The organism is Chryseobacterium scophthalmum (assembly GCF_900143185.1).
Taxonomy (GTDB): Bacteria; Bacteroidota; Bacteroidia; order Flavobacteriales; family Weeksellaceae; genus Chryseobacterium; species Chryseobacterium scophthalmum.
On the sequence record NZ_FSRQ01000003.1, the window covers coordinates 230,687 to 346,029 of the forward strand.

Annotated in this window: 102 protein-coding genes, 3 pseudogenes and 1 riboswitch (1 of these 106 cut by a window edge); of the genes and pseudogenes, 59 read left to right on the forward strand and 46 right to left on the reverse strand. The window is 33.1% G+C overall.

Features of this window, described 5'->3' with window-relative positions; translation table 11 throughout:
- On the forward strand, positions 1–2,204 hold the 3' portion of the coding sequence (locus BUR17_RS16080; protein ID WP_074231620.1) for a choice-of-anchor L domain-containing protein. Its footprint begins 145 nt before the window's first position; 2,204 of the gene's 2,349 nt are visible here — the last part of the coding sequence; the start codon falls outside the window, past its left edge; the stop codon is at positions 2,202–2,204.
- A gap of 54 nt (positions 2,205–2,258) precedes the next feature.
- Here the strand turns inward: BUR17_RS16080 and rsmA are convergent, their stop codons facing one another.
- On the reverse strand, positions 2,259–3,029 hold the full coding sequence (gene rsmA, locus BUR17_RS16085; RefSeq protein WP_074231621.1) for a 16S rRNA (adenine(1518)-N(6)/adenine(1519)-N(6))-dimethyltransferase RsmA: 771 nt from the start codon (positions 3,027–3,029) through the stop codon (positions 2,259–2,261).
- A 91-nt stretch (positions 3,030–3,120) separates the two neighbouring features.
- Here rsmA and BUR17_RS16090 point away from each other — a divergent pair, with 91 nt between their 5' ends.
- The 14 genes from BUR17_RS16090 (at position 3,121) to BUR17_RS16155 (ending at position 20,174) form a co-directional block, all read left to right on the forward strand.
- A complete protein-coding gene (locus BUR17_RS16090; RefSeq protein WP_074231622.1) occupies positions 3,121–4,017 on the forward strand; it encodes a cell division protein FtsX in 897 nt (298 codons plus the stop codon).
- Between the two features lie 2 nt (positions 4,018–4,019).
- On the forward strand, positions 4,020–4,316 hold the full coding sequence (locus BUR17_RS16095) for a DUF3098 domain-containing protein (protein ID WP_074231623.1): 297 nt from the start codon (positions 4,020–4,022) through the stop codon (positions 4,314–4,316).
- Between the two features lie 100 nt (positions 4,317–4,416).
- Positions 4,417–5,235 (forward strand): undecaprenyl-diphosphate phosphatase, encoded by an 819-nt coding sequence (locus tag BUR17_RS16100; protein WP_074231624.1) that lies wholly within the window; start codon positions 4,417–4,419, stop codon positions 5,233–5,235.
- Positions 5,236–5,464: 229 nt separating this feature from the next.
- A complete protein-coding gene (truB, locus tag BUR17_RS16105; RefSeq protein WP_074231625.1) occupies positions 5,465–6,163 on the forward strand; it encodes a tRNA pseudouridine(55) synthase TruB in 699 nt (232 codons plus the stop codon).
- Positions 6,160–6,735 carry a hypothetical protein gene (locus BUR17_RS16110; protein WP_074231626.1) on the forward strand — a complete coding sequence of 192 codons (576 nt, stop codon included), beginning with the start codon at positions 6,160–6,162 and terminating at the stop codon, positions 6,733–6,735. The genes truB and BUR17_RS16110 overlap by 4 nt, the downstream gene beginning before the upstream one ends.
- The gene (gene rluF, locus BUR17_RS16115) at positions 6,735–7,454 is read left to right on the forward strand and encodes a 23S rRNA pseudouridine(2604) synthase RluF (RefSeq protein WP_074231627.1); all 720 of its coding nucleotides are present in this window, start codon (positions 6,735–6,737) and stop codon (positions 7,452–7,454) included. Before BUR17_RS16110 ends, rluF begins: the two co-directional genes overlap by 1 nt.
- Positions 7,455–7,657: 203 nt before the next feature.
- Positions 7,658–8,467, forward strand: a complete 810-nt coding sequence (locus BUR17_RS16120; RefSeq protein WP_074231628.1) for a hypothetical protein — start codon at positions 7,658–7,660, stop codon at positions 8,465–8,467.
- A gap of 11 nt (positions 8,468–8,478) precedes the next feature.
- Complete coding sequence (locus tag BUR17_RS16125) at positions 8,479–9,321, forward strand: hypothetical protein (RefSeq protein WP_074231629.1); 843 nt, start codon at positions 8,479–8,481, stop codon at positions 9,319–9,321.
- Between the two features lie 2 nt (positions 9,322–9,323).
- Positions 9,324–10,154 (forward strand): hypothetical protein, encoded by an 831-nt coding sequence (locus BUR17_RS16130; protein ID WP_074231630.1) that lies wholly within the window; start codon positions 9,324–9,326, stop codon positions 10,152–10,154.
- Between the two features lie 265 nt (positions 10,155–10,419).
- Positions 10,420–12,210 (forward strand): 30S ribosomal protein S1, encoded by a 1,791-nt coding sequence (gene rpsA / locus BUR17_RS16135; protein ID WP_074231631.1) that lies wholly within the window; start codon positions 10,420–10,422, stop codon positions 12,208–12,210.
- Positions 12,211–12,629: 419 nt separating this feature from the next.
- Entirely contained in the window at positions 12,630–15,227 is a 2,598-nt protein-coding gene (locus tag BUR17_RS16140; RefSeq protein WP_074231632.1) for a T9SS-dependent M36 family metallopeptidase, read from the forward strand.
- Between the two features lie 151 nt (positions 15,228–15,378).
- Positions 15,379–17,994, forward strand: a complete 2,616-nt coding sequence (locus BUR17_RS16145) for a T9SS-dependent M36 family metallopeptidase (protein ID WP_074231633.1) — start codon at positions 15,379–15,381, stop codon at positions 17,992–17,994.
- Positions 17,995–18,110: 116 nt separating this feature from the next.
- On the forward strand, positions 18,111–19,094 hold the full coding sequence (locus tag BUR17_RS16150) for an EamA family transporter (protein ID WP_074231634.1): 984 nt from the start codon (positions 18,111–18,113) through the stop codon (positions 19,092–19,094).
- A gap of 84 nt (positions 19,095–19,178) precedes the next feature.
- Positions 19,179–20,174, forward strand: coding sequence for an alpha/beta fold hydrolase (locus tag BUR17_RS16155; RefSeq protein ID WP_074231635.1), 996 nt, complete (start codon positions 19,179–19,181; stop codon positions 20,172–20,174).
- Between the two features lie 335 nt (positions 20,175–20,509).
- On the opposite strand, the gene rplS is transcribed toward BUR17_RS16155, so the two are convergent.
- Positions 20,510–20,866, reverse strand: coding sequence for a 50S ribosomal protein L19 (gene rplS, locus BUR17_RS16160; RefSeq protein ID WP_034709455.1), 357 nt, complete (start codon positions 20,864–20,866; stop codon positions 20,510–20,512).
- A gap of 265 nt (positions 20,867–21,131) precedes the next feature.
- Between rplS and BUR17_RS16165 the strand changes: the two genes are divergently transcribed.
- Entirely contained in the window at positions 21,132–23,879 is a 2,748-nt protein-coding gene (locus BUR17_RS16165) for a fibronectin type III domain-containing protein (protein WP_074231724.1), read from the forward strand.
- A gap of 175 nt (positions 23,880–24,054) precedes the next feature.
- Positions 24,055–24,756, forward strand: coding sequence for a CoA transferase subunit A (locus tag BUR17_RS16170; protein WP_074231636.1), 702 nt, complete (start codon positions 24,055–24,057; stop codon positions 24,754–24,756).
- Between the two features lie 146 nt (positions 24,757–24,902).
- Here BUR17_RS16170 and BUR17_RS16175 read toward each other — a convergent pair whose 3' ends face one another.
- Positions 24,903–25,583 carry a DUF3575 domain-containing protein gene (locus tag BUR17_RS16175; RefSeq protein ID WP_074231637.1) on the reverse strand — a complete coding sequence of 227 codons (681 nt, stop codon included), beginning with the start codon at positions 25,581–25,583 and terminating at the stop codon, positions 24,903–24,905.
- A 163-nt stretch (positions 25,584–25,746) separates the two neighbouring features.
- Positions 25,747–27,552 (reverse strand): ABC transporter ATP-binding protein, encoded by a 1,806-nt coding sequence (locus BUR17_RS16180; protein WP_074231638.1) that lies wholly within the window; start codon positions 27,550–27,552, stop codon positions 25,747–25,749.
- Positions 27,553–27,674: 122 nt separating this feature from the next.
- Here BUR17_RS16180 and BUR17_RS16185 point away from each other — a divergent pair, with 122 nt between their 5' ends.
- A complete protein-coding gene (locus BUR17_RS16185) occupies positions 27,675–28,328 on the forward strand; it encodes a CoA transferase subunit B (RefSeq protein ID WP_074231639.1) in 654 nt (217 codons plus the stop codon).
- Positions 28,329–28,595: 267 nt separating this feature from the next.
- Here BUR17_RS16185 and BUR17_RS16190 read toward each other — a convergent pair whose 3' ends face one another.
- Complete coding sequence (locus BUR17_RS16190; RefSeq protein WP_074231640.1) at positions 28,596–29,405, reverse strand: DUF4197 domain-containing protein; 810 nt, start codon at positions 29,403–29,405, stop codon at positions 28,596–28,598.
- 296 nt (positions 29,406–29,701) lie between these two features.
- Here BUR17_RS16190 and BUR17_RS16195 point away from each other — a divergent pair, with 296 nt between their 5' ends.
- The 7 genes and pseudogenes from BUR17_RS16195 (at position 29,702) to BUR17_RS16225 (ending at position 38,068) form a co-directional block, all read left to right on the forward strand.
- Positions 29,702–31,948, forward strand: a complete 2,247-nt coding sequence (locus tag BUR17_RS16195) for a glycoside hydrolase family 20 protein (protein WP_074231641.1) — start codon at positions 29,702–29,704, stop codon at positions 31,946–31,948.
- Positions 31,949–31,980: 32 nt separating this feature from the next.
- Positions 31,981–32,973, forward strand: coding sequence for an isoaspartyl peptidase/L-asparaginase family protein (locus BUR17_RS16200; RefSeq protein WP_074231642.1), 993 nt, complete (start codon positions 31,981–31,983; stop codon positions 32,971–32,973).
- A gap of 92 nt (positions 32,974–33,065) precedes the next feature.
- A complete protein-coding gene (locus BUR17_RS16205; protein WP_074231643.1) occupies positions 33,066–33,608 on the forward strand; it encodes a hypothetical protein in 543 nt (180 codons plus the stop codon).
- Positions 33,609–33,626: 18 nt separating this feature from the next.
- The gene (locus BUR17_RS16210) at positions 33,627–34,289 is read left to right on the forward strand and encodes a copper homeostasis protein CutC (RefSeq protein WP_074231644.1); all 663 of its coding nucleotides are present in this window, start codon (positions 33,627–33,629) and stop codon (positions 34,287–34,289) included.
- A 200-nt stretch (positions 34,290–34,489) separates the two neighbouring features.
- Positions 34,490–34,867 (forward strand): annotated as a pseudogene (locus BUR17_RS16215) (GxxExxY protein).
- Positions 34,868–37,354 (forward strand): beta-mannosidase, encoded by a 2,487-nt coding sequence (locus BUR17_RS16220; RefSeq protein ID WP_074231645.1) that lies wholly within the window; start codon positions 34,868–34,870, stop codon positions 37,352–37,354.
- Positions 37,355–37,576: 222 nt separating this feature from the next.
- Positions 37,577–38,068 (forward strand): DinB family protein, encoded by a 492-nt coding sequence (locus BUR17_RS16225; protein ID WP_074231646.1) that lies wholly within the window; start codon positions 37,577–37,579, stop codon positions 38,066–38,068.
- Positions 38,069–38,257: 189 nt separating this feature from the next.
- Here BUR17_RS16225 and BUR17_RS16230 read toward each other — a convergent pair whose 3' ends face one another.
- From BUR17_RS16230 to lptB, 3 genes and pseudogenes are all read right to left on the reverse strand, one after another.
- On the reverse strand, positions 38,258–39,208 hold the full coding sequence (locus tag BUR17_RS16230; protein WP_074231647.1) for a helix-turn-helix transcriptional regulator: 951 nt from the start codon (positions 39,206–39,208) through the stop codon (positions 38,258–38,260).
- A gap of 208 nt (positions 39,209–39,416) precedes the next feature.
- Positions 39,417–41,140: pseudogene (locus BUR17_RS16235) on the reverse strand (ABC transporter ATP-binding protein).
- 680 nt (positions 41,141–41,820) lie between these two features.
- Positions 41,821–42,546, reverse strand: a pseudogene (gene lptB / locus BUR17_RS16240) (LPS export ABC transporter ATP-binding protein); the annotation flags it as partial.
- 392 nt (positions 42,547–42,938) lie between these two features.
- Between lptB and BUR17_RS16245 the strand changes: the two are divergent.
- The 6 genes from BUR17_RS16245 to BUR17_RS16270 all read left to right on the forward strand — a co-directional run bounded on the left by BUR17_RS16245 (position 42,939) and on the right by BUR17_RS16270 (position 51,822).
- The gene (locus BUR17_RS16245; RefSeq protein ID WP_074231649.1) at positions 42,939–43,847 is read left to right on the forward strand and encodes an AEC family transporter; all 909 of its coding nucleotides are present in this window, start codon (positions 42,939–42,941) and stop codon (positions 43,845–43,847) included.
- A 218-nt stretch (positions 43,848–44,065) separates the two neighbouring features.
- Positions 44,066–46,513: a replication restart helicase PriA gene (gene priA, locus BUR17_RS16250; RefSeq protein WP_074231650.1), complete on the forward strand. Its 2,448-nt coding sequence runs from the start codon at positions 44,066–44,068 to the stop codon at positions 46,511–46,513.
- A 159-nt stretch (positions 46,514–46,672) separates the two neighbouring features.
- Positions 46,673–48,139 carry a D-alanyl-D-alanine carboxypeptidase/D-alanyl-D-alanine endopeptidase gene (gene dacB / locus BUR17_RS16255; RefSeq protein ID WP_074231651.1) on the forward strand — a complete coding sequence of 489 codons (1,467 nt, stop codon included), beginning with the start codon at positions 46,673–46,675 and terminating at the stop codon, positions 48,137–48,139.
- A gap of 80 nt (positions 48,140–48,219) precedes the next feature.
- Positions 48,220–50,142, forward strand: coding sequence for a M1 family aminopeptidase (locus BUR17_RS16260; RefSeq protein WP_074231652.1), 1,923 nt, complete (start codon positions 48,220–48,222; stop codon positions 50,140–50,142).
- Positions 50,143–50,203: 61 nt separating this feature from the next.
- Entirely contained in the window at positions 50,204–50,611 is a 408-nt protein-coding gene (locus tag BUR17_RS16265; RefSeq protein WP_074231653.1) for a hypothetical protein, read from the forward strand.
- Positions 50,612–50,910: 299 nt separating this feature from the next.
- Positions 50,911–51,822, forward strand: coding sequence for a T9SS type A sorting domain-containing protein (locus BUR17_RS16270; protein WP_074231654.1), 912 nt, complete (start codon positions 50,911–50,913; stop codon positions 51,820–51,822).
- Positions 51,823–51,959: 137 nt separating this feature from the next.
- On the opposite strand, the gene BUR17_RS16275 is transcribed toward BUR17_RS16270, so the two are convergent.
- On the reverse strand, positions 51,960–52,826 hold the full coding sequence (locus BUR17_RS16275; protein WP_074231655.1) for a cupin-like domain-containing protein: 867 nt from the start codon (positions 52,824–52,826) through the stop codon (positions 51,960–51,962).
- A gap of 166 nt (positions 52,827–52,992) precedes the next feature.
- Here BUR17_RS16275 and kbl point away from each other — a divergent pair, with 166 nt between their 5' ends.
- The 6 genes from kbl to gldG all read left to right on the forward strand — a co-directional run bounded on the left by kbl (position 52,993) and on the right by gldG (position 58,589).
- Positions 52,993–54,189, forward strand: a complete 1,197-nt coding sequence (kbl, locus tag BUR17_RS16280) for a glycine C-acetyltransferase (protein WP_074231656.1) — start codon at positions 52,993–52,995, stop codon at positions 54,187–54,189.
- A gap of 68 nt (positions 54,190–54,257) precedes the next feature.
- Positions 54,258–54,698 (forward strand): toxin-antitoxin system YwqK family antitoxin, encoded by a 441-nt coding sequence (locus BUR17_RS16285; protein WP_084550703.1) that lies wholly within the window; start codon positions 54,258–54,260, stop codon positions 54,696–54,698.
- An 83-nt stretch (positions 54,699–54,781) separates the two neighbouring features.
- Entirely contained in the window at positions 54,782–55,432 is a 651-nt protein-coding gene (locus tag BUR17_RS16290) for a hypothetical protein (RefSeq protein ID WP_074231657.1), read from the forward strand.
- Between the two features lie 92 nt (positions 55,433–55,524).
- On the forward strand, positions 55,525–56,079 hold the full coding sequence (locus BUR17_RS16295; protein WP_074231658.1) for a CopD family protein: 555 nt from the start codon (positions 55,525–55,527) through the stop codon (positions 56,077–56,079).
- Between the two features lie 109 nt (positions 56,080–56,188).
- Positions 56,189–56,917 carry an ABC transporter permease gene (locus tag BUR17_RS16300; protein WP_074231659.1) on the forward strand — a complete coding sequence of 243 codons (729 nt, stop codon included), beginning with the start codon at positions 56,189–56,191 and terminating at the stop codon, positions 56,915–56,917.
- Positions 56,918–56,921: 4 nt separating this feature from the next.
- Positions 56,922–58,589 (forward strand): gliding motility-associated ABC transporter substrate-binding protein GldG, encoded by a 1,668-nt coding sequence (gene gldG / locus BUR17_RS16305; RefSeq protein ID WP_074231660.1) that lies wholly within the window; start codon positions 56,922–56,924, stop codon positions 58,587–58,589.
- Positions 58,590–59,121: 532 nt separating this feature from the next.
- Here the strand turns inward: gldG and BUR17_RS16310 are convergent.
- Entirely contained in the window at positions 59,122–60,249 is a 1,128-nt protein-coding gene (locus BUR17_RS16310) for a hypothetical protein (protein WP_074231661.1), read from the reverse strand.
- A gap of 325 nt (positions 60,250–60,574) precedes the next feature.
- Between BUR17_RS16310 and BUR17_RS16315 the strand changes: the two genes are divergently transcribed.
- Complete coding sequence (locus BUR17_RS16315) at positions 60,575–61,249, forward strand: YceI family protein (RefSeq protein WP_074231662.1); 675 nt, start codon at positions 60,575–60,577, stop codon at positions 61,247–61,249.
- A 313-nt stretch (positions 61,250–61,562) separates the two neighbouring features.
- Here BUR17_RS16315 and BUR17_RS16320 read toward each other — a convergent pair whose 3' ends face one another.
- The 8 genes from BUR17_RS16320 to BUR17_RS16355 form a co-directional block, all read right to left on the reverse strand.
- On the reverse strand, positions 61,563–62,075 hold the full coding sequence (locus tag BUR17_RS16320; protein WP_074231663.1) for a ClbS/DfsB family four-helix bundle protein: 513 nt from the start codon (positions 62,073–62,075) through the stop codon (positions 61,563–61,565).
- 14 nt (positions 62,076–62,089) lie between these two features.
- Entirely contained in the window at positions 62,090–62,728 is a 639-nt protein-coding gene (locus BUR17_RS16325; RefSeq protein ID WP_074231664.1) for an ABC transporter ATP-binding protein, read from the reverse strand.
- Positions 62,715–63,626 (reverse strand): hypothetical protein, encoded by a 912-nt coding sequence (locus tag BUR17_RS16330; RefSeq protein WP_074231665.1) that lies wholly within the window; start codon positions 63,624–63,626, stop codon positions 62,715–62,717. Before BUR17_RS16330 ends, BUR17_RS16325 begins: the two co-directional genes overlap by 14 nt.
- Before the next feature lie 176 nt (positions 63,627–63,802).
- Complete coding sequence (locus BUR17_RS16335) at positions 63,803–64,555, reverse strand: YwqG family protein (protein WP_074231666.1); 753 nt, start codon at positions 64,553–64,555, stop codon at positions 63,803–63,805.
- Between the two features lie 22 nt (positions 64,556–64,577).
- Entirely contained in the window at positions 64,578–65,396 is an 819-nt protein-coding gene (locus tag BUR17_RS16340; RefSeq protein WP_074231667.1) for a DUF2314 domain-containing protein, read from the reverse strand.
- A gap of 160 nt (positions 65,397–65,556) precedes the next feature.
- On the reverse strand, positions 65,557–66,471 hold the full coding sequence (locus BUR17_RS16345) for a tetratricopeptide repeat protein (RefSeq protein ID WP_143747609.1): 915 nt from the start codon (positions 66,469–66,471) through the stop codon (positions 65,557–65,559).
- Between the two features lie 37 nt (positions 66,472–66,508).
- The gene (locus tag BUR17_RS16350; protein WP_228418812.1) at positions 66,509–66,781 is read right to left on the reverse strand and encodes a hypothetical protein; all 273 of its coding nucleotides are present in this window, start codon (positions 66,779–66,781) and stop codon (positions 66,509–66,511) included.
- Positions 66,782–66,825: 44 nt separating this feature from the next.
- Positions 66,826–67,254: a DUF4268 domain-containing protein gene (locus tag BUR17_RS16355; protein ID WP_066678034.1), complete on the reverse strand. Its 429-nt coding sequence runs from the start codon at positions 67,252–67,254 to the stop codon at positions 66,826–66,828.
- A 152-nt stretch (positions 67,255–67,406) separates the two neighbouring features.
- On the opposite strand from BUR17_RS16355, the gene BUR17_RS16360 reads away from it, so the two are divergent.
- The 6 genes from BUR17_RS16360 (at position 67,407) to BUR17_RS16385 (ending at position 72,267) form a co-directional block, all read left to right on the forward strand.
- Positions 67,407–67,814, forward strand: coding sequence for an RrF2 family transcriptional regulator (locus BUR17_RS16360; RefSeq protein ID WP_074231726.1), 408 nt, complete (start codon positions 67,407–67,409; stop codon positions 67,812–67,814).
- 86 nt (positions 67,815–67,900) lie between these two features.
- Positions 67,901–68,593, forward strand: coding sequence for a phosphoadenylyl-sulfate reductase (locus BUR17_RS16365; protein ID WP_074231670.1), 693 nt, complete (start codon positions 67,901–67,903; stop codon positions 68,591–68,593).
- A 25-nt stretch (positions 68,594–68,618) separates the two neighbouring features.
- A complete protein-coding gene (cysD, locus tag BUR17_RS16370; protein WP_074231671.1) occupies positions 68,619–69,527 on the forward strand; it encodes a sulfate adenylyltransferase subunit CysD in 909 nt (302 codons plus the stop codon).
- Between the two features lie 136 nt (positions 69,528–69,663).
- The gene (locus BUR17_RS16375) at positions 69,664–70,905 is read left to right on the forward strand and encodes a sulfate adenylyltransferase subunit 1 (RefSeq protein ID WP_074231672.1); all 1,242 of its coding nucleotides are present in this window, start codon (positions 69,664–69,666) and stop codon (positions 70,903–70,905) included.
- A gap of 26 nt (positions 70,906–70,931) precedes the next feature.
- Positions 70,932–71,816: a sulfite exporter TauE/SafE family protein gene (locus BUR17_RS16380; RefSeq protein WP_074231673.1), complete on the forward strand. Its 885-nt coding sequence runs from the start codon at positions 70,932–70,934 to the stop codon at positions 71,814–71,816.
- A 160-nt stretch (positions 71,817–71,976) separates the two neighbouring features.
- Positions 71,977–72,267, forward strand: coding sequence for a putative quinol monooxygenase (locus BUR17_RS16385; protein WP_074231674.1), 291 nt, complete (start codon positions 71,977–71,979; stop codon positions 72,265–72,267).
- Between the two features lie 201 nt (positions 72,268–72,468).
- Here BUR17_RS16385 and BUR17_RS16390 read toward each other — a convergent pair whose 3' ends face one another.
- Positions 72,469–73,770 carry a T9SS type A sorting domain-containing protein gene (locus tag BUR17_RS16390; RefSeq protein ID WP_074231675.1) on the reverse strand — a complete coding sequence of 434 codons (1,302 nt, stop codon included), beginning with the start codon at positions 73,768–73,770 and terminating at the stop codon, positions 72,469–72,471.
- Between the two features lie 201 nt (positions 73,771–73,971).
- Entirely contained in the window at positions 73,972–74,802 is an 831-nt protein-coding gene (locus BUR17_RS16395; RefSeq protein WP_074231676.1) for a T9SS type A sorting domain-containing protein, read from the reverse strand.
- A gap of 252 nt (positions 74,803–75,054) precedes the next feature.
- On the opposite strand from BUR17_RS16395, the gene BUR17_RS16400 reads away from it, so the two are divergent.
- The 9 genes from BUR17_RS16400 (at position 75,055) to BUR17_RS16440 (ending at position 84,880) form a co-directional block, all read left to right on the forward strand.
- On the forward strand, positions 75,055–77,190 hold the full coding sequence (locus tag BUR17_RS16400; protein WP_074231677.1) for a TonB-dependent receptor plug domain-containing protein: 2,136 nt from the start codon (positions 75,055–75,057) through the stop codon (positions 77,188–77,190).
- Positions 77,191–77,201: 11 nt separating this feature from the next.
- A complete protein-coding gene (locus BUR17_RS16405; protein WP_143747610.1) occupies positions 77,202–78,287 on the forward strand; it encodes an HmuY family protein in 1,086 nt (361 codons plus the stop codon).
- 28 nt (positions 78,288–78,315) lie between these two features.
- Positions 78,316–79,194 (forward strand): heme/hemin ABC transporter substrate-binding protein, encoded by an 879-nt coding sequence (locus tag BUR17_RS16410; RefSeq protein ID WP_074231679.1) that lies wholly within the window; start codon positions 78,316–78,318, stop codon positions 79,192–79,194.
- Complete coding sequence (locus BUR17_RS16415) at positions 79,178–80,218, forward strand: FecCD family ABC transporter permease (protein WP_084550706.1); 1,041 nt, start codon at positions 79,178–79,180, stop codon at positions 80,216–80,218. Before BUR17_RS16410 ends, BUR17_RS16415 begins: the two co-directional genes overlap by 17 nt.
- Positions 80,218–80,988, forward strand: coding sequence for a heme ABC transporter ATP-binding protein (locus tag BUR17_RS16420; RefSeq protein ID WP_074231681.1), 771 nt, complete (start codon positions 80,218–80,220; stop codon positions 80,986–80,988). Before BUR17_RS16415 ends, BUR17_RS16420 begins: the two co-directional genes overlap by 1 nt.
- A 1-nt stretch (position 80,989) precedes the next feature.
- Positions 80,990–81,640, forward strand: a complete 651-nt coding sequence (locus tag BUR17_RS16425; protein WP_074231682.1) for a class I SAM-dependent methyltransferase — start codon at positions 80,990–80,992, stop codon at positions 81,638–81,640.
- A gap of 5 nt (positions 81,641–81,645) precedes the next feature.
- Positions 81,646–82,674: a hemin-degrading factor gene (locus BUR17_RS16430; protein WP_074231683.1), complete on the forward strand. Its 1,029-nt coding sequence runs from the start codon at positions 81,646–81,648 to the stop codon at positions 82,672–82,674.
- A gap of 370 nt (positions 82,675–83,044) precedes the next feature.
- Positions 83,045–83,917: a ChaN family lipoprotein gene (locus BUR17_RS16435; protein WP_074231684.1), complete on the forward strand. Its 873-nt coding sequence runs from the start codon at positions 83,045–83,047 to the stop codon at positions 83,915–83,917.
- A 333-nt stretch (positions 83,918–84,250) separates the two neighbouring features.
- Positions 84,251–84,880, forward strand: coding sequence for a peptide deformylase (locus tag BUR17_RS16440; protein ID WP_074231685.1), 630 nt, complete (start codon positions 84,251–84,253; stop codon positions 84,878–84,880).
- A 41-nt stretch (positions 84,881–84,921) separates the two neighbouring features.
- Here BUR17_RS16440 and BUR17_RS16445 read toward each other — a convergent pair whose 3' ends face one another.
- The 5 genes from BUR17_RS16445 to BUR17_RS16465 all read right to left on the reverse strand — a co-directional run bounded on the left by BUR17_RS16445 (position 84,922) and on the right by BUR17_RS16465 (position 87,872).
- Positions 84,922–85,401 (reverse strand): hypothetical protein, encoded by a 480-nt coding sequence (locus tag BUR17_RS16445; protein ID WP_074231686.1) that lies wholly within the window; start codon positions 85,399–85,401, stop codon positions 84,922–84,924.
- Positions 85,402–85,549: 148 nt separating this feature from the next.
- Positions 85,550–86,176, reverse strand: coding sequence for a hypothetical protein (locus tag BUR17_RS16450; protein WP_074231687.1), 627 nt, complete (start codon positions 86,174–86,176; stop codon positions 85,550–85,552).
- A gap of 179 nt (positions 86,177–86,355) precedes the next feature.
- On the reverse strand, positions 86,356–86,778 hold the full coding sequence (locus BUR17_RS16455) for an organic hydroperoxide resistance protein (RefSeq protein WP_074231688.1): 423 nt from the start codon (positions 86,776–86,778) through the stop codon (positions 86,356–86,358).
- Positions 86,775–87,212 (reverse strand): MarR family winged helix-turn-helix transcriptional regulator, encoded by a 438-nt coding sequence (locus BUR17_RS16460; RefSeq protein ID WP_074231689.1) that lies wholly within the window; start codon positions 87,210–87,212, stop codon positions 86,775–86,777. The genes BUR17_RS16455 and BUR17_RS16460 overlap by 4 nt, the downstream gene beginning before the upstream one ends.
- 27 nt (positions 87,213–87,239) lie before the next feature.
- Positions 87,240–87,872, reverse strand: a complete 633-nt coding sequence (locus BUR17_RS16465) for an NAD(P)H-dependent oxidoreductase (RefSeq protein WP_074231690.1) — start codon at positions 87,870–87,872, stop codon at positions 87,240–87,242.
- 285 nt (positions 87,873–88,157) lie between these two features.
- On the opposite strand from BUR17_RS16465, the gene pheT reads away from it, so the two are divergent.
- The 3 genes from pheT to BUR17_RS16480 all read left to right on the forward strand — a co-directional run bounded on the left by pheT (position 88,158) and on the right by BUR17_RS16480 (position 92,206).
- Positions 88,158–90,560 (forward strand): phenylalanine--tRNA ligase subunit beta, encoded by a 2,403-nt coding sequence (gene pheT, locus BUR17_RS16470; protein ID WP_074231691.1) that lies wholly within the window; start codon positions 88,158–88,160, stop codon positions 90,558–90,560.
- A gap of 70 nt (positions 90,561–90,630) precedes the next feature.
- Positions 90,631–91,710, forward strand: a complete 1,080-nt coding sequence (locus tag BUR17_RS16475; RefSeq protein ID WP_074231692.1) for a hypothetical protein — start codon at positions 90,631–90,633, stop codon at positions 91,708–91,710.
- An 85-nt stretch (positions 91,711–91,795) separates the two neighbouring features.
- Positions 91,796–92,206: an META domain-containing protein gene (locus BUR17_RS16480; RefSeq protein ID WP_074231693.1), complete on the forward strand. Its 411-nt coding sequence runs from the start codon at positions 91,796–91,798 to the stop codon at positions 92,204–92,206.
- Positions 92,207–92,258: 52 nt separating this feature from the next.
- Here BUR17_RS16480 and BUR17_RS16485 read toward each other — a convergent pair whose 3' ends face one another.
- The 12 genes from BUR17_RS16485 to BUR17_RS16540 form a co-directional block, all read right to left on the reverse strand.
- Positions 92,259–92,498, reverse strand: a complete 240-nt coding sequence (locus tag BUR17_RS16485; RefSeq protein WP_002977986.1) for a hypothetical protein — start codon at positions 92,496–92,498, stop codon at positions 92,259–92,261.
- A 39-nt stretch (positions 92,499–92,537) separates the two neighbouring features.
- On the reverse strand, positions 92,538–93,857 hold the full coding sequence (locus BUR17_RS16490) for a hypothetical protein (RefSeq protein ID WP_143747611.1): 1,320 nt from the start codon (positions 93,855–93,857) through the stop codon (positions 92,538–92,540).
- 75 nt (positions 93,858–93,932) lie between these two features.
- Complete coding sequence (locus BUR17_RS16495; RefSeq protein ID WP_185116696.1) at positions 93,933–94,823, reverse strand: 3-hydroxybutyryl-CoA dehydrogenase; 891 nt, start codon at positions 94,821–94,823, stop codon at positions 93,933–93,935.
- Positions 94,823–95,239 carry a hypothetical protein gene (locus BUR17_RS16500; RefSeq protein WP_074231696.1) on the reverse strand — a complete coding sequence of 139 codons (417 nt, stop codon included), beginning with the start codon at positions 95,237–95,239 and terminating at the stop codon, positions 94,823–94,825. Before BUR17_RS16500 ends, BUR17_RS16495 begins: the two co-directional genes overlap by 1 nt.
- Before the next feature lie 30 nt (positions 95,240–95,269).
- On the reverse strand, positions 95,270–96,142 hold the full coding sequence (gene bla-A / locus BUR17_RS16505; protein WP_074231697.1) for a CGA/CIA family class A beta-lactamase: 873 nt from the start codon (positions 96,140–96,142) through the stop codon (positions 95,270–95,272).
- Positions 96,143–96,232: 90 nt separating this feature from the next.
- Positions 96,233–96,622 (reverse strand): hypothetical protein, encoded by a 390-nt coding sequence (locus BUR17_RS16510; protein WP_074231698.1) that lies wholly within the window; start codon positions 96,620–96,622, stop codon positions 96,233–96,235.
- 110 nt (positions 96,623–96,732) lie between these two features.
- Positions 96,733–97,443, reverse strand: coding sequence for a LytR/AlgR family response regulator transcription factor (locus BUR17_RS16515; protein ID WP_074231699.1), 711 nt, complete (start codon positions 97,441–97,443; stop codon positions 96,733–96,735).
- A complete protein-coding gene (locus BUR17_RS16520) occupies positions 97,421–98,191 on the reverse strand; it encodes a histidine kinase (protein ID WP_084550709.1) in 771 nt (256 codons plus the stop codon). The genes BUR17_RS16515 and BUR17_RS16520 overlap by 23 nt, the downstream gene beginning before the upstream one ends.
- Before the next feature lie 129 nt (positions 98,192–98,320).
- On the reverse strand, positions 98,321–98,692 hold the full coding sequence (locus BUR17_RS16525; protein ID WP_074231700.1) for a hypothetical protein: 372 nt from the start codon (positions 98,690–98,692) through the stop codon (positions 98,321–98,323).
- A 76-nt stretch (positions 98,693–98,768) separates the two neighbouring features.
- A complete protein-coding gene (locus tag BUR17_RS16530) occupies positions 98,769–99,962 on the reverse strand; it encodes an alanine dehydrogenase (RefSeq protein ID WP_074231701.1) in 1,194 nt (397 codons plus the stop codon).
- A 67-nt stretch (positions 99,963–100,029) separates the two neighbouring features.
- Positions 100,030–100,437 carry a tRNA (adenosine(37)-N6)-threonylcarbamoyltransferase complex ATPase subunit type 1 TsaE gene (gene tsaE / locus BUR17_RS16535; protein WP_074231702.1) on the reverse strand — a complete coding sequence of 136 codons (408 nt, stop codon included), beginning with the start codon at positions 100,435–100,437 and terminating at the stop codon, positions 100,030–100,032.
- 130 nt (positions 100,438–100,567) lie between these two features.
- The gene (locus BUR17_RS16540) at positions 100,568–101,479 is read right to left on the reverse strand and encodes an alpha/beta hydrolase (protein ID WP_074231703.1); all 912 of its coding nucleotides are present in this window, start codon (positions 101,477–101,479) and stop codon (positions 100,568–100,570) included.
- 321 nt (positions 101,480–101,800) lie between these two features.
- Here BUR17_RS16540 and dnaG point away from each other — a divergent pair, with 321 nt between their 5' ends.
- Together dnaG and clpP are read left to right on the forward strand one after the other, a co-directional pair.
- A complete protein-coding gene (gene dnaG, locus BUR17_RS16545; RefSeq protein ID WP_074231704.1) occupies positions 101,801–103,786 on the forward strand; it encodes a DNA primase in 1,986 nt (661 codons plus the stop codon).
- A gap of 183 nt (positions 103,787–103,969) precedes the next feature.
- Entirely contained in the window at positions 103,970–104,656 is a 687-nt protein-coding gene (gene clpP, locus BUR17_RS16550) for an ATP-dependent Clp endopeptidase proteolytic subunit ClpP (RefSeq protein ID WP_074231705.1), read from the forward strand.
- Between the two features lie 74 nt (positions 104,657–104,730).
- Here the strand turns inward: clpP and BUR17_RS16555 are convergent, their stop codons facing one another.
- The 8 genes from BUR17_RS16555 to BUR17_RS16590 form a co-directional block, all read right to left on the reverse strand.
- A complete protein-coding gene (locus tag BUR17_RS16555; protein ID WP_074231706.1) occupies positions 104,731–105,849 on the reverse strand; it encodes a T9SS type A sorting domain-containing protein in 1,119 nt (372 codons plus the stop codon).
- A gap of 53 nt (positions 105,850–105,902) precedes the next feature.
- Positions 105,903–107,024 carry a T9SS type A sorting domain-containing protein gene (locus BUR17_RS16560; RefSeq protein WP_074231707.1) on the reverse strand — a complete coding sequence of 374 codons (1,122 nt, stop codon included), beginning with the start codon at positions 107,022–107,024 and terminating at the stop codon, positions 105,903–105,905.
- A gap of 8 nt (positions 107,025–107,032) precedes the next feature.
- Positions 107,033–108,304: a YncE family protein gene (locus BUR17_RS16565; RefSeq protein ID WP_074231708.1), complete on the reverse strand. Its 1,272-nt coding sequence runs from the start codon at positions 108,302–108,304 to the stop codon at positions 107,033–107,035.
- Positions 108,305–108,408: 104 nt separating this feature from the next.
- Positions 108,409–108,598, reverse strand: a riboswitch (cobalamin riboswitch).
- 151 nt (positions 108,599–108,749) lie between these two features.
- Entirely contained in the window at positions 108,750–109,508 is a 759-nt protein-coding gene (tpiA, locus tag BUR17_RS16570) for a triose-phosphate isomerase (RefSeq protein ID WP_074231709.1), read from the reverse strand.
- A gap of 148 nt (positions 109,509–109,656) precedes the next feature.
- Positions 109,657–111,789, reverse strand: coding sequence for a S9 family peptidase (locus BUR17_RS16575; protein WP_074231710.1), 2,133 nt, complete (start codon positions 111,787–111,789; stop codon positions 109,657–109,659).
- A gap of 28 nt (positions 111,790–111,817) precedes the next feature.
- Positions 111,818–112,168 (reverse strand): TerB family tellurite resistance protein, encoded by a 351-nt coding sequence (locus BUR17_RS16580; RefSeq protein WP_074231711.1) that lies wholly within the window; start codon positions 112,166–112,168, stop codon positions 111,818–111,820.
- Between the two features lie 89 nt (positions 112,169–112,257).
- On the reverse strand, positions 112,258–113,367 hold the full coding sequence (locus BUR17_RS16585) for a BT_3928 family protein (protein ID WP_074231712.1): 1,110 nt from the start codon (positions 113,365–113,367) through the stop codon (positions 112,258–112,260).
- 5 nt (positions 113,368–113,372) lie between these two features.
- Entirely contained in the window at positions 113,373–113,936 is a 564-nt protein-coding gene (locus tag BUR17_RS16590) for a DUF1599 domain-containing protein (RefSeq protein ID WP_074231713.1), read from the reverse strand.
- Between the two features lie 112 nt (positions 113,937–114,048).
- Here BUR17_RS16590 and folP point away from each other — a divergent pair, with 112 nt between their 5' ends.
- Positions 114,049–114,903 carry a dihydropteroate synthase gene (gene folP / locus BUR17_RS16595; protein ID WP_074231714.1) on the forward strand — a complete coding sequence of 285 codons (855 nt, stop codon included), beginning with the start codon at positions 114,049–114,051 and terminating at the stop codon, positions 114,901–114,903.
- A 97-nt stretch (positions 114,904–115,000) separates the two neighbouring features.
- Here the strand turns inward: folP and BUR17_RS16600 are convergent, their stop codons facing one another.
- Positions 115,001–115,237 (reverse strand): hypothetical protein, encoded by a 237-nt coding sequence (locus BUR17_RS16600; RefSeq protein WP_074231715.1) that lies wholly within the window; start codon positions 115,235–115,237, stop codon positions 115,001–115,003.
- Positions 115,238–115,343 lie beyond the last annotated feature (106 nt).

Consider the following 115,343-nt stretch of genomic DNA (forward strand, 5'->3'; position numbering starts at 1 on the left):
ATCCTGAAAGCAATTTTACTCCTGCACAATTAGTAACTGATGTTTTAGTAGGAACTTCAGGTTCTTGCGGAACTCCTAATATTTCTAACGTTACAGTTAGCCCTAATCAACTGGTTACTAATAATGATAGATTTTGGGGGTATTTTAATAAATCAACCTCTACATTCCCCTTTGAAGAAGGTATTATATTAACAACTGGTTTCGCTAGAAAAGCTGGGAATACTGCTGAAGGTGCTATTTTAAGTGATGATAATGGTGGAGGAAGTGATCCGGATCTTGTTGCAGCAATTGGAGTAACAACACAAATTTTCAATTCTGGTGTTTTAGAATTTGATTTTGTACCGACGAGTTCTCAGATGAAGTTCAGATATATTTTCGCTTCAGAAGAATATACAGGAAACTATCCTTGTCCACCATTGCAATATGATGATGCTTTTGCTTTACTGCTAAAGCCAAATACTCCAGGATCTACTTATACAAATTTAGCAGTTTTACCTGGAGGTGCAGGACCAGTTTCTGTACCTAATATTCTTCCGGGAAGCTTTTCTTGTGGACCGATTAATGCTCAATATTTTGGCTCTTTAGCTCCAAATGCCACAAATTATATTGGTACTACAGCGCCTCTTACTGCTGAAGCTACAGTAATTCCGGGACAGTCTTATCATATAAAAATGATTATTGCAGATGCTAGAGATGATAATTTTGGATCTGCTGTTTTTTTAGAAGCAGGTTCATTTGATATCGGTGTAAATTTATTAGATCCTTCGGGAGCTCAATTACCTGCAGAAATTAATGTTTGTGATAATGAGCCACAGGTAATTACAGCATCAACGAGTGGACCCAATTTAAATTATAAATGGTTTTTAGATGGAGTAGTAATACCGAATGCTACTACCAATACTATTACTGCAACACAGCCCGGAACGTATAAAATTGAAGTAAGCGTTCCCGGAAATCCTTGTCCTGGAAGTGCATCAATTGTCATTCATGGTGGAACAACCCCAGAAGCACATAACGGAACTTACTTATTGTGTACTACACCAGATGTAACTTCATTTAACTTAAATGGAACAAAAGCTTCTATCAGTAATGATTGGCAAACTGCAACATTTCATTTTTATGAAAACCAAGCAGATGCAATAGCTCAAAACAATAATTATATTGCAAACATTTACGACTATAACGGTACAGATGGACAAATTTTACATGTTGTAGTTTCTAATGGTAGCTTTTGTAGTAGACTTGTAGAACTTACTTTGCAAAGGGAAGTTACTCCTGTTGCACAATTGGCTTCATCACAGTACAGAATTTGTGTTGGTGAAACCGTTACGCTTACCGCTTCAGGAGGGGTGACTTATCTTTGGAGTAATTTTGGAGGAAGTGGAAATACACAAACCGTTACATTACACCAGTCTACAGAATTTACAGTGTACGCAATCGGAACAAAAGGTTGTAAATCTCTTCAACCGGCTAAAGTAAGAATAGAAGTTATTCCGGCGATTACAACTCCTCTTTTAGATGTAGAAATGTGTGTTGGAGACAGTATTGTTTTGGATGCAGGAGCGGGAAATAATTATACTTATTTGTGGAATACAGGCGCAACTACTCAGACAATAGTTGCTAATGAATTAGGTATTTACAGTGTGGAAATTGATAATGGAGTTTGTAAGGATGAGTTTAAAGTCAAAGTACATGCAGCAGCTTTACCATATGTAACAAATCTTAATTATTCTGATAATACTTTGACGGTAACGGCTTACACACCTTCAATCAATAATATTGCGCAGACTCTTGAATATTCTATTGATGGTGGTATTGTTTGGCAGGATTCTAATGTTTTCCCGGGGCTTTTAAACAATACAAATTATACGGTAAGAATAAGAATTAAAGGCACGAGTTGTAATGGTTCTATAGAATTCTTTACGCTTCATATTAATAATGTAATTACGCCAAATCAAGACGGTGTAAATGATGTTTTAGATCTTACTTCTTTAGCAAAATACAAAAACTTTAATGGTTCTATCTATGACAGATACGGTGTGGAAATGTTCAAATTCTCAAAAGAAACACCAATCTGGAACGGAACTGTAGGAGGGAAGAGATTGCCGACTGCAACGTATTGGTACAAATTTAATTTTGAATACAATAAGTCTAAAACCCAAATGAATCAATCGGGTTGGATTATGTTGAAAAACCGAGAGTAACTCTCAGTATTAAATAAAAAAAATGCCTTTCAGAATTTGAAAGGCATTTTTTGTTTATTGATTTTCTTTCCAAAGAGTGGTGAAAGAAATAAAATCTGCGACACTAAGCTCTTCAGCTCTTTTATCTAAAAATTCGTGAGTTTTTAACGCTTCAGGAATATTTAAAACTTTCAGTGCATTAGATAATTTTTTCCTTCTTTGATTAAACCCTGCTTTTACGATTTGTTTAAACAAAACTTCATTTCCGGCAAGACCTTCTTTAGGATTTCTGGTCAGTCTTATCACGCCCGATTTTACTTTCGGTGGCGGATTAAAAACATTTTCATGCACCGTGAAAAGGTATTTTACATCATAGTAAGCCTGAATTAAAACAGACAAAATTCCGTAATCTTTTGTTCTTGGTACAGCGGCAGTTCTCTCTGCAACTTCTTTCTGGAACATTCCTACCATTTCTGGAATTTGCTCATAATAATCAATGATTTTAAATAAAATCTGTGACGAAATATTATAAGGAAAATTTCCGATAATTGCGATTTGTTCATTTTCTAAACCTGCAAAATCATGCTTTAGAAAATCTCCTACAAAGGTTTCTTCGGTTATTTTATCATAATGCTGTTTCAGATACTCGATAGATTCTGTATCGATCTCTGCAAGATATACTTTTTGTTCTTTTTCAATAAGATATTTGGTAAGAACTCCCATTCCGGGGCCTACTTCGAGTACGTTTCCGTAGTTTTCAAAGCTCAGTCCTTCTACAATTTTCCTGGCGATATTTTCGTCGGTCAAAAAGTGTTGACCGAGATGTTTTTTTGCTTTTACACTCAAAGTTTTTTATGATTTCGTTAACAATGATTTTCTCTAATTCGTCCCAAATTTCGGAAGATTTTTTCTAATTTAGCCAAAAATTTTAATATTAATGGCTAAATCTGTAGATGAGTTTAATAAGAAAAGGCTTCGATCCAGCAATATTACTGTCGTAGTAAGTATCGCATTAGTGCTGTTTTTGTTGGGATTAATGGGGCTTATTTTAATCAACGCTCAAAAATATTCCGACTATTTAAAAGAGCAGCTTGTAGTAAATGCTTATTTTGATGAAAATTACGAGATCAAAGATTCTGCTAAAATTGCAAAACAAGAAGCCGTTGCTGTTGAATTAATCAATAAAATGGAAGCGGTAAAACGTACCAAATACATTACCAAAAAAATGGCTACTGCTGAAGCTAAAAAAAGTTTGGGAATTGATACAGAAGCGCTTTTTGAAGAAGATATTTATCCTGCCTCTGTAGAAGTTTCGTTAAAAGCGGGTTATACAGATTCTATTAAAACAGCAAGCGTATTGAAAGAACTGAAGGCTGTTCCCGGAATAAAAGATGTGAAAAACGATACCGATTCTCAGAAAATATATGACAACCTGAATAAAATTTTAAAATGGATTTTAGGATTCTGTGTATTGTTCTTGGTTTTAGCGATTGTATTGATTAACAATTCAATTCGTCTTAAAGTTTTTTCAAAAAGATTTATCATCAAAACCATGCAGTTGGTAGGTGCAAAACGAAGATTTATTTTAACGCCTTTCATCAAAGAAGCACTTGTTTTAGGAGTTCTTGGTGCGGTTATCGGTCTTTTGGCACTCTTCGGAGTTTGGTATTATTTTACAACAGCGATCAAAACGCCTTTCGTACAAGATACGAATCAGTATATTTGGTTGGTGGTTTCTATATTTGGTGTAGGTTTATTCATCACCGTATTAAGTACAATTATTGCAACATGGAGATTCTTAAGATCTAACGTTGACGATTTATATTATTCTTAAAAATGAGCAAAAAAACAAATAAATTTTCGGCATCAGATTTTGGTAACGAAACAAAAGTTTCCGACGAAAATACTTTTTACTTCGGTAAACAGAATTTTAAATGGATGCTGATTGGTCTTGCGTGTATAGTAGTTGGTTTTCTTCTTATGATGGGTCCAGATGCAAATACGGTTGACGGAAAACTAGATCCCAATGTCTGGAACGACGACATTTTTTCAATCAGAAGAATCAGAATTGCTCCGCTTCTTGTGGTGACTGGTTTTGTGATTGAAGTCTACGCAATTTTAAAAAGGAAATAATTTTTTTTTTACAATAAAAAGTAAGACAGTAAAAGATTTGAATATTAATTTGAATCTTTTGCTGTTTTTAATCTTTTAATATTTTTTGAATTAAACAAAAATGGATTTAATCAAAGCAATAATCATTGCCATAGTAGAAGGACTTACAGAATACTTACCCATTTCATCTACCGCTCACATGGGTTTTACCGCCAATTTGATGGGCTTAGAAGAAACCGAATTTCTAAAAATGTTTCAGGTTTCCATACAGTTTGGAGCTATTTTATCGGTAGTCGTTGCCTATTGGAAAAAGTTTTTCGACTTTGAAAACCTTAAGTTTTATTACAAATTAGGTTTTGCGGTGATTCCGGCTTTGGTTTTAGGATATATTTTTGATGATATGATTGAGGCTGTGTTGGGAAATCAGATTGCTATTTCCTCAGTTTTGGTTTTAGGTGGAGTCGTATTATTGTTTGCCGATAAATGGTTTAAAAATCCGGTTATCAATGACGAGAAAGATATTTCAATAAAAAAAGCAGTGACCATTGGTTTTTGGCAATGTCTTGCGATGATGCCCGGAACGAGTAGGAGTGCAGCTTCCATTATTGGAGGGATGACTCAGGGTTTATCACGAAAAGCGGCGGCAGAATTTTCTTTCTTTTTGGCTGTTCCTACGATGTTGGCGGTGACGGTTTACTCTGTTTTTGTAAAAACCTGGGGGAAAACAACTGCAAATCCTATGAAAGGTTACGAAATGATATTACAATCTCAGGATCACATTATGATTTTTATTGTTGGAAATATTGTTGCATTTATTACAGCTCTTATCGCAATCAAAGCATTTATCGGAGTTTTAAACAAATATGGTTTCAAACCTTGGGGTTGGTACCGTATTTTTGTAGGAGTCGCTTTGTTGATTTATTTTTATTACTTTAAATAATTTATTACCCATTACTAATTATTTATTTAATTTAGGCAGCTATTTCCGTCTTCCACTCCCGCTTTTTTGCCTCCGCTTCGCTGCGGCAAAAAGAGCTCCGTTCAAGCCGGGCTGCAAGAGATTCACTGTTGAAACGCAGTATTTAAATAATATTATATTTATCAAACTAAAAAACTGATTAACTAATCAACTCTCCAACCTTCAAACTCTAAAAACCCTCCAACTCAAAATGACAGCTGAAGAATTACAGTCAGGACACATATTTTTATTAGACAAACCTTTGGATTGGACTTCTTTTCAGGCGGTCAATAAAATGAAATATAAACTCAAAAGAGAATTTGATCTTCCGAAAAAATTCAAAATTGGTCATGCCGGAACTTTAGATCCGCGTGCGACTGGATTACTGATTGTCTGTACAGGAAAATTCACAAAAAAAATCCCTGAAATACAAGATGCTCCAAAAGAATATTGGACCGAAGTAAAAATAGGCGTACAAACCGAATCTTACGACACCGAAAAACCAGAAATCCTTCATCAGGATATTTCAAAGGTAACAGAAGAAGATGTAAAAAATGCTTTAGATAAATTTTTAGGTGAAATAGATCAGAAACCGCCGATTTTTTCTGCAATTAAAATTGATGGAGCAAGAGCGTACAATTTGGCAAGAGCAGGAGAGGAGGTCGAAATGAAATCCAGAAAAACAACCATTCATTACATCAAAGATATTGAGATCAACTTTCCTTTGGTGAGTTTTACGGTGGGTTGTTCAAAAGGAACTTACATCAGAAGTTTAGCACACGATATTGGTCAAGAATTGGGAGTAGGAGGTTATCTAACCCAATTGAGAAGAACAAAAATCGGGGATTATAAAATTGAAGATGGAACCAGTGATTTTTTAGAAAACGAATATAGATTTGAAAATTTATGATTAAAAATTTATTATTGATCTCATTTTTACTGTTTTCAACGGCAGTATTTTCACAAGTTGACGATTCAAAGAAGCCTAAAATGGGGTTTTATTTTAATCCTTCTCTAAATGTAGGTTTAAACTTAAAAAAAGAAAAGCAATTACCCAATAATACTCAATATATTCAGCCAGAAGCAAAACGAAAGATCAGTTATGGCATTACCGCAATTGGAGGTTACAATTTTCTTCCTAATTTTGCATTGGGAACAGGCTTGAAATATAGTTTTATAGAAGATAATTACCATTTGGTTTATTGGATGATTCAGCCTAAAATCATTTTTAATCCTGGAGATCAGCCTTTTTATATTGATCTTAATTATGGCAAACAGATAAACAATTCTGCTGTTTCAGACTCAGAATTTTGGGGAGCCAGACTTGGTATTCAGGTTTCGTATTCAAAAAGATTAAGCCAGGAAGGTGGGTTGTTTTTTGAAGGTCATAAAGTGGGAAATAATAATCCTTTTTTTATAGGACTAAGTTACGGAATCACGATTTTCAGCAACAAAAATTACACAGTAGAAGGTATAGAATAATGGAAAAAACACGTATTAATAAATATCTTTCAGAGGTTGGCTACTGCTCAAGGAGAGCAGCAGATAAGCTTTTGGAAGAAGGAAGAATAAAAATAAACGGACAAATTCCTGAACTGGGAACAAAAGTTTCAGATGAAGATGTAGTAGAAGTTGACGGAAAACCCATCCGTGAATCTCAGGAAAAGCCTATTTATATTGCTTTCAACAAACCTGTAGGAATTGTTTGTACTACCGATACAAAACGTGAAAGAGATAATATCATTGAGTATATCAACCATCCGCAGAGAATTTTCCCAATCGGAAGATTAGATAAACCAAGTGAAGGTTTGATTTTGTTGACAAGTGATGGTGATATCGTTAACAAAATATTGAGATCTAAAAATAATAACGAGAAAGAATATCTGGTAAGGGTTGATAAACCTATCAACCCAAAGTTTTTGGAAAAAATGCGCAATGGGGTTCCAATTTTAGATACGATAACTAAGAAATGTGAGGTTGAAAAGATTGATGATATGACTTTTCGTATTGTTTTGACACAAGGTCTCAACCGTCAGATCAGAAGAATGTGCGAATTTTTAGGTTATGAAGTGATAAAACTGAAACGTATAAGAATCATGAATATCAAACTCGATATTCCTTTGGGAAAATGGAGAGACCTGACTCCGGAAGAATTTTCTACTCTGAATGACTTGCTGGACGGCTCTAGCAAAACTTTTTAGCCAAATTTAATTCACTAAATCCTCTATTGATTAGTGTTTTTATTATTGAATTTATCAATAAAATTAAAATAAATTAGCAAATTATTTGTTGGTGTGTAATTAAATTATAGATTTGTAAAGTTATTGTTCGGGAATTTTAAAAGTTCGCTTTTAGGATTTCCGAATGGTAATAAAAACACAAGTTTAATTTAATATACACGATGATGAAAAAAATACTTCTATCTAAGGCGGTGGTTTTCTACTTGCTTTTTTTTCAAAACACCTACGCTCAAGTAGGGATAGGAGCTACTATTGTAGAGAATGATTTGCTCCTAAAAACTTATTCTTCTAACAAAGGTATTTTAATTCCTAATCTTAACATCTCAAATCTCAATCTAGCTTCACCCGTTACAGCGACTCCTACTCTCGGATTATTGGCTTACAATAAAGCTCCCGGAAAAAAAGGATTTAATTTTTGGGAAGTTAATAAATGGAACGAGCTTGTAGATTCTCAGAATATCTATTCAGTATTGGGTTTAACGGTTTCTTACAGCACATCAAGCTCGTCGTCAGTCGATTTGAGTACACTTTCCGGAGCCTTAATGTATGCAGAAAATTCTGTACCAGGTTCGGTGTGGACAGAAATACCCGGTCTTTCTAAAGATGTTTCTATTACTCAGGCTAATAATACCGTTTTTGTACTTACTGAAGGTATGGTTCAGGCCAATAATACAGATTTAAGCCCTGCCAATACTTACACTTATGCCATTGGTATTTTTGTAGATGGTAAACTTGCAGGCGTGCGGAACTATTCTTCCAATTACGGGCGCTCTTTTCAATATGATTTTTTTTCAATTGATACGGTTTTCAAGAATCTTAGTTTAGGTAATCATACCATAAAAACATATGTTACAATGAGGGTGAATAATTATTCTAATGCAACCAGCTGGAAGTTTGGCGGTGCTGCCTCCTCTTCTGTGAATGCAGATATGTCTAAGATCAATATGTTTATCAAATTAACCGAAAAATCTTAAAACACAAAGCCATGAAAAAAAATTATTTATTATTCCTCTTTTTAATATTGGGATACAATATTTACGGACAAACTGGTTCGGTAGGGATTGGAACGAGTGCGCCTAATGAATCTGCAATTTTAGATCTCGTATCTGGAAATAAAGGCTTTATGCTGCCAAAAGTTTCGCTAAATCCCAGTAATGTCTCCGATTATAGCTTTATGATTGCAAAACCTACAGAATCTTTATTGGTTTACAATACCAATGCAGGTTTCCCTGGTGGTAAAGGTTTGTATTATTGGGATTCTACAAAATGGGTTTTTTATTTTAGTTCTGCAAATATCAACCTGCTTTTAGGAATTACTAAATATTATTCTAAAATTTACAATACAGGTGTCGCTACCAGTAATTATCCGGCAGATGCTACGTCAGTCAATTCATTTGTAAATGGAAGCGTTTTGGCTTCTCCCTGGGTTGAGATTGCAGATCCTTCGCCATTTAGCTTTGTCATTGACAGAGCGGCAAATAATGCTGTGATTACTTTTACAGGAATGTTGCAATTAAATAATACATCTTCAAGTAGCGAAAGTGTGACATACGGTTTGGGAATTTTTGTAGATGATAAATTAATTACATCAAAATCGGCGACGATGAATGTAGATAATGCATGTGCATTCCGAGAGTTTACCATAACAGGTCTTATAAATAATCTCAGCGTAGGTACCCATAATCTAAAACTTGCGGTGATGAATAGATCGAGTACAACAACCGGAACTATTAATTATGGACAAAAAGGCGCAAGTTGTAGTAACATCTCCAATGATGAGGCAAAAATAAGCGCCATAGTTTTAGTTAACCAACCCTTACCTTACTAATCATGAAAAAAATATTTAATATAATTGTTTTAGCGGCTATTCCTCATTTGTTTTTTTCACAAGTTGTGATTACAGACAAAGGCACCCCCGCTTTGGATAATACGGCTGTCTTGAAATTGGATTCAGACAAAAAAGGATTTTTGCTTCCAAGAATTCCTTTAACTTCAAATATGGATGTAACTACAATTCCAAATCCTCAAAACGGAAATATAGTTTTTAACACCAACTCTACATTATCTTTGCCACAAACAATAACCTATTTCGAAGTTGATCGATGGAATTCTTTATATACAAAAGAGCAGCTTCAACCTAAGTTGGATATCGTTAATATAAGCTCTGTTTCTTCTACAGCAAGTACGAGCATCACAGGTTTTAATCCTGGAGCTATCAATTTAGGATCGGGCACATCGGGCTGGACTTCTTTGGGAGTAATAGATTCGAAAGCCTTTACGAGAGTTAATAATTCCTTTGCCTTTACAGTGGAAGGGATGACGCAACTTGATGCTTCTTCTAATGAATATTATGAATATGCTATCGGTATTTTTGTTGATGATGTACTTGTTGTAGTAAGAAAATACCATAAACAAAAAGAAAATTTCACCTGTTCATGGAATAAATTTATTCTGAATGGAGTGGTTAGTAACCTTTCCATTGGCAATCATTCGATAAAAGTAATGGCGCGAAATATATCTTCAACTTCTAATTTGGCAACACAAAAGATTGTCTATGGAGGTCCCGCTACAAGATCTGATAATGGAAGCAGTTGTGATAATATGAGTAGTTTTCTGGCGAAAATAACTCTTAATACTACCATTGTAGAGTCCATTAATTAAAAGAATATGATTTTATCATAATTTGTGTTTTTTAACGGATGAGCAATTTTGCTCATCTGTTTTGTTTTTAAAATAAGCATGTTTTTCCTGTTAGATTAATTAAAATAAACATATATGTAATTTCAAGTTTTTTTTGTACTTTTGCAGTCACTTTTTGTGGGCAGGTCTGAAAAGGTAAATTATTATAAATTAATTACTTCCGTATTTTTTAAAACCACATTTATTCAGACCATTAAAAAAGAAGGAATACAAATTTTATTAGAAAATGTCAAAAGAGACAAATTCAGCAGAGGTTTTATTAAACCAAAACGTAGCACCAGAACAATTTGATTGGGATTCTTTCGAATCAGGTCTTGATGCAGATGCGAGAAAAGAAAAAAGTGATCTTGAAGAAATCTACAACGGATCTCTTAGCAGCTTAAACGATAACGACGTTATCACTGGTAAAGTTGTAAGATTAACTGACAAAGAAGCTATCGTAGACATCGACTTCAAATCTGAAGGTGTTATTTCTCTTAACGAATTCCGTTACAACCCAGGTTTAAGCGTTGGTGATGTAGTAGAAGTAATGGTTGACAGAAGAGAAGACAAAACAGGTCAGTTACAATTATCTCACAGAAAAGCTAGAACGCTTAAAGCTTGGGATAGAGTAAATGAGCTTCACGAAACTGGAGAAATCGTTAACGGTTTTGTTAAGTCTAGAACTAAAGGAGGTATGATCGTTGACGTACACGGAATCGAAGCATTCTTACCAGGTTCTCAAATTGATGTTAAGCCAATCAAAGATTACGATCAGTTCGTAGGTAAAACTATGGAGTTCAAAGTTGTGAAAATCAACCCTGAGTTCAAAAACGTAGTTGTATCTCACAAAGCATTGATCGAAGCAGATATCGAAGGTCAGAAAAAAGAAATCATCGCTCAGCTTGAAAAAGGTCAGGTTCTTGAAGGTACTGTTAAGAATATTACTTCTTACGGTGTATTCATCGACTTAGGAGGTGTTGATGGATTGATCCACATTACAGACCTTTCTTGGTCTAGAGTGAACCACCCATCTGAAATCCTAGAAGACGGACAGACTGTAAAAGTTGTTATCCTTGATTTTGATGACGAGAAAACAAGAATCCAATTAGGTATGAAGCAATTAGAAGCTCATCCTTGGGATGCTCTTTCTGCTGATATGAAAGTTGGTGATAAAGTAAAAGGAAAAGTAGTAGTTCTTGCTGACTATGGTGCATTCGTTGAGATCGCTCCAGGTGTTGAAGGATTAATCCACGTTTCTGAAATGTCTTGGTCTACTCACTTGAGAAGCGCAGGAGATTTCGTAAAAGTAGGTGACGAAGTGGAAGCTGAAGTACTTACTCTTGATAGAGAAGACAGAAAAATCTCTTTAGGTATGAAACAATTATCTAAAGATCCATGGGAAAATATCGAAGCTAAGTATCCAGTAGGTTCTCAACACGTTGGAACTGTAAGAAACTTTACAAACTTCGGTGTATTCGTAGAATTGGAAGAAGGTATTGATGGATTAATCTATATCTCTGATCTTTCTTGGACTAAGAAAATCAAGCACCCATCTGAGTTCTGTGCAGTTGGTGATAAATTAGATGTTGTAGTTCTAGAATTAGACATCCAAGCTAGAAGATTATCTCTAGGTCACAAACAACTTCAAGAAAACCCTTGGGATAAATTTGAAACTAAATATGCTGAAGGAACTGTACACGCTGGTAAAGCTGTAGAAGTACACGATAAAGGTGCTTCTGTACAATTCGAAGATGCTGAAGTTGAAGCTTTCTGCCCATCAAGATTATTAGAGAAGGAAGACGGATCTAAAATCAAAAAAGGTGAAGATGCTCAGTTTAAAGTAATCGAATTCAACAAAGAATTCAAGAGAGTAGTAGTTTCTCACACAGGTATCTTCAGAGACGAAGAGAAAAAGAATGTGAAAGAATCTTCTTCTAGAAATGTTTCTTCTTCTTCAAACAACGAAGAAAGATCAACTCTTGGAGACATCGATGCTTTAGCAGAATTGAAAAAGAAAATGGAAGGAGGTAAATAATCCGACAATCATTTTTTATCATAAGAACCACTCGAAAGAGTGGTTTTTTTTGTTTGATTAATAAAATAAATCATCATTACTTGATTTTTGTTAAATCAAGACTAATTGTTGAAATTTGAAAGAATATGAAATTAATCATACAGTGTAGAATTAAATTTTAAATTATTTTAAAATTGTTTTTCACTTCCGAAAATTTCAAAATAGAGCTCTTATATAGTTTAAAACGCTATTGAGGGTTAAGTGTGTGATGTTGAAAATCAACAAGTTATATATGTGATTTATATTAATTTCAATTATAAAACATTGATAATTAATGATTTAAGTATTAATTAGTGTTTTATTTTTTAAATTAAAGAATTTCTAAATTTATGGTAGTGTTAATTGAGAATTAATATACATTTGCACCTTTAATTAAGTAAATGAAAAAAGTAATTCTACCTCTTATTATTGCAGTTTTCGCAGTAATACCTTCAATGTCATTTGCACAGTCAAATGAAGTGTTGATTAAAACTTATATTTCTCAAAATAAATTAAGAGAATATAAAAAATCTGATCTTAATCAATTTGTTGTTGATAATGTTGATTCTTCAAAATCATTAAATGGTGATGTTGTGAAAATTCAGCAGACTTATAATGGACTTCCCGTTTACGGTACCGTAGCAACAGCTTTGATTAAGGATAATAAAGTTACTTACTTTAATGATAATTTTATTAAAGATTATATAAGTTCGGTTCCAGCAAATGCTTCTTTAAATAAAAAAGCGGCACTTAGTAAAATAGCTGCTGATCTTGGTAAAAATGAAATTTCAGATCTTCCACTTTTAGATTTCTTTCAACAAGGGCAAAATAAGCATGTTGCTGCAAAACAGAGATTGGTTTATGCTTCTGATGAAAAAGGGAATCTAAAGTTGGCTTACGAATTTTTAGTTCATGAACCAAAAACTTCTAACCATTGGAATTACGTTATTGATGCCAATTCAGGTGAAATAATCAGTAAAATGAATATGAACCTTTCTTGTAATTTCCATGATGGTGCCTATTCTCACGATTCGCAAGCTTTAGCTTTGCCACAAAACAAAGAATATTATTCTGTAAATAACAATAGTTTATTATTGTCTGCAGATAATGCATCTTACAATGTTTTTGCTTTGCCTCTTGAAGCACCTACTTTCGGGGCGAGAAGTATCGTAACAAATCCGTGGATTCTTGCTTCTTCACCAGAAGGATGGCATTCTAACGGAACGACACATTACACAATCACAAGAGGAAATAATGTATATGCATACGATGATAAAGATGCTAATGAAAATACTTTTGGAACTTCTCCAGATGGAGGGGCTACAAGAAATTTCAACTTTCCGTATGATGCTAATGCAAAAGCAATTAATAATTTATCAGCATCCACAACCAACTTATTTTATATAAGCAATAAGGTACATGATATTTTCTATAAATTCGGATTTACAGAGGCGGCAAGAAATTTCCAAAATAAAAATTTCGGGAACGGAGGTCTAGATGATGATGATGTTTTTGCACAATCCCAAGATGGAGGAGGATATAATAATGCCAACTTCGCATCTTATCCTGATAGTTACAACCCGGTAATGCAGATGTATCTTTGGATGGGATCAAACAAAGTTTTGTTTTATAATGCACCCACAGATGCAGTTCCACGTAATGTATTAGGAGGAAGAGCACAGTTTGGTCCAAGTCTTAATGATGTAGGGATTACCGGAGATGTAAAGTTGGCAAGTGTTATCGACGGATGTACTGCATTACCGGCGGGAGAAATGGCAGGAAAAATTGGCTTAATTGAAAGAGGAGGAGTTTCAACTTGTACATTCTCTTCAAAAGTGAAAAATGCTCAAGATGCAGGAGCTACAGGAGTTATTATTTACAATAACGCTGCGAATGGTTCTACATTAGGTAATATGGGGGGGACCGACGCAACAGTTACGATTCCATCTATTTTGATTACCAATGCTGAAGGTGAATACATCAAAACAAAGTTAGCAGCAAACACAACAGTGAATGTTGATTTAAGATTAGATACAAAATATGATGGAAGTTTTGATAATGGTATTGTTACCCATGAATATGGACACGGTATTTCAAACAGATTAACAGGAACTGGCTACAATTGTCTGAATTCAGGAGCAAGTAGAGAACAAATGGGTGAAGGTTGGTCAGACTTTTTTGCTTTGATGTTAACTAACAAACCTGGAGATAATTCTTCAGTTGCAAGAGGAATTGGAACATATGCAGGAGGACAAGGAATCACGGGAGGCGGAATAAGACCTGCAAAATACTCTCCTGATTTTGCAATTAACGATTATACTTATACAGATACAAATGGGATGGAGTATAATAATGGTCAGGCTATTGTGCCAGATGTTCACTCTATTGGTTTTGTTTGGGCAACAATGTTGTGGGATTTAAATTGGGAATATGTTGCTAAATACGGTTACGCTTCAGATGTAACTTCAAGTACTACAAGTGGAAGTGCAAGAGTTTTACAATTGGTAACAGATGCATTGAAGCTTCAAGTTTGTAACCCTACATTTGTTGATGGTAGAAATGCAATTTTACAGGCAGAAATGGCTACTACAGGAGGTGCAGACAAATGTATGATTTGGAGAACTTTTGCTAAAAGAGGTTTAGGAGTAAATGCTTCCGCAGGAACTAAAACCAGCATTAATGACCAGGAGCAAGACTTTACTGTTCCGGCTGAATGTTTCCTTTCTACATCAGAAACTGGTGCAGTTAAAAATGTTGGAATTTCAATTTATCCAAACCCGGCTAAAAACGAGTTTTACATTAATTTCCCAAACAACACTTTAGGAAAAGTAGATGTTGAAATTTATGATATGTCAGGAAAATTGATTTCTACAGAGAATAAAATTTCACCAGAATCTAAAAAAGCAATTTCTACAAGCAGATTGATCAACGGAACTTACTTAGTAAAAGTAAAAGGTTTAGGTATCGATACTACTTCAAAAGTTATTATTGCTAAATAATAATATTTATATTTTGATTATATTAAAGGTCATCTCATTTTTTGAGGTGGCCTTTTTGATTTTTTAAGATTAATATTCTTTCTTTTATCTTAATCTTAACCAGGATTTCATAAAATGTTGTTATTTTTATAGAATATTAATAACTAAAATCATGAATTGCATTTTTATTAATAAATTGAAGGCTGGAAATGTGAAAATTCTATTTTCGTTTTTTATTTTGTTTCCTTATTTCATATTTTCTCAACAACAGAAAAGGTTGATATCCAATTATATTCTTACAAAACAAAGTAAGGATTTAAAAAAAGCAGATTTAAGAGATTTTGAAATCGATAATATAGATTCATCTGAATCTCTAAAAGGAGAAATTGTAAAAATTCAACAAAAATTTAAAGGATATCCTGTTTATAATGCCGTAGGAACAGCGATCATTAAAGGTGATAAAATTGTTTATTTTTCAGATTCTTTTGTGAAAAACTATACTGTTTCGACTTCAGAAACGGCAACACTCAAGAAAGAAAAAGCACTTGAAAATATTGCTGTAGCTTTAGGGAAAGCAGAAATAAAAAACTTTCAGATTCTTGAAAACTCGCTTTCAGAATCGAATCAGAAAAATTTCACGAAACAAAGATTGATGTTTGTTGATGTGAATGATAATTTAAGACTTGCCTACGAATTTTCTTTTCAAGAACCACATTCTGCAAATTATTGGAATGTTTTAATAGATGCTAATTCTGGTGAAATTATTTCAAAAGACAATCTGAATTTATCCTGCAATTTCCATTCAGATGCGTATTCCGGAGAATCTATGGTTTCAAATGATGTAGAATCAGCAAATCTTCAAAAAAATACTTTTCTAAAACTTGCAGATAATGCGAGTTACAATGTTTTTCCACTGCCGATAGAAGCGCCTACTTTTGGCAATCGATCCATTGTTTCAAATCCTTGGATTTTGGCTTCTTCACCCGAAGGATGGCATTCTACAGGAGCAACAACTTATACAACGACGAGAGGAAACAATGTATATGCTTACGAAGATACTCCAAATATAAACCAGCCAGGATTTTCTCCTGATGGAGGTGTAAACAGAAATTTTGATTTCCCTTTTTCGATTAACGGAACTCCTGCGTTTAATAGAAATGCTGCAATCACAAATCTATTTTATATTAATAATAAAGTACATGATATTTTTTACCAGTTCGGATTTACAGAATCTGCAAGAAATTTTCAACAGAATAATTTCGGGAAAGGAGGAAATGGAAATGATTATGTTTTGGCAGAATCTCAAGATGGAGGCTCTTTAAGCAATGCCAATTTTACAACACCTTCCGACGGAAACAGACCTGTGATGCAAATGTATATTTGGTCAACGGTCAATAGATATGTTTTTTATAATGCTCCTGTAACGGCAATTCCGAGAATTCCTCAGGCGAGTCCAGCTCAGTTTGGTCCACAGCTTAATGGAGCAGGTGTTACGGGCGATGTTGTTTTAGCTTCTGTAATTAATGGCTGCTCCGCTTTACCTGCAGGATCTTTAGCCGGAAAAATCGGATTGATTGAAAGAGGAGGAGCTTCAGGCTGTACCTTTGCTTCAAAAGTAAAAAATGCTCAGAATGCGGGTGCAATTGCTGCAATTATTTATAATAATCCTACTGCTGCCAATTTTCCTTCTTCAATGGGCGGAACTGATGCTACGATAACGATACCTTCCGTTCTGATTACAAATGATGAAGGTGAATTTGTTAAAACACAACTCAATAATTCAGTAACGGTAAATATCACGTTAAAAAGTGATCCTGCAACCGCAATTACTCCCGATGGAAGTTTCGACAACGGAATTATTACTCATGAATACGGACACGGAATTTCAAACAGATTAACAGGAAACGGTTATACTTGTCTTTTAAAATCTGCAAGCAAAGAACAAATGGGTGAAGGTTGGTCAGATTTTTTTGCATTAATGTTGACCAATAAACCCGGAGATAACGCAAATGTTCCGAGAAGTGTAGGAACCTATGCAAGTGGACAATCTACAAGCGGAGCCGGATTAAGACCTGCAAAATACTCTCCCGATTTTTCTATTAATAATTATACGTATGGAAAAACAAACGGGATGGAAATCGAGGAAGATGGCGAAATCGTTCCCGATGTACACAGTATAGGATTTATTTGGGCATCAATGCTTTGGGATCTTCATTGGCAATATGCTGCGAAATATGGTTATTCCTCTGACGTTTTAGCTAACAAAAACAGTGGAAGCGCACGTGTTTTGCAGCTTGTAACTGATGCATTAAAACTGCAGGCTTGTAATCCTACATTTATTGACGGACGAAATGCAATTCTTTCTGCAGAAATATTGACTACCAAAGGAGAAGACCGATGTATGATCTGGAAGACTTTTGCCAAAAGAGGTTTAGGTTTAAATGCTTTGGCTGGAAATAAAATGAATATTAATGATCAAAAGGAAGATTTTTCAATTCCTAAAGATTGTCAGGATGGAAATTCAAATATTGCGATAGATAAGAGCTTGATATCAATTTACCCTAATCCGGCAAAAGATGAATTCTTTATTTATTTAAAAGATTTCACGATCGGAAATCTTCATTTGCAGATTTATGATATGTCTGGAAAATTAATTGTGTCAGAAAACAGATCTTCACAGGATTCTAGAATTCCTGTTTCTACAAAAGATTTTGAAAATGGAGTATATGTGGTAAAGCTACAGGGAATCGGAGTTGACATCAGTTCAAGGATAATTGTTAAGAAATAAAACTCAAAAAAATAATCATTACCATCACCTCAGATTTTCTGGGGTGATTTTTATTTAATATAAAAACGTATTTAAACAAATTTTTATATCGTACCTTTGCCGGCTGTAAAAAAATTATGAAGAAGAAAAATATTTTAAAAGGAGTATTATTTGTCGGTTTTGGAGCGAGTATTTACGGAATGCTTGCTACATTCGTAAAAATGTCTTACAAAGATGGTTTTACAACTTCTGAAGTAACGACTGCTCAGTTTGCTTTAGGGATCACAGGTCTTTTGATCCTGAATTTTATTCAGACGATTACGTCAAAAAAGAAATTGTCATCACCAAGTCGTAAAGAATTCAGGATGTTGGTTTTAGCGGGTACTTCTTTAGGTTGCACCAGCTTATTTTATTACATAGCGGTACAATATATTGCTGTTTCTATTGCGATTGTATTATTGATGCAGTCGGTTTGGTTTAGTGTGGTGGTCGAAAGTTTTATTACCAAAAAGTTTCCCAATGCTAAAAAAGTGGTTGCAACACTAATTGTTTTGTTGGGAACTGTTTTAGCAACAAATCTAATTAATTTAGAAGTTAAACTTGATTGGCATGGAGTTTTTTGGGGATTATTGGCAGCAGCTTCATTTACGATGACAATGTTTACTTCCAATACTTTGGCGACACATTTACCGGTACTCAGAAAAAGTATCATCATGTTGACAGGTGGTTCTGTAATTGTTTTGGTATTTTTGTTTTTTGCACAGATCGGACCGTTGTATTCTGAAGGTTTAAAATCTTTTTATTTAAATTTCACTGAAAATACAGAGCATATAAGACCATTTGATTACTCGATTTTCTGGACTTACGGATTTATTTTAGCTCTATTCGGAACTATTATTCCACCAATTTTATTCAATTTAGGTTTCCCAAATACAGGTTTAGGATTGGGGAGTATTATTTCTTCACTCGAACTTCCGGTGTCTGTAACGATGGCATTTGTTCTTTTGGGTGAAAAAGTTATTCTTATTCAGTGGATTGGAATTGTACTTATCCTAATGGCTATTGTTTTGATGAATTTACCTTCGAAAAAAGAGAAAATTCTTTCAGAGCAGCTCTCTTAAAAATGATAATTAAATTATAAATAATACCAAAAACCGTTTCTTTTGAAGCGGTTTTTTTAAATTTATATCTAAAATCAATTTTTCATGAAATATTTTAAAAATGCTGCAGTTTTCATGTTGTTTTCATTAGCGTCTGTTTCTATGTTTTCTCAAATAAAACCTTTAGATGCGATGCTTTCCAACTATCAATATCCTTTTGAAGTTCATTTTAAAGATTTAAATTCTCAAAAACAGAATCTAAAAATGGCATATATGGATGTAAAACCAAAAAAGTCAAACGGGAAAACCATTATGTTGCTTCATGGGAAGAATTTTAACGGAGCGTATTGGGAAAAAACGGCAAAAGATCTTTCAGATAAAGGCTTCAGAGTGATCATTCCAGATCAGATTGGTTTTGGTAAATCTTCGAAACCTCAAAGCTACCAGTTTTCTTTTGCTCAGTTAGCAAGCAATACAAAAGCTATTTTAGATGATTTAAAAATCGATAAAATTATTGTTCTAGGGCATTCGATGGGTGGAATGGTCGCAACAAGATTTACTTTAATGTATCCTGAAACTGTTGAAAAATTAATTCTCGAAAACCCGATCGGATTAGAAGATTATAAAGCTTTAGCGAAATACCAAACCATTGATGAAGCGTATCAGTCTGAATTGAAAAACACAGCAGAAACATATAAAAATTATCAGCTTAAATTCTATTATGACAACAAATGGAAAGCAGAATATCAACCTTGGCTGGATCTTATCGCAGGTTGGACGTTGCATAAAGACTATCCTCAAGTTGCCTGGAATGCAGCATTGACAAGTGATATTATTTTTAATCAACCTGTTGTTTATGAGTTTAAAAATATAAAAACTCCGACCTTACTAATTATAGGAACAAGAGACAGAACTGCCATTGGAAAAGATCGTGCACCAAAAGATATTCAGCCAACAATGGGACAGTATCAGGAATTGGGAAAGAAAACGCAACAACAAATCGCCGGATCAAAATTAGTTGAACTCGAAAATGTGGGACATCTTCCACATATCGAAGTTTACGATAAATTCTGGAACGCTTTGTATGATTTTATAAAGTAGGATGATGGGTAACGGAAGTGGGACGTTGGAAGTTTACAAGATTGAGAATAAACTTCAATACAATATGGTGAGAATTCAAGAGGTGATATGAATTCCCCTCCTTTGGAGGGGTGGCAAAAATTCAAAGAATTTTTGACGGGGTGGTTTAAAACGTTTCTTTTTCTTAGCCCCGATTGTAGTGAAAATCCTTTTTTGAAAAAAAAGATTGCAACGGAAAGCGGGAATTGCTTCTAAAAACAATCGACGTAGTCAAATAGCTCCTAAAAAATAGGCTTCAAAATAAAAAGAGACTGCTAAAAATTAGCAGTCTCTTTTCGTATGTGTTGTTGTCTGAATTATTTCTTCTTGTAAGCAGCGTCTTTAATTCTCGCTTTTTTACCTCTAAGATCTCTGAAGTAGTAGATTCTAGATCTTCTAACTCTACCTCTTCTGTCAACTTCGATTTTTTGAAGAGCAGGCATGTTGATCGGGAAAACTCTCTCTACACCTACATCACCACTCATTTTTCTGATTGTAAAAGTCTTTGTAGAACCTGTTCCTCTCAATTGGATAACAGTTCCTTTGAAGAACTGAGTTCTTGTTTTTTGACCTTCCTTAATCTCGTAATACACAGTAATTGTATCACCAGCTTTGAATTCAGGGAATTCTTTTTTTGTAATGTACTTGTCTTGTACGTACTTTAATAAATCCATTTTTGTAATAAAAATTTTTTGTCAAGCTAAACAACTTACACGGACTTCGTCAGAGGTTGAATAACAGGCTGCAAATATATGAAATGTTTTTTGAATTTGCCAAACAATTTTATCATAAGAAAATACATTTTTAAGGGTTCTTTTTTATGAAAAAGTTAATGGTTGCTTATTATTAGGGTCATTTTGAGTTTACAAGTGAAATTTATATTTGCGGGATTTTAAAATTACAGTATTTCAAAACAATCCAATTCTAAAAAAAACTATTATGAGGCATTATTTGTTTTTCTTTTTTTTCGTCGTCCAGCTTGCACATGCTCAAGCTTTGTTTCCTTACTTGCAAAATCCGGCTCACAATTCTATGATTGTCAACTGGAAGACAAGTTCAGACAATGAAACAACGGTTCTTTACGGGAATTCTCCCACGAACCTTAATGTAACGGTAACAGGAACTACCAATATTTTTTCTGATACAGGTTACAATAACAATTACTATTATCACACCGCAAAAATTACAAACTTACAACCCAACACAAAGTATTATTACAAAATAAAAACGGGAGCTAATGAATCTGCAGTTTATAACTTCAGAACACTTCCTCTTCCGGGACAGCCTGTAACGATTGATGGAAAAATAAGATTCTTGATCATGGGAGACAACCAGATCAAAGCAGAACCGCGATATGATTCTTTGAATTATAAAGCCTACAAAAAAATAAAAGAAAAGTTCGGGCTTACTTCAGATCCTTCAGATAATATCGCCTTGACTTTTATGGTAGGAGATCAGGTAGATGTGGGAACTTTAGATCATTATGAAAATGTTCACTTTAAAAAGAACAGAAAACTATCACCATACCTTCCGATTCTTACAACAGTAGGAAATCATGAGACATACGGTACTTTAGGAATGAATTCTTACTATGCCCATTTTAATATTGATGAAATTAAATACAAAAACATCAGCTCAGGTAACGAAAACTATTATGCTCAACAAGCTGGAAACGTACTTTTTGTAAGTTTAAGTTCTGAACATACAGGTTCTGCACAGCAAACTTGGCTTCAGCAGATCTTAACTGAAGCAAATAATGATCCTACAGTTGACTGGATCATTTCATTAAGCCACAGACCTTATCAGGCAGAGCAGTATGTTGTTGATATTTCTACCTGGGTAAGGAACAATGCAGTGCCCCTTTTAGCAGGATCTGATAAATATTTGATGCATGTAGGAGCTCACCATCACCTTTATCATAGAGGACAATTAAAAAATACACCAAATTACCAGATTATTTCTGGTGGAACGGCTTGGGATCAATATTGGGGAATGTCGACAGAGCAGGATTTTGATGATGTACAAAAAACATTAACCGATTGGACGTATCAAATCATTGAAGTTGATGTTGCGAATGGAAAAGTAGATATCGAAAGTTATTCTATTGGAGGGATCTATACACAAAAAGATAATGTGTTGATCGACTCATTCCACCGATATAAAAATAAGCCTAAACCACAGAAGCCAGTAATTACAAATACATTTTCGACTCCTGTAACTTTACCTTTAACATTAAACGGAAGTGCTTTTTCTTCTCCGGCAAACGAACTTTTAAATACGACTCAGTTTTTGGTAAGCAAAGCTGCTGATTTTTCGGTCATCGAAAAAGAATTTTACAGAGATTACGAGAACTGGTTCGGGAAAGAAGGTAACGGAAATCCTGATGTTACTAAAAACTTAAATGCAGGTGTTGATATCACAAAAGCAACTTTTGCAGCAAACTCTATCACCAACGGAGTGTATTATGTGAAAACCCGTTACAGAGACAGAAATATGGAGTGGAGTGATTGGAGTGATGTAAAACAGTTTGAGATCACAGGAAGTGTAGTTTCAAATCCTAACCTTAGTTTAAATAAGACAGAATATTTGCAGAATGAAGCGATCATAGCAACTTACAATGACGGGCCTGGAAATCAGCAGGATTGGGTAGGACTTTATAAAAAAGGTCAAAATCCTGCAACGACAATTTCTCAAGGTTTTGTTTATACCAACGGACAAACTTCAGGAGTAGCTACTTTTCCAAATGGTTTAGCAACTAAAGGGCAGTATTTTGCAGGCTTTTTTGCTAATAATGGATATACAGAAATTGCTCCCAGAAAAGAATTTTATGTAGGACCAAAAGTTGTACTTCAGACAACTGCTGATGCATATCCGGTTGGAGGAACGGTTGTTGTTAATTTCTCCAATGGACCAAATTTAACAAAGGACTGGATCGGAATTTACAAAATGGGACAAGTTCCGGGACCAACTCCGGCATCAAAATGGAGTTACGTAACAACTGCTTCCGGAACTCTTAATTTTACAGGTCTTCCAAAAGGATATTATTATGCTCAGTATTTTCTTGAAGACGGTTATACAACAGTAGGAGAAAAAGTTTTCTTCAAAGTAGGAGATATCGTTACAGATCTTTGGATTAATAAACCGGTGTATACATTGGGTGAAAATATTACTGCTTCATGGACAGATTCTCCGGGAATTATCAAAGACTGGTTGGGAATTTACCCTCAAAGTATTTCGGTTCCTGATGATCAATTCATTTCATATACTTATTTTGACGGTGTTGCTCAAGGTACAAAAACCATTACAGGAAATGTAAATGGAGTACCAACCACAGCAGGTAATTATTATATGGTGATGTTTACCAACGATTCTTACACAGAAGTTTCAAACAGAGTACAGTTTCAGGTTACCGCGGGAAGTTTAGGAACCGAAGAAACTAAAAATAAGACTGAGAAAAATGTAGTTATATATCCTAATCCTACAAAACCAGGTCAACCAACTTTTATTAAAAGTGATTATCCGATTGAAAAGATTGAATTACTGTCTGCGACAGGTCAGCTCTTATATAAATCTGAAAACGTACAAAATCAGCGTTTTTCTTTAGTAAATGAGAATCTTCCAAAAGGCGTTTACTTTGTAAAAGTTCATACCAGAAAATTATTTACTTTAAAATTGATTATAGAATAAAAATATTCACAACTTATTGATAGATAGCGGAACTTGTTTCCGCTATTTTATTTTTAATAATAAAGTAAGCTAAGTTTAAACATGAAAATTTTTTAACGCTTTTCAAAATTCATTTGGAATACGGTAGATATGATAAAAATGTTTAAATTTAAAACGGAAAAAAATCAAATATTTCATGATAGATAAAAGAGTAAAAAATGCCGCAGAAGCGATTGAAGGAATCCAGGATGGAATGACTTTGATGTTGGGAGGATTCGGACTTTGTGGAATTCCAGAAAATTCAATCAACGCTTTGGTAGAAAGTGATGTAAAAGATTTGACATGTATTTCAAACAACGCCGGAGTTGATGATTTCGGATTGGGATTATTGCTTCATAAAAGACAAATTAAAAAGATGATTTCATCTTATGTTGGTGAAAATGCAGAATTTGAAAGACAAATGTTATCAGGCGAATTGGATGTTGAATTAACGCCACAAGGAACTTTAGCAGAAAAATGCCGTGCTGCCCAAGCTGGAATTCCTGCATTTTATACTCCTGCAGGATTCGGAACGGAAGTCGCAGAAGGTAAAGAAATAAAAGATTTCAAAGGAAAGCCACATATTCTAGAACATGCTTACGAAGCAGATTATTCAATCGTAAAAGCTTGGAAAGGTGATCACGCAGGAAACTTGATATTTAAAGGTTCAGCAAGAAACTTCAACCATCCAATGGCAGGAGCTGGGAAAATTACCATTGCTGAAGTAGAAGAATTGGTAGAACCGGGAGAATTAGATCCAAACCAAATTCACATTCCAGGAATTATGATTCAAAGGATCTTCCAAGGTGAAAATTTTGAAAAAAGAATAGAACAAAGAACGGTTAGAAAAAAAGATTAATTTTTTAAACAGTTTCTAAAAAATAATACCCCGAAATCAACTTTCGGGGTATTATTTTGTAATTATTTGTAATCCAATTGTCATTCCGACGCAGGAGGAATCTTTGTTTTCAATTTTGTGAACTTCCATCACCCAACTTCCATCCTCTACAATCTATATCCAACTCTCAATCCAAAACAAAAATTAAAAACATTTCCTGAACTTTCCTCCAAATTTAATTTTTGGAAAAGTGGTTTTAAGCCAGTTCCAATTCGGGTATCTTTTATTTGGTCATATTCAATATCGCTGTTGTTAATTTTTCTATTCATCATTCCCAATCCTAAATAAGGTTCTAAAATGATTTTTTTTGATATTGAAATTTGATTTCCGAAAGTAATATTAAAACCTTTTGCTGTTCTTTTGGTTTCAAAATTATCTGTATAGAACTTTGTTTCATCACTTTTTGGCGAAAAATCTACGGAATTTGTACCTTCATTTTCTCTGTAAAACAATTGTAGTCCCACATAAAACTCATTTCGTTTAGACTCGATTCTTGAATTGAGCAATTTGAATAAATAAACTCTTCCTTCAAGATTAGTTTTAAAACCTTTAGACTTTAATAATAGAGTATCTGCTTTGCTAAAATCATATAATTGATATCCAAATTCTGCGTTCACACTGAAATATGGATTGATTTTTCTTTCGGCAGAAATTTGTAAAGTCGGATAAGAAACTACATCGACTAATTGCGTCGCGTTTAGTTTCAAAATCCAATTGCTTTCCTTTGATTCTTGTGCAAAGATCAAATTTGAGATTATCGGAATAAGAGCAAATAGAAGTTTTTTCATTCAAATTATTTTTAAGTTTTAAACAATTTAAAAATAATAAAAAACACACTATGTTGAAATAAAAAATTATAGAGATACTATTTTTTAAGCTAATTTAAATATTCTCAAGACATTAAACTTAAACTCATGGGACCGATGTGTTACAGGTTTTTTCGTAGAGTTTTTAAGCCAAAGGTAATTCTGTCGCCTTCCTTTCTCCGATCTGCTGTCTCCACATCGCATAATACAATCCTTTTTCTTCAATTAATCGTAAATGAGAACCCGTTTCGATGACTTGTCCGCGTTCCAGAACATAAATTCTGTCTGCATGCATGATCGTACTTAATCGATGCGCGATCAAAACAGTGATCTGTTCTTTTTCTTTAGAAATTTCTTTGATCGTGGTTGTAATTTCTTCTTCAGTAATACTGTCTAAAGCAGAAGTTGCTTCATCAAAAATAAGAAGATGAGGTTTTCTCAACAAAGCTCTTGCAATGGCAATTCTCTGTTTTTCACCACCGCTTAATTTCAATCCGCCTTCACCAATAACGGTTTCAATTCCTTTTTCGGCACGTTCTAAAAGAGCGGAACAGCTTGATTTTTTTAAAGCTAATTGTAAATCTTCTTCCGTTGCAGAAGGGTTTACAAACAAAAGATTTTCTCTTATTGTTCCTGCAAAAAGTTGAGTGTCTTGTGTTACAAAACCGATTTGATTTCTCAATTCATCAAAATCAAATTCTTTTCCGTCGACATTATTATAGAAAATACTTCCTTCCTGTGGTCTGTATAATCCGACGAGTAATTTTACCAAAGTACTTTTTCCTGATCCACTCGGTCCTACAAAAGCAATCGTTTCACCATTTTTCACATCAAATGAAATAGAATTAAGCGCTTTATAGTGAGCACTCTGATGTTGAAATGAAACTTTTTTGAATTCTAACTCTTCAATTGCTCCGATCTTTTTCGGGTTTAAAGGTTTAGGCTCTACTTCTTTTTTCATTACTCTGTCAAAATTTTGAAGAGACGCTTCTGCTTCACGATAAGAAATAATGATATTTCCAATTTCCTGCATCGGTCCGAAAATAAAGAATCCGTAAAACATCAGTGATAAATATTGTCCTGGAGTTACAATATTTTTAAAGATCAATAATAATAAAGTGAAAGTGATCACCTGCTGTAAAAAATTCACCAAAGTTCCTTGTACAAAACTTAGCGAACGGATGCTTTTTACTTTTCTCAACTCCAGATTCAGGATTTTGTACGTGTTGTTATTCAAACGTTCCACTTCCTGATTGGTCAATCCCAAACTTTTTACGATCTCAATATTTCTAAGACTTTCTGTAGTACTTCCGGCCAAAGCTGTCGTTTCGGTAACTATATTTTTTTGAATGGTTTTAATTCTTTTACTCAGTAAATTGGTTACAACAGCAATAAAAATAATTCCAACAACATAAACCGGCATGATCGACCAGTGTAAACGAATGGCATATACAGAAACGAAAATGATACTTACCAAAATTCCAAAGAATACATTAATGAAATTGTTAATGAACTTTACAGAATCTTCACGTACTTTAGTTAAGATAGAAAGGGTTTCGCCACTTCTCTGATCTTCAAATTCCTGAAAAGGCAATCTCATAGAATGTTGTAAACCATCAGTAAAAATCTTAGCACCAAATTTTTGAATAATGACGCTCACTACATAATCCTGAAAAGCTTTCGCAATTCGGCTGATCATTGCCGTACCGATCAACAGCCCCAAAAAATAAAATACACCATGATAAATATCGGTTCCGTAGAGATATTCATTCAGAGTTCTTGGGATCAGTTTTTCTTTATCAAAATAATTAGGCTGGTTAACCAACTTATCTAATATATTCCCGGTTATGGCAGGAGCAAATAGTGAAAAGACCTGATTGATAGAGGCTAATAATAGCGATGCTATAATCAGCCATTTATATGGTTTTAAATAATTTAATAGAATTTTCATTTGTAAAATTAAAAGCCCACAAATTTACGACAATTTGCGAAGTAAAATTTATCATAGGATAAGAAAGAAAGTATTTTCGTAATTCTGAAAAAATGGCTAATTTGGCAGGATAAGATTATGCTATGCTAACTAAAGAACAAATTGCACAAAGAATTTCAAAAGAAGTAAAAGACGGATATTATGTAAACTTAGGAATCGGAATTCCAACATTGGTTGCCAATTACGTTCCTGATGATCTTTCAGTAGAGTTTCAAAGCGAAAACGGAGTTTTAGGAATGGGTCCATTTCCTTTTGAAGGAGAAGAAGATGCAGACATTATCAACGCCGGAAAACAGACCATTACCATTCTTGATGGCGGTTCATTTTTCGATTCTGCATTCAGTTTTGGGATGATCAGAAGCCAAAAAGTAGATCTTACGATCCTTGGAGCAATGGAAGTTTCAGAAAACGGAGACATTGCCAACTGGAAAATTCCGGGAAAAATGGTGAAAGGAATGGGAGGCGCAATGGATCTGGTAGCTTCTGCTGAAAATATCATTGTTGCGATGATGCACGTTAACAAAGCAGGAGAAAGCAAAATTCTAAAGAAATGTTCACTTCCTTTAACCGGAATTAACTGTGTGAAAAAAGTGGTTACAGAATTAGCGGTTTTAGATGTAACTCCGGCTGGTTTCAAATTAGTTGAAAGAGCTCCCGGAGTTTCAGTAGAACACATCATAAAATCAACAGAAGCAGATTTGATCATTGAAGGCGAAATTCCTGAAATGCAATTCTAAATATAACAAAAACCTTGTCACACAGACAAGGTTTTATTTTTTTAATGACCTAGAAAATCGTAGCGTTAAGAAAATAAATTCTGTGAACGTTAAAAAAATCCCACTGTTTGAGTGCAGCAAGAATTATGTTAATAAACTAAGCGTTTAATACGCACGAGTTTTGGGGATTTTAGGATTCAATTTTAATTTTTAGCCGTAGTTTCCAGTCTTGAACTTTTGGTTCTTTTGTTTGACTAACGTCGAATCTTCGATTTCAAGACAAAAGAACTATTTTCCATCCTGCGCCCCAAAAACCTTCTGTAAAATACTCGTCGTTCTCATTACAGAATTATTTCTGATGCCGCTTTCTTTTTCGGCAACCATTTTAAAAACGCCGTTAATGGTTTCATTGGTTACATATTCATTTAAATCTGTCGAAACAGCTTGTCCGGTCAATGTATTGTATTTTGAGATCAAATTAGTCCATACTTTATCGGCACCTACTTTTCCTAAAGAAGCTTTTACTTTTGGTTGAAAAGCAGTAAAAAGTTGAGATTGAGTTTTTCCTTGCAGATAATTGGTTGCTGCATTATCGCCTCCCAACAAAATATTTTTAGCATCGGTGATCGTCATTGAGGTGATCGCTTTTGTAAAGATCGGAGCAGATTCTGTTACCGCATCTTCAGCGGCTCTGTTGAGTAATTTTACTCCCTGATCCGCTAAACTTCCTAATCCGAATGCGCGAAGTTTGGTGTCGATCACTCTTAATTTTTCAGGCATTAAGATCTTTACTGCTTCATTTTTCAGGAAACCATCGGTTACACCTAGTTTTTTTACGCCTTCTGTTACACCCAAATTTAAAGCTTCTTTCAAACCTGATGAAATTTGTGTTGAAGTCAGGTTTCCTAAATTGATGGGCGAAGTATTTTTTGTTGGTGTTTGCTGAGTGTTTACGGGAGGAGTTATTGTGGTCGTTTTTGGATTATTTAAATCGATACCGGTTTGACTTTTAACGGTAGATTTGATCGCATCTAAAATCTGTGCCTGTGCAGAAGCTGAAAATAATAATCCAGCTGCTAAAAAAAAAGTTTTTCTCATCGTTTATTTTTATACAAAATTAGATGTTTTGAAGCTGAAATAGTTAAATGATAGTTGTTAATTTTAATAGAAGACGAGATTTTTAACTAAAACATTCTTTGGGAAATAATTTTGTGGGAATTTATTTAAAGAATTATCCGTTTCGTTTACAAAGCTCCGGAGGAGCTTAACCTTTGTAGCAGAATGCAAACGTACAAATTTGAGCTCCAGAGGAGCGACACATTATATTTATCAATAACCACCAGAAAAATCCTTAGAAAATAATTATATTCGCTAAACTCAAATCAAAATCAGAAATGAAACGTTTTTTACTTCTATTTTCTATCATATTTTCGGGATTCTTCTTTTCCCAAACTCAATTGAATTTAATTCCTTACCCTCAAAAAGTTGAATTTCAAAAAGGAGAATTTAATATTAATAACCAAACTGTTGTAAAAGGAGTAGACAAATCTTTTGAAAACCAATTTTTTTTTAAATCTCTAAACAAGATTAAAGGTTTTGATTTATCAAAAAACAATCGAGGTGATGGTGATAACGTTATCTTTTTAAACCTAAAAAAAGAATTAAAGGACGATTACGAAATTCAAATAACATCAGATTTTATCTCTGTCACTGGAAAAGATAAGTCGGGATTATTTCATGGGATTCAAACCCTTCTTCAACTCATTCAAACTTCTGAAAATGGCAAAATACCTGCTTTAAAAATTGAAGATTCTCCAAAATTCGCTTGGCGCGGAATGCACCTAGATGTTTGCCGTCATTTCTTCACCGTTGAAGAGGTAAAACAGTACATTGATTATTTAGCGATGTACAAATTGAACACTTTTCATTGGCATTTAACGGATGACCAGGGTTGGAGAATTGAAATTAAAAAATATCCAAAGCTCACTCAAATTGGTTCAAAACGTAAAGAATCGATGATTGGAGCATATGTCGACGATACTTTCGACGGAAAACCTTACGGTCCATATTTTTATACACAAGATCAAATTAAAGAAGTTGTAAAATATGCAACAGAAAGACACATCACAGTAGTTCCCGAAATAGAAATGCCGGGTCACGCTTTGGCTGCACTTTCGGCTTATCCAGAGTTGGCTTGTACAAAAGGTCCTTTTGAATCGGCTACAAAATGGGGTGTTTTTGATGATGTTTTCTGCCCGAAAGACGAAACTTTTACGTTTTTAGAAAATGTTTTAGATGAAGTTATCCAACTGTTTCCATCGCAATATATTCACATCGGTGGTGACGAATGTCCTAAAACGAGATGGAAAGAATGTGCACATTGTCAGGAATTAATTAAGAAAAATAATTTGAAAGATGAACATGGTTTACAAAGTTATTTCATCCAGAGAATTGAAAAATATGTTAATTCTAAAGGACGAAAAATCATTGGTTGGGACGAAATTTTGGAAGGCGGATTGGCTCCAAATGCTGCTGTAATGAGTTGGACAGGTATTAAAGGCGGAGTTGAAGCTGCAAAAAGCAATCATTTTGCGGTGATGACACCGGGTTCTTATTGCTATTTTGATCATTATCAGGGTGATCCGCAAACCGAGCCAAATGCTTTTGGAGGATTTACACCTTTGGAAAAAGTGTATTCTTACAACCCGATTCCTTCTGAATTAAATGCAGAGCAGTCGAAATATATTTTGGGAGTTCAGGCTAATTTGTGGACGGAATATATTCTTGATTTTAAACAGGTTCAGTATATGATTTTCCCAAGATTGTTTGCGCTTTCTGAAGTCGGTTGGGGAAGTTCAGATCCAAAAAATTATAAAGAATTTGAAAACAGAGTAGTGGAGCATTTTAAAATTTTAGATAAAATGAACATCAACTATGCGAAAAGTATTTATAATATTGGCGGAAAAGTAATTCCTAGTAAAAATGGAGCTTCTTACGAGCTCTCAACTTCACAAAATACAAACGGAATTAGATATACTATAGATGGAAGCAATCCAAAATCAAGTTCTCCAACCTATCAAAATCCAATTCCTGTATCTAAAAAAATGACGGTAAAATCTGCTTACTTTGAAAATGGAGTGTTGAAAAGCGCTATTTCATCTCAAGATTTTACGCCTTCTAAAACAACCGGAAAAACAATTGTTTTAGAACACCAACCAAGCGAAAATTATTCTTTTGGCGGAGCTTTTACATTAGTTGACGGAATTGTTGGAAATGTAAAACAATTGGGAAAAACATGGCTTGGTTTTCAGGGAAAAGATGTTGTAGCAACGATTGATTTTGGTCAAAAAACGGATTTCACAGAGGTTTATTTCAATACTTTAGACAATAAGGGAAGCTGGATTCACTTAGCAAAATCGGCTATAATTTCTATTTCTGATGATGGAAAAAACTTTAAAACCATTAAAGAAATTGGTAAGGATGAAATTCTTAAAGCCAAAGGGAAAATAAATCTAAAAGTAGGAAATCAGAATTCAAAATTCATTAAAATTAAAATCGAAAATGCAGGAATAATTCCTGCCGGAAATCCTGGAGCAGATTCAAAAGCATGGCTTTTTGTTGACGAAATCGGCGTAAACTAAATCCTAATTCCTAAAATCTAATACCTAGTAAAATGAATTCAAGAAGAAAATTTTTAAAAAATACAGGAATTTTATCATCCGCATTATTATTAAATCCATTGGATTTGATTGCTAAAGATTTACCAGAAAACAACAAAATAATTAATAAACCGATTGTACTTTCCACTTGGAATTTTGGTTTAAAAGCCAACGAAGAAGCATGGATGATCCTTGGAAAAGGCGGAAGAGCTTTGGATGCAGTTGAAAAAGGGGTTCGTTTGGTAGAAAATGATCCCAATGAAAGAAGTGTAGGTTACGGCGGTCGTCCCGACAGAGACGGAAGAGTAACGCTCGATGCGTGTATTATGGATGAAAATTACAACATCGGCTCGGTTGCTTGTCTTGAAAATATCAAAAATCCAATTTCTGTGGCAAGAGCAGTGATGGAAAAAACTCCTCATGTTATGTTGGTGGGCGATGGAGCATTGCAGTTTGCTGTTTCTCAAGGTTTTAAAAAAGAAAATATTCTCACCGCAGAATCTGAAAAAGAATGGAAAGAATGGTTGAAAGACAGCAAGTATCAACCTATTGTCAACATTGAAAATCACGACACGATTGGAATGATCGCCCTCGATGCTCAAGGAAATCTTTCGGGAGCGTGTACAACGAGCGGAATGGCTTTTAAAATGCACGGCAGAGTAGGAGATTCCCCAATTATTGGTGCGGGTTTATTTGTTGATAATGAAGTTGGAGCAGCAACAGCGACGGGTCACGGTGAAGAAGTGATAAGAACGGTAGGAACTCATCTCGTAGTTGAATTGATGAGGCAGGGAAGAAATCCTCAACAAGCTTGCAAAGAAGCGGTTGAAAGAATTGTAACCATCACAAAAAAAAGAAATAAAAACCTGAAAGATATTCAGGTTGGCTTTATTGCGATCAATAAAAAAGGTGAATATGGTTCTTACTGTATTCAGGATGGGTTTAATTTTGCGGTGTACGACCAAAAAGGAAACCGTCTGGAAAAGCCCCAGTTTGCTTTAAAATAAAAAGTGCTTGTCAATCACTAGGAACGGGCTTTAGCCCGTTTTAAATAAAATAGATCATCCATTTGGCTTTAGCCAAAACCTAAACAAAGAATATGAAAAACATATTTATTATTAGTTTACTTTTAATAATAAGTTGCAGTGAGACTAAAAAGAAAGAAATTAAAATTAATAATCTCCCTAAAGAATCTGTAGTAGAAAACAATACCAAAGAAGCCGCCGAAGCAAAAACCTGGTTGATAAAAAGTATCGAAAGCTATTTTAATGCAGATATTTCAAATCAGGAAAATATTATGCGGAATATAACGACCAAAGATTATTATGATTTCAAAACAGATGCAACGAATGTTGATTTGGATGTCGATGGAAGTCTCACATTGAAAGAATTTCAGCAAAAATGGAAGAATAAGTTCAATACCGAAAATGTTGCTTTAAATACAGGTTTTCTTATTTCAGCACAAGATTGGACGAATATTGAAGTGAAAAAATGCGACTTAAATGCAAGTCTTGAAAATGATTACAGCTTTTATGTAGAGTTGCAAGATACAGGATCTAAAGAGGTTTTTAAACGCATTATTAAGGTAACTAAAATCAAGAACAAATTCTTTATTGGAAATGTTTTAGAAAAAGTTAATTAAAAAATTAGAATAAAATATATGTTCTTAGAAATCGCCACATTCGATATCACTTCTGCAGAAATTGCTTTAAATTCTGTTGCCGACAGAATTGAATTTTGTGCAGACATCAATTCAGGAGGAATTACTCCCGATCTGGAAGAATTGAGATATTTAAAAGATAAATATTCTAAACCTATTCATGTAATGATTCGTCCTGTAGGAGGAGGTTTTTTATATACCGATTCAGAATTCAGGCAAATGCAGAAAAGTATTATTGAATTTTCTAAAGCCAAAGCAGACGGTTTTGTTTTCGGGATCTTAGATGAAAATCAGGAAATAGACATCGACAAAAATAAAACACTGATTGATTTGACCAACGGGAAACCTTGTGTTTTTCACCGAGCGATCGACCGGACCAAAAATATTTTTGAATCGACTGAAAAGCTTATTGGATTAGGTTTTAAAGAAATCCTCACTTCTGGAGGAGAAAATTCTGCAATGGAAGGAAAAGAAAATTTAAAAAAACTGGTTGAAGATTATTCTGATGACATCAAAATCTTAATTGGTGGCGGTGTTCGTTCCAATAATATTTCAGAATTGAAAAATTTAACTAAGGGTCAATATTTTCATTCTTCAGCAGTGTTATCTTACGAATCATTTGCCAATGCGGAAGAGATTAAAAAACTGAAGTTTAATATCTAATAATTAGAGTATAAAAAAACATTAACGCAAAGATTTTTTAGAATCGTATTATCTAAGCGAGCAAAGGTTGCGACAAAGTCGCTGATTAAGCTTGGAGACACGTATGCTTAATCAAATCAATTTATTGATTACTCTTTGTTCACTTATAGTGTATGCATTTATTGTATTAAACTTTGCGTTAAAAAAATAAAACACAACAAATGACAGAAAACGAATTATCATATAAAATTATAGGTGCAGCTTTAGAGGTTCATAGAAATCTTGGGGCAGGATTAATGGAAAGTACTTATAAACAAGCTTTAGTTTATGAGTTGGAGAAAATAGGATTAGAAATTAAACAATAAATTTATCTCTCGGTTGCTTATAAAGAAATGAACATTGAAAATGCATATAAGGTTGATTTGATTATTAATGATAAGGTAATTGTTGAGATTAAATCTGTACTAGAATTACATCCTGTTTTTTATTCACAAATTGCAACTTATTTAAAACTGACTAATATAAAACTAGGTCTTCTCATTAATTTTAATACTCCGCTTATCAAAGACGGAATCCATAGAATTGTAAATAAACTGTAGATGAACAAAACATTACTTCTTGCTTTACTTCTCATTCAAATATTAGTCAATGCACAATTTTCAGAACGAAATTTATCTTCTGAAAAATGGCAATTCAAAAACGCCAAAGAAAATAAATGGCTCACGGCCTCCGTTCCCGGGACTGTTCATTTGGATTTGATGAATAACAAACTTATTCCCGACCCTTACAAAGATGAGAACGAGAAAAAAGTACAGTGGGTTGAAAATGAAGATTGGGATTATCAGACGGGTTTTAAAATTTCCGCTAAAGAATTAGAAAATCAAAATGCAGATTTGGTTTTCAATGGATTAGATACGTTTTCTGAAATTTATTTAAATGGAAAACTACTGAAGAAAACCGATAATATGTTCAGAACCTGGAAAATTCCGGTGAAAAATGATTTGAAAATTGGAAATAATATTTTACAGATTAAATTTAAATCTTCAGTAAACGTTGGAAAAGATTTAGCGAAAAAAGTTCCGTTTACAATGCCGGAATCGCCTCGAAGTTTTGTGAGAAAAGCGCAATATCAGTTTGGTTGGGATTGGGGACCAAGATTAGTCACTGCAGGAATTTGGAAGGATGTAAAATTGAATTTCTGGAATCAGGCAAAAATTGAAAATATAAGAATAGAACAGAAAGCTTTAACAAAACAAAGAGCTGATTTAAATATTTATGCAGAAATTTATGCAGAAAAAGAAGGGAAATATGTTTTTGTAACTGATAAAGAAAATCATGATATTGCCTTAAGGAAGGGCTTGAACAAAATTTCAGTTCCGTTTAAAATTGAAAATCCACATCTATGGCAACCGAACGGATGGGGAAAAGCGATAATTTATGCGCTTAAATTTTCATTAAAGAAAAATTCGGAGACGATTGATAGTAAAGAAGAAAGAATTGGACTAAGAACAGTAGAATTAATTCAGGAAAAGGACGAAAAAGGAAAATCGTTTTACTTTAAAGTCAATGGAAACCCGATGTATGCAAAGGGAACGAATTGGATTCCATCTGATAGCTTCACACCGAGAATTACCAAAGAAAAATATAAAAAACTTATTAAAGATTGTAAAGATGCGAATATGAATATGATTCGTGTGTGGGGCGGCGGAATTTATGAAGATGACGAATTTTACAAAGCCTGCGACGAAAACGGTATTTTGGTTTGGCAGGATTTTATGTTTGCCGGAAGTTTTTATCCGTCAGATGAAGATTTTTTGAATAACGTAAAAGAGGAAGTTAAAGATCAGGTCGACCGACTTCAAAATCATCCGTCAATTGCTTTATGGTGCGGAAATAATGAAATTGATGAAGCCATTGTCAATTGGGGATATCAGAAGCAATTTAAATATTCAAAAGAAGATTCTTTGCAAGTCTGGAAAGATTATAAAAAGGTTTTTCATGAAGTAATTCCGAATGCGATCAATGAGTTTGCAACAAAAGACAAATCAATTTATTGGGAAAGTTCACCTTCCATTGGTTGGGGGCACAAAGAAAGCTTAACCGAAGGCGATTCTCATTATTGGGGCGTTTGGTGGGGTGAGTTTCCGTTTGAAATTTACAACGAAAAAGTTCCGAGATTTGCTTCTGAATATGGTTTTCAGGGAATGCCGAGTTTAGAAACCGTTAAATCTATGTTTTCAGGAAAATCGGATTTAAGTTTAGAAAATCCAACGATCAAAGCGCACGAAAAAAATGCAAGAGGATTTGAAATTATTCAGAAATACATGGAACGTGATTATGCAGTTCCGAAAGATTTTGTGAAATACAATTACGTTTCTCAATTGCTTCAGGCTCGTGGAATGCAGATCGCGATTGAAGCACATCGCCGTGCAAAACCTTACAATATGGGAACTTTGTATTGGCAATTAAATGATTGTTGGCCGGTGATTTCCTGGTCATCGATTGATTATTTAGGAAACTGGAAAGCTTTGCATTATCAGATTAAAAGAAGCTTTGAAAACCAAGTGATTTTAACGGAAGAAAAAGAGGGATTTTTGGATTTTTATGGAATTAATGATGAATTAAAAAAGTTCGAAGATGTAAAAGTAGAAATTCAGGTTGTTGATTTTAATGGAAAAATTTTAAATGATTTAACGACTGTTCAGGATGGCAAAATACTCGATGGAATTGTAAAGTTTAATCATATAGAAATTAAAAACGTAATTAAATATTCCAATAAAAATGAAGTCTTTTTAAAATTAACCTTAAAAGATAAAGACAAAAAAATTATAGCCGAAAGCAATCATTTCTTCGCAAAACCAAAAGATTTAAAGCTTACAAAACCTAATATCAAAATCAAAAAAATCTCTAAAACAGAGATCGAAATTTCAACTGATGTTTTGGCGAAAGATGTTTATTTAATGGGCGACACTCATTTCAGCGACAATTTTTTCGATTTACTTCCAAAAACTTCAAGAAAAATTACGCTTTCAAAACCATTGAAAAATGTTGAGGTAATGACTTTGTGGGATACGATGAATAAGTAAATAAAAAGACCGATTTTAAAAACCGGCCTAATTCAAATTTATCTACCTCTACATATTTACAGTTAAAACATTTGTGTATCGGATATCAATCTAACGTGAAAAATATGTATTTATTTTGAAAGTTTAAAACTTTTTTTCAAACATCGAAAATCCTGCTGACAAACTGTTGTCATAAACTGTGATTACCTTTGTCTTAAGATTAACAACTTAAAACAAAAAATTATGACAACTACAGCAATCGCAAACCAACAGTTTATTTCTTCAGCACAAATTTTAGAACATTGGCAAGGTCACAGAAACCTGACAAGAAGAGTGATTGAAGCATTTCCTGAAAAAGAATTATTTGAATTTTCAATTGGCGGAATGAGACCTTTTGCAAAATTAGCGGTAGAATTGATCAGCATTGCAGGTCCGGCTTTAAAAGGAATTGTAGAGCAGCAGGAAGAAAAATTTTCCGAAGAAGCATTTAAACCAAAAACGAAAGAAGAAATTCTTGCAAAATGGGATTCTGAAACGGAAGTGATTAACCAATATTTTAACCAGATTTCTGAAGAAAGATTCCAGGAAACGTTCAATTTATTTGGTGAATATGAATTTCCAGTGTATCAAAATATTCTATATTTTATTGATAACGAAGTACATCACCGTGGTCAAGGATATACTTATTTAAGAGCTTTAGGTATTGAGCCACCTTTCTTCTGGGAAAGATTCTAGCATCCTTGATACTCTTTTTTTTATATCTCTCGTAAATTTTGCAAATTAACCAGTATCATCTGTGAAAATCTGCGAGATCTGCGGGAGATTTTTCATATTACTATTTGTGTATTCGTGGCAAAAAAAAAACACTTTTAGTCCACAAAAATTATGAATTTACTGCTTAAGGCAATTTGTTGCTTAACAAAATTATAAATTCTTAGAGATTTTCTCAATCAATTCTTTCATTGTCATTTTTAAAGATTCAGGCTCAATAATTTCAGCGTAATCAAAAAAAGTAATTAGCCAACGCGGAAATCCTTCATTGATCCACTCTGTTTCAAACGTCATTTCAACTCCTTTTTCGGTTTCTTTCTCTTCGATTAATCCGTAATAAATTTTTGAATTATTCAGATGCCCTGTAATTTTTTTGTCAACTAAAAGCTTGACGATTGTTTTATTTCCATTCGGAGTTTTTCTGTAATCATTAATTTGACCGTATTCCTGCAAATAAGGATTTTGAGTTTTTACAATGCTTAAAATACGGTCTATTCTAAACTGCCTGTAATCATTTCTCAACGTGCAGTAAGCAATGATATACCAATAATGAAACTCGAAGAAGACACCTACAACTTCTATTGTTCTTGTAGAAATTTTATCATCAACGGTTTTATATCCTATCAAGATCTGATGTTTTTCGGCAATACTTTCCAAGATTGTGGGAATGATATTTTTTATCGTATCCTCCGTTTTTGGATTGTAATTATAAATATCAATCTGATTTTCAATGTTCTGAATTAAATTTTTATCTGAATGTTTCAAAACAGAACGTAATTTTTCCATCGCTGTTTGATAATGATTTCCCAAACTTTCGTGCGAAAACTTCTGCATTAATTTTTCAGCGGTGATGAAACTCAAAACCTCTTGTTTGGTAAACATAACTGGCGGAAGCTTGTAACCATCCATCAGAGAATAACCGTTTCCAGCTTCACCAATAATAGGAATTCCAGCGTTTTCCAAAGTTTTTACGTCACGATAAATCGTTCTTATGCTGACATCAAATTTTTTTGCCAAATCCTGCGCTCTTACAATCGGTTTTGATTGCAATTGTGTAAGAATAGCCGTTACTCGGTCGATTTTTTTGAGGTAATGGTCGTTCATTTTAGAAATCTGTACAGATGATGCAAATTTACCGTAATCAGAGTTAATTTTTAAATCTAATTAAACTTTTATGATGTTGCTAGAATATTAAAATGTAAATTTTTAACAGTCTCTTTGTCATTTTGAAAGAATCTCATCATCGTTATTAAAAACATTTTAGATTCTTCGGAATGAAAAAGGAATCGCTAAATTTTATTAGAATATAACATTAATTCTTAAACGTATTCACCAATTTATCCAAATTCAAACTTCTTGCAGAAGCATCAAAAATTTCTCTGTAAGTTCCGTTCATCTGCACCAATTCATCGTGAGTTCCGCTTTCTACAACATGTCCTTTTTTCATCGCATAAATTTTATCTGAATCTAAAATCTGTGAAAGAGAGTGAGAAATAATCACGACAGTTCTTCCTGCCTTAATTGCATCTAAAGAGTTTTTAATTTGTTCGGTGGCAATTGCATCCAAACTCGCAGTCGGTTCGTCAAGAAAAATAATCGGCGGATTTTTCAAAAATAATCTGGCAATCGCAATTCTCTGTTGTTGTCCACCTGAAAGTTGAGTCGCATCATGTTGATATTTTTCAGGAAGATCTAAAATCTGTTCGTGGAGATAAGCTTTTTTAGCCGCTTCTTCAATTTCTTCAAAACTCGCATTCATGTTTCCATAGCGAATATTGTCTTCAATACTTCCTTGAAAGATGTGGTTTTTCTGTAAAACCAATCCCAAATCATCTCTTAAAAAAGTATTGTTATAATTGGATAAATCAACATTATCTAAAATAATTTCACCAGAATCGGGAAGATAAAACTTGCAGAGTAGATTGATAATAGTTGATTTTCCGGCGCCGCTTAATCCAACTAAAGCCGTAGTTTTTCCGTTTTCAATCATCATCGAAACGTCATTCAGTGCTTTAGTTCCGTTTGGATAGGTGAAATTGACGTTTCTTAATTCAAAATTACCTTTGATTTTATTTTCCACAAAAGTTCCGTTCGGTTCAATTTCATCTTCAGCATTTAAAATATCAAAATAACCTTCGGCATAGATCATCGCATCATTCATATCGTCATAAATCCTGTGAAGCTGCCTGATTGGAGAAGAAACATTGTTGAAAAGCATGATGTGAAGCATAATAGCACCAATCGTCATTTGCTGATCTAAAACCAAATAAACGGTAAGAAGAATAATTAAAACAACCCCAAACTGCTCGATAAAAGTTTTTAAACCATCGTAAATAAAGTTGGTTTTTCTAGTGAACATTTGGCTGTCCATCAATTGCATCTGAAGATCGTACTGTTTTTTGCCTTCAAATTTTTCGCGGACAAAACTTTTAATTACCATGATGGAATTGATTAAATTTAAAAGTCCTGAAGTTTTCTGTTCACGCTGATTTCTTAAAGTTCGTCTTACTCCGCCCAATTTTTTCGCCTGTAACGAACTGATATAAAAATAAATAGGAACAATAATCGTAGAAACTATTCCGACATAAACGTTTTGCAAATACATAATAATCAAAGCAATAAATGCATTTGAAAATAGCGGAAGCATATCGATAAAGAAGTTTTGAACGAGTCTTGTAAGGCTTTCAATTCCTCGGTCGATTCTTATTTGAAGTTTTCCGGATTCATGATTTTCATCATTAAAATAAGCAACTCTATACGTGAGAATTTTGTCGATTGCGGACTGAGCTAAAACCGAACTTACATTAATCCTGATTTTTTCACCATAAAATTTCTGCCCAAAATTGATGAAAATATTCAGTAATTCCTTGCCCAATAAAATAATCGAAATAATAATCAGAATATGAATTCCCTCGCTCATCGGATGTGGAAGACGCGTCAGTTTTGTCACTTCATCCACCGTATATTTTAAAACTAAGGATTCACCTGGGCTGCCAAAGCGCCGAGAAATGTAAGAAACAAAGTTCCGTAAATCATCGGTCGGTAAGGCTTTATGAATGGAATTAACTGTTTGTAAATTCCAAATAAAGTCACTGTTCTATTAAAAGGTTTTGCCATGATTTGGTTTAAAAGAAAAACGCACCGTTTCTGAGAGAAAAGGTATGTTTTATTATTTTTTAGCGCAAATATTTAATTCAAATTAAACTGTGAAATATTTTAAACATTAAGATAGTTAAGCTTTTAAGAACAAATATGTTTAAAATTTTTAAGAACTAGCGAGGTGAATTATTAAGCATTATGTTAAATCAATTTATAGATTCTTAATATTCTTAACAACTTAAATGTTCTTAATGTTCAAAATTTTAATTACAATTTTAAACCTATCCCTCAAAAACATAAGTCGTCAAGTAATGCAATTCAGATCTACTTGCTGCTTTAGAATCTGCTTCTGCCTGTTCCAAAGAATAATTTGAATTAATTTCTTTTTTCTGAAATACAAAAGAGTTGTTGGCGTTTTTGTCAACTACATCACTGAAAATATGTTCAATTTCTGAATTTCCTAAAGATGCAAAACTGATGTCTTCAAAACCATACATCAATCGGAGATCATCAAACTGAGCAAAATTTTCGTTGACGAAAGACTGCATTTGAGATTTAGAATCAAAATTTCCTGCCCAAATATTGTAAGCGTAACTTTTCTTACTTGGTTTATCGAAAATACTTTGGTAAACGAAGTTTTCTCCTAAATAAGCTTCTCTTACTTGCGGATCGTTTGCCAAATCTTCAGGAAGACCTTCTTTCAAGATCTTTCCTTCAAACATAATATAAGTTTTGTTGGTAATCGCCAAAGTCTGCTGTACGTTGTGATCAGTAATTAAGATTCCGATGTTTTTGTCGGTCAAACTTCTTACAATTTTCTGAATATCTTCCACGGCAATCGGGTCAACTCCCGCAAAAGGCTCATCCAAAAGAATGAAACTAGGGTCTGTTGCCAAACATCTTGCAATCTCAGTTCTACGTCTTTCCCCTCCGGAAAGAAGATCTCCTCTGTTTTTACGAACGTGTTGAAGAGAAAATTCCTCAATCAGTTCGTCGCATTTTATTTGCTGTTCTCTTTTTGAAAGTTTAGTCAACTGTAAAACACCAAGGATATTATCTTCTACAGAAAGTTTTCTGAAAACCGAAGCTTCCTGAGCAAGATAACCGATACCTTTTTGGGCACGGCGATACATCGCATCGGTCGTGATTTCCTGTTTGTCGAGGAAAATTCTTCCTGAAGTAGGCTTTACCAAACCTACGATCATATAAAATGAAGTGGTTTTCCCGGCTCCGTTCGGACCCAATAAACCTACAATTTCTCCCTGCTGAACCTGTACAGAAACGCCTTTTACAACTTTTTTGGGACCGTATTCTTTGATTAAGTTTTCTCCTCGTAAAATCATAGTCGCAAAGATAAAGTTTTTTTGAATTAGAAATTTATATTATGAATATCCGAGTTTCAATTTTAGCAGAGTTTAACAGGTTTAATTTGATGATATTTAAAAATGGATAAGAAGTTGAACGATTATTTTTAAAATTTGTTTTTCGAATATAAGTGAAACGGCTTTGTTTATCTTAAATTCTATAGATTATTGGAAAAGCCTTGTATTTCTTTGCATTTAATAATCGCAATGATAAACAAAGTTTTCAAAGAATTGTTTTTTAGAAAGATAGACAATGGCATTTCATTTAAGAAAGAAAAACAAGTATTAAGATGGAAGGCAGAGGAAATGAATGGTTATGATAACCTTAAATTAAAAATCTAACGTAAATTTGTAAAAGTTTTAAAAGAAGTATGGTAAATTTTGTTTTGATCGCGGTCTGTATTTTGGCAGGAATGATTTTCAAAGAAACAAAATCCATTCATCCCGATGCGCACAAAGGCATCAACACCTGGATTCTTTATTTAGCACTTCCTGCAGTTTCTTTTAAATATTTACCAAAGGTTCAGTGGTCTGCAGAAATGCTTTTTCCCATACTTTCAACATTTGTGATCGCAATCGGATGTTTCTTTTTTATGATGTTTTACAGCAGACAAAAAGGATATTCCAGAAGATCAAGAAGTACATTGGAATTGGCAAGTGGTTACAGCAACACTTCATTTATTGGATTTCCTTTAATTTCTGCTTTTTATGGCGAAAGTCTTTTAAGTATTGCGATAATCTGTGACCAGACGATGTTTTTTGCACTTTCTACATTGGGAATTATCGCTGCGGTGAAAGGCGGAAGCAAATCCGGAAAAGTGAGCGCGATTTTTATTTTAAAAAGACTAATTACTTTTCCTCCGTTAATTGGCTGTATTGCGGCATTGGTTTTGTCGCAGTTCATCGATTTTACTTTTGCTGAACCTCTTTTTGATAAACTGGCCGCAACGGTAAGTCCGTTGGTTTTGTTTTCTGTCGGATTACAGCTGAAATTCAATGGTTGGAAGAAATTGTTGCCACAGATTTCGGCTTCCATGTTTTACAAATTAATTTTAGCTCCGATAATGATTTTAGGTTTAGCTTTATTACTCGGAATTAAAGGTGATATTGCGAAAATTTCTGTCTTTGAAGCCGCAATGCCGACGGTAGTTACGGCAAGTATTATTGCCGAACAATTCAGATTAAATACAAAACTGACGAATTTGATTATCGGATTCAGCATTCTTGTTGGGTTTATTACTTCAGCGATTTGGTATCAGATCATTGAAATGATTTTCTAAGTCATTGCGAAGAATGTGAAGCAATCTTAAATTATTTTTTTAAACTCACGCAGATTTTGTTGATAACGCAGATTTTTATTTTTGAATCTGGTCAATCTGCGAGATATATTACTTTAACTAAATTAATGTAATCAAAATTGTATATTTCTGAAAGATTTAAAGAAAACAAAATTGCAGTTCTCTGAATAAAAAATTAATTTTACACTTTAATTATTCCCTTGCAATACGCTCAAATTATTTTACCGCTCAATCTGAAAGGAACTTTTACTTACAAAGTTCCGGAAGAAATACAATCGACAATTCAACCTGGAATGAGAGTTCTGGTTCCTTTTGGTGGAAAAAAAATCTACACGGGAATTGTTTTTGAATTGCACGATGAAGAGCCTACTCAGTTTGTGGCAAAAGAAGTCATCAGTATTTTAGATGAACAGCCGATTTTGCCTTCAGAACAAATTAAGTTTTGGAAATGGCTTTCAGATTATTATCTCTGCAATTTGGGCGAAATTTACAGGTTTGCTTTTCCGTCTTCTTTAAAATTAGAAAGTGAAACCTATCTTAAATTAAAACCCAATATTACCGTTGAGTTTGAAAATTTAGATGTCAACGAAATGTACCTTATTCAGGCATTAGAAGTTCGACAGCTGATTAATTTAACGGATATTGAAGCATTTATTCCAAAAAAAGATATCATTAAAACCATCAATTCGTTGATCGATTTACAGTATATTGAAATCGACGAAAAGATTGCTGAAAAATACAAAGCAAAAGAAGTTGCTTATGTAAAAATTAATGATGAGGTTTTAAAAAATAACAATCTTACAGAGATTCTTTTAAGCTTAAAAAGAGCTCAAAAACAGAAAGATCTTTTCCTGCATATTTTAGAAAAACAGACAGAAAATCCTGATTTACATATCAAAAAATCAGAGTTGTTTGAAGATGGTTATTTTTCTAGTTCGCATTTTAAATCTTTGGCAGATAAAAATCTTGTCGAAGAATATTACATGCAAAAAGACCGAATTGAAAGCTATGAAGGTGAAATTGAAGAAGTCGAAGAACTTACGGAAGTACAAAAAGCTGCAAAAAATGAAGTAGACGAAGCCTTTGAAGAAGGCAGAAATGTGTTGCTTCATGGCGTAACTTCATCAGGAAAAACGCATATTTATTTAGAGAAAATTGAAGAATGTATTTCGGAAGGAAAAAATGTTTTGTTTTTACTTCCTGAAATTTCTTTAACGAAGCAAATTACTCAAAGATTAGAAAAAAAATACGGCAGACAACTTGGTTTTTATCATCAGAAACTTACTGATTTTGAAAAGGTTGAAATTTGGAGAAGAATAAAAAACAACAACATCAAAATCCTTATTGCAACGAGAAATGCTCTGTTTTTACCTTATCAGAATTTAGGATTGATTGTGGTGGATGAAGAGCATGATTCGGGGTATAAACCGAGAGAAGTTTCTCCGTTTTTCAATGCAAAAGATTCAGCTTTGGTTTTGGCGAATTTTTATGGAGCTAATGTGATTTTAGGTTCGGCAACGCCTTCTGTTGAAAGCTATTATTTAGCCCGAAAAGAGAAGGTGAAATATATTTTCCTGAATGAAAGATTCGGGAATGTAAAGCTTCCGGAGTTTGAATTGATTAATTTTAAAGAAGCTCAGGATTCTAAAAAAGTTTCCGGAAATTTTTCTTTAAAACTGATTGATGAAATTAAAAAGACTTTAGAAGAAAAAAATCAGACGATGATTCTTCATAACCGTCGTGGTTATGCCAGTGTTTTGGAGTGTGAATCTTGCGGTTATGTGAATTACTGCTCAAATTGTGATGTTGTGATGACGTATCACAAAGCTGCTCACGAAATGAAATGTCATTATTGTGGGCAGAGAGCTTCTAAACCCAAAACTTGTCCGAAATGCTATTCTGAAAACCTTAATGAAAAAGGAGTAGGGGTAGAGCAGATTCATGAAGAAATTTCTAAAATTTTTCCTGATAATGAAGTCGACAGAATGGATGTTGATTCGATGCGTAAGAAATTTGCCTACGAAAAATTATACGAAAAAATTGAAGACAGAGAAACTGATATTGTTGTTGGAACGCAGATGATTTCTAAAGGTCTGGATTTTGATCATATCGAATTGGTAGCAATTCCAAAGGCAGATTCTATGTTGTATGTACAGGATTTTAGAGCTGAAGAAAGAGCCTATCAATTAATTACGCAGGTTTCCGGAAGAGCGGGAAGAGTTTCAGGTAAAGGCCGAGTTTTAATTCAGACTTTTAATCCGGATCATTCTGTTTTTCAGCTGATTAAAATGAATAATATTTCTAAGATCTATAAATATTTCCTTACCGAACGTCAAAAATTTAATTATCCGCCTTTCACAAAGCTAATTATGATTGAGCTTAAACATCGAAGAGACGAAAAAGTGGATCGTGCTTCACAGTTTTTAGGTTCGGTGTTAAGAAAATATCTTCCTGAAGACTGTATTTTAGGCCCTGAAAGAGCGCAGATTGCAAGACTTAATAATTTGTATCAGTTTCAGGTTTTGCTTAAACTTCCACGTGGTAAAAACTATGAGAAATTCAAAAGTTTAGTGTTGTTAAGTTTAAAAGAATTTGATGAAATCACTGCTTATCAAAGCATTAAAAAAGATGTTTTTGTGGATTTTTAACAAACTTTAACATATTTTATAGCCTTTTATAATAGTCCACTGAACTACCATACCATAATAATTTCTACATTTGAACGTTGACTATATGTTTGGAATATGATAAATGATTTAACTAATCGTTTTTTATTCAATCCAAAATATATACAAAAGAAAAATTAGATGGTAAATTTCAGAAAATATATTTCAGGTGTTACGGTCTTGGCTGCTGGTTTTTTATTTGCACAATCGACCGTTTCTACAGTTCTTTACTCTCAAAATTACGACAATAAAGCAAACTTAAATCTTCCATCGCCTGCTGCGTATGTGGAAAAAGCTATTTTGTCGCCAAAAGAACTTGTAGACATCAGTGTAAACACAATGATGACTGATCCCGTGCTGAAAAACGCAACTTGGGGATTTGTAGTCTACGACCCGAAAACGAAGAAAATAATTTCTTCGTACAACGAAAATACTCCTCTTGTTCCCGCTTCTACAACGAAGCTGTTGACTACCGAAACTGCAATGAGCATGTTGGGTGAAAACTACCGTTGGATGACGCAGCTGGAATATTCGGGAGAAATCGATGAAAATGGAACTTTAAACGGTAATCTTTACATTGTAGGAAGCGGTGATCCATCTTTGGGAACCAATAAAGCGGGAGCTTGGTCTTACAAAGATATTGTTTCAGATTTTGCAGGCGGAATGACTCGTGAAGGTATTAAAAAAGTAAATGGTGATATTATTATTCAGACAGCGCTTTTCAAAGGTAACATTTCGGCACTTCCGGAAAATGTTGTTTGGCTAGAAAATAATAACTACTATCTTCCTGTAGGTACTACCAAAGAGATTAATCCTGCAAATGAGAGACTTATTGTAAAAAAATCAATGAATCCTGCGGCAGACAAGAAGTTTTTCTATGTTTCGCCTTATGTAAATAAAATGGTGTATGCTGAAAAGTATGACGGAAACGGAACTTTAACTACAAAATTACCAGATGCTCCGGCTTTCCTTGCCAATTCATTCAGAGCAAGTCTGGTAAAAAGCGGAGTAGCGGTTACCGGGAAAGTAATTCCTAAAATGACAGATGCATCTCCGGAAATTAGAAAGATGATTTCAGCTTATAAATCTCCTACTTTGGGTGATATTATTTATTATACCAATCAGAGAAGCGATAACTCTTTAGCAGAAGCTTTATTAAAAACAGTTGGTTTCCAAAAAATGGGAGATCAGACTTCAGAATCTGGTAGAATTGTGGTTAATAATCATTTAAAAGATATTGAATTCGATTTGGAAGGTTTAAATTATATGGATGGAAGCGGTTTGTCGAGAAGCAATCATGTAACTCCAATTTCTCAGGTGAAGTTTTTGACTTCTTTGATGGACGAAAAATTTTATAAAACTTATTTTAATTCTTTGCCAATCGGCGGACAATCGGGAACACTTAAAGGAATGTTTGTTGGTGAAGGAAACGGGCAGGTTTTTGCAAAAACCGGAACCTTAAATAAAGTGAAAACTTTAGCAGGATATTTAAAAACCAACTCAGGAAGAACGCTGGTTTTCTCGTTGATGGTGAATAATTATGCAGGCTCGGTAGGTCAGGTGAAAAGCAAAATGGAAACGATTCTTAAACCGGCTTTAGATCTTTAAAAAAATATTAATTTCATATATAAACCTTTTAATCTTTGATTAAAAGGTTTTTTTTATCTTTAATCCCTAATTATCTGACAATGAGAAAATTTTATATTTTATGCATAAGCATTTTTGCTCTTCATACTTTATCGGCTCAAAACCAAAATGAGAATGTAGAAAAAAAAGGCTTATTAAATAAAGAAATGAAGTCTTACGCGGCTAAAATGGCTGCAGGAAATACTAATCCCAATACTTTAAACTACGATCTGCAGTATCAAAGGATGGATGTTACTATTGATCCTGGTGTTTACAATATTTCTGGATCGGTAACTTCTCATTTCAAACCAACTCAGGCGTTGAATAATATTTATTTTGATCTTAATCATAATCTTACGGTTTCTCAGGTAAATTACCATGGTCAGAACCTTACTTTTCAGCAGCTTCCTACTAAAGAACTGAAAATAAATTTTACAGCTTCTTTGGCGGCCAATGTTTTAGACTCTCTTACGATTCAATATAACGGGGCTCCAGATCCTGCTGGTAATTCTTTTTTTAATGGTTCTCAAGGAGGAACTGCAATTCTTTCAACCTTAAATGAACCTTATGGTGCACAAGATTGGTTTCCCACAAAACAAAGTTTAAATGATAAAATCGAAAGGTTTGATATTAAAATAACAACTCCGGCTCAATATAATGTAGCTGCGAATGGAAAGTTGATGTCTGAAACGACTTTAGGAAACGGTCAAAAACGTACTTTCTGGAGAACACAATATCCTACTGCGGCTTATCTTATTGCACTTTCGATTACGAATTTTGTAAAACTAAATGATATGATTGGAAATCCACCTTTTCCTTTTGTAAATTATATTTATCCGTCAACCAATACCAATACAACAAGCATGGCGAATATTGAGTGGACGAAAACAGTAATGAATACTTTTGAAAATTATTTCGGACCTTATCCTTTCCGTAATGAAAAGTATGGTCATATGGAATTTGAAGCTGGAGGTGGTATGGAACATCAAACCATGTCTTCGATGGGAGGTTGGAGTAAACAATTAATTGCTCATGAGTTGGCGCATCAATGGTTTGGCGATAAGGTAACTTGCGGAGCGTGGAATGATATTTGGCTGAATGAAGGTTTTGCCACTTTTGGAGAACATGTTGCCTATGAAAAACTGATTATGAGTAATGCTGAATTTCTCAATTATCTTCTAGGCGAAAAAAATTACATTACAAGTGCCGCTGGTGGAAGTGTGTATGTTGCAGACAGTAGTTTAGGAAATATCAATTCTATTTTCAGCGGTAGATTATCCTATTCGAAAGGAGGTTATGTGGTAAGAATGATGAAATGGGTTTTAGGAGATACAGCGTTTTATCAGGCATTGAAAGAGTATCACGCAAGACCCAATCTGGCTTATAGTTATGCAAGAACAGCCGATCTGAACACGTCTTTATTGACTTCAACTGGAAAAGATTTTACAGAATTTTTTAATGACTGGATTTACGGACAAGGATATCCCACTTATGACATCAGATGGAAGCAAGTTGGAAATCAGGTAACCTTTAAAGCATCACAAACTCAAAGTCATTCATCGGTTAGTTTTTTTGAAATGCCTTTGCCGATAAAAGTCACAGGAACTGGCGGTCAGACTGCATTTTTTGCTTTAAATAACACTTCAAATAATCAGTACTTTACAGAAGCAGTAACTTTCCCGATTGCAAGTGTACAGTTTAATTATGAATATCAGATGTTGGAGAAAAACTCAACAGTTTCTCAGGATAATACTTTGAGCACGACAGATTTTAAAACTGATGAATTTAGCATTTATCCAAATCCTGTAAAAGACGAATTGTTTGTTTCAGGATTAAAAAAAGAAGCAGACTATGAAATTTTCACAGCAGATGGAAGATTGGTGAAAAAAGGAAAATCTGATAAGAAGATTCAGGTTTCTCTTCTGCAGAAAGGTGTTTACTTTATTAAAATATTAAATTCAAATTTAAAATTTGTAAAAGAATAAAAAAAACATTATTGTATTGATTTTCAATGTATATTTGAGTGTAAACAAAAAATGATACTTTATGAAAACAAATTTATTCTTTTTCAAAACTCTTTTACTCATGTTATTAATTTGGAATCTCACCTCATGTGATTCTAAAAAATCCGACAATCCTTTATTGGATTCAGCGTGGAGTGGTATTGCGAAAATTCCTCAGGAAGCAGAGATTGTTCTTAAATTCTCTAAAGACAAGATTGATGTATTACTCGGAAATAAAGTAATTGAAACCATGAATTACACTTTGAGTAACGGCGAAATTGATTTGGTGAAAAATTCCGGTGGGACACCTTGCGATGCAGGAACAAAAGGTAAGTATAAGTATGAAATTATAGGAGAAAATCTTGTGATGACGCTTATTTCTGATGAATGTAATGCTCGTATAAAATCTTTACAGGGAATCGTTTATAAAAAAACGGATATAAAAAAATAGCAGTAAAAATTATTTCTAATCTTAAAAGCTTTCATTTGTGAAAGCTTTTTTGTTGTTTATAAAAACATCCAATTCGTTAAATTGGGTGAAATTTTTTACATTTTTGTATCTCTTTATAGTGAAATTGATTTCGAAAAAATGTTTACTAGTCGTTGATAATACAATCGTCGTATTTTATAAATATTGAACATTAACTAAATGTAAAAAGAAATATTTAAATTATTCGAAATAAGGTATTACTTTTGCAATCTCTAAAACTGATAACCTGTTGACTCATTAATTGTTAAATATTTTCTGTTATGAAAAATATATTTACTTTAGTGATATACTTGTCGTTTGGAGCGTTTTGTTTGAATGCCCAAATACAAAAAATTTCTTTTGAAAATTCAGAAGGATATACTGTTGGAAATTTGGGTGGTCAACAAGGTTGGACTGTTTGGGGCGGTCTTCCCGTTGCCAATGCACAGGTTGTTAATTCAAATCCGACAGACGGGACCAGATCTTTTAATATGATTAGCAATGGATTAGTGCAGGATCCTTGCGGAATTGAAAAAAATATTACAAGTTTGGTAACCAGCAATGATGTTGAAATTTCTTTCGATTATAATTTTGCGGGACTTAATTCTTCATCTTACGAAATTGCAATTTATAATAACGCATTAATTTCAGATTATACCGCGGCTTTTCAGATTGATTATTTAACGGGAACGTTGAGCTTTAGAACTAATTCCGGATTAGTTGATGGTCCAGTTTTAGCGGCTAATCAGTGGCATAATTTAAAAATGATCATCAAACAGTCAGATAATACTTTGAAATATTTTGCAAACGGAACTCAGATTTATTCGGGAGCTTTAGGAGTTAACAAAAACGTACAGGCTATTGATTTTGTTTACGATGATTACGGAACGGGTTTCAGAGTTGATAATATTCAGATCAATAATCTTCCTGTACTTTCCACTGATGAGGTAGGGGAAAAAGAATCGATAAAAATTTATCCGAATCCGACTGCAGAAATACTAAATATTGAAACAGATAGCAAAATCAATTCGATTGCCATTTTCGATGCAAAAGGAAGTTTAATTAAAAACTTTCAGGAAACCGGAATTTCCAATGGAAAAAGAATTAATGTTTCGGATTTAATTTCAGGAATCTATATGGTGAAAGTAAAAACTTCAACATCAGAGTTTACCAAGAAATTTATTAAGAAATAGTTTTTTCGAGGCTGGAAGATAGATGTTGGAAGCTGGGTGTTACTGAATTAATAAAATTATTTTTTGTCATCAATTGTGGATTTTCCTGATTTTGTAAAAATGTAAAAACAAGGACAGTCAAAAACATCTAACTTCCATCATCCAGCTTTACTCATCGCTTTCTCAGCCCTTTTATTGGCAATTTTAACTTTATAGTTAAACCATTTTTCTTTAAAAACAGTTCTCATTGCATTGTCAAAATGTCTGATGATAACCAAATTCTTAAAACCTCTCCATTTTTCAAGTAAACTTGATGGTAACGCTCGAACGGAAACCGAATATCCTTCAGTTTCGTATTGAATATAATGCCACCAACCGGAAGGAATGTATAAAGTTTCTCCAGGTTTTATCACCGCTTCATAACCTTTAAGATGTTTCAAAGCAGGATATTTTTCGTAATCAGCTTCCTGAAGATTGACTAGGCTGTGAAAATTATAAGGAAGTTTGTACATCAAATCAGACTGTTCCCACGGAAATAGCCAGATTCTCTTTACACCCTGAAATTGGGTGATGAAAACATGAGACATATCAATGTCAATATGATTTCTTGTAATCGAACCTTTTCCACCAAAAAACATGAACGGAAGCCATTTTAAAACTTTTCCTTTCGTTATATCTCTGTAATGAAGATCATCTTTAAGCTCAGGTTTTATACTTAGAAGATTAAATAAAAACAGACGATATTCTGTGGTTTTTGTACTTATTAAATCTAAATATTCTGAAAAAGTAGTTTCTGCAACAGGTTTACTTGCCACTCTGTCGATAGATTCCAGTTCGCTGCCGTAAACATTTACTTTTGTTTCGCCTGCGATTTCTTTAAAATATTCATAATTCCATTTTTGATAAGCGGGACTGTTTTGTTCTATAAAATCCTTTAAAATAATAGGTTTACAAGCTTTCATATGGTTTAAAATAAATGCTTCTGAACTAATATTTTCTGCGCTTTTTACAGGTGTCAATTTCATTATAAATAATTTAGGAAGGTCAAATATAATAATTATCCTACAAAATTAGTAGACTAATTGATTTAAATTTTTAAATGATTAATGACCGAAAAAATCAATAAAGGTGCCGAAACGTATTTTGTTTAATGCCTTTTTATTAAATTAGCGCAACTTAAATTTAATTATAATGATCTCTGGAAAATATCTTGAAAATCTACAGAACGAGCTGAAAAACATCGAAAATGACGGTCTTTTTAAAAGAGAAAGAATCATCACTTCTCAGCAAAGTGCAGAAATAGAAGCGAACGGAAAGAAGCTTTTGAACTTTTGTGCCAACAATTATTTGGGATTATCAAACCATCCTGAAGTAATGAAAGCTTCACAGGATATGATTGGTTCTCACGGTTACGGAATGTCATCGGTACGTTTTATTTGCGGAACTCAGGATATTCACAAACAGTTGGAAGAAAAAATCGCAGAATTTTTAGGTCTTGAAGATACGATTCTTTATGCAGCTTGTTTTGATGCGAATGGTGGAGTTTTCGAACCTTTATTTACAGATGAAGACGCAATTATTTCTGATGAATTGAATCACGCTTCAATTATTGACGGAGTTCGTCTTTGTAAAGCGGCGAGATACCGTTACAAAAACAATAATATGGCAGATCTGGAAGCTCAGTTGATTGCTGCTTCCGAAAAAAATCATAGATTTAAAATCATCGTTACAGACGGAGTTTTCTCAATGGACGGAATTGTTGCAGATCTGAAAGGAGTTTGTGATCTTGCCGATAAATACGATGCTTTGGTAATGGTTGACGATTCTCACGCAACAGGTTTCATCGGAAAAACAGGTCGTGGAACGCATGAAGCTAACGAAGTAATGGGTAGAGTAGATATTATTACTTCTACTTTAGGAAAAGCTTTGGGTGGAGCTTTGGGCGGATTTACTTCCGGTAAAAAAGAAATCATCGATATGTTGAGACAGCGTTCTAGACCTTATTTATTCTCAAACTCTTTGGCTCCAGGAATTGTTGGTGCAGCTTTGAAAGTTTTAGAAATGATTTCTGATGATACTTCACTTCGTGATACCGTAATGGAGAACGCAGAATATTTCAGAACGGAAATGAAAGCAAAAGGTTTTGATATTCCTGATGGAGATGCAGCAATCGTTCCTGTAATGTTGTATGATGCTAAATTATCTCAACAAATGGCAGAAAAACTGATGGATGAAGGAATTTATGTAATTGGTTTCTTCTATCCGGTTGTTCCGAAAGAAAAAGCGAGAATCAGAGTACAGCTTTCTGCAGCTCACACGAGAGAACATTTGGATAAAGCAATTGCTGCTTTTGAAAAAGTAGGAAAAGAATTAGGAGTAATTTCTTAAAAAATAAATCATTCTACAATTGTAGAATAAAAACAGAATTTCTATATTTACGGAAATTCTGTTTTTTTATGCTTAAAAATATCTTACTAACCCTGCTGTCAATTTTTGTTTTCGCTTCTTGCCAAACTAAAACGAATCAATACATTAAGATTTCCGATAAAGCTCAGAAACGACACGGAAAATGGATAGAAAAATATCCTACCGAAGAAGGAACATTAATTACAGTTGGAAAATATAAGAAAGGTGAAAAAGTAGGAGTCTGGAAAACGACTTTAGAGAACCAGCTTTACCAAAAAGAAAAAATAGGAAGAAAAAAAATTAAAATGTTCGTTTATCATCGGAACGGAAATATTATGGAACGCGGACAAAGCAAACTTGATATTTCTGAAAACGAGCGTCACTGGTATTACTTTGGAGACTGGAAGTTTTACGATGAAAACGGAAAACTGAAATACATAAAAAAATACGCCGATGGTAAAAAAATAGACAGTATTTCTTTTAATAAATAATTATTGTTCATAAACATAAATTATTTTGTTGTCGAATATAGAATTGTTTTATTTTTAGCAAATTAATATTTCAAGAATCTTCGATGAAAAAAAATCTACTTCTGTTTTTTATTTTTGTTTTATCAATACAGCTTTCTGCGCAGTCTGAGGATTTTAAATCAATTATTACGGTCAGTACATTTTCGCCGTTTCGAGATCAACGATACAATGTTGGTTATATGCATAAATTGTCTGAAAGATGGTGGATCGGTGCCGAACTAGGGTATGGTTCTGAAGGAATTACACCTTTTAACCATAATGACTTCAAGGGGAAATTTAATATGTTTGAAATCCGGCCTGAAGTTTTTTATAGTTTAAACCCCGACTCCAGATTAAAACATTTGATTTCGGCAGAAGTTTTTTACTTAAATCATAAAGGAAATAATGTGAGTGGAAATTATTATAATGAAAATGACAATTACTATTCATTCAGTTCTGCAGATTACAAACGAACTAAAGCAGGATTAAATATCAATTACAGTATCATGCTTCACAAAGAATCGTCTTGGTTCGGATTTATGCCTAAAATTGGTTTCGGAATCAGACAAAGTGATATTTCTTACAGCAATGTGATGAATCGGGAAGAAAGATATGAGCCGACCGATGGATTGCCATTTCAATTTTTGCTGAATAAGGAAGGTTCTAAACTTGGTTTTAATTTTAATATTGATATCAAACTTATTTTTAAATTTTAAAATAATTCAATTAATCTTCTTTAATCATCATTTTCTCATATAAAATTCACTTTTTTTCTGAAATAAACTATCTTTGCACACAAATTTTTACGATGCTTTATACCATCATCAAGGCGTTACACATTATTTTTATGGTCAGTTATTTTGCGGGAATTTTTTATCTCGTGAGGATTTTCGTGTACTATAAAGATACCGATGCTTTTTCTGACGAAAAAAAGACAATTCTGAGAGAGCAATACACGTTTATGGCTCGAAGATTATGGAACATTATCACTGTTCCTGCAGGAGTTATCATGACCGTTTGTGGTTTGATTATGATCTTTTTGAATTCGGGATTAATGAAAATGCCATGGTTTCATTTAAAACTGACTTTCCTGATCGGATTGGCAATTTACCATTACTGGTGCTGGAAAAAAGTGAAAAAATTAGTCGAGCTCAACGGAAATACTTTAGAAACAGCCAATTTAAAATTAAGACAAGCGAACGAAATCGCCACATTTATTTTATTTTTGGTAGTTTTTACCGTTATTTTAAAATATCAGGTTATTGAATATTGGTGGCAATTAATCTTAGGATTTTTCGTTCTGGTATTTTTAATCATGATGACGGTGAAGCTGGTGAATAAGAAAGGGAAAAGTAAAAAGTAAAAAGAGCCAAGTAAAAATTAATAAAGTTAATAGTGAATGGTCGATTGTGAGTTAATGTAACGCCAATTATCTAAAACCTAATTCCTATAACCTAAAACCTAAATAAAACATGTTTGCAATTTTAAAAAAAGAACTTTGGAGTTATTTTGGCAACTGGAGCGCGTGGATCATCATTGCGGCATTCAGTCTGATAACGACTTTGTTTCTGTTTTTCTTCGAAAATGATTCTAATATTTTCGACATCGGAATGGCATCTTTACAGAGCTATTTCGTTTTGGTACCTTGGTTACTGATGTTTATTATTCCGGCGTTGTCGATGAAAACTTTTGCGGAAGAACAACAAACGGGAACTTTAAACTGGTTATTTTCTCAACCTTTGAAAGTTTCAGATTTGGTTTCAGGGAAATTTCTTTCTGTTTGGGTGGTCGGAATTTTATGTCTGATTCCTTCTGTCATTTATTTCTATACGGTTTACGTTTTGGGAGTTCCTGAAGGAAATATTGATATGGGAATGACTTTCGGAAGCTATTTCGGTTTAATTATTTTGATTGCTGCTTTTTCGGGAGTTGGAATCTTGGCTTCATCGCTTTCTCAAAACCAGATCATGGCTTACCTTTTGGGAGTTTTCATGTGTTTCATCATGTATTTCGGAATCGAACAATTGGCAAGTTATAAATTGTTGGGCGGAGCAGATTTTATTTTGCAGAATGTAGGTTTTTATCAACATTTCTTAGGCTTTACAAGAGGTCTTATTGATTTTAAAGATGTTGCCTATTTTATTTTTATCATTGGTCTTACCTTGACATTGTCTAATCATTTTATCAATAAAAAGAAGTAAAAACATGAAGAAGATCAACCTAAAATCTCCGTTTGCCATTTTATTGATTGGAACTTTTGCAGTCGCATTAATTCTTGCATTTTCAGGCATCAGATTAGATTTAACGAAAGAAAAAAGATATACACTTTCAGATAGTACATTAAAAGTTTTAGAATCGGTTAAAAAACCTTTAACGGTAGATGTTTACTTAGAAGGAGATTTCCCGGCAAGCTTTAAACAGCTTCAGAGCGAAACCAAGTTTATGCTTGAAGAGTTCAGAAAAATCAATCCAAAAATAGATTTTAAATTCATCGATCCCATTAAAACAAAAATGTCGCAGGACACTTTGATGGCAATGGGAATGCAGCCTTCAATACTTCCGGATATCAAAGACGGAAAAGTTTCGCAGATTACTCTATTTCCTTATGCTGTTGTAAAGTATAACCAAAGAGGAGTTTCTATTCCGTTAGTTGTACAGCAATCTAATATCAATGCGGAAGAGCAATTGAGAAAATCGATTGAAAATTTAGAATATAATTTAGTTTCAAACATCAAAGCAGTTGCTTCAGATAAAAGAAAAAAAATAGGAATTCTTGTGAATCAGGATGAGCTGAATCCTCGTGAATTTGAAGGATTTATGAATCTTGCCTTAGAAAGTTATGATGCAGGACCGATTGTTCCAAAAAATAATGTAGAAATTACTCAGGCAGACGTCCCTTTACTGAAACAAATGAGCGCTTTGGTGATTGCAAAGCCAAGAAAAGCTTTTACAGACGGTGAAAAAGTTATTCTGGATCAGTACATCATGAACGGCGGAAAAACACTTTGGATGATCGATGCGGTAAACGCTGAAATGGATACTTTAACGAGATCTAAAAAAGTAATGCCTTTCCCGGTTGATATCAATATGACTGATTTCTTTTTTAATTATGGTTTAAGAATCAATCCGGCTTTGGTAAAAGATGTAAAAAAGTATGCACTTTTAAAACTGGTTACCGGTGAAGTTGGAGGAAATGCACAATACACAAGTCTTCCGTGGCCATATTTTCCTTTGGGAATTGCAGAACACGATCATCCGATCACAAAAAATATCAATCCTGTAAAACTGGAATTTCCTACATCAATTGATACTTTGGGCGGAAGAAAATTTAAAACTCATGTTTTATTTGAATCGAGTGAAAGAACTTTATTAAAGCAGGTTCCGAATTATGTTGAGCTAAAAGAAATTTCCAGCGTAGACAGTCTCGGACAAATGGAAAAACCAAGCACACCGAAAATTTTTGCCGTTGCTCTGGAAGGAAAATTTAATTCTGCTTATGCTTCAAGAATTGAAAGAAAATCTTATCCTGGCTTTAAAGCAACAAGTCCGGAAAATAAAATGATCGTGATTGCAGATGGTGATGTCGGAAGAAATAAAATCATTAAAGGTCAAGCTTTACCTTTGGGAGTTGATATGCTGACTGACGAACAATTTGGTAACGAACAGTTCCTTAGAAATGCTTTAGATTATCTTCTAGACGACAGCAATCTGATGGAACTGAGAAATAGAAACATTGAAGAACGTCTTCTTGATCGTCACAGAATCGCTGATGAAAGAACAAATTGGCAATACCTGAATTTACTATTACCTTTAGCAATAATCGGACTTTTAGGAGGGTTATTCTTCTGGTTAAGAAAAAAGAAATTTGGATAGAATGATATAGAAAAAGAGAAACTGTGAGGTTTCTCTTTTTTGTTTTTTACGGGAAAGAATAAAATCATTTTTTAAGTTTTACAATTTCAATTTATTATGTTCATCTTCAATCTATTTTGTCATTTTATTTTTTGCTGTGATCCAAAAGGAAAATCATATTTCATAATTTTAATCAAATGGTTATAAAAAACCAAAGCTCAAATAATATTATTGGAATGTTGGTCAATAATAAAATGTAACATCTTTTTTTATTCTCTCTTATTCTTAAAATGATAAAAGCCATATTTAAAACAGTTAAGAAAATTGAAATGCCATGAAATGCAAAGACAACCAATACTGAAAATGCCCATAAGTTATGTAATTCTCCATATCGATAAGAGTTAGTAACGATTATTTTTGGCAATATAAAAGCAACTAACAAAATAGTATAGGATATAATCGTAAAAAGTTTAATGTTATATTTTATTTCCACTGATGTTTTATTATAAATATTATTTTTTCAAAGATTATCTCTTAAAGAATAGATTGATAATTAATTTTTAAGTCTATTTGGAAATTCATCTGTTTTCGAAATCTCTTTAATTTTTTTTCTCAAAACATCGTTGAGGTTTTCATTTTTCTTTAAAATTTTCATTTGCAAAAACTTTAAAAGATCTTCATCAGATTTTGTATTGCTGAACGCTTCAATCAATCCATTTTTGCCTTTTCTTTCGATGATGAGGTCACAAAGCAAACCACCAATCACGTATTGTGGATTTGTATTTTCGTCTAGTTTGTAAAATTCAAATGGATTTGATAAATTGATTTCTTTATTTTTTTCTAAATATTCGTGTACTCTTTTGGTGTGATAAACCAGAGATTTTCCGAAATGCGCTTTTTCACCTGATAAGTAAGCTGAAATTCCTGTCAAAAGTAAGTAATTGGCATTGGGATAAGATTTATTAATGAAGTGAGTAATTTCGTGATAATGATTGGCTCCTGCATTTTCTGTTGCAAAAATAAAATTATTTTGAATTTCATAATAACCACATTCTTTAGACATTCCTTTGCTGAAAATATATTCGTAACCTAAAATATCATAAATGTTGTCACAGTCTTTTGCAATAAAATACGTGAGTTTTTCAGGTTTGAGATTGAAAGTTTCACACAATTCAGAATAAAATTTCTCTGCTTGTGAAACCTCTTCTTGGTTTAAAATATAATCTGGTCTGTAGAAATAAGTAATGTTGCTTGATGAATGAGATTTCCAGCTTTTTGTGTAGTCGAAAAGATAATTAGACAGTTTGTAATTTCCATTTTCTCTTTTAGCTAAAACATTGGCAATCGCAAAAACCGATTTGTTTTCTCCTTCAAAAATAGATTTAATAAGATAAGAATCTTCCGAAAGAGGATTTACACTTAAAATATGATTAGAAAAATTCCAATTCATTAATGACGGATTGATAACCCCTTCGATATTAAGAATATTAAAGTTTTTTAAATCTTTGGTTTCAGCAATATTCCAATATTCTTTTGAATTTGTTTTCAAATAAGACTGCCAAAGATCTACAATCGTTTTTACATCTTTATTTTCAATATTTACATTGAAGTTTGTGGTGTATGTTTGCGAATTAAAGTAGGATGTTGTATAAATAAGAAAGAACAGAATATTTTTTTTCATAAACCCAAAAATAATTTATAGAGACCTTTTAAGCCAACCAAATATAAAACAAATCCTAATTAAAATCACCTTGCAAAGAAAAATCATACTATTGAAAACTCCATCAATTCTACCAATATGATTTAACATTCAGAACAATTTCTAGGATTTAACGATTATTAAACTTCAATTTTCAAAAGTTTTTTATAATTTTAGTCTTTTCTTATCCTATGTTAATCATTAAGCCTTCAAATTTTCGGAGGTTTGCAGAGTCAAAACAATAAAATAAAAGTTTTGAGGTTTTATTGAGACAACAAACAATATTAATATTAAATACATTAAAAAAATGAAGAAAATTGGCGTAATCGCTTTGGCAAGTTTAGGTTTACTTCTTGCATCGTGTGGTGATAAAAAAGAAGCTGCAACTGCAGGTCAGGAACAAACAGTAGCTGAAAAGCAAGGTGATGTTTTCACTGTTGATGCAGCTGCATCTAAAGTAAACTGGAAAGCTTTCCACAAAGGAGGTTTTGCTCCACGTTGGGGAACTTTAGCAATTTCTACGGGAGAATTATCTGTTGCGGATAATCAATTGGCATCTGGTGAATTTGTAATCGATATGAAGTCGATCAAAGTAGATCCTGCTTCTGTAACTGAAAAAGACAAAAAATATACAGATCTTGAAGGTCACCTTAAAAATGCTGACTTCTTCGACGTAGAAAAACACCCGACTGCTGATTTCAAAATCACTAAAGTTGAAGATCTTGCTGCAGGTGCTCAAAACGCTGTAGAAGGTGCTAACAAAACGGTAAGCGGAAACCTAACTTTATTAGGTAAAACAATGAACGTGACTTTCCCTGCAAAAGTAGAAATCGTAGATAAATCTGCTACTTTGAAAGCTCAATTCACTGTAAACCGTGCTGACTGGGGAATCAAATTCGGAACTGACGAAACTGATCCAGCAGAATGGATGATCAGCAAAGATATCGAAATCGGTATCGATGTAAAAGCTGCTCAAAAATAATTCTGAACACCAATAAATTACGAAGACATCTGTAGAAATGCAGATGTCTTTTTTGTTTTTAGCCAAAATTTGATAAAAAGGTACGACCTAAGAAACTGTAGCGTTAATAAAATTTACAATAAATCCGTTAAAAAATTCCCACTGTTTGAGCATGTTCAAAATTCAGAAACGAAGCAATAATTATTGTTTCATGCGAGTTTTGGGAATTTTAGGATTGATTGTAAATTTTTAGCGGAAGGTTCCAGTCTTGAATTTTTGGTCCGTTTGCTTCAAGGCAAAAGGACATTTGTAATAAAAGCTTTTAGAAAATTATTTACTTAAAACCTTGTTCTTTCTTCCATTTCCTCAATCTCAATCTTGCATTAGAATAAGGTGAAGAAGTATTAAACTGAATCATTCTTCCTAAAGTATATTTTTCATACCAACTGGTTCCGTAAAGTTGATCATTCGATTTTGAATTGATGAGAACTAAAATTTTTTCTACAGTAGAATCAAGTTTTAATTTCAATTCACAGAAATCTTCATTTTCGTAATCTTGATAGAATTTCTGTGCAAGTTTTCCTAGTTCATTCCATTTGTATCCTGTTTCGGGAAAATCTACTATTTCATTCAATTCTTTTTTTGAATTCCATTTTAAAACCAATTCTCCCCAACCAATCAGATAAGAAAGAAGATTTTTTACTGACATTTCGGTTCCTTTTGAATGACCTTCCAAAGTTTTTACATCACTCAAGTCTTCAGGAATCGAATTGATTTCTGCCTTTAGTTTTTTATAATTCGATTCAATCGCAATGATTAATTCTTCTTTATTGGATGGGATTGCCATGAAATTATGTGTATTTAAACAAATTTGAAATGATTCAGTTTTTCAAAATCAGATTTCTCAAAAATATTGCTGATGAGTCCGTTTTCTAAAGTAACAATTCGGTCGCAAGTATGGAAAAGTGTTTCGATAATATGCGAGCTGATAATTACCATTTTATTGTTTTGTTTCAATTCACGGATGATGTCATACAATAAATGAACACCTTCAAAATCTACTCCATTAAATGGTTCGTCTAAAATATTAATAGGTTTATCGAGCATCAACATTCCGATTAAAGCCAGTTTCTTTTTCATTCCACTCGAATAATATTGTACATATTTATCTAACGGAAGTTGAAATTTTTCAGCGAGTTCTATGGTTTTCGGAAGTTTATCTTTTGAGAAATAAGAAAGATATTCTCTTCCTGTAATGTAAGGATAGAAATAATTTTCTGTTTCAAGATAAGAGATGTTTTGACGGAGAAGTTTCTGGTTTTTCCACAAAATTTCACCATTGTATTTCTGACTTTGATATAAAGATTCAAACAGTGTCGTTTTTCCGGCTCCGTTTTTCCCGAGAATGCCTAAAATAATGCCTTCTTCAATTTCTAAATTTAAATTCTGAAGAACATTTTTATCTTTAAAACTGACCGATATATTTTTAATTTCCAACATATTTGCTGATGTTTTGCTGTGCTTCTTTTGTATTTAAGCGGATCATGATCAACGCAGGAATAATGGTTATGCTGTATGCAAAATATTCTATAAACACTGCGATGCTGAAGTAATTGGCTTTTTCGTGATGATGATAAAGCTTGTATTTTCTGGTTAGAATTAATAAAAAATAGGAATTCATAAAGAAAATATAGTAAAGAAGATATAAGCTTTCATTAAAATTAAAAATTAAAAACCCGATGTAGGTAGGCGAAAGAAGCGCATTGAAAAAAACTACATTTTTATAAATTTTGTCTTTAAAATTCATCTTTTTAAAATAAACTTCAAGCATTTCTTTGTTTTCGTTATTTTCATAAACGTGGGAAAGGTAATCGAGAAGGAAGATTCCGCATAAAATTAAACTTGCTTGATGATAAGCCGAAGCAACAACGATGATGTAGGTAAGAATAAATATCCATGTGTTTTTTCGCATATAGCTTTTCCATTCAAAAAGATCATTTGATATAAAATTCCATTGCAGAGTAGGGAATGGTTTAGATTTAGGCTGTAAAAAACATAATAAAATGATTGCTACAAACGCCAGTAAACCAAATTTTTCAATCTTATAATTGATATTAGCCATCAGAAAAATCATGTAAATAAACGCAGATTCTAGAAAAATAATCAATCTCCAATTACTGATAAATGTTTTTTTCAAAAAAGGAATATCTTTTCTGTTGATATGAAAAACCAAAACCATTGAAAAATAGAGGAGCGGATAAAAAACAGTTTGCGGAAACTTGACAATCATCAATGCGCCAAAAATCAAAATAACAGGTAAACTGACTTTGGGATTGAAATTAAAAATCCTAAAACTCTGATTAAATCTAAACTGAAAATGTTGATAAATTTTATGCAATGAAATTATTTTAGCATTGAATTAGTTTGAATGGTTTAAACAAACCAACTATTCAAACCATTTTACAAGGTTTCAAAGATATAAAAATCAATTTTAAATATCACTAAATAAGGATAATTTGCAACTCAATGAAAAAAGAGAAACCCGAAAGTTTCTCTTTTAAAATTAATTTTTTCTTAGCAACAATCCCAATTAAACCATGCTTTTTCAAAACGTTTGTTTTTTAAGTCTTCCGGATTGATAAAAAAATTGGCAACACCAGAATCTCCAAACATGATTTCATCATCAGTATCAATCTGTAATAAGAGCAAATCTTGCTTAAGATTTTTGTTGCAATCTCTAATGTCTGCCTGAGTAAAATAGGCATAACCTCCTATTTTGTGCCCCGTTCCATCAATAATTTTTTCTATTTCTTCTGTTTGGTTTTTTGTAAGCGTTTCTTGAAAATCCCAATAATCTTTATCATTAAATCTCATGTCAAATCGAAAATCTTCAGAACTTCCATATTCAATTTCTTTACTGAAATCGAGTTTATGTTCACGATAAATTGGTGACTCTTCATACATTTCTTCTGTTAAAAAAGAAAAATCAGTTTGAAACTCTTCAGTGATATTGTTATGAAAAACAACTTTGTAATCATCCATATCAAACCATTCGGCAGATACAAAAAATTGCAATATTCCTTGATCAGGATAACCATCAAGAACCGGAACATCCGCAAAATTGATTTGCGTCCAAAGAACCATTGGTTTGTTTTCTTTGTCTTTAGGGTATTCCATCTCTTTTGGTAAATAAGGTTTTCCTAAAAACTTACTGTCAGAAATTTGAAGAGATTCTCTGTTTTCAAGAGGTGTGGCAGAAATTTTTATTGTTTCAAGCTTGTATTTTTCAAGCTGAGTTTTAAACTCATTGAGGAACTCTGGTATCATTTGGTATTAGTTTAAGTAGTTATTAGTTTTTTTCAAAAATAGGAATTAAATGCTCCCAATTTAGTTGTTTTGCATAATCTAAAGCAGATTTTCCTTTATTTGTTTTTAAATTTTTATCTGCTCCGGCTTCGAGCAGTACTTCTACAGAACTTAAATTTCCGGCAATTGTCTCTCGATGAAGGAGTGTAAACCCGTTTTCATCAATATTGGTCAGTTCGTGTGGATATTCTTCAAGAAATTTTACAAAATCTTCCTTCATATTTTTGCTCATCGGATGTTCGATGAGGTTTTCAGGCTTTTCTTTTTGCTCGTTAACGACTTCAATATCATTAAAATCTCCAAAATCAAGTTGCCACGCATCATCATGATCTCTTCTTTCAGATTCAGACATATCTCCACGCATTTTCTGAATGGTAAATCCGCCATAAGCTTTGGGAATAGGCTCTGAAGATGAAGAAAATAATTTTGAAAGTCCTTTTGCTTTTTTCTGCATCGGAGTAATGGCAAAAAGCCAGTCACTGATTTCGTTTAACGGGATTTCAAAATAATCTCCGGGTTGTATTGTGGTCAAATCATTGGGTTCGTTGATGAGATATCCGCTAACTGTGTCGCCATCAAAATTGATGTCATTCATCCACATATGTTCTACGATTTGGTCTCCATCGGAATTTACTTCAGAGAAAGAAGCTTTTACACAGGCAAGATTTAATCCAGGGATGATTCTTCTGTATTCCCAAGATTGCTCTCGCCAGAAATATTTAAAAGTTTCCTGCGCATTCTTGTACGCTTCAATCATTTTGGGGTCTCTTCCGTCCGTAAAAATAAACGAGTTATTTTCCATTGTATTTTAAAAATTTTGTGATTTAATTTTAAAAAATATCATTACATATTCTGCCGAAAAGCCGATGAATAAATATGTAATGATATATTTGGTGTAACTAAAATACGGAAAATATTTAAACAAGAGTTTAAATTATCTCATGTTTAAAGAAATTTAACAGTTATAAATTTTCCAAATCTTTTAAAAGATTTACAGGATTGTATTCATAACCTTCTGGAAGTTCTGAATTGTTGTTAAGAAAATACTCAAAATATAAAGGCGGCAAACCTACAGACTTTCTTCTTTTGTCAAGATTTTTTATGTCATAATATGTTTGATTCACACTTGCTCTTCCAATTCCTCCCATTTTATAAATTGCAGGAGCATGATGATTATTTTTAGTAGCGTATAGTTCTTCAAAATCAACAAAAAAATCTTTGTTAATATTGTCTTTTTTTAATTCGTTCTCTAAATAAGGTTTAAAAAAATCCCAAACAAATTTTTGTTCATCTGTATATCCTCTGTGATGCCACAATAAAACCCAAGCACGAGACTCCCAACCATATTTTTTAGTAAGTTCCATTAACCTGGTAATATTTGTAGAATCTGTTTTTTCAGCTAATTTGCCAAAAACTTTATCCTCTTTTCTTATAAGCTGATCCGTAGCAATAAGGTTTTGAATCTCCATATAAGCTGCAGGATTTTTAAGCTCCCTGTAATATTGATTTTCCAAATCATCATATTGAGCTAAAACTTCCTTCATTTCTTTAGAATCTTTATAAGGAATTAAACTTTTAAAGTTTTTGATAAAATCTAATGGAGCTAATTGTTTGGTAATACTTTGGGTAAGTAATTCTTTGGCTGTTTTATTATTTTTAAGTTTAAAAGCAATTGCTGCAGCTTCTAAATAAGCATCACTATTTGGTGTTTTTGAATTTATTTTAAATGCTTCCAAATAATGGTCTAAAGCTTTCTGATCTTCTTTTTGATGGGCATAATATTCTGCCAAATAGATTTGTTTTTGTGATTTAAAAACATTTTGTGCTGATGCTAAAGGAAATACCAATAGAATTAGGAATAAGATAATTTTTTTCATCATGTGTTTTTGTGTTGTTAATATGCTAAAGTTTTGTCTAAATTTTTCTTTTATTTCCACATTTGGGACAAAATGTAGCTGTTTCAGTTCTGTATGGTTTCCCACAATTTTCACAATCAGGACCATACATATCTATAAAATGATGCATAATTGCATTGTGATTTGTTTCTTCATAACCTGTTATCTCTTTATAATAATCTAACAGTTTTTTGAAATTTTCCGAAAGTGGAGTTTTTGCTTGTTTTTTTATTTCCTGAAAGCCTTCTGCTAATAACTTTGATGCAATTTTACCTTCCTCGGAATCTAACATGGGAACATCCATTTTGCATCTCCAACAATATCTTATTTTCATAACTAAACATCCTTTATAAAATCTTCATACTCATAATAAAACCTTTCAAAGCCATCCATTTTTTCAACAAAAAACTCAAAAGCTTCTTGCCATGTATTTTTATTGAAAACAGAAATTCCTTCTTTTTCAACCCAGATTCTGCTGATAACTTTTCCGTTTTCTAAAGTATAAAATTCTTCTTTATGAAAATCACCAACAAAATCTTTAAGAATATCTTCAAGTGACCAGATTTTATTGTAATAGGCATCTCTGAAAACTTCATCTTTCATTTCGATATCTAAAGAAACTTCCGCTTTCTTCTTATCTGCATAAAATTTAAATGAAAAATCCTTGATTTTGGTATTATATAAAAGCCATTTTCTCGGAAACGATTTTCCGAAAGCCGTCCAAAATTCTTTTTTTAATTGCTGTGCTTCTTCTTTACTGAACATGAGGCAAATTTAGGTAAAAAGTGAAAAGAGCCAAGTAAAAAGTAGAAAGAAACAAATGAAAAAAAATGTGTAAAAAAAGTTTTTGGAGTCACCCTTTTTACTTTTAGCTTTTGCCTTGGCTCTTCAATATTTTTTTTCCTATTTTTGCTGTAATGCTGTCAAAAAAATCTCAATATGCTTTTAAGGCGCTTTCATATCTTGTAGAAAAGAGAAATGAAGGCCCGATTCTTATTTCTGAAATTGCAGAAAACAAGAAAATTCCGTTGAAATTTCTTGAAAACATTTTGCTTGAACTAAAAAAAGCGGACATCCTCGATAGTAAAAAGGGAAAAGGGGGCGGATATTTTTTTAAAGAAAATCCTCAAAATGTAAATTTGGCAAAAATCATTCGTTTGGTCAATGGTCCTATTGCTATGCTTCCTTGTGTAAGTCTTAATTTTTATGAAAAATGTGCTGATTGTAACGAAGATCACTGCAGTTTGCACGATGTTTTAATTGAAGTAAGAGATGCTTCGCTTAAAATTTTAGAGAAAAAAACTCTTTTAGATTTAATAGATTAATTAAATCATAATTTTAATTTTATAAGTCTACTTATTTGGTGGGATAATATTTTTGTTCGATATTTGCTGGTATCAAACAGAAAATTATGTTTTCAAAAGAGGATATAGACACTTTGCAGCAGCTTACTTTGGAGGAAGGATTACAGTATATTTCCTCTAAATTTTCAGATGGGGTTGTTTTCTCAACCTCACTTGGTCAGGAGGATCAGGTTATCACAGATGCTATTTTCAAAAATAATTTACCTATAAAAGTTTTCACCTTAGATACAGGAAGACTTTTCTATGAGCATTACGATTTGCTTTCAAAAAATAATTCGCGCTATCAAAAGAAAACTGAAGTTTATTTTCCCGAAGCTTCTGACGTTGAAAAATATTTGATTGAAAAAGGAGTGAACGGTTTTTATTATTCTGTTGAAAACAGGAAAGAATGTTGCTTCATCCGAAAGGTAAAACCCTTAAATCGTGCCTTGGAAAATGCCAAAGTATGGATTACCGGTTTGCGCTCAGAACAATCTGAAAATCGTGAAAATATGCCGATCCTGGAGTGGGATGAAGAACGGAAATTATACAAATACAATCCTTTAATTAACTGGAATTATCAGGATGTTCTGGATTATTTAGAACAAAATAAAGTTCAGGAGTTGTCTTTACATAAAAAAGGTTTCATCAGTGTTGGTTGTCAACCTTGTACAAGAGCCATCGAAGAAGGTGAAAATCCGAGAGCCGGAAGATGGTGGTGGGAAACTTCACAAAAAGAATGCGGTCTGCATTCACATTAATTTTAATTTAATCTTTCAAATAATAATGAGTGACTACAAACTAAATTATCTCGAACAATTGGAAGCTGAAAGCATTTACATTATGCGTGAAATTGCGGCTCAGTTTGAAAAACCTGCTTTGCTTTTCAGTGGCGGAAAAGATTCAATCACTTTGGTTCATCTGGCGAAAAAGGCTTTTGCTCCGATGAAAATTCCTTTTCCTTTTGTGCATATCGATACGGGACACAATTTTCCGGAAGCATTGCAGTTCAGGGATTATTTTGCTGAAAGTCTTGGTGCAGAACTGATTGTACGAAAAGTAGAAGACACGATTAAAGCTAAAAAATTAACTGAACCAAAAGGAAAATTTGCTTCTAGAAACTGGTTACAAACCCATACTTTATTAGACACGATTGAAGAATTTCAATTTGATGCTTGTATTGGCGGAGCGAGAAGAGATGAGGAAAAAGCAAGAGCAAAGGAGAGATTTTTCTCTGTCCGTGATGAATTCGGACAATGGGATCCGAAATTACAGCGTCCTGAATTATGGAATATCTACAACGGAAGAATCAACAAAGGCGAAAATGTAAGAGTTTTCCCGATTTCAAACTGGACGGAACTTGATGTCTGGAATTATATCAAAAAAGAAAATATTCAGCTTCCATCGATTTATTTTGCTCACCATCGTGATGTGATTGAATATGAGGGTCAATTAATTGCGGTTTCAGATTTTATTCAAATCGATGAAAATGACAAGATTCAAAATAAAAAAGTGCGTTACAGAACCGTTGGAGATATGACTTGCACTGCTGCAGTTGAAAGTTCAGCTGAAACTTTGGATCAGGTTGTAAACGAAATTACCTCTTCCCGAATTTCCGAACGTGGCGAAACCCGAATCGATGATAAAGTAACGGAAGCCGCAATGGAAGACAGAAAAAAAGGAGGATACTTTTAGATAGGTAATGAGCAATGAATAATAAGCAATGCCAAAAAACTGCATATTTTACTCTATGCTTATCATTAAGATATTCAAAAAATGAACGGTGTAAAAAATTACCCATTACCAATTACTCATTATTAATAAAATAAACGTGGACATATTAAGATTTATAACAGCAGGAAGTGTAGATGACGGCAAAAGCACGCTAATCGGAAGACTTCTCTACGACAGCAAAAATATATTGATTGACCAGCTTGAAGCACTGGAAAAACAATCAAAAAATAAAAACGAAAATGGAGTAGACCTTGCAATTCTGACAGACGGATTAAGAGCCGAAAGAGAACAGGGAATCACCATTGATGTAGCGTACCGATATTTTTCGACCCCGAAAAGAAAATTCATTATTGCCGATGCACCGGGACATATTCAGTACACCAGAAATATGATTACGGGAGCTTCCAACTCTCAGTTGATCGTGATCTTAATTGATGCAAGACAAGGAGTAATTGAACAAACCAGAAGACATTCCATCATTGCTTCATTATTAAAAATGAAAAATGTGGTAGTTGCTATTAATAAAATGGATTTGGTAGATTATTCTGAAGAAGTTTTCAATGATATTAAAGCTCAATACGAATTGGTTGCTAAAAAACTGAAGCTGGAAAACGTCAATTATTTTCCGATTTCGGCTTTTAACGGCGATAATATTGTTTCAAAATCTGAGAAAACGGATTGGTATGAAGGTTCAACGCTTTTAGATTTCTTAGAAAGTGTAGAAATTAATGAAAACCAGGAAAATGAAAATCCAAGATTTCAGGTACAGTATGTCATTCGTCCGCAAACTGATGAACTGCATGATTACAGAGGGTATGCTGGAGAAGTGATTTCAGGAATTTATCAGAAAGGAGATGAAATTACGGTACTTCCACAAAATATTCAGACCAAAATTTCAAAAATTGAAACCGGAGGAAAAGAAGTAGATTTTGTATTTACCAATCAGCCTGCCGTAATTCATATTGAAGATGATATCGACATCAGTCGTGGTGATTTTTTAGTAAAAACCAATCAACAGCCGAAAGTTGAAAATGAATTGGAAGCTGTAGTTTGCTGGCTCGACAAAAAAGAATTGAATGAGGGAAATAAGTATTTCATTCAGCATAAAAGCAAGACTTTGAAAGCCATCATCAAAGAAATTGAATATAAAATTGATGTTAATACTTTAGAACAAACTCCAATTATTGAAAGTGTAAAACTAAATGAAGTGGTAAAAGTAAGATTGAAAACAGCTTCGCCTTTGGTTTTTGACAGTTTTGAAGACAGCAAATCAACCGGAAATGCGATTCTTATTGATGAGACCAGCAATTCTACCGTTGGAGCGGTGATGATTTTATAAGTTTTTGATTTAAAACACTTGATGATATGGTAATTTCACAAAAAATTCAGTTCAGGCTCAATGTACTTTTTATTACGGTTGCTGTTTTGGCAATCACATTTCTGTCACTGTACAGTTTAGGATATTTAGATGAACTTGAAATTATTCTTGCCAAAGACAATTACATTTTTTATTGGATGCTTTTGGTAGGAGTTTTTGCTGAAGTTGTCGCCGGATCAATGGGAATGGGATATGGCGTGATTTGCACCACAACACTTTTATTTCTGGGAATTCCTCCGCATGCAGTAAGTGCAAGTATTCATTCTGCTGAAAGTTTTACAACGGCAGCCGGAAGTATCAGTCACATTAAACTTAAAAATGTAAGTAAAAGTCTGGTGAAGAAACTGGCTATTCCTGCAATTATTGGAGCAATTATCGGAGCCGTTTCGCTGACTTATCTGGGCGAATATTATTCGAAAATTACAAAAACGGTGATTTCTTTCTACACTTTGTATCTTGGAATTCAGATTTTATCAAATGCTTTTAAACCTAAACAGAATAGAGCTTTAAAGAAAAAGACAAACCTTACCCGATTGGGAGTTATCGGTGGTTTCATCGATTCTTTTGCTGGTGGAGGATGGGGACCTTTGGTGACCGGAACTTTGATTAAGAATGCTTTTACCCCAAGATTTGCAGTGGGAAGCTCTACGGTTGCAAAATTTATCCTGACTGTAACTGCTGCAGTGACTTTCTTTTTAACTTTAGGAATTCAGCACTGGAATATTATTTTAGGACTTTTAATTGGCGGAATTATTACTGCGCCATTTTCTGCAATGCTCACCGCAAAACTTCCTGTAAAAAATATGTTTATTATTATAGGAACTTTGGTCATTGTGATGAGCTCGATTACGATTTATAAATCTGTTTTTTAGTTTCGGGATAAGAGATACGGGATGTGTGTTTCGGGATTCAGTTTGGAATGTTCTTTAAAGATGATTTTAGATAATAGAGATGTTTTTTGTGAAAAATTTAGCAGAATTTGAATTCAATTAAAATCAAAAATAATTTACATTTACAGCCTAAAAATAATACATGAATTTACATATCGTTGCTCTTTTCAGATTTAAAGAAAATAATTTGATGGAAGCTGTAGAACTGTTTCAGACCTTGGTAAGAGAGACCAGAAAAGAAGATGGATGTCTGCAATATGATTTAATTGAAGATAAAGATAATAAAGGTACTTTTTTCCTGATTGAATTATGGGAAAGTGTAGAGCATCATAACCAACACAACGGAGCAGATCATCTAATGGATTTCAGAAAAAACGCATCTAAAATACTTGAAGAAACAGCACAGGTTTATAAAGGGTTTAAGATTTATTAATTTTGCTAGAAGCTAGAAGCTAGAAGCTAGAAGCTAGAAAAGTCAAAAGGCAGTTTCATCATTCTTGAAACTGCCTTTTTATTAGAAAAAATAGAAAGTATTAATTTTGTGGTGAACGGTCAATTAGCTTCGCTGTCAATGGTGAATTTAAAGTTGACTATTGACAATTCACTGCGAAGCAAATTCACTTCTTTACTCCTCTTATTTTACAATAAGTTTTTTTGTTTCCGTTTTTCCACCGTAAGTAATTTTTACGAGGTAATTTCCGGATGCAAGATGAGATAGATTAAGATCTTGCTTGTAGAAACCAGCTTGATTGCTTAGTTCTGCATTGTAAACTCTTTTACCGGTAAGATCATAAACTTCAACGCTTCCTTTGTTGTTATCTTTTTCTTTTACATCAAATAAAACCGTTACTTTTTTGTCAGCCGTTGTAGGGTTTGGATAAATACCGAAAGAAGCTTTTTTGCTAACTTCTGTAATCCCTAAAGTGGTAGTAATATTTTTGTATTTGAAGTACATATTTCCTGTAGAGCTTCCATCATTTGAAATAAAGTACATTCTGTAATAATCATTGCCTTGTTTTACATAATAAACGACATCAGAATAAGGTAATCCAATGGTAGGTTTCCAATAATGTCCAATGGTAGTTATATTACTAGAGAATGCTGTTGAAGCTGGTAAATTAGCTGTTGTTGTAGCTTGAGTTTCCGGTTGCACTTTTGCTACGGTAACATTAGGACTTTGAATAACACCAGACAATCTGTATTTCATTGTTTGTGGATTCCCTTGTTGATCAACGTATGGATAATCGTTCCAATATCTTGTAAACATCATATCCCAGTTAGCTTTTGGTGGTTCAAGATTTGCAACTTTATCTCCTGTCGCAAAAGAGAAATAGTTGAAAAAGGCATCATCAGTACCGTTTGCAATAGTTTTTGTTTGTGTAGCATCCCAAGATGAAGTGGCAGCATTCCATTTTGCATATTTAAAAGTGTAGCCGCCAAAGAAATCTTCTATCATAAATTTATAGAAAACATCTGAAGGATATTTTAAAATGAAAATAACGCTTCCTACCACATGATGATTTGAAGGATTGTATTCTCCCCATCCATAAGTGGCAGAACCTTGTTCAAAAGCTCCTTCCTGAATAGTATTTGTATTGTCTAGATTGTATAATGGTGCTCCGTAAGTAGAAACATTATTCGTTGTGATAGAGTTCCAGTTGCTTGCATTATTTGAAGCTTGGTATACTTCTACATTTTGGGCATCATTCATTCTGGTTCCAAATCCATACGTAGAGTTTCTATAGAAAGCAATATCCCAAGAATTTGCTGTTTGAGATACAATATTGTTTGCGCTAAAATCAAAGAACACTCTGTTTTGATACGAAGGTCCCATTGTAAGGTTTACCGTAGTATATCCGTTTGCATCTGTCTGAGCCAATACAGTTTGCTGAACCGATAAAGCAAAAAGTGACGCCAAAAATAGTTTTGTTTTCATAACCTTGTTCCTTATTTAGAATTATTCTACAAAACTATATAATTATTTTTAATAATTCTAAATAAAAACATGATATTTATCTTGTTTTTAAATTTTTAAAATTAGTAATTATATGTAATGTGTTGTATTTCATTTATTTAAAATAAAAAAAAAGTTGGTTACGTGACGCAACCAACTTTTTAGAAAGATATTTTAAATCAATTATTTTTTGATAAATTTTGATTTAACAGCGCTACCATCTTTAGTTTCTATCAAAACATAATAAACACCGGTTTGAAGAGTATTGATGCTAAAACTATTATCATTTACTTTTCCAGAAGCTACATTTTGTCCAGTGGCAGAATAAATATTTACATTTTTGATTTCTGTTTTACCAACAAACTTTAATGCTGTATTATTTGAATTTACAGCGAAATTAATATCGTTATTTTTAAACGCATCTGATACAGCTAAGTTAGCAGCTGTATTATATTTTATGTTATCTACAGAAAGTACAGCATGCGACGATGTAGATCCTGGGAATAACGGTTGTGGATTACGATATCTAAATACGATATATTGTTTAGACGATGCAGGTACTGTAAATGGAGTTACTGTAGGCGTATTTGTCGTAGAAAAAGTGTATGTCTGAAGCAATTGGTATGAAGCAGGAACACCGCTGTTTGCAGCAAGACTTTCAGGATTGTCGATTAATCCTACTTCTAATGTAGCATATCCTTCCAAACGATTTGCTGTAAAACTTAACTGTTTCGTACCATCCGGTGCTACGATCTGTGGAGAAATTAAAAAAACGTCTGCTGCCAATGAACCTGCAGAATAAAAATTTACATATTTATTCCCATTAGCTTGATCAACATATATATTATGCGGTGAAGTTTGATTCACTTTTTTTGTCCAGCCACTTACAAGGTTGTTGTAGTTTGCAGGAGTTGAAATAACTGCGCTCTCAAAATTCTCATCAAGTGTAGATAATTGTGCATTAACAGTAATAGCTGAAAATGCTAATCCTGTAAAGAGTAATTTTAATTTCATTTTTTCTATTATTTTAAATATGGTGCAAAATTAACAATTAGTTTTTAATTATTCTAAATAAAATATGATTTTTATCTTGTTTTTAATTAAAATTTGAGTTAAATAAATATCTAAAAAACTACTTTTCAGATGTTTGTTATCATTATCAAACTTTACTTATCATTATTAACCTATAAAATATCATCTCATAAAATATCAATTATTTTTACTTATTCTAAATAAAGCACTATATTTGTCGAAAATTTTGAGTTTATGAAGAAGAAGGTGTTTTCAGTGGTGTCATTATCTGCAATTTTTTGGATAAATGCACAGGAAAAAGATTCTCTAAATCAGAAAAAAATAGAAGAAGTTGTCATTACCGGACAATATATGCAACAATCAATCAACAAATCAATTTATAAAGTTGAGGTGATTGACGCACAGCAAATTAAAAATATGGCTGTGACGAATGTTGCGGAAGTTCTTAATCAAAATCTAAACATTTTAATAGAACCAAGTAGGGGCTCAGGAAATTCTAATGCAAATATTATGGGATTGAGTGGTGCTTACACAAAAATCCTTATTGATAATATTCCCGTAGTAACTGACGAAGGAATGGGGAATTTGGTAGACCTTACCAAATTGAATGTGAATAATGTTGAAAGAATTGAGGTCGTAAAAGGCTCAATGGGAGTAGAATATGGTAATAATGCAGTAGCTGGAGTTATCAATATTATTACAAAGAAAAATTACGCAAAGAAATTTACTGCAATTGCATCTCTTCAGGAAGAAACTGTTGGTAAAGATTATGATTGGTTTAAAAAAGGAAATGGTCGTCATATTCAATCTTTAAATTTAGGATATCGAATTAATGATAACTGGTCGGTAACTGCAGATGTTAACCATAATGATTTCCAGGGATATAAAGGTCTTTTAAATGGCTATAAATATTTCAGTGAAAGCAATGACGGGAAAAGAGGTTATGACTGGCAACCCAAAGACATGGTTACAGCAAATGGAGCTGTAAGATATAGCAAAGGAAACACAAGTTTATTTTATAAATTAAATTTCCTTTCAGAAAAAATAAATTATTATAACCCTTTAGTCATTGAAGATTATCTTGGGGAGGGAAATAGAACATATACTTCGGAAGATATTGACTACAATACTAAAAGGTGGATTCATCAATTTAATATTCAAACTAAAATAGGTAGAATCAATTATCATGGAGATTTCTCTTACCAAAGCCAGGAAAGAAAATCTCAGGATTATATTTATGATGTTCCTAACAGACAAGAGGTTTCCAGACAACCGGAAAAAACTTTTTATAAATCTGATGTACTGTATTCAAGAGGGATGTTCAGTAACTTTTTAGATAATGAAAAAATCAATTTCCAATTAGGTTACGAATTAGACAGAACAAAAGGCTTTGCAGATGCTACAACATTTGAAAGTAATAATAATGGAATCAATATTGAAAGAACTATTTTCAATTATGCCAATTTTATTTCTGCTGAATGGAATATAAATGATTGGTTATCACTACGTCCTGGAGTACGTATGGCTTTAAGCGATAAATTTGATTCTCAATATAATTATTCCGCAACAGCAAGATTCAAAACTTCAGAAAAATCAGATCTTCGTGCAGTTTTTGGTTCGGCAAACAGGTTCCCAACATACGACGAGCTATATACTTATGTAGTTGATAATAATCACGATATTAGAGGTAACGAAAATCTTACACCGGAAACAGGATATTCTGCAAGTTTATTTTGGGATTATGCATTGACAAACTCAAACAATTGGAAATTCAATTTCAGTCTTTCAGGAATGTATCTTGATGTGAAGAATAGAATTGAAGATGTCGTTATTAATAACAGCCCTTTACAAATTACTTATCTGAATGTAAATAATTACAGATCATTATTATTTGGTGGAGGTGTTAATGTAAGAAAAGGTGATTTAACATTGAATGCAGGAGTTTCAATGATAGGGATTTCTCAGGCTTTAAATTCAGGAAATCTGACATCTCCAGACGACTATAATTATTATGCAGAAGCAAATTTTGCAGCCAATTATACGCTTTCAAGTAGCAAAACATTATTTGCTCTTTATTACAAATATTCAGGTGAACAAAGAAAATATACATTGAGAACTGATGCTCAAAATCCGCAAGATCCAGGACAATATGTTTTAGGAGAAATCGGAGGATTTAATATGCTTAATTTCACTGTGAGTCAACCTTTCTTTAACAATCATTTCGAAGTTAGTTTAGGTATTAAAAACATTTTTGATGTGACAAGCGTAAGAAATACGGTACAAGCAGGTAATTCTCACAACGGACCTGCAGATCAACAGAACCTTTTCTATGGTAGAAGTTATTTTGCCAGATTAAATTATAATTTTTAATAAGAATTAAAATGAAAAAAATACTATTTTGCCTATTAATTGGTACTTCTTTTATTTCTCAGTCTTGTATTAACGACAACGAAGATCCGGTTTTGGTTACTAAATCAGATGGTGCAAGAGTTGATCCTGATGTAGGAGGACCTACGCAGCCCAATCAGGTATGGTTTGACTTAGGAACAGAAACAGAAATTCTTACCAAAAGATCCAATTGGGATTTAGGGTTTTATACTGGAAACGAATTTAAAGTAATTTTAAATTCTTCAATTATGATGGCTGCCGGAAAAATCGCCGGTGCTACCAATATTGATTTGGTAACTGAAGCAAGTGTGGCGACTCTTAAAACTCAGGTACAGGTTGCAAATTTCAATCCTTCAAATATTAATTATATCGATGATGTAAATGGTAATATTCCTTCAGGTTATACAGCCATAGAAGAAATTAAAGCTAATGATTCTGATAATGCGGTTTATCTTGTAAATATGGGTAAAGAAGTTTTTACAGGTTCGGTACCAATTGGATCAGTAGTAACAGGAGGAGATGATAGAGGTTGGATGAAAGTGCAGGTAGTGAGATCAGGAACAGGATATAAAGTAAAATACGCAGAGCTAAATTCTACTACACACAAAGAGTTATTTTTAACTAAAAATAGTACCTATAATTATAATTTCGTTAGTTTAAAAAATAATTCAGAGGTTTCTATTCAACCGGAGAAAAAGAGATGGGATATCTGTTTTACGGTTTTCACTAACACAATTACTGGAGCGGGAAGTTATATTTATGCAGATTTTGTAACATTGAATAATGTTGGTGGTGCAGCAGCTTATGAAGTAATTGTTCCTTCAACATCATCGGGAGTTGAAGCTTATACAAACTTTAAAACATCTGATATCGATCACTCTAAATTTATCACCAATGATCAGCGTGTAATTGGTTCAAATTGGAGAAATCCTGTAGGTGCAAATGGTTTAGAAGTTTACGGTGACCGTTTTTACGTGGTAAAAGATGCAGAAGGCTATTTCTTTAAACTAAGATTTACAAGAATTACCAATACAGCAGGAGAAAGAGGAAGACCTCAGTTTGAGTACAAACCTTTATAATTCAAAAATAAATCAGATAAAAATAAAAATGAAAAAATTCATCCTTGCCGCTTCTGTTTTAATGGCAGTATATTCTTGCAAAAAAGAAGTGCAAAAGCCTACAGAAAACGGAAATGAACTTGTTGCAGAAGCTCCAAAATCAAACAATAAAATTGTAACTTTAAACGGTGGAATTACTGAAATTGTTGCCGCTTTAGGTCACGAAAAAGAAATTGTAGCAACAGATGTTACCAGTACGTATCCTGAATCTTTAAAGAAATCTTCAGAAAATTTAGGTCATGTAAGATCAATTACCATTGAGCCAATCATGGCGGTTTCGCCTACATTGATTTTAGGATCAGATAAAGATATCAACCCAGAATTGATGGGTAAAATAAAAGCTTCAGGAATCAAAACTGAAACTTTCAAGCAGGAATATACAGTAGAAGGAACCAAAAAATTAATTGCTGATGTTGCAAAAGCAATAGGAAACACAGATTATCAGAAATTAAATGATAAAATTGATGCCGATTTAAAACAAGTTCAGCCTATCGCTAAAAAACCTAAAGTATTATTCATCTACGCAAGAGGAAATATGATGATGGTTGCTGGTAAAAATACACCAATGGCGGCCTTAATTAATTTGGCAGGAGGAGAAAATGCTGTGAATGATTTTGAAGATTTCAAACCTTTAACTCCGGAAGCGGTGGTAAAAGCAAATCCTGATTTATTGTTCTTCTTCTCAAGCGGATTACAGAGTTCAGGTGGAAACGAGGGTGCTTTAAAAATGCCGGGTGTTTCTCAAACCAATGCGGGTAAAAACAAAAAAATTATCGCAATGGATGGTGGTTTAGTTTCAGGTTTCGGTCCTAGACTGGGCGAGGCTGCGGTTTCATTAAATAAACTTTTAGTTGAAAGCACAAAGTAAATTATACTTTTACATGATATTAAGTACCATACTGCTCGTTTTTATAGCAGTATGGTCTTTGAATACAGGGGTTTATGATTTCGGTGATAGATCTGCGTTTGAAGTTTTATGGAAAGTAATCGTAGGAGATTCTGACTTGTCTTTAAGTGATAAATATATTGTTTGGGATGTGAGAGCATCCAGAATTGTGATGGCAATCATTATCGGAAGTATGCTTTCGGTTTCAGGGACAAGTTTGCAGGGGTTATTCAGAAATCCTTTAGCAACCGGAGATTTAATAGGATTGACGGCAGGAGCTACATTAATGGCGGCAATTACAATTGTTTTAGGAGGGCATTTCAGAGAATATCTTCCTGAGGCAGTACAATTTTCCCTTGTGGGGATTGCGGCTTTTATTGGTTCTCTTCTTGCCATGTTGCTGGTTTACAAAATCTCTACAAGCGGAGGGAAAACCAATGTGGTTATGATGCTTTTATCGGGCGTTGCCATTTCTGCGATCGGTTTTTCTATTACAGGGTTTCTGATCTATATTTCAAAAGATGAGCAATTGCGAGATCTAACCTTCTGGAATATGGGAAGTTTAGCCGCAGCAACTTGGACGAAGAATATTATTTTAGCGGTGATCTCAATTATTTCTTACACTATTCTTTTACCTAAAGGAAAGGCTTTAAATGCGATGATGTTAGGCGAAAAAGATGCACAGCATTTAGGAATTAATGTAGAAAGATTAAAAAAACAAATTGTTATCATTGTTTCATTAATGGTGGGAAGTTGCGTGGCTTTTTCCGGAACAATTGGTTTTGTAGGATTAATTGTACCTTATATTTTAAGGCTTTTATTTAAATCTAATTACAGTTTTATCTTGCCATTATCTGCCATTTTTGGGAGTGTTTTATTACTTACAGCAGATACAGTAAGCAGGAGTGTAGTAGAACCATCAGAATTACCCATCGGAATTTTAACGGCAATGATGGGAGCACCTATTTTCATTGCTATTTTGTTGAAATTTAAAAAGTCAGTATAATGATAAAAGCTCAGCAAATAAGTTATAAACATAAAGAATTTCATATTCTAAATGATGTGGATGTTTCTTTGGGCTTTGGCGAATTTTTAGCAATCGTTGGTCCAAACGGAGCGGGGAAATCAAGTCTACTGAGTGTTTTGGCAAATGAAGTGAAAACTAATCATCAAATCTTATTTAAAGATAAAAATATCAGAGACTGGAAAGTTGCCGAACTTTCCAAACATAAAGCTAAATTTTCTCAGCACAACTCCAACGATATTCCTTTGGAAGTAAAAGATGTTGTGATGATGGGACGTTACCCGTATTTCGATGCTCAACCCAAAAAGGAAGATCATGAAGCGATGAACAAAATGATGTATGAAACCGATGTTTATCATTTGAAAGACAGAGAATACAATACTTTATCGGGTGGAGAAAAACAAAGGGTGCATTTATCGAGAGTTTTAGCTCAATTGAATAATGAGATCACTCAAAAATTAGTTTTTTTGGATGAGCCTCTGAATAATTTAGATATAAAACATCAGTATAAAGCTTTAGAGATCATTAAAAATTTCACAAAGCATGAAAATTCTGCAGTGGTTGTGTTGCACGATTTGAATCTTGCCGCTCAGTACGCAGATAAAATTTTATTGATGAAATCAGGACAGGTTGCAGCATATGGTACTCCGGAAGAAGTTTTTACGGTCGAAAATATCAGCGAAGCTTACAATTTTCCATGTACTATCTGCGATCATCCGATTACTAATAACCCAATGATTATTTTCGGATAATATGGAACAAAAAGATTTAAAAATATTAGCACAAAACCTTGCCAATCCGCAAGGCGAAAAAGGTATTCAGATTGGGGAAATGATGAATGAAACCAACATCGGAATGACGTTGGAAAGCATCAAAACTCTTTTAATTGAAGATGATGAGCATATTCTTGAAATTGGTCACGGAAATGCAGCTCACGTAAAAAGTCTTTTAAGTTTAGCTCAAAACATAAAATATACAGGAATTGATATTTCTGAAACGATGCATCTTGAAGCTAAAAGATTAAATGAAACATTTAAAAATCAGGCAGAATTTGTTTTGTATGAAGGAACGAAACTGCCTTTTGAAGATAAGACCTTCGATAAAATATTCACAGTAAATACGGTTTACTTCTGGGAAAATCCGGTAGAATATTTAAATGAAATCTACAGAGTTTTAAAAAAGAACGGAACATTTGTTCTTACTTTCGGGCAGAGAGATTTCATGGAAACTCTACCTTTTACTCAATTCGATTTTACCCTTTACAATTCGGATGAAATGGAAGAAACGGTTTCTAAAAGTCTTTTTAAAAGAATGAAAATTTCTGAAAAAGAAGAAGAAATAAAAAGCAAAACCGGAGACGAATTAATCAAAAGAAATTACACAGTTTTAACCATAAAAAAATAAATAAAATGAATACAATAGTTAACGATCTGAAAGAAAAATGGGAAGCTCTGAAAGCAGAAAATCCACATATGAGAATAAGAAATGCTGCTGCAGAATTGGGTGTAAGCGAAGCAGAATTATTATTAACTAACGTAGGAGAAGAAGTAACTGTTCTGAAACCTGAATTTGCAAACATCTTAACAGAAGTTGAAAAATTAGGAAAAGTAATGGCTCTAACAAGAAATGACGAGTGTGTTCACGAAAGAAAAGGAACTTATTTAAACGGTGATTTCAGCAGTCCTCATGCACAGCTTTTTGTAGGTGAAGATATCGATTTGAGAATCTTCCAAAATCATTGGAAATTTGCTTTTGCTGTAGTTGAAGGTGATAAAAAGAGTCTTCAGTTCTTTGGAAAAGATGGTTTAGCACTTCACAAGATTTATTTAACGAAAGACAGCAATGTTGAAGCTTTTGATCCTATCGTTGCTCAGTTTAAAGCTGAAAATCAGAATGAAGTTTTCGAATTTGAAGCAATTGCTCCAAAAGCTCCTGAAAAAGAAGATTCAGAAATTGATGCTGAAGGTTTCAAAAAAGCTTGGACAGAATTGAAAGATACACACGATTTCTTTATGATGACCAGAAAATTCGGTGTTTCAAGAACTCAGGCTTTGAGATTGGCTCCGGAAGGTTATGCTAAAAAAATTGATCCTTCAAAAGTGGTAAATGTTTTGGAAGATGCTTCTGAAAAACGACTTCCGATCATGGTTTTCGTTGGAAACAGAGGAATTATCCAGATTCACACTGGAGAAGTGAAAAAAACAATGTGGCACCAACAATGGTTTAATGTAATGGATCCTGATTTCAATTTACATTTAGACGTAACAAAAATCGCTGAAGCTTGGATCGTGAAAAAACCAACTGAAGATGGTGAAGTTACGGCAATCGAAGTATTCAACAGCGAAGGCGAGTTTATCGTACAATTCTTCGGAAAAAGAAAGCCCGGAATTCCTGAACTACAAGAATGGAAAGATCTGGTAGCAGATCTTGAAAAATAAATAATTAGATGATTGGATGAAGACCGTTTTGTTTGAAGATTCAAAGCGGTCTTTTTTGTTGAACTTAAACAAAAATGTCTATCACAAATAACACTGATTCTAAATTTAGATATAATGTTGGAAAACGCAAAGACGCAAGAATTTTTTAAATTTACTTTTTAAGTCGCAAGGATTTTATCTTCGATAAAATTTAAAACTGCATATTTGCATAATTCGATTAATAAATCACTTGCTGAAAATCTTTGATTTTCTTGCGCCTTAAAAACAAAATAAAGGTGAAAACTTTGCGTCTTTGCGAAAAACCAACAAACCTACATTTGGAATACAGTCAATATAAATTTGTAATATTCTTGTTTAAAAACTTAATAAAATGAAAAATATTTTTATCGCCATATTGGTTTTAGGATTTTCTGCTTTTAAAGCGCAAAATTTTAAACCGTATCAGTTTTATAATAAAAAAGGAAAAGCCATTAAAGCTGAAAAAATGGTCAAACAGCTTGCTGATTATGATGTTGTTTTCTTTGGGGAACTTCACAATAATTCGATCGTGCACTGGCTTCAGTTAAAAGTTACAGAAGGGCTTTACGACAAAAAAAATAAGCAGATCACATTGGGTGCCGAAATGTTTGAAAGAGATAATCAGCCACAGCTTAATAAGTATCTTGCGGGTAAAATTGAAGCAAAAAGTCTGAAAGATTCTGTTCGTTTGTGGAATAATTATACCACAGATTATAAACCTTTGGTTGATTTTGCAAAAGATAAAAACCTGAATTTTATTGCAACCAATATTCCAAGAAAATATGCGTCTCAAACAGCAAAAGAAGGATTAGAATCTTTAAATAAATTGAGTGAAAAAGAAAAGTCTTACATAGCTCAATTGCCGATTAACGTAACTTTAGATACGCCCGGTTATCCTGAAATGAAAAAAATGATGGGCGATCATGCAGAAGGAACGAAGGTGATGAACTTTATTTCGGCTCAGGCAACGAAAGATGCAACAATGGCGGAATCTATTCTAAATAATCTACAGCCAGGAAAAACATTTATTCATTATAACGGAAATTTCCACAGCAAAGAATTCGGCGGAATTTATTGGTATATCAAACAGAAAAACCCAAATCTGAAAATGGCGGTGATCTCTGTTTTTGAATCTGAAGATGATGAATTAAAAATTCCTGAAAAAGAATATATTCCTACAGATTTTAATCTGATTATTCCGGCGGATATGACCAAGACTTATTAGGTTTAAAGAATTAAGTAAAAAGGAAAAAGTAAAAAGGAAAAAGAGTCAAGTTGGTGTTCAAAGAAAATCTTTGATTTTTAAAACTAATGTATTCTTTTATACATTTTAAAATTAAAACTCTAAAGTGACTAATCTGTTAAAAAGTATACCACGGATCAAACCGATCGTCACAGATTTTTTTATCTGCTGAATTTGCTGAATCTGCGTGAGAAAAAATAAACGAAATACATATCAATAGGAACGGGCTCTAGCCCGTTTTTTATGTAAAAAATTCATCGGCTTCAGCCAAAACTTAAAAAACATCCTTTATCTTTGTTCAACATTCCTTTAAAAATGAAAAAAATCTCCATACTCTTCATACTTTTTATCAGTTTCATCAATGCTCAAAAGTTGACTCCCAACGAAATTTCCCTTATTAATCAAGGCGATGTCAATTCAGCTCTACCAATTTATCAGACTACCGATGTTCATCAACATAAAACTTTACTGAACCCTTCTACCGAGATCGATCCGCTTGACAAAAACACGGCAACTTTGGTCAAAAGAATGGAGAAATCACTTCTTTCAACTGATGGTGGAGTAGGAATTGCTGCTCCGCAAGTAGGAATCAACAGAAAAATAATTTGGGTACAGCGTTTTGACAAAGCAGGCGAACCTTTGGAATATTTCATTAATCCGGTGATTACCTGGAGGTCAGAATTACAGAATCTTGGTCCGGAAGGCGATTTATCTATTCCCGATTTTAGAGATCAGTTTTACAGAAGTAAAGTCATTCAACTGGAATATGTTGATCTGAAAGGTCAGAAATTCTCAGAAATGGTTGAGGGTTTTACGGCAGTTATTTTCCAGCACGAAATTGACCATCTTTTCGGAATTTTAATTTCAGATAAAAAGAAAAAAGAAGAGAATGATTCTTATCTAAAAGTAGATGCCTTTAAGAAAAGTGATTCTGTGGGAAGATAAACGATAAGGTTCTACATTGTCTATAAATTACAAATTTTGTTTTATGTAAACCACTCTTTCAAAATAGTAAACAATGATTTTCGGTAATTATTTTTAAGTTTAAATTTTTCACCATTAAAATCAATAGAAGGGAGAAGAGGACTTTTAATACCAAATGGTCCTGTACCTTGTTTATTATAATAAAATTCTTTCTCTTCATCTGAATAACGACCTGCACAATCCAAACGGAAAATTGTTTTATTTTTATAAACAGATTCAACAGAAATATCAATCCAAACAGGTACTTTACCTTTTCTGCACAAAAGCTCTACAACTTCATTTTCATCAATTAAATTGATCATTTTACCATTATCCTCAGGATATATATCAAATTCTGTAAGAGTTGGATCATCAAAAGAAATATTTAGATCAGCGGAATATTTAAAACCAGTAGGAAGTTTATTTGTCACATATATTTTAGCAAAATCATATGAGGATTTTGAAGATTTTCTTAATAGTTTTAAAAATTCATCTTTTGTCATTTAATAAATGCTATGATATAAGAGGATATTTTTTGTTTTTATCATTGTTTTTCGAGAACAGTGATCAATATGAAAGTTCTTTTGAATTATTTTTATAGCCAAAATTTTTGAATTAAGAAAAATAGATCCTTTGGGAAGATAAACCGATTTATTTGTTGATATCTTCAATCATTTTGATGATTTCTAAAAAATCGTTTTCTTTTTTGAAAGCTTTTATTTTGTCAACAATTTCTGGATAATCTTTAAAAAGAATATAAAGATCTTCTTTTGCTTTTTCGTATTTCTTTTCTTTCATTCTGATTCTGAAAGGATAAGCGTAGAGTTTTTTGTCAGCATCATTAGCATCCTGAAATACAAAATTAGGATAATCTTCTAACGTTCTTGCAATTGCATTATATCCTCTGATTGACGTAAAATAAATATTGAATTTTCCTTCTGAAACAACTTCTCCAAATGTCTCTGTAATTTTTGTCGGGGTTCCAACTAGTGCATAATTGTCAGCGTAAGCTTTGAAATTATACAAAGGAACAAACTTCAAGTTTTCAGCAGAAAAGCTTGTAATATCATTGGGAGTATATTTTGTGGGTTTTTCTTTTTCATCTGATCTGAAATGTAATTTATCATTTTGGCTGGGATACCATTTTATTTGTCCATTCAGTTGAGATAAATCTTTAAGAATTACTTTACCGTTAACAAATTCTGTGGCAAATGGATAGTTTTGTCCGTAAGAGAAAAGCGCAGACAGAAGTAAGCCTAAACTTAAAATATATTTCATGATTTTAATGTTTTGAAAAATTTTAGAGTCAAAAATAAGAAAATAATTCTTTTATTGAGTGAATTAGTACTTGTCAATAAGAAATATTCCTGTCAAAATTCAAGATTATATTTTTTATAAACAAAAAAAATCTGCTTCCTATTTCGAAACAGATTTTATATTTTGATTTTTGATAACTTTTAGTTATTCGTCACCGTAAGTTTCACCTCAATATTATTTCTTGTGGCATTAGAATAAGGACAAATCTGATGCGCTTTTTCAGTCAATTCATGAGCTTCTTCAATAGAAACTTCAGGAATATTAACTTCTAATTCTACCGCTAATCCAAATCCGCCATTTTCAATCTGACCAATACTTACATCAGCTGTTACCGTAGTTTCGCCGGTTTTTATTTTAGATTTATTGATTACTAAATTTAAAGCACTGTCGAAGCATGCAGAATATCCGGCTGCGAAAAGCATTTCAGGGTTTGTGAAGTCGTCATTGGCCCCGCCTAAAGCTTTTGGCATTCTTACCTCAAGATCAAGAATTCCGTTTTCGCTTTTTACTTGTCCGTTTCTTCCGCCTTTTGCGGTCACTTTTGTGGTGTATAATGTTTTCATTGATTGTCTATTTTGTTTAATATTTTTTTTACGCTGTTGCTGAGTTCCGCCCAATCTTCTTTAGAAACTCCAACTTTTTGATGCATTTTAGCAGGAATTTCACAAGCTTTTTGCTGCAACGCTTTTCCGGATTCTGAAATAAAAACCTGAACAACTCTTTCATCTTCTTTCTTCCGCTTTCTCATGATAAATCCTTTTGCTTCCAGCCTTTTCAAAAGAGGAGTTAGAGTTCCGCTGTCTAAATAAAGCTTTTCACCAATATTGTTTACAGCAAGACCATCATTTTCCCACAAAGTCATCATCACAAGATATTGTGGATAGGTAATATCCAGCTCATCAAGAAGAGGACGATAAAGACCTGTAATCTGTTTTGCGATCACGTATAGCGGAAAGCAAATTTGATTTTCTAATTTTAAAGATTCTGAATTTTCCATAAGTGCGAAAGTGAAGTTGACGAATTGTTATTTTTTGATGATAAATTCCTCCATAGGAATTCTGACTTTTTTCATCGAAGCCATCCAGTCATTATCCTGGTCTCTGTAACCAAGATACAGCAAACTTACACTTTTCAAACCTAATTCTTTAAGCCCTAAAATTTCATCTACAACTTCATTGCTAAAACCTTCCGCAGGAGTAGAATCTATTTTCAGCTCTGCAGCTTGTGCCATCGCTAAACCTAATGCAATATAAGTTTGGCGCGCCGTATGTGCAAAATGTTGTTCCGGAGTTTGTGCGTTGTACATGTCTTTTATCTTATCGGTATAACTTCCAAAGCGACCTCTCGGCAAATCTCTTTCATCTGTAGTATAATCATATACTTTATCGATTTTTTCGTTAGAATAGCTATCCCAAGCTGCAAAAACCAATACATGAGAAGAATCTCTCATCACTTCCGGATTAAGCGCTCCTTCTACCATTTTATTTTTTAAATCCTGATTTTCTACAACGATTACTCTGAAAGGCTGTAACCCTGAAGAAGTAGGCGCTAATCTTGCTGCTTCTAAAATTTTATTTAAATCTTCCTGAGAAACTTTTTTTTCCGGATTGTAAGCTTTTACTGCGTGTCTCCAGTTTAAATTTTCTATTAATGACATTTTTTTTGTTTTAAAATTATAGGACAAAGGTATGGTAAAATTAAATTGCACACAATTTAATTTTGAGAAATATATTTTAGATGAAATCTATTAACCAAATCTTAATCCCTACTTAAATCTGTTTTTAATCTATCAATAACCATTAATATGATTTTTTTAACCTTTTTGAATTTCGGTATTTCTTAAAAAAACACGACATTTGTAGACGCAAAATTCAGAGGTGTTTCATGGTTGTTAAAAATGATGAATGCAAAACCTGAAGATTAAATATTTAAAATTCTACTAATGAAAATATCAAGCAACTGGCTGAAAGACTACATCAAAACAGAACTGAAAACCGAAAGAATCGGTGAATTTCTTACCGATATTGGTCTTGAAGTGGAGGGAATCGATAAGTTTGAAAGTGTAAAGGGAAGTCTTGAAGGCATCGTTGTAGGAAAAGTTTTGACTTGTGAAAAACATCCGAATGCAGATAAATTAAACAAAACCACAGTAGATGTAGGAAACGGAAAAGTTTTAAATATCGTTTGTGGGGCTCCGAATGTTGCAGAAGGACAAACTGTTCCTGTTGCAGTAGTGGGAACTAAAATTTATGCTAAAGACGGAAGCTTTTTCGAAATTAAAGAAGCAAAGATCAGAGGTGAGGTTTCTCAAGGAATGATCTGCGCAGAAGACGAATTAGGTTTGAGCGACGATCACGGCGGAATTATGGTTTTAGACGAAATCAAATATGAAGTAGGAAAAAACTTTGCCGATTATTTCGAATTAACGAATGACGAAGTTCTTGAAATTGGTTTAACGCCAAACAGAACCGATGCAATGTCGCATTATGGGGTTGCAAGAGATTTACATGCATTCCTTTCAACAAACCAGCAAAAATCTGAGTTTGAAAAAGTATCTTCTGTTGCCTTAAATAATGAAGGTTCGCACAACTTTACACTTGAAGTTGAAGATACTGAATTAACACCAAGATACATCGGTGCAGTAATCGAAAACGTAAAAGTTGCAGATTCTCCGGCTTGGTTAAAAGACAGATTAAAAGCTATCGGTTTAAGCCCAATTAACAATATTGTAGATATTACCAATTATATTCTTCACGGTTTCGGTCAGCCGCTTCACGCTTTCGATGCAGACAAAATTGCAGACAAAAAAGTGAAAGTAGGAACTGTTGCAGAAGGAACAAAATTTACGACTTTGGATGGTGTTGAAAGAACATTAAACGGTTCTGAAATCATCATTAAAGACGGACAAGATAATCCGATGTGTATTGCCGGAGTTTTCGGTGGTGCCAATTCCGGAGCTTCTAGCGAGACAAAAACTATTTTCCTGGAAAGTGCTTATTTCAATCCGGTTGCGGTAAGAAAAGGAGCTAAATTCCATGGCTTGAATACTGATGCTTCTTTCAGATTTGAAAGAGGAGTGGATCCTAATATTACAAGAACTGCGATTACTCATGCCATCAAATTGATTGAAGAATTAGCTGAAGGAAAGTTGACAGGAGAGTTATTGGAAGAATATCCTAAGAAAATTGAGGATAATTATATCATCATCAGATTTTCAAAAATCGAACAGATTTTAGGAACAAAAATTCACAGAGAAAAAGTAAAAGAAATTTTAAAGGCGCTGGAAATTCAGGTTTTAAATGATATCCAAAATGGTTTTGAAATCTCTGTTCCTGCTTACAGAGCAGATGTAACAAGAGAAATCGATGTTATCGAAGAGATTTTAAGAATCTACGGGTACAACAAGATCGACGCTCCGCAAAAAATTTCATTTACTCCTGTAAAATTAAGTGCAAACGATCAGGATGAATTGGAAAATTCTTGGGCAAGAACTTTACAGAGTTTAGGTTTCAACGAAGTAATGAACAATTCATTAACTTCTGTAAAAGATGAAACTGATGCTGTGAAATTATTAAACCCTTTAAGCGGAGATTTGGCATTTATGAGGAAGTCTTTATTGGAAGGACTTTTGCAGAATGCGGTTTACAATATCAACAGAAAAAATCAGGATATCAAATTTTTCGAATTCGGAAAAATCTACCACAAAAGAGAGAAGTACGAAGAAAGAAAACAGTTGGCTATTTTGGTTTCAGGAAGAAATGTTGCTGAAAACTGGTTACAGCCAAAATCTGCTACAGATTTCTACAACCTGAAAGCTTATGTGAAAGTTTTGCTTGAAAGATTAGCGATCGATTATAAAGAAATTGCTTTGTCTGACGAAAGATTTTCAGATGCAATTGAATACAAATCTGAAGATAAAACTTTGGTGAGAATCGGAAAAGTAGCGCCTCAAATGCTGAAAGATTTTGATGTAGACCAAGAATGTTTCTATGCAGAAATCGAGCTTGAATTTGCTCAGGAATTACGTTCTAAAAACGAATTGAAGTTTAAAGATATTCCTAAATTTAATAAAATCAGAAGAGATTTAGCTTTATTGATTGACAAGAATATTTCTTATCAGGAATTGTATCAAACGGCTAAAAAGAATAAATCTCCATTCATTAAAAACATTAATCTTTTTGATGTTTATGAAGGGAAAAATCTTCCTGAAGGTAAGAAATCTTACGCAATGAGTTTTGAATTGTTAAACGAAGAAAAAACTCTGGAAGAAAAAGAAATTTCTCACGTAATGGATTCTTTAATTAAATCTTTCCAAAAAGAATTTAATGCTGAGTTGAGATCATAAAAGAAAATATTATATATTGGAAGCGGACATTTGTCCGCTTTTTTTGTTTTAAAAATAATACGACATTAATATGAAATCATTTATAGCTCTTGTTTTTCTGCTTGTTTACACTTCTTTTCATTGTCAAAATAATGAATTGACCAATAAGAAATTAATCAGCTATTATGAAGCCGTAAATTCGGCAGAAGATAAGATTGCGACTAATGAGTTAGACAGTGCAGATTTTTATTATCAGAAGACGTTTAAAACTTTTAAAGAACCTCATGCGAATGATTTGTATAATCATATGAAAGTTCTTCTGAATAAGAAGGATTACGAAAATGCTTTTAAACATTATCAGTCTTTAGATTGTATGAAATATAAATTTGAAGAAAATTTTCTTTCATCTCATTTTCCCAATATTGAACAATACAAAAAGCTAAAATGTAAAAATAAGTTTGATAATAGCTACCGAAAAGAGCTTGATTCTTTATTTACGATTGATCAGCATTACAGAAAACTTTCCGGTGGAAATTATGCAAAATTTAAAAAGGAAATTACCAAGAATGACAGCATTGCGAGTACGAAACTTTTAAGTTTGATTCAGAAAAGAGGATTCCCGAATGAATATGATTTAGGTTTAAGCTCCGCCAATCTAGTTTTTTTTCAAAATTTTTATTTTATTATTTGGCATCAATTGGCAACTAATCTTTACAGTCCGCAAGTTGTCAATTTTTCAGACGAAATTGTAAAAGCATTAAACAAAGGAAAGATTACTCCGGAAAACGCCGCTTTTCTTTTAGATTTAAACAACGGAACTCAGAATTATTCTAGTGGGCATTTCGATATAGTTCAAATTTTTAAAAATGAAGGTAATCCTGACCGACCTCATGATAAAGCAGAAGAAATGCTTGAAAAAGCAGATTGTTGCTATGTGCATCAATGGTTTTATCCTGAAAAAAGAGGAGAAAAAGGAAATGCTTTGGTGAAAGATATAGACAGAAGACGAAAGAGTATAGGAATGAGTACTTTAGATCAGAGTTTGAGAAAAAAAGTTTTTCTATTGACGAATAAAGAATATAAAATGAGACATGCCAATCTTATCGGTATGAATTTTCAGAATGATGAGGATGCCGAAAATCTTAAAAAACATTTTATTAAAATTAAATAACTTAAAAATACATTTAACATAAATCTGTTTTTTAGAAATAAAGTATTAATAATTTCCGTAAATTTGAATTAAATCAAAAAGTAAAATGAAAAATCTTTTTTTAAGTATATGCACAGTTGCCGTTTTGGCATCTTGCGGAACAATGAAAAACGCATCTTCATCAAAAGTTGGAAAAGCGCAACCATCAATCGCCAATACAAAATGGACTTTAGCGGATAACGTGAAAGGACAGGTTCCTACTTTGGTTATAGAAGGTTCAAAGATTAACGGAAATGCCGGATGTAACAGATATTTTGGTGGTATAACCATGGAAACAGCATCAGGGAAATTTGAAGCTTCACAAATGGGTTCTACAAAAATGGCTTGTGCAAATATGAGTGTTGAGCAAAACTTCCTGGATATGCTTAATAAAGCTAATAAATATGTAGTTTCAGGAACTACTTTAGAATTGTATCAGGATAATTTGTTGCTTTTAAAATTCAACAAATCTGAATAAAAATAAAAAAGGAACTCAAATTTTGAGTTCCTTTTTTTATAAGTGGTTTTTTTTAATCTTCCTCTTCTTCGTCGTACTTAGCCAACTCTTCGTCGCACCATTTGAACGCTGCTTCAACTACTTTAGTAGCTTCGTCTGCCATAGTTTCTTCATCGTCACCTTCCAAATCATCAAGCCATTCTACTTCTTCCTCTTCAACGTTTAAGATGAATCTTGGATATTCTGTATGTACTACGAATAAATCTTCAGGAAATTCCGAATTATCTGCTAATAAAAACTTTGGTAATTTCATTTTTTTTAATGTTTTAACTTTAAATCAAAGATAATAAAATTATTGGTATTTGTTCTTGTCGATTTTAATTTTTTGTGAAACTTTATAATAGGTTAAGGTTGTTTTTTTTAAGGTATCAGAAGTTTTAAATGTTACCTCTAAATTCGAATTTACCGTACTTATTAATTCTGCAACCTGTACTTTCTCAAGATCTTTCATCGTTTCTAAATAGAATTTTAAAGGAACCTTATCCAAACGTTCTGTCTGTAGATAATGAGCAACTTCTTTCCTGTTTTCAATATAATTTCCCTTAGAAAGCCATGTGAAAAACATACCTGATATAATACTTAAAAATCCGATACCATATACTTTAAAATCAAATAGTTGAAATAGTTTCTTAAAATAAACCAACCAGAGTGGAAAACTAAAAGGAGCTAATAATCTGTAACCAATAGGATCTACAGGATAAAAATACTGAATAAAGAATGAACAAATAATTCCAAAAAATCCTGTAAAAACAAAGAAAAATTCTGTGTTGGAGAGTCTATATTTTATAAACAAAAACATCATCAATAGGATATTCAAAACTCCTAACCCGTAAATTCCGTAGTTAATTGTTCTACCTCCCGGATCTGAAATATGTATAAATGGATTAAAAGTAGTAGAAAGCCCTTGGAATAATTCAGTTAAAAGTTTAGAAGTTGGATATAAACCTATTTCCAAGGATTGTTTAATGTAATCTTCGTTAAAATAATCAATAAATAAAAACTTATACAGAATAATATAGATGGCTGAAATAATACCTGAAAATAAAAATAAACGTCCGTAAGAACGCTTAATGAAGAATAATCCATAAAGACCTACTGCTCCCATAATAAATAATGCACTGTATCTGATATTATAAAGAAGGATTAAGCTTAAAGAAAGATAAAAAACAGCTTTCCAACCTTTAAGATTTTCTTTAATAATTGTATCGGCTACAAAAAGGAAAACTAATACAAATGGGAGAATGAGTGCTTCACTTAAAGTTGCTGCAAAAATCGAAACAAAGCTGAAAAGTGCAACCAAAATGGTAGATTCTCGGGAATAAAAATTCTTTTTCCATGAGAAAAAAACAATAAAAAGCATTGCCAGAATTCCTACGATTTTACTTGCCCAAAATTCATCAGTTCCTAAAAAAGTAAAGATTTTAATGCTTAAAGGATATCCTAAAGGAGTAAGGGTATTATCAATCTCAGGAAGCACATTAGCAAATTTCATATAGCGAATAGAATCGGGACTTACTCTTCCTTTTTCATTGAGTAAAAAACGTAAAATGGTCACCATTACTGTAATGATGACCAATATTATCTGAATGTTTTTTTCTTTAAATTTTATCAAGATTGCAGTTATTAGGTTATAGATTACGGCTTTTTAACAATCCAAATTTATAACTTATAACTCACAAATTAAATTTTATTTTGCAAACATTTTTGCTACTTTCTCAGCTTTTTTACTTTCAGAATAATCATAGAAACCTTCTCCTGATTTTACTCCTAATTTTCCAGCCATTACCATGTTTACCAATAACGGGTTTGGTGCATATTTAGGATTTTTGAAACCATCGTACATCACGTTTAAGATTGCTAAACAAACATCAAGACCGATAAAATCTGCCAATTGAAGTGGTCCCATTGGATGAGCCATTCCTAATTTCATCACGGTATCAATTTCTTCAACTCCGGCAACACCGTTGTATAAAGTTTCGATAGATTCGTTAATCATCGGCATCAAAATTCTGTTGGCAACAAAACCAGGGTAATCATTTACTTCTACAGGAACTTTTCCTAAAGTTTTGCTCATTTCATAAATAGAGTCAAAAGTTTCTTTTGAAGTAGAGTAGCCTTTGATGATTTCTACCAGTTTCATAATAGGAACCGGGTTCATAAAGTGCATTCCGATTACTTTGTCTGCTCTTTTGGTAGCGGCAGCAATTTTAGTAATAGAAATAGATGAAGTATTGGTAGATAAAATGCAGTTTTCCGGAGCAAACTCATCCATCTGAGCAAAAATCTTTAATTTTAAATCTTGATTTTCAGTTGCAGCTTCCACTACCAAATCTGCGTTGGTCACCGCATCTTTTAGCTGAGTGAAAGTGGTGATGTTTCCTAAAGTTTCTGCTTTTTCTTCTTCTGTAAGGTTTCCCTTTGCAATGATTCTGTCAAGGTTTGTAGTAATAGTTTTCAATCCTTTGTCTAAAGCTTCCTGAGAAACGTCTACTAAATTTACACTAAAACCGCTTTGTGCGAATGTATGTGCAATACCATTTCCCATGGTTCCCGCTCCGATAACGACAATGTTTTTGATCATTTTAAATTTTCTTTTTTATATATAGTTAGATTATTTAATGTACTTAATTTTTCTTTTTTAATTATTGTCCGACTGTTAAAATCTACAATTCCGTCACTGTTTTCATTTCGGGATTTATTCTGAGAATTGATCGTCGCTTCAAGTCCTTTTATAAACTTTGCTTTTTTGCTTTTTGAGAGTGCATCAATTCCGATGAACAATTTATATTCACCTTCTCTTCCCAAACGTGACTGTCGGTATATCTCCAGAGTGTTTTTTTTACCTTGAAAACTGTTGATATAATTCATTACAGGAGCGTTTGAAGGCGTTCCGCAACAAATGCTGTTGTAGCCTATTTCAATGTAATTTTCACTTTTCTGAGCAAAGAAAAATGCACAACTGAATACTGCTATTGTTAAAATTATTTTTTTCATTTTAATGGTTTTAAAATTAAGCTTTAAATTTTACTTATTAAAATGATCCCAAACTGCTTTTGAAATGTCTGAAATCATCTTACAATTCACCTCGTCTGTCTCGGTAGAATTGCTAATAAATACTACTATTGCATAATGCTTGCCATTTGGTAAGGTAACAATTCCCGAGTCATTTTCTGCGATTGTTAAGTCTCCATCTTTCCCTGAAGAACCCGTTTTGTGGGCTATAGATTGTTTAGGTAGCTGTTCTTTCAGTTTATTTCCTCCGGTAGATGTGTTCAGCATGATATCATATAAAAACTTTGTAGATTTTTCAGACAAAATTTTACCATCGTAGAATTTTTTATAAAGTTGGCTCAAAGAATTGGTTGTGGTATAATTTTCATACAAATATTTTGCTCCTTTGTGCATTTGCTCTTCATTATGTTTAATCTGGAAATCTTTCACTCCTTTAGAATCCATGAATTTTTGAACAACTTGCGTACCTCCGATTAACCTTAATAATACATCACAACCATTGTTATCGCTCCATGCAACGGTATAATTAATGATTTCACTTAAAGAAAGTTCCACATTTCCGTTAGGATATTTTTCCCGAATCGGCGACCATGTATTTTCCAGCAAATCGCTTTTTTTAATTAAAATTTTCTGGTCTAATGAAAGTTTTCCCTTATCTACTAAATCGAGAACTGCAGCTGCAATATGAAACTTAAAAACACTAAGCATTGGAAGTTTTGTAGTTGCATTTTTATTGTATTTAAAACCATCTTCAAAACCTAAAACAGAAACTCCGACAGTTGCTTTTTTACCTTTAATAATTGAATCGACTTTTTGTGCTAAAACAGATTTCTGAGCAAAAGTAAATACTGAAATCAATAGAAAAAGAAGTGCTGTTTTTTTCATAATATTCTGTTTAAAAACAAATCCCTTTTAGACAATAAAAGGGATTTGCAATTTAAGATTTTTTACTATTTTAAACTTAAAATAATTTACTTATTTGAATTTGTATCCTAGTCCGATGCCTGGTTTCCAGCTTCCGTTATCTGTCGAAGTTTTGGTGTTGTAATAGAAAGGGATTTGTAATACAATTTTTTTATAGATTACCGCAAAACCAATTCCTAAAGTCGGCATTATTGTACTGTTTTGGGTTCCGGACGACTGATCTTGTTTTATTCTCAGAGAAGGAAGCATCCCCATCATCAGTTTGGTGTTTTTGTATGTGAAATTTATGTTGGGACCTGTAAAGTTTAGAAAAGCGCCGTGATCAACATATCCTGCAACTGCAATTCCATCAAAAAAAGAAATATTTAATTTTGAATCTTTCTCCTGAGAAAAATAAAGACCGGAGATGAGAATTCCGAACCCGTAAAAAAGTTTTTTCATGATAAATCATTTAATCAAAGCACAAAATTAGCCTGACTAAATGCTTTTTTAGGATCGATGTAATAAAGCGGTGAGATTTTGCAGTGAAAATAAAAAGGTTTGAAATATCTCTACTTTCCGAACATTTCCATTAAAGAATTTTTATAAGTATCACCAATCTGAAGTTTTAAAAACTGGTCAGATTCATTGGAAATCGTTGTGATTATTTCGTTGGTTGACAAAACTTTTACAGATGATAAAGCAATAATTTCTTTCTTATTTACCTGTGCAAAATCTTTTGAAGGAAGCATTTCCAGAAGAGATTTGAAATTGAGATTTTTTAGAACAATCGTCGTTCCGTCTTTCAGAATAATGTCTTTATCACGACTGTCGATCTCAGAGGTTTTAATATAAGCGATCTGTTCAGTGAAGATCGTGGATTTACCAATGTTGGTATTCCATTCGATGAACTCTTTTTTCTGACTGTTGTTTAAAAGATCTGCCGCTTTTTCAAACGCCTGAATCAGTCTTTCTTTTTTGATCGGTTTTCTTACATAATCTACCACATTCAGATCAAAAGCTTCTGCAGCATATTCTTTGTAAGCCGTTGTAAAAATGATTTTTTTTGAATCGGAAATCAATTCGGCAACCTGCAGACCGGTCATTCCCGGCATTTCTATATCTAAAATACAGAGATTGCAGTCTATATTTTTTATTTCGTTGAGGAAGATTTTAGGGTCGTTGAAAGCTTTTACAACTTCTACATTTTCAATCTGTTCGCATAAAAGTTTCAGGTAGCTTATCGCCAACAATTCATCATCAAGAATAACGCATTTTATCATAGAATTCTCCTAAATTGATTGTTAATTCTGCGGTGAAGATACCGTTTTTTGAACTCTTTTGAAGTGAATAAAAATTGGCGTAGATCATTTTTAATCTTTGATCTAAAGACTGACTTCCAAAACCACTGTGATCTTTGTGCAGTACATTTTTAAGCGAAGCTTTGTTACTCACTTTCATAGAAAAAATGCCGCCTTCAAGTTCCAATACAATGGAAATAAAAGAATCTGAAGCCAGAAAATCGGTATGTTTAAAAGCGTTTTCAATTAAGTCAACAGAAAGCAACGGAGCAAATATTTTTTCTTCAAAAACAGCATCTGATTTGTCAATTTTAGATTTAATTCTAAAATCAAAAAGCGGATTGATCTTAATTTTATTAATTTCAATAAGGCTTAAGGCAAAACTTAATTCTTCTTTTGGACTTACAAATTTGTTGTTGCTTTCGTACAGAATATAGTCGAGAACATTGGCAAGTTTGTCAAGCGACATATACGTTTGATAAGCATGAGACTGTACAGAATTGAGAATATTTTTAAATAAATGTGGATTGAGCTTGGTTCCTATATGTTCCAGCTGAAACTCATTCAGTTTATGCTCAATGAGTTTATTGCTTTCAGAAAGTTTTACGTTTCTGTTTTTTAATCGCTGATTTTGACTGAAAAGATAAATACTTACCGTAAGAAAAAAGAAAATAGCAAATACTCCAAAGAAGATCAGATAATCATGAATCATGTAGTAATTGCCATCCATTTTAAGTGAAATATTTAGATGAAATTTATTTCTTTCAAATAGTTAAAACTAAGACTTGATAATTTTAATTGCCACGAATGCACGAATAATAATTAATGAGAATTTGTTTATTCGTGGCTAAAAAATATTTTATTTAAGCTTTTTCAAAGAATTAAGAACTGCTTTTTCCTCACACTTTTCAAAAGTGATTTCGTATGAAGGATTTTTCTCAGGATAAGTGATCACATAATCCGGGCAAGGTTTTTTCTGAGCGTGACTTCTTTCAAAATCTATTTTACCTAAAGTAATAATACTATCTTTTAAAAACTTTTCGTCAACTTTTAAAGTCTTCATTTCGTTTTTAAAATTTTCAGAATACTCAAAATCTTTTGAAAGAGTTTCAGCTATTACACGGCTGTTTGGTAAATAACCGCTGCAGCTTGCTCCTTTTGCATTAAGTACAAAAAATACGATGATAAGTCCGGGAATAAGCCCGATCAAAAAGAATTTTATTTTCTTCATACGTTGATTTTACAATCTATAATTGATGAATGATCATTGATAAATGATGATCGATTCTTTGTTTTCGAAAAATTTATTAGAATATTAAAAGATTGATGTCGTGATACGTAAGTCCGAAACGGTCGCAGATCACTTTTTTGGTATGTCTGCCTTTGTACATATACAAACTCTGCTTCATTTCGTTTTTGCGGATCAGCATGTTTTCAAAACCACCTTCCAGATCGTAGTTCAAAATATAGGATAGGAAGAAATTAGAGATTGCTTTTGTTGTTGTTCTCGGCATTTTTGACGTAAGATTCGGTAATCCGCAGTGAATAACGCCGTGTTTGATGATGTAAGGATCATCCATTGTGGTCAACTCAGAAGTTTCGATGGCTTTTCCGTTATCGATAACGATGTCGATGATGACGCTGCCTTTTTTCATTTTCATTACCATATCTTCGGTAACGATGGGTTGCATATTGAGTCTTGGTAAAGCGCCGATTACAACGTCGGCTCTTCTTAAACTTTTGCTTAATTCTTTAGGATCGATGATCGATGTTGGAACTCTGCTGTCTACCAAAGTGTGAAGCCTTCTCAGTTTTGAGAGTGAATTGTCAAAAACTTTTACACTTGCTCCTAAACCGATCGCTGCTTTTGTAGCAAATTCTCCAACGATTCCAGCTCCTAAAACCACAACTTCTGTAGGTCTTACTCCGGTGATTCCACCAAGCATTAAACCGTTTGATAAGGCTAATAATTCTGAAGCGTATAAAATAGAAACAGAACCAGCAATTTCTCCGATCAGTCTTACTAACGCAAGTTGCTTGTATTCATCTGCAATAAATTCAAATGCAATGGCATTGATTTTTTTCTCAGCAATTTTTGTGAAATAATCTTTATCTCTTAAATTGATCTGAAGCGCAGAAACTAAGTACGTATTAGGCTTGAAATAATCAATTTCCTCTTCTGTAGGAGGATTGATTTTTAAAACCAAATCCTGAGAAAATGCTTCTTTAGCATCCTGAGTAATTCTTGCTCCTGATTCTGAGTACTGTAAATCTGTGAAAAATGAGCCTTGTCCTGCACCAGATTCAATGATGATTTCGTGACCGTTTTCTACCAAAACCTGTACTGCATCGGGCGTTATGCACGTTCTTCTTTCGTTAAGACAGGTCTCTTTAGGGATTCCTATGCTAAACTGTTTCCCTTTTTTAATAACTTCCAGCTTCTCTTCCTTCGGAATTAATTCTTCCTCTGAAAAAGGAGTAAAAATATTTGTAGTACTCATTTTTGTTTAATTATGACTTACAGATTTTTTTTATTACAATCGATTTCTATAAGCAAAGATATAATATTTAATCGAATGTAATTTCTCTGTTTTCTCCGGTATTATTGATGCTCATCGAGTGATAATTTAACCCGTAAAGTTCGTCTTCATATACTTCTGGCCATTCTATAATGCACAAAAATGCATTGTCAAGATATTCTTCAATACCAATATCATATACTTCTTCTATATTTTTTAAACGATACAGATCGAAATGATAAATTTTTCCTTTTGGCGAACTGTATTCATTTACAATCGAATAAGTAGGAGAGTTTACTTCATCTTTACTGCCTAAGTTTTTAAGCAGAAATTGAGAAAACGTCGTTTTACCTGCTCCCAAATTTCCTTTTAATAAAAGAATATTATATTTCAGCTCAGGTAAAATTGAGTCTACGACTTTTTGCCAGTCTTCTATTTTTTCTATATTAAATTGCATAAGCAAAGATAATTAATTGTACTAAATTTTTAATTCCCAAAACATGAGATTTGATTGGAGATTTTGAAATGTTGAACATACTAAACTTTCAAAAAAGTGTAAACTATCAACTAAAATTAAAAGTTTTATTTTACTTTAAACTCAAAATCCACTGGTAGAGATTATCTGTCCAGTTTTCAAGATGTCCTTTTCCAATTCCTAAGCCAAAACCGTGACCTCCCTTTGGGAAAATATGCATTTCTACCCCTACTTTCTCTTTCTGCAAGGCTTCATAAAAGACAATACTGTTTCTCACAGGCACTGTTTCATCATCTGAAGAATGAATTAAAAATGTGGGCGGAGTCTTACTGTTAATATGTAGTTCGTTGGAATAATTATTTACAAGATCTTGACTTGGATGTAGTCCTAATAAATTTTCCCTTGAGCCTTGATGTCCAAATGCTGAATTCATAGTAATCACAGGATATACTAAAATCATAAAATCTGGTCTTGCGCTGATTGATTCAATTTCTGATTTTGGCAATTTGTCTTCACTGTCAAAATGAGTTCCCAATGTTGAAGCAAGATGACCTCCCGCTGAAAAACCCATAATTCCAATTTGGTTTTCAGCGATATTCCATTTTTTAGCGTTAGTTCTTACAATTCTTATGGCTCGTTTGGCGTCTTGCAATGGAGCTTCGCTTGGAATAATTAATGATTTTGATACAGGAAGTCTGTATTTTAAGACAAATGCTGCAATACCTTTAGAATTAAACCATTTAGCAATATCAGTACCTTCACCATCGTAAGCTAAACCTCGATAACCACCTCCTGGACAAATAACTACTGCTTTGCCAGTTGCGATTTTTTTGGAAGGTAAATAAATTTCTAACGTAGGTTTTTGAACGTTTTCAATCCACAAAATAGTTGTTTCACTTGAAGTTTCTTTTTCCTGAGTCGGTTTTTGATTTGGAATCTGTTCGCCCCAAAGTGGAACTATTTCCTGACTGTGAAATATAGCAAATGATGAAAGTAATAAGCTAAGCGAAAGAATTTTTTTCATTGCTGAAATTTTTATTTAATTGTTTTCAAATTTAAGGTAAATTGGGATTCTAATTTGTCATTCTGAAAGAATCTAAATTTTTTTAGAAATTACGATCTTTCAAATTTGTAAGGAAATTTATACACATTTAATTATTAAATGGAAAAAGGAAATATCAATCTAAAAAAAATGGGAATCAATAAAATTTTTATCATTATTAATGCTATATGCCATTTTCTTTTCTTGCCGTAGTCATGAGGTTGTTTTGCATTACAAAAAAGAAAATTTTAGAGTACTACAAAATTAGCCCAAACCAATACTGAAATTCGTATTTTTGCCAATATGATTTCCAAACAGACGATAGATAAAATATTTTCCACAATCCGCGTAGAAGAGATTGTTGGCGAATATGTGCAACTGAAAAGAGCGGGATCAAATTTTAAAGGTCTGAGTCCGTTTCATGAAGAAAAATCGCCCAGTTTTGTAGTTTCTCCAAGTAAGCAAATTTGGAAAGATTTCTCAACCGGAAAAGGAGGAACTGCGATTTCTTTTTTAATGGAAATTGAAAACTTTACCTATCCTGAAGCTCTTCGTCATGCTGCCAAAAAATACGGAATCGAAATTGAAGAAGATCAGCGTGAATTTTCTGAGGAAGCAAAAAATGCACAGTCTGAAAAAGATTTATTGTATAAAATTCATGAGGTTGCCAATGATTTTTATCAGAATACGCTTTGGGAAAATGATGAAGGCAGAGCGATCGGTCTTTCGTATTTCAGAGAGCGTGAACTGAAAGATGATATCATTAAAAAGTTTCAGCTTGGTTTTTCGCCCGAAAAGAAAAATGCGTTTACAGAATTTGCCATTGAAAAAGGCTATACAAAAGAAGTTTTAGAAAAATCGGGACTTTCTATTTTCCCTGAAAATGCGCCGAACGGAATTGACCGTTTTCGTGAAAGGGTAATGTTCCCGATTCACAGTTTTTCGGGCAGAGTTTTAGGTTTTGGAGCGAGAATTCTTAAAAATAATATTAAAACTGCTAAATATCTCAATTCTCCGGAAACAGAAATTTATCATAAATCGAATGTTCTTTATGGTTTAAACCAAAGCAAGCAGGCAATTTCGAGAAAAAATATCTGTCTTTTGGTGGAAGGTTATATGGATGTGATTTCACTTCATATGTCCGGAATTGAAAATGTTGTAGCGAGTTCCGGAACTTCTTTAACAACTGAACAAATTAAACTTATCAAAAGACTCACAGAAAATGTGACAATTCTTTTTGATGGTGATAATGCAGGAATTAAAGCGAGTTTCAGAAGTATTGATATGCTTTTGACAGAAGGAATGAACATTAGAGTTCTTCTTTTTCCGGATGGTGACGACCCCGATTCTTTTGCCAGAAAACATCCGCAGGAATATGTTGAAAAATTCATCGAAAATCAGGCGATGGATTTTATCGATTTTAAAGCTGAAATTCTTTTAAAAGAAGTAGGAAATGATCCTATAAAAAAAGCTGAAGCGATCCGGGATATTGTAAAATCTGTCGGGTTCGTTCAGAATGCTTTGAAAAGGGAAGTTTACCTGAAAGAAGTTTCCAATAAATTTGGTCTTTCTGAGCAGAGTTTATTTAATGAACTTGATGTTCAGAGACAGGTTAATCAAAATCATAATCAAAACGCTCAACAGCAAAAGGAAAATGCAGCTCCAGTAAAAATGGAGATTGTTCCTTTGGATGAAGAAAAAGGAGATCCTTATCTGTACGATGTTTTATTTATGGAAAACAAATTGGTCGATCATATGTTGATGTTCGGTGATGTTGTTTTAAAGCGAAAAGATGACAACAATACTGACTATCAGATTACGGTCATCGAAGAAATTCTGCATCATTTTGAAGAAGAACAATATCAGTTTCTTGTAAAAGGAAACGAAATTATTATTGATCAGGTGAAAGAAGGTATTCAAAACGACGAGCTTAGAAGCGGAAGTTTTTTTGTCAGTTTTATGGATGAGCAGATTACCACAAAAGTAGTTGATGCACTGATTCCTTTAGATGATTTGGAAAACTGGAGTTCACGAAACATTCACCCGCCCAATTATGGCGATAAAGTTGCAGAACAGATCAAAGGTGACGTTTTGCTTCATAAATACCGCTACATTGATTATTTAATTAAAGAAACGATTGCTGAACTCGAAAAATACAGCAATACCGATGAGGTGAAATATTTTGAGTTGATTAAAAAAATTACCTTATTAAAACAGGCTTCTATCAGACTGAGTGATATTATTGAATATTCGCCGATTAAAGGGATTTATGTTGATAGAAAGCGATAGTTAGTTGATAGTTTTTGGTTGTTGGTTGATGGTTTAAAAAATTTGCTCTTCATTTTATTATAAAAAAATCTGAAATCTTAAAACTAAAATGCGATCTAAACTGACAAAAAGTCCTATAAAATTTTAGGAATAAAAATTGTAATTTACAGTTTAAATAAATTAAAAAATAATACCGATAGAAATATGGACATTAAAAAAGAATTCAGAGATTTCTCTACGAAACACTTGGGAAATAACGGTTTGGTAACCGATCAGTATATGGGAATGTTTAATCCTACCAATCTTACGCCTTACATTATGGAGGAAAGAAGATTAAACGTTGCTCAAATGGACGTTTTCTCTCGTTTGATGATGGATAGAATTATTTTCTTAGGAACAGGAATTGACGATCAGGTTGCAAATATTGTAACGGCTCAGTTGCTATTCTTAGAAAGTGCAGATCCTTCAAAAGATATTCAGATCTACATCAATTCTCCTGGAGGAAGCGTTTATGCAGGTTTAGGAATTTACGACACGATGCAAATTATTAAGCCGGATGTTGCTACGATCTGTACAGGTATTGCTGCTTCAATGGGAGCTGTTTTATTGGTTGCAGGTGAAAAAGGAAAGCGTTCTGCTTTGAAACACTCAAGAGTGATGATTCACCAACCTTCTGGTGGAGCTCAAGGTGTTGCTTCTGATATGGAAATCAATTTAAGAGAAATGTTGAAGCTTAAAAAAGAGTTGTATGACATTATTTCTGAACATTCAGGACAAACTTACGAGTGGGTTGAGAAAGCTTCAGACAGAGATTACTGGATGACTTCTACCGAAGCTAAAGATTTTGGAATGGTAGATGAGGTTTTACAAAGATCTAAAGAGAAGAAATAATTTTTCTCAAGTTATGATATAAGTTCGGCGCGCCCAAAGGGCGCGCCGAACTTTTTTTATTATTAAAAATCAAACTACTTTTTGATGATTTTATGAGTCGTTGTCGACTGATTGGTTTTAATTTCAACCAAATAAACACCTGACTGTAGACTTTGAATATTAATCTTTTTATTTTGAGTATTCATCACTCTTTGTCCCGAAATAGAGTAGATATTAATATCTTTAATATTGTCCTGAGTTTCAATAATCAGAAAATCTGTAGCTGGATTAGGATAAATCTTAAAGCTTTGTTTTACGGCATCTGAAACACTTAAAGTTACATCGGCAACGGTTGGAGTAAATGGTATTCTGTTTCCAAAACTTAATCCAAACCAATCGTTATTCACTAATTGAATTAGTGAAAGGTTATTTTGCCCTCTCCAGCTTGAAAGATCTTTTCCTTTGTATAACTTCCAAGAATCGTTTCCTGTTGAGTTTCCTGAAAAATTGTTTAATGATAATGCTGAAATTTGGTTGGCTGCTGAAGTATAATTGAATTCATTGACATGAGCATCAATTAATTGTAAAGCCTGTTCTGCTGTAATTGTTCCATTATATTGAATTCCAAAAGCAAAAGAATTGGCAATTCCGTTACCGTTATCAGTCCCGAAATCTACAACAACTAAACTTTTATTGCTTCCTGTTCCGATCCAATTAATAATTTGAGATGAATTAAACCATGCAGAATTGTAAGCTGGAACCGGAGTGGAAGGCGGACCGAATGTTGTTCCTGGAGTAAAACCATATCCATAAGATAAACCATACCATTTTCCGTCAACTAACGGATCATTGTTGACGCCATTATTTGCAGTCATGTTATTCGAAGAAGTTCCCGACCAAGTCGACCAGTAATCATCTGTACTTGGAACGTGGTGATTATAATCAAAACTGTATAAAAATCCGCTCGGTACTTCTGCGGTAACTTTAGAATCTGCCGCATCGATTGCATTAATAAGATCTTCCATCGTTAAATTGGTAGAATCAAATCTGTAGCCCCAAACATAAGAAGTAGGATTGTCTGAATCGTTGAAATCTGCAATTAAATAGGCTTTTTTAGAACCTGTTCCTACCCAGAATTTTACATCATTTTCTGTAAGTTGAGCAAATGAAAATTGAAATATAAAAATTAAAAAAAGAAGTATTGATTTTTTCATTGATGAATTTTAAAGTGAAAAAAAAGAGCATCATAAAGATGCTCTATGTTGAATTATTTTTTGATGATCTTATGAGTGGTTGTTGATTTGCCTGTTTTAATTTCAATCAAATAAACTCCCGACTGTAAACTTTGAATATTGATTTTTTTATTCTGAGTATTCATTATTCTTTGTCCGGAAACAGAGTAGATGTTGATATCTTTAATGTTATCCTGAGTTTCAATGATCACAAGATCACTCGCAGGATTTGGGTAAATTTTAAAGCTTTGTTTTACAGCATCAGAAACACTTAAAGTTATGTTTGCTTCAGTTGGAGTAAAAGGTCTTCTTGTTCCGAAACTTAATCCAAACCAATCGTTATTATTTAAAGTGATCGTTGAAAGATCAGCATTGGTTTTCCAGTTTGACAAATTGGTTCCTTTATATAATTTCCAGGTGTTTGTTCCGCTTGCTGTTCCTGAAAAAGAATTTAATGACAATGTTGAAACCTGATTCGCTGCAGAACTGTAACTGAAAGAATTTGTTTGTACATCAATTAACTGTAAAGCTTGTTCTGCTGTAATAGTTCCGTTATACTGAATTCCAAAAACAAAAGAATTGGCGTTTCCGTTAGAATTATCAGTTCCGAAATCGACAACCACTAAACTTTTATTGCTTCCCGTTCCGATCCAATTGATGATTTGCAAAGAATTATACCACAACGAACTGTATGCAGGAATCGGTGTTGCAGGAGCTTCAGCTGTAGGATTGCTAAAACCGTAACTTGCACCATACCATTCTCCGTTTGAAATGGTTCCGCTGTTCATCCATCCTGCCATTGACCAATTATTGGTGTTGTCAGCTGCCCATAAACTCCAATAATCGGGTACAGACTGTGCAAAATGATCATTAAACTGAACTTTATCTAAAAATCCTCCTCCGAAACTTGTTCCGTAATCAAATGCTGGTTCTGCAGTTTTTATCATCTGCAGCATTTGCGGACCGGTAATATTTTGTCCGGGATTGAATTTCACGCCCCAAACATATGATCTGTCATCAGTACCATCTTTAAAATCGGCTACAAAATATGCCGTTTCTGAACCTGTACCTACAAAAAACTTTACATCGTTGGCTGTAAATTGTGACATATACAGCGCAACGATGAAAGTAAATAGAAAACTTGATGCCTTTTTCATTTTAAAAATTACTTAATAATTAACTTTTCGCTAAAGTTGATATTCTTATCTGTAATTTTTACGACATAAACGCCTTTAGATAATGCGCTTACATTAATTCCTTTTTCATTGTATTTCTCATTGATGACAATTCTTCCGTTTACATCATAAACCTGAATATTTCCAGAATTTAAGCCTTGTACAAAGAATCTGTCACTTGTAGGATTTGGATATACAATTAATTTTGATGTTTTTGTGCTTTCAATAGTAGAAAGAGATGCATTATTATACGCAATGATTTGATTAGGTAATGAAGTTACTGTAAAAGTATTCAATAAACTACCTTGTAAATCGTAAGTGTAAATTTTTCCCGCCGCAATATATCCTGAAGGATCGGCTGCATAGATTTTATTATTAACAACATTAAATCCGTATGCAGTTCCATAACTGTTTACGGTAATTGGTGTAACTGCAATAGGAGAGGTGTTAATTGACGGTGAAGCAATTGGTGTTTTGTAGATCGATGCTTCATTCATGTAATAAATATTCGTTCCGTCGGTATCCATATAAGATGGTTTTACGCCTACCGGAAATGTTGTGCTCGAAACCGTAGTCTGGCTTGTCGTATTATAAACCGTCAATGTTCCGAAAGAAGTTGGAAGGTAAGGATCTCCCGAACTCATAATGTACAGTAAATTGTCTTTTTCAAAAATACTGTTGGGTGAGTCTCCTACATTTACCTGCGATTCTACAGTATTGGTTGTAGTGTTGATGACATCCATAAAATGGTTCAATCCGTAACCTCCTTTCAATAAAACATAGAGTTTATTGTTTTTGGCAAAGATTTTTTCAGGACCATTTCCTACAGGAATATTTGTTTCGTGAGCGTAAGTTGTAAGATCGTAAACCGACACGTAATTTGTCAAGGTATTGTTTCCCCAATTGGTAACATAGAATTTATTTCCGCTAAAAGCGATATATCTTGGGTTGGCAAGATTGGTTGAAATCGTTGTAATCAATGAAAAATCAGACTTGTTTATGACTTTTATTGTATTGGAATAATTTAAAACTACAAAAATCTTATCACCAAAAACCTTAATGTCCTGACCAGTATCACCCAATGTTGCATTATTGTTTTTAAGTTTAAAATAATTATTGGTGACAACCGATTGATTGTCGATGAAAGATACTTCTGCAGTACTACTTCCGATACCGCCTTCGTTGAGTACTAAAACGCCTTCGGTTTGGGCATTTGTAAATGAAAATACAAATGCAAGAATAAGAAAATAGATTTTCTTCATGATATAATTAAATTTAAAGTTTTGTTCCCGAAACTTCACTGCAGGAAAAAAACAGTCATGAAAAAATATCCGAAGATTTGATCTCATAAACTTTTATTCCCGAAAGTTGAAATTAATCTAAGGCAGGTCTCCTGGCTTGCATCTTATTATAACCTTCCCAAACCTGAAGTTCAGTGGTGTACTTAATAATAAGTTGAATAGCTTACAGTTGCGGGTACAGCTCAAGAATTATTTTACTTCACTTGATTCCCTATTAATGAACGCTTGGGTTCAACCTTAAACTTTTGCAAAGATATTATTTAAAAATTGATTATTGTTTTAATGAAAATTTAATAATTTTAAAATTATGTTGAACAATAATTATTTATTAAATGTTTATTTTGTTGAATTAATCAAAAAAGACATACCAAATGATATGTCTTTACTTTTTAATATGAATTATTTCTTAATTAAAACCTTCAATAATTTTTGAGAAATCTTCCAATTTCAATGCAGCTCCACCAATAAGACCACCGTCGATATCGGGTTGAGAGAAAATTTCTTTAGCATTATCTGGCTTTACAGAACCTCCGTAAAGAATAGAAATTTCGTCAGCAACTTCTTTTCCATATTTTTCTGCGATAATTCCTCTGATGTGAGCGTGAATTTCCTGCGCCTGTTCCGGAGTTGCAGTTTCGCCAGTTCCGATTGCCCAAACTGGTTCGTAAGCAATAACTACTTTTTTGATTTCCTCTGCAGAAAGAGTGAAAAGTGCAGTTTCAGTCTGTGTTTTTACAACGTCAAGATGCTGTCCTGCTTTTCTTTGCTCTAAAGTTTCACCATTACAGTAAACAGGAATTAAACCTTTATCTAAAGCCAATTTTACTTTTTTATTGCAGCTTTCGTCGTTCTCACCGTGGTATTGTCTTCTTTCAGAGTGACCGATCAAAGAACCTGTAGCATCGATAGATTCCAACATATCTGCAGAAAGTTCACCTGTGTAAGCTCCGCTTTCATATTCGCTCATATCTTGAGAGAAAACTCCGATTTCGTCTTTTTCGAAGATATCTTTTGCCATCATTAAATATAAAGAAGGCGGTGCGATCCAAACTTCACAGTTGGTTGTATTGTTGTTTTTATAGCTTAGTAATTGAATCATTAATTGTTGAGCATCAATGACGTTTTTGTTCATTTTCCAGTTTCCTGCAACTATTTTTCTTCTCATAGTTTCTATATTATCTTTTTATTTCTTTTTGTTTTTTTATTTTAAATCTTTAAAATTTATTTAATTATATTTTTCTCGCAGATCATTTTGATTTCGCAGATTTCTATTTTAATGATCTTTAAAATTTGCTAGATCTGCATGAGCTAAATTACTTATCAATTCCCTCCAGTTTAAACATGAAAGCATATTCCAAAGCAATATCTTTCAGATAATCAAATCTTCCGGAAGCTCCACCATGACCGTATTCCATGTCAGTTTTTAGGAATAAAACATTTTTGTCTGTTTTTAAATCTCTTAATTTGGCTACCCATTTTGCAGGCTCAAAATATTGTACCTGAGAATCATGCAATCCTGTTGTAACAAGGAGGTTCGGATAGTTTTTTCTCTCAATATTTTCATACGGAGAATAAGATTTCATATAATCGTAGGCTGCTTTGTTGTTAGGATTTCCCCATTCATCGTACTCATTCGTTGTCAAAGGAATACTTTCATCCAACATGGTATTAATAACATCCACAAAAGGAACCTGTGCAATGGCTCCATTCCAAAGTTCTGGTTTCATGTTGACAACAGCTCCCATTAAAAGTCCACCTGCACTTCCTCCTTGAGCGTACAAATGTTTTGGTGAAGTGTATTTTTCTTTAACTAAATATTCTCCAACATCGATAAAATCGGTAAATGTGTTTTTCTTTTTCATCATTTTTCCGTCTTCATACCATTGTCTTCCCATTTCTTGTCCACCACGAATGTGCGCAATTGCAAAAGCAAAACCTCGGTCTAAAAGACTCAGTCTTGTACTGCTGAATGTCGCATTCATTGAGTTTCCGTACGATCCGTAAGCATAGAGTAGAAGTGGGTTTTTGCCGTCTTTCTTATATCCTTTTTTATAAACAATTGAAATCGGAATTTTTGTACCGTCTTTTGCAGTGGCAAAAAGTCTTTCGGTAACATAATTAGCTTTATTGTAACCGCCTAAAATTTCCTGTTGCTTTAATAAAGTTCTTTTTCCTGTTTGTAAATTTTGCTCATACTGTGAACTCGGAGTAATCATCGAAGTATATCCGAATCTGAAATAATCTGTATTGTATTCAGGGTTTCCTGATGGATAAACCGTGTAAGTTGGCTCATCAAACTTTAAAAATTCCCTTTTATTGGTTCTTCTGTCAAGAATAACTAATTGCGAAAGTCCGTTTTGTCTTTCACTGAAAACCAGATAGTTTTTAAACTCACTGATTCCTTCCATCAAAACATCTTTTCTGTGTGGCATGAAATCTTTCCAGCTTTCAACGCCTGTTTTATCCAAAGGGGTTTCCATCACTTTGAAATTGAGGGCGTCTTTATTGGTTGTGATCAAAAATTTATCTTCTAAAGGAGTTACATCATACAAAACGTCTTTCATTCTTGGTTGGAAAACCTTGAAATTTGCATTCGGTTCATCTGCATTGATGTATCTTGTTTCTGAAGAAGTAGTTGCCGAAGAAACAATCATGATGATTTTTTCGTTCTTCGATTTTCCTACGCCAATATAATTGGTTTTGTCTTTTTCTTCGTATACCAAAACATCTTTTGAAGGATCAGTTCCTAAAGAATGTCTGAAAATTTTCTCTGTTAAAAGCGTTTCTGGATTTTTTCCAGTGTAGAAAATGGTTTTGTTGTCATTTGCCCAAGTTGCAGAACCTGTTGTATTTTTAATTCCTAAATCGGTCGTTTTTCCGGTATTAAGATCTTTTAAAAATAATTTATACTGCCTTCTCGATACATCATCAACTCCGTAAATCATTTTAGAATTATCAGGACTGACGCTGAAACCCGATGCAGAATAATAAGCATGACCTTCTGCAAGTTGATCTACATCCAGAATGATTTCTTCAGGAGCACTTAGGTTTCCTTTTTTTCTGCAATATTTGAAGTATTGTTTTCCGGTTTCAGTTCGGGTGTAATAGTAATAACCTTTTCTGAAAACAGGTACAGACTCATCCTTTTCCTTGATTCTTGCCTTCATTTCCTGAAAAAGCTTTTCTCTGAAAGGTTCTGTATCTTTCATCATGCTTTCCCAGTAAGAGTTTTCAGCGGTTAAATATTCTACAACCTGCGTAGAATCTCTTCCTTTTTTGAAAAAATCAATCATCCAGTAATAAGGATCATTCACTTTATCACCGTGAATATTTCTCAAATGCTGTTTTTTGTCAGCAACCGGAGCTTTTAGATCAGGAAATATCTGAGACTGAAATGGGGCTGTACTCATACTCATTACTAATAGGGATAAGCAAATTTTTTTCATGTTTATATTTTTGTTTTTCGGTGATTTTTTACTTCAGATTCCAAAGGTTTTTCAAAAGAACGTAGAAAGTATGTTCTTCGTCTGTCACTTTATCATCAGCTTTAATAAGAGTTTTGGCAAACTTGATGAAATTTAAACGTTCTTCTTCCGTAGAATCATCTAAAAAACAACGTCCGTGAAATTCAAAATGATCTTTCCATTCTTCAGGCTTAAGCAATGCGATAGTTTCCAATTCGTTATCTAAATTCATTTTAAATGGAAATTCGTCAGCCAAATATTGCTGCACCAACATTCCTTCTTCCGGAGCAAATTCTCCGTCAACAGACGAAAGAATCATTAATAAGTGATAACCGGCGATAGATTTATTTGATTTATGCATTTTGATATATTTAAAGTTTAATGTTCTAAGTTTAATGTTTTCCTGGTTTTAAAATTGACAATTTACCATTCACAATTGACAGTAAAATTCTAGTCAACGTAATATTTTGCTGGCTGTTTGTCAACAATTTTTCCTTTTTCTAAAACCAGTACAAAAGGATTGCTTCTTGCAATTGTTTTGATGGCAGTACCGTCCATCATTGCATTTTTAATGGTTTTAAAAGTATTTTGATCGGTAGAAACACCGTAAATTACAGCTCCTTTCTGAGCATTTACTTTTGCTTCTACGTTTTTAATTAATTCTGGAGAAACTTCTTTCGGATGATAAGCAAATACTAAAATTGCTTTCGGAGCATTGATAACTTCATCAGTTAAATCAATTCCGGTAGGGTCTTCAATTTTGAATTTTACAATTTCAGATTTATAACCTTCTTTAACGAGTTTAGATTCATTTTTACCTTCTTCAATTTTCCAAGGCGAACCTTCTTCCCAGTATTTTGTTTGGTTTACATAATCGTCCGAATTTACCTTTAAAACTTCCCCGGTTTTAGTGTTTTTCATTGAATAAAAAGTCTTGTATTCAAAAGGATTTTTGATAATTTTAGCTTTTTCAGCTTTCAGATCGGTTCCTATTTTATAATCGCGGAAATCAATAATTGGTTCGTTGATGATACCAATAGCCATAATCACAATCATTCCTAAAGATAAAATACCTAAAACAATTGATTTCAATTTATTGTTTTCAGGTTTATTATTATCTGAGTAAGCATCTTTTTTCTTGAATTCTTTTCTATATAAAACAAAAAGAATAATCAGCCCAACCAAAAGTACAACATCTTTCACAAAGCTTTCCCAAGGTGTAAATTTAATCGCATCACCAAAACATCCGCAATCGGTTACTACATTAAAGTATGCTGAATAAAACGTTAGAAATCCAAAGAAAATACAAAGTGCAATCAGCGCAGAAAGTGTGAATTTCAGTTTTAATTTTAGTAATAATAAAAAGCCTAAGAATAATTCAAGAACTACCACGATAATTGAAAAAAGCAAGGCGAATTTCTCTAAAAACGGCATGTTGAAAACCGATGGCGAAAAATATTCTTCCATTTTAAAGGAAAAACCTACCAAGTCTACAGCTTTTACAAAACCTGAAGCGATGAAAATAACAGCGATAATGAAACGTAATAAACCTTTGATCATATTAATTAGTTTTTTGGTTCGTTTGGAATTGTTTGTTCAGAAAATTTTATCAGACAGAAAACTGCGTAATTCAGCATGTCAAAATAATTGGCATCCAAACCTTCAGAAACCAAAGTTTTTCCCTGATTGTCTTCAATTTGTTTGGTTCTCAATACTTTTTGGTAAATTAGGTCGGTGATGGAAGAAATTCTCATATCTCTCCAAGCTTCGCCGTAATCATGATTTTTCTTTTCCATTAAAGCTTGCGCTTCAGCAGCATATTTGTCGTAAAGATTTAAAATTTCTTCAGGATTTTCATTAAAATCATTCGAAAGACCTTTTTCCAGCTGAATTAATCCGATAATTGAATAATTAACGATAGCAATAAATTCTCCTTCTTCGCTTTCGTCAATCATCTTTACATCAGTCATCTGTAACGTGCGGATTCTGTTGACTTTAATATAAATCTGATCCGTAATTGAGCTTGGGCGTAAAACTCTCCACGCTGCGCCATAATCGTGCATTTTTTTACTGAAAAGATCACGACACTCATTGATGATTTTACCGAACTGTACTGAAGTTTTTGACATAAATTTTCTTAATCTTTCAAAGATACAAATTAGGTTTTAGGTAAGAGGAATCAGGGCGCAGTTTTTTGGCTATAACTTGGAAGTAACAAGCCAGAAGTAGTATTTTTGTGATATGGAAAATCATTCATCATTCATCAATAATCATTCATTAAATTGCAACGGAAGGTTAGTCGATTTAAGTTCGCCAAAAATCATGGGAATTCTAAATCTTACACCCGATTCTTTTTCTGACGGTGGAAAATTTAATAATGAAAAATCGTCATTGCAACACGCTGAAAAAATATTGAAAGATGGAGGGGAAATTATTGATATTGGTCCGCAGTCTACAAGACCGAATGCTGAATTTCTGAGTATTGATGAGGAGATCAGAAGAATCGGAACTGTAATTTCAGATATCAAAAAAGAGTTTCCCGAAGCATTAATTTCTCTGGATACTTTTTATGCTGAAACTGTAAAATTTGGTTTTAATGAAGGAATTGATCTGGTGAATGATATTTCAGGCGGACAGTTTGATGAAAAAATGTTTGATGTCATTGCTGAAACAAGACTTCCTTATATTTTAATGCACGTTAATCCTTCTTATGAAACGATGCACAATAAAGTGAATTTTAAGGATATTACTTTGAATGTCAATCAGTATTTTACAAAAAAAACAAACGAATTATTACAAAAAGGAGTTAAAGACATTATTTTGGATCCCGGTTTCGGTTTCGGAAAAACGGTTGAAGATCAGATGAAAATGATCAATGAAGTCGAGTTCTTAGGTTTTGGGAAATATCCTTTATTAATAGGGATTTCAAGAAAATCTTTTATTTATAAACCTTTAGGGAAATCACCTTTAGAAATCAACGAAGAAACTCAAAAGTTGCATTTAAAAGTTTTAGAACAAGGAGCAAAAATTCTTCGGGTTCATGATGTTGCGGAAGCAAAGAACTGTGTTTTAGAGTGGGAGAGTGGTCGTGTTTGAGAGTAGGAGTGTGGGAGAATTTTAGGGTTTGAGAAATGTAACACTAATTATAAGTTGACTTTCACACTAAAACTCTCCAATACTAAAACCCTCAAACCTACTTTATGGTTGATAGTTTATCAGAGAACTGCTTAGAAAATTCCTTACGGTCTTCTTCCAGTTTTTCAGGATTTGAAGGAAGAATATAATTGAAAAGTATTTTTTCTTCATTATCTAAAAAAATGATTTCTTTTTCTTCACCATCAATCATTTGAGCAAAAACAGACCACATTGAAGTATCTTTTAGTTTTAATAATTCAAAAAACTGTTCTGCTTTTATTTCTATTTTTTTCATTTTATATTAATTCTTAAAACTGTCGTTTATTATTTTCCCTGCTTTAATTTAGCCACAAAGTTATACAACATTTTTCAATTTTTAAAGTGGATAGAGGGATTTGAGT

Excerpts from the sequence above, each read along its gene's own strand:
- BUR17_RS16090 (WP_074231622.1), top strand. The coding sequence starts at position 3,121 with ATGGCTAAATCTGTAGATGAGTTTAATAAGAAAAGGCTTCGATCCAGC.
- BUR17_RS16095 (WP_074231623.1), top strand. The coding sequence starts at position 4,020 with ATGAGCAAAAAAACAAATAAATTTTCGGCATCAGATTTTGGTAACGAA.
- BUR17_RS16100 (WP_074231624.1), top strand. The coding sequence starts at position 4,417 with ATGGATTTAATCAAAGCAATAATCATTGCCATAGTAGAAGGACTTACA.
- truB (WP_074231625.1), top strand. The coding sequence starts at position 5,465 with ATGACAGCTGAAGAATTACAGTCAGGACACATATTTTTATTAGACAAA.
- BUR17_RS16110 (WP_074231626.1), top strand. The coding sequence starts at position 6,160 with ATGATTAAAAATTTATTATTGATCTCATTTTTACTGTTTTCAACGGCA.
- rluF (WP_074231627.1), top strand. The coding sequence starts at position 6,735 with ATGGAAAAAACACGTATTAATAAATATCTTTCAGAGGTTGGCTACTGC.
- BUR17_RS16120 (WP_074231628.1), top strand. The coding sequence starts at position 7,658 with ATGAAAAAAATACTTCTATCTAAGGCGGTGGTTTTCTACTTGCTTTTT.
- BUR17_RS16125 (WP_074231629.1), top strand. The coding sequence starts at position 8,479 with ATGAAAAAAAATTATTTATTATTCCTCTTTTTAATATTGGGATACAAT.
- BUR17_RS16130 (WP_074231630.1), top strand. The coding sequence starts at position 9,324 with ATGAAAAAAATATTTAATATAATTGTTTTAGCGGCTATTCCTCATTTG.
- rpsA (WP_074231631.1), top strand. The coding sequence starts at position 10,420 with ATGTCAAAAGAGACAAATTCAGCAGAGGTTTTATTAAACCAAAACGTA.
- BUR17_RS16140 (WP_074231632.1), top strand. The coding sequence starts at position 12,630 with ATGAAAAAAGTAATTCTACCTCTTATTATTGCAGTTTTCGCAGTAATA.
- BUR17_RS16145 (WP_074231633.1), top strand. The coding sequence starts at position 15,379 with ATGAATTGCATTTTTATTAATAAATTGAAGGCTGGAAATGTGAAAATT.
- BUR17_RS16150 (WP_074231634.1), top strand. The coding sequence starts at position 18,111 with ATGAAGAAGAAAAATATTTTAAAAGGAGTATTATTTGTCGGTTTTGGA.
- BUR17_RS16155 (WP_074231635.1), top strand. The coding sequence starts at position 19,179 with ATGAAATATTTTAAAAATGCTGCAGTTTTCATGTTGTTTTCATTAGCG.
- rplS (WP_034709455.1), bottom strand. The coding sequence starts at position 20,866 with ATGGATTTATTAAAGTACGTACAAGACAAGTACATTACAAAAAAAGAA.
- BUR17_RS16165 (WP_074231724.1), top strand. The coding sequence starts at position 21,132 with ATGAGGCATTATTTGTTTTTCTTTTTTTTCGTCGTCCAGCTTGCACAT.
- BUR17_RS16170 (WP_074231636.1), top strand. The coding sequence starts at position 24,055 with ATGATAGATAAAAGAGTAAAAAATGCCGCAGAAGCGATTGAAGGAATC.
- BUR17_RS16175 (WP_074231637.1), bottom strand. The coding sequence starts at position 25,583 with ATGAAAAAACTTCTATTTGCTCTTATTCCGATAATCTCAAATTTGATC.
- BUR17_RS16180 (WP_074231638.1), bottom strand. The coding sequence starts at position 27,552 with ATGAAAATTCTATTAAATTATTTAAAACCATATAAATGGCTGATTATA.
- BUR17_RS16185 (WP_074231639.1), top strand. The coding sequence starts at position 27,675 with ATGCTAACTAAAGAACAAATTGCACAAAGAATTTCAAAAGAAGTAAAA.
- BUR17_RS16190 (WP_074231640.1), bottom strand. The coding sequence starts at position 29,405 with ATGAGAAAAACTTTTTTTTTAGCAGCTGGATTATTATTTTCAGCTTCT.
- BUR17_RS16195 (WP_074231641.1), top strand. The coding sequence starts at position 29,702 with ATGAAACGTTTTTTACTTCTATTTTCTATCATATTTTCGGGATTCTTC.
- BUR17_RS16200 (WP_074231642.1), top strand. The coding sequence starts at position 31,981 with ATGAATTCAAGAAGAAAATTTTTAAAAAATACAGGAATTTTATCATCC.
- BUR17_RS16205 (WP_074231643.1), top strand. The coding sequence starts at position 33,066 with ATGAAAAACATATTTATTATTAGTTTACTTTTAATAATAAGTTGCAGT.
- BUR17_RS16210 (WP_074231644.1), top strand. The coding sequence starts at position 33,627 with ATGTTCTTAGAAATCGCCACATTCGATATCACTTCTGCAGAAATTGCT.
- BUR17_RS16220 (WP_074231645.1), top strand. The coding sequence starts at position 34,868 with ATGAACAAAACATTACTTCTTGCTTTACTTCTCATTCAAATATTAGTC.
- BUR17_RS16225 (WP_074231646.1), top strand. The coding sequence starts at position 37,577 with ATGACAACTACAGCAATCGCAAACCAACAGTTTATTTCTTCAGCACAA.
- BUR17_RS16230 (WP_074231647.1), bottom strand. The coding sequence starts at position 39,208 with ATGAACGACCATTACCTCAAAAAAATCGACCGAGTAACGGCTATTCTT.
- BUR17_RS16245 (WP_074231649.1), top strand. The coding sequence starts at position 42,939 with ATGGTAAATTTTGTTTTGATCGCGGTCTGTATTTTGGCAGGAATGATT.
- dacB (WP_074231651.1), top strand. The coding sequence starts at position 46,673 with ATGGTAAATTTCAGAAAATATATTTCAGGTGTTACGGTCTTGGCTGCT.
- BUR17_RS16260 (WP_074231652.1), top strand. The coding sequence starts at position 48,220 with ATGAGAAAATTTTATATTTTATGCATAAGCATTTTTGCTCTTCATACT.
- BUR17_RS16265 (WP_074231653.1), top strand. The coding sequence starts at position 50,204 with ATGAAAACAAATTTATTCTTTTTCAAAACTCTTTTACTCATGTTATTA.
- BUR17_RS16270 (WP_074231654.1), top strand. The coding sequence starts at position 50,911 with ATGAAAAATATATTTACTTTAGTGATATACTTGTCGTTTGGAGCGTTT.
- BUR17_RS16275 (WP_074231655.1), bottom strand. The coding sequence starts at position 52,826 with ATGAAATTGACACCTGTAAAAAGCGCAGAAAATATTAGTTCAGAAGCA.
- kbl (WP_074231656.1), top strand. The coding sequence starts at position 52,993 with ATGATCTCTGGAAAATATCTTGAAAATCTACAGAACGAGCTGAAAAAC.
- BUR17_RS16285 (WP_084550703.1), top strand. The coding sequence starts at position 54,258 with ATGCTTAAAAATATCTTACTAACCCTGCTGTCAATTTTTGTTTTCGCT.
- BUR17_RS16290 (WP_074231657.1), top strand. The coding sequence starts at position 54,782 with ATGAAAAAAAATCTACTTCTGTTTTTTATTTTTGTTTTATCAATACAG.
- BUR17_RS16295 (WP_074231658.1), top strand. The coding sequence starts at position 55,525 with ATGCTTTATACCATCATCAAGGCGTTACACATTATTTTTATGGTCAGT.
- BUR17_RS16300 (WP_074231659.1), top strand. The coding sequence starts at position 56,189 with ATGTTTGCAATTTTAAAAAAAGAACTTTGGAGTTATTTTGGCAACTGG.
- gldG (WP_074231660.1), top strand. The coding sequence starts at position 56,922 with ATGAAGAAGATCAACCTAAAATCTCCGTTTGCCATTTTATTGATTGGA.
- BUR17_RS16310 (WP_074231661.1), bottom strand. The coding sequence starts at position 60,249 with ATGAAAAAAAATATTCTGTTCTTTCTTATTTATACAACATCCTACTTT.
- BUR17_RS16315 (WP_074231662.1), top strand. The coding sequence starts at position 60,575 with ATGAAGAAAATTGGCGTAATCGCTTTGGCAAGTTTAGGTTTACTTCTT.
- BUR17_RS16320 (WP_074231663.1), bottom strand. The coding sequence starts at position 62,075 with ATGGCAATCCCATCCAATAAAGAAGAATTAATCATTGCGATTGAATCG.
- BUR17_RS16325 (WP_074231664.1), bottom strand. The coding sequence starts at position 62,728 with ATGTTGGAAATTAAAAATATATCGGTCAGTTTTAAAGATAAAAATGTT.
- BUR17_RS16335 (WP_074231666.1), bottom strand. The coding sequence starts at position 64,555 with ATGATACCAGAGTTCCTCAATGAGTTTAAAACTCAGCTTGAAAAATAC.
- BUR17_RS16340 (WP_074231667.1), bottom strand. The coding sequence starts at position 65,396 with ATGGAAAATAACTCGTTTATTTTTACGGACGGAAGAGACCCCAAAATG.
- BUR17_RS16345 (WP_143747609.1), bottom strand. The coding sequence starts at position 66,471 with ATGAAAAAAATTATCTTATTCCTAATTCTATTGGTATTTCCTTTAGCA.
- BUR17_RS16350 (WP_228418812.1), bottom strand. The coding sequence starts at position 66,781 with ATGTTAGATTCCGAGGAAGGTAAAATTGCATCAAAGTTATTAGCAGAA.
- BUR17_RS16355 (WP_066678034.1), bottom strand. The coding sequence starts at position 67,254 with ATGTTCAGTAAAGAAGAAGCACAGCAATTAAAAAAAGAATTTTGGACG.
- BUR17_RS16360 (WP_074231726.1), top strand. The coding sequence starts at position 67,407 with ATGCTGTCAAAAAAATCTCAATATGCTTTTAAGGCGCTTTCATATCTT.
- BUR17_RS16365 (WP_074231670.1), top strand. The coding sequence starts at position 67,901 with ATGTTTTCAAAAGAGGATATAGACACTTTGCAGCAGCTTACTTTGGAG.
- cysD (WP_074231671.1), top strand. The coding sequence starts at position 68,619 with ATGAGTGACTACAAACTAAATTATCTCGAACAATTGGAAGCTGAAAGC.
- BUR17_RS16380 (WP_074231673.1), top strand. The coding sequence starts at position 70,932 with ATGGTAATTTCACAAAAAATTCAGTTCAGGCTCAATGTACTTTTTATT.
- BUR17_RS16385 (WP_074231674.1), top strand. The coding sequence starts at position 71,977 with ATGAATTTACATATCGTTGCTCTTTTCAGATTTAAAGAAAATAATTTG.
- BUR17_RS16390 (WP_074231675.1), bottom strand. The coding sequence starts at position 73,770 with ATGAAAACAAAACTATTTTTGGCGTCACTTTTTGCTTTATCGGTTCAG.
- BUR17_RS16395 (WP_074231676.1), bottom strand. The coding sequence starts at position 74,802 with ATGAAATTAAAATTACTCTTTACAGGATTAGCATTTTCAGCTATTACT.
- BUR17_RS16400 (WP_074231677.1), top strand. The coding sequence starts at position 75,055 with ATGAAGAAGAAGGTGTTTTCAGTGGTGTCATTATCTGCAATTTTTTGG.
- BUR17_RS16405 (WP_143747610.1), top strand. The coding sequence starts at position 77,202 with ATGAAAAAAATACTATTTTGCCTATTAATTGGTACTTCTTTTATTTCT.
- BUR17_RS16410 (WP_074231679.1), top strand. The coding sequence starts at position 78,316 with ATGAAAAAATTCATCCTTGCCGCTTCTGTTTTAATGGCAGTATATTCT.
- BUR17_RS16420 (WP_074231681.1), top strand. The coding sequence starts at position 80,218 with ATGATAAAAGCTCAGCAAATAAGTTATAAACATAAAGAATTTCATATT.
- BUR17_RS16425 (WP_074231682.1), top strand. The coding sequence starts at position 80,990 with ATGGAACAAAAAGATTTAAAAATATTAGCACAAAACCTTGCCAATCCG.
- BUR17_RS16430 (WP_074231683.1), top strand. The coding sequence starts at position 81,646 with ATGAATACAATAGTTAACGATCTGAAAGAAAAATGGGAAGCTCTGAAA.
- BUR17_RS16435 (WP_074231684.1), top strand. The coding sequence starts at position 83,045 with ATGAAAAATATTTTTATCGCCATATTGGTTTTAGGATTTTCTGCTTTT.
- BUR17_RS16440 (WP_074231685.1), top strand. The coding sequence starts at position 84,251 with ATGAAAAAAATCTCCATACTCTTCATACTTTTTATCAGTTTCATCAAT.
- BUR17_RS16445 (WP_074231686.1), bottom strand. The coding sequence starts at position 85,401 with ATGACAAAAGATGAATTTTTAAAACTATTAAGAAAATCTTCAAAATCC.
- BUR17_RS16450 (WP_074231687.1), bottom strand. The coding sequence starts at position 86,176 with ATGAAATATATTTTAAGTTTAGGCTTACTTCTGTCTGCGCTTTTCTCT.
- BUR17_RS16455 (WP_074231688.1), bottom strand. The coding sequence starts at position 86,778 with ATGAAAACATTATACACCACAAAAGTGACCGCAAAAGGCGGAAGAAAC.
- BUR17_RS16460 (WP_074231689.1), bottom strand. The coding sequence starts at position 87,212 with ATGGAAAATTCAGAATCTTTAAAATTAGAAAATCAAATTTGCTTTCCG.
- BUR17_RS16465 (WP_074231690.1), bottom strand. The coding sequence starts at position 87,872 with ATGTCATTAATAGAAAATTTAAACTGGAGACACGCAGTAAAAGCTTAC.
- pheT (WP_074231691.1), top strand. The coding sequence starts at position 88,158 with ATGAAAATATCAAGCAACTGGCTGAAAGACTACATCAAAACAGAACTG.
- BUR17_RS16475 (WP_074231692.1), top strand. The coding sequence starts at position 90,631 with ATGAAATCATTTATAGCTCTTGTTTTTCTGCTTGTTTACACTTCTTTT.
- BUR17_RS16480 (WP_074231693.1), top strand. The coding sequence starts at position 91,796 with ATGAAAAATCTTTTTTTAAGTATATGCACAGTTGCCGTTTTGGCATCT.
- BUR17_RS16485 (WP_002977986.1), bottom strand. The coding sequence starts at position 92,498 with ATGAAATTACCAAAGTTTTTATTAGCAGATAATTCGGAATTTCCTGAA.
- BUR17_RS16500 (WP_074231696.1), bottom strand. The coding sequence starts at position 95,239 with ATGAAAAAAATAATTTTAACAATAGCAGTATTCAGTTGTGCATTTTTC.
- bla-A (WP_074231697.1), bottom strand. The coding sequence starts at position 96,142 with ATGAAAAAAACAGCACTTCTTTTTCTATTGATTTCAGTATTTACTTTT.
- BUR17_RS16510 (WP_074231698.1), bottom strand. The coding sequence starts at position 96,622 with ATGAAAAAACTTTTTTACGGGTTCGGAATTCTCATCTCCGGTCTTTAT.
- BUR17_RS16515 (WP_074231699.1), bottom strand. The coding sequence starts at position 97,443 with ATGATAAAATGCGTTATTCTTGATGATGAATTGTTGGCGATAAGCTAC.
- BUR17_RS16520 (WP_084550709.1), bottom strand. The coding sequence starts at position 98,191 with ATGGATGGCAATTACTACATGATTCATGATTATCTGATCTTCTTTGGA.
- BUR17_RS16525 (WP_074231700.1), bottom strand. The coding sequence starts at position 98,692 with ATGAAGAAAATAAAATTCTTTTTGATCGGGCTTATTCCCGGACTTATC.
- BUR17_RS16530 (WP_074231701.1), bottom strand. The coding sequence starts at position 99,962 with ATGAGTACTACAAATATTTTTACTCCTTTTTCAGAGGAAGAATTAATT.
- tsaE (WP_074231702.1), bottom strand. The coding sequence starts at position 100,437 with ATGCAATTTAATATAGAAAAAATAGAAGACTGGCAAAAAGTCGTAGAC.
- BUR17_RS16540 (WP_074231703.1), bottom strand. The coding sequence starts at position 101,479 with ATGAAAAAAATTCTTTCGCTTAGCTTATTACTTTCATCATTTGCTATA.
- dnaG (WP_074231704.1), top strand. The coding sequence starts at position 101,801 with ATGATTTCCAAACAGACGATAGATAAAATATTTTCCACAATCCGCGTA.
- clpP (WP_074231705.1), top strand. The coding sequence starts at position 103,970 with ATGGACATTAAAAAAGAATTCAGAGATTTCTCTACGAAACACTTGGGA.
- BUR17_RS16555 (WP_074231706.1), bottom strand. The coding sequence starts at position 105,849 with ATGAAAAAATCAATACTTCTTTTTTTAATTTTTATATTTCAATTTTCA.
- BUR17_RS16560 (WP_074231707.1), bottom strand. The coding sequence starts at position 107,024 with ATGAAAAAGGCATCAAGTTTTCTATTTACTTTCATCGTTGCGCTGTAT.
- BUR17_RS16565 (WP_074231708.1), bottom strand. The coding sequence starts at position 108,304 with ATGAAGAAAATCTATTTTCTTATTCTTGCATTTGTATTTTCATTTACA.
- tpiA (WP_074231709.1), bottom strand. The coding sequence starts at position 109,508 with ATGAGAAGAAAAATAGTTGCAGGAAACTGGAAAATGAACAAAAACGTC.
- BUR17_RS16575 (WP_074231710.1), bottom strand. The coding sequence starts at position 111,789 with ATGAAAAAAATTTGCTTATCCCTATTAGTAATGAGTATGAGTACAGCC.
- BUR17_RS16580 (WP_074231711.1), bottom strand. The coding sequence starts at position 112,168 with ATGCATAAATCAAATAAATCTATCGCCGGTTATCACTTATTAATGATT.
- BUR17_RS16585 (WP_074231712.1), bottom strand. The coding sequence starts at position 113,367 with ATGATCAAAGGTTTATTACGTTTCATTATCGCTGTTATTTTCATCGCT.
- BUR17_RS16590 (WP_074231713.1), bottom strand. The coding sequence starts at position 113,936 with ATGTCAAAAACTTCAGTACAGTTCGGTAAAATCATCAATGAGTGTCGT.
- folP (WP_074231714.1), top strand. The coding sequence starts at position 114,049 with ATGGAAAATCATTCATCATTCATCAATAATCATTCATTAAATTGCAAC.
- BUR17_RS16600 (WP_074231715.1), bottom strand. The coding sequence starts at position 115,237 with ATGAAAAAAATAGAAATAAAAGCAGAACAGTTTTTTGAATTATTAAAA.